The following is a 115343-nucleotide window of genomic DNA, read 5'->3' as shown; positions in this document are numbered from 1 at the left end:
GAATACCACGCTGGAAATGGCACACCAAAATAGCGCTGTCTTGAGATGCACCAATCCCAATTTAGCCCTTCTATCCACACTTCCATGCGTTTACGCATATTGCTTGGATGCCAATTGCATTCTTTTACTTTATCTAATACTTGAGCTTTTTGCTCTAAGATCTTGATAAACCATTGATAAGTAGGCAATATCTCAAGTGGTGCACCAGACCTTTCTGCGCATTTGACAGAATGAGAAATGCTAGTGCTTTCTATCAAAAGTCCTTTTCCACTCAAGATTTCAATCATCCTCTTTCTTGCTGCTGTAACTTTCAATCCATTGATTTCATTGTAGATTCCAGTGTCACGCGCTGGAATGACGCCGGGGTGTGGTGGAATGACGTCTTCTTTTGTCATCTGAGTAGCCCTTTCTCCTGTCATCCGAGTAGCTGACACTGGGATCCATTCTTCTATTTCCTTATTGTATGTTGGAATGACACTGGAGTGAATATCTTGCAGGTTCATCCTCCCATCCTGATCGATGATAATTTTCATCGGCAGATTATGCTTTTGCTGCCAATATATGTCGAGCTCATCACCGAATGTACAACACATAACAAGCCCAGTGCCTTTATCTACTTTAACCTTATCATCAGCTATTATTGGAACTTTTTCCTTTGTTATTGGCGCTACGGCTGTTTTGCCAATCAGATGGGTGTAGCGTGCATCCTCTGGGTGGCAAAAAACTGCAACACATGCGGGAAGTAACTCAGGTCGCGTAGTTGCAATATTGATCTGCTCATTTTCGTGAGTAGAGAAAACTATCGTGTTTAAGGATGACTCAAAAACTTTATCTTCTATTTCTGCTTGCGCAATTGCGGTTTTATCAACCGGATCCCAAAGAATAGGTTGCATTTTTCTATATGCATACCCTTTATTATATAGATCGATAAACGACATTTGAGAAAGTGTCACAGTTTCCTTGCTGATCGTGTGATATTCCAAACTCCAGTCATAACTAATGCCGACCGATTTAAATAGTTCCTTAAATTCTTGCTTTGATTTCTCAATAACTTCATGGCACATCTCTATAAATTTTTCTCTGCCAACTTCTTTTGCACGGGTTTTATAGGTTTGTTCAACCAATCTTTCAGTGGGGAGCCCATTATCATCAAACCCAATTGGATAAAACACATCTTTTCCCAGCATGCGCTGAAACCTTGCAATAAAGTCTGTATGGCAATAGCTGAATATATGGCCAATATGGAGTTTTCCCGATATTGTTGGTGGAGGTGTGTCTATAGTGAAAGTGTTATCCTTTTCACCATTCCATTTATAAACTTTACTACCTTCCCATAATATGTTGTATTTGTCTTCAATTTCTTTAAAGCCGTATTTTTCTTTTAACATAAATATTTCTTAAGTTTTAAGCTCTAAGTTAGCACAACTGAGTAAAGACGGCTACGCCAAAATTTTTTGTTTACGAACATAAATTTCTATGTTATGGTAAAAATATTACTTTACCTTAGGTTCTAAAGGTATTATGTAATGTTAATTATATATTGAGGTTTAATATGCATACAGAGATTAATGGTACAATAAAGATTGGCAAAAATAAAAAAGTACTGCTTGAAATAGCACAAAATGATCTTGAAAAATTTAAAGAGTATGAACACTTTGGAGATTCTAGAAAGTTTTATGCGGTTCTTTCACTAAATGGTAGGCAATTATATATAACTGGTTTTTTTGGAGAAATAGAAAAAAATCAACAAGATAATACTGTAACCATACTTGTATCTTCAGCTAACGAAGCCGTTGACGCAAAAGCTTTGACTGCTCCAGCAGAAATAAAACTCCTGTTTGACCTTGATAATAAAAACAAAGAAGTTAAGGTGCAGATGCTTAAATGTTCCAGAGAACAAATAGAAGAATCGAAATCTAAAATAAAAGATTTAGAAGCACAGTTAAGCAACCGATCAGATGCTGCTCAGTTACAAGCTAAAGAGGATGAAATAAAAGACTTAAAAGCTCAAATAGAAGACCTGAAAGAAGCAAATATTAAGCATTTACAGCAGTTACAAGGTCAATTGAATACAGCTGAAAGCGAAAAACAAAACTTAGAAACTGCAAAGCAGAAAGCTGAGGAAGCATTGGAAACTAAAACAAAAGAATTAGAAACTCAATTAAAAGCAGATGAGGAGGAAAAAAATAAAGAATTAGAAGCTGAAAAGCTGAAAGCCGAGAAGGAAAAAGCAGAATTACAAACTAAATTCGATCAGGAAAAACAAGCACTAGAAGATGCAAAGAAAGAAGCTGAGGAGAAACAGCAAGAATTACAAACTAAATTGGACGCAGCTAACACGAAAAAAACAGTCTTACAAAAGCAACTAGACGATTTAAAAGATGAACAGAAGAAAGTCAGCGAAGCAATTGATGGTTTATTTACTGAAGAGTTAAACGGAGAAATAAAAGGTCTAATTGGATCCACAGATCAAGATTTAAAAGATAAAGTTAAGGGCTTATATGATGGAAAATTAAAGAGCACAATAGAAGATATAATAGGCAGTAATTTATCAGAAATGAAAGATGAAGATAAGGGGAAATTGCATGAAGGGTTACAAATAAAAATAGAATCTATAATAGGGACTGATCAAAGTAAAAATGTAGATGAAATTGTGGAGTCGATTAAGGAAGAGTTAAAGGACATTATAATAAATGCAAGTAAGTTCAGTAAGGAAGTTGCGGACTTAAAGGTAGAATTAGAAGCTAAAGAGAAGCAAATAAAAACATTAGAAGCTGAAAAGAATAAAGCTAAAGCTCAAATAACCACATTAAATAATGAAGTTGAAAAACTAAAGAAAGAATTAGAAAATAAAGGTAGTGAAATTCAGAAGTTGGGGGAAAAAAATAAAGAATTAGAAGCTAAAAACAAAACAACTGAGCAACCAAAACAAGGCAATGGAGCGAAGTATACCGCTACTGTTGGTATGGGTCTTGCTGCTGGACTGATAGCATTTACTGCACTTGAACGTACAGTTAGGTTAGAGATGTTAGTAATGATTGGTACAGCAGTAGTATCTGCACTCGTAGCTGGTGGTATTACATATGCAGCATTACCTAGTACTCAAGTGGATGGAGCGAAAGCACAAGAAGTAAATGAGAATGGGAAAAAGAAGTAACAAAGGCACTGGGCTGAAACCGTCATAAAGTAACCAGCGTCAGCTACTCGGATGACAAGAAGAGGGTGCTGGGATGAAATCATTATAGAGTGAACCAGTGTCACACTACTAGGATGACACCCTGACAATCGTCATCCCGCTACTTGTTAGTGGGATAACAAGTAGCGGGATGATGCCTCACCATGTCATTTGAGTAGCGGACACTAGGATGGTACTTCCCGCTCATCTCCAGCAGTTTTTTCTTCTTTTGCTTCTTCCATTTTAGTACTAGGCTTTGACATCATATACGTAATACCACCAACCGTTAGTGCTGCTATTGCAACTGCAACCGTTCCGGTTGCAAAAAGTGTCACTGCTATTGCAGCGCCTAATAATGCAGTTGAACCACCATAAAAAACGCTTTTTTTAAGTGCTTTTTCCCTTAAAAATTGTTTTATATATCCATTTTTGCCAAAATCCATGGGAGTTTCACCATTTTTGCTTTTTAATAGATGGTTTGCTCCCTTTTCCATAAGAGCATCTACTATTTTTTTATTGTTATTTTCATCTAAAAGTAGCACTGGAGCTGTAATACTAACGTTTATACCTACTGCTTTTGCAATATCTGTTATATATTGAGTTCCATGTTGAATTGTATACTGGGCAGCTAATCGCATACATAAAGGGGTCCATCCATTTTTATCTTCTGCATTGACATCAATCCCTTTCGTTTGCAATAGAACCTTCACTATATCTGTATGGCCTAATGACGCAGCGAAATGTAAAGGGGTCTGTCTATCTTCATTTGCTGAATTAATATCAATCCCTTTTGCTTGTAACAGAACCCTTACTGCATCTGTATGGCCATCGTTATGTAAAGGCGTGTTTTTATCTTTATCTCGAGCAATAACGTTGAACATTTTTTTTATTGACCATCCTACTATATCTATTTTGCACTCAACCGCATTATGTAAAGGGACACATCCATGTTTGTTTTTTTCATTAATACTCGCTCCATTTTTTATTAAAAGTTCTGTTATTTCTGCATTACGAGCAAAGTGCAAAGGAGTGTCTTCACTCCTTTCAGTTTTTGCCTTTACATATGCTCCATTTTCTATTAGAGACTGTACCGCTTCTTTACAGCCACTTTCAACAGCTTCATGTAAGGGAGTATTTCCACGCTCATTCTGTATATTAATATCTGCACCCTTGTCCTTCAGGGGCTTTATTATATTTACATAGTTATCTCTAGCAGCTATGTGCAGTAATGTACCTATATCACTACCGAATCGATAATCCAATAAAAATCCACTTTCCCTCCATAGGCAAAGCTTTTCCTTGAGTTCATCATGTTCCTGATCATGGGTTCCACTTAACTGACTTGCTAGTTCAATTAACCTACTTCCTAATGCTTTTTCTATTCTTTCAATTACATTGTCCTTACTTAAATTCCCTTCTTCATTAACTGTACTTAGTATTCTTTTCCACTGCTCATATTCCATTGTCATAACTTTACCTCTGATTTTAATAGCATTTTAATTATCACACACCATAATAAAAAAGTCAACTCTATAGCTAACCCAAGAAAGGTTTCCCCACGTCATACCACCGCGGCGCTAACTAGTAGCGGAATGACGAATTTTTGTTTTTCAAATTGTCGTAAGTCACTTTAGCTATATATGTTTAGGTTGTAAAATCCCAAAAAGCAGCCAGAATAGAATAAGCAAACATTTACGAATTGAATTTAGTGCAAACAAGGGTGTTGATATCAACCATACTCTGCAGAATCGCAATATGGTATGACTACATGCTCTTTATTGATTTGATTAACATAATCAGCAGAGAGTTTTGTTTTGCAAAAGATGTCTACAGTAACATACTGCAATTATTTGGAATTGTAGGGCTAGGCGCAATTGTAAGGCCACTTGGTGCATTCATATTTGGTCACATTGGTGACAGGTATGGAAGAAGGATAGCATTAATAATTACTATCTTGCTAATATCGATACCATCAAGTCTTATTGCATTTATTCCAAGTCACAATCAAGTAGGTATCATTTCTACTATATTGCTTCTTGCAATCCATATAACACAAGGAATTGCACTTGGTGGTGAACAAGGAAGTTCTGTTTATCTTATAGAACATTTATCCAGTAGGAAAGAGAACTTAGGGATGTATTTTGGAATAATGGGCTGTGGTCGCTCCATTGGTGTCTTGCTTTCTGCAGTGATAGTAATTATCTGCAAAAAAACTACTGATTTTTGTACCTGGGGTTGGAGATTGCCATTTATTTTCTCAGCTATTTTAGGATTAATTAGCGCGTATAGCATATACACATTGGGAGAAACTCCAGCATATGAAAAAAATCGAAAACAAAGAAATTTACCTGATTTGCCAATAATAGAGCTTATAAAGCGCCATAAGAGAGCTCTTATACTTGCTATTTTAATATCTGTACCTGTTAATGTTGCTGTCGGATTTACCATATTTCTTCGAACACTCGCAAAGGAAATAGCATCAGTGGATGTGTATGTAATGACATATATCAACGAAATTGTGCTCATTATAACCAGTGTATTAATGCCGATATCTTCAATAGCGTTTGGAATGTTGGCTGATAAAGTTGGAAAAGAGCGCACTGCAATCTTATTTATAGCAATTACAATGGCACTATGCTGTCCTGCGTTATCTATTGCATATTACTACAAAAATTACCTTATAATTATGCTTAGTGTAATGGCTCTTTCTATAATAGAAAGAGGTATAGTTCCCATAGGAATAGTTGCATCTGAACTCTTTCCCACCAATGTTAGATTTAGTGGTGTGAGCTTATCACGCAACATCTCTTATGCGTTACATGGAGGATTTACTCCTATGGTTTGTATTTTGTTGACTGTAACATTTCCTCAAACAAACCTTGCTGCTGGGCTTTATATAGTCTTCTGCTTGTTGATCAGTGTGGTAGCAATATTGCAAATAAAACCGCAAGATAAAAAATGTGATTGGTCTTAGTTTTCTCTTAAATTTATACCGTAACCTAAGTTAGGTTCTCAGTTTCTCAAAAAAATCCTTTAACAAAAAAGAGCATTCTGTTTCTAATATCCCACCATAAACTTCAGGTATATGGCTGCAAAATTGAAATATCTTAGCACCATTTTCAATTCCTCCACCTTTTGGATTATAAGCTCCAAAGTACAATCGTTTAATCCTGGCAAAGGAAATAGCTTGAGCACACATCGGACATGGTTCTAATGTTACGTATATGTCAGAATCATAAAGCGTTGAAGTTGAGAGCAACTCACATGCCTGCTTGATCGCTAACATCTCTGCATGTGCAGTTGGATCATTGGATATATTGTGTGCAGAAGAAACAACATTGCTTCCACTAACTATTACAGCACCTATGGGAACCTCATCATCTTTCTGAGCAAGTTTGGCTTGCTCTATGGCAAGCTCCATATATTGATACTTGAACACTTTCCTTTGCTAATCTTCTTTTTTTAAATTTTATTAACTGCTGCCTTAATAAACGATATAAAAAGAGGATGAGGAGAAAACGGCTTTGATTGAAACTCTGGATGAAACTGCACGCCAATAAACCACGGATGACTCTCTAACTCCACTGCCTCTATACATGTTCCATCTTCTGATATGCCACTGCATAGCAGCCCATTTTTTTCCAAATCATCTTTATAATCTGAATTGATTATGTATCTATGCCTGTGTCTCTCTGAAATAGTAGTGTTACTATATGCATCCATCATTTTAGAGCTTGCATTTATATTACATTTGTATGCTCCAAGTCTCATGGTTCCACCAAGATCGTCATCTTGACCGCCAGCTAACTTAACGATTGGATGTTTACAGTTATGAAATTCTTCAGAGTGTGCATCTTCAAGCTTAACAACATTACGAGCAAACTCAATAATTGCAAGCTGCATACCAAGGCAAATTCCGAAAAATGGGATATTATTTGTACGGGCATAATTTATTGCTAATATTTTACCCTCTACTCCGTCATCACCAAACCCCCCTGGGACAAGAATTGCATGAGAATTCTGTAACTTCTCCCCTATAAGCTTTTCATTTATAGGTTTTTCTTCCTTCTCTCTTGAGTTAACCCAATTTATCTTTACTTTGACTTTATTACTAATCGCACCATGATTTAATGCTTCAACTAGTGATTTATACGCATCAGGGAATTCGGTGTATTTTCCCACTATAGACACAGTAACTTCCTGTGTTGGGTGCCTTATGGAATGCACTATTTGATCCCATTCAATCAAGCTTGGTTTTGGCTCACTTAAATGAAAGTGCTCCAAAATTTGCGTATCAAGCCCACATTGGCTATACAACACCGGTAACTCATATATATGACTCACATCAGGAGCAGGTATCACATTGGACAAAGAAACATTGCAAAGCTTAGCTATTTTCTCTCTCTGATTATCGAAAATTTCTTTCTCACTGCGGCATAATATAATATCTGGTTGTAACCCCGCGGAATTTAACTCTCGAACTGAATGCTGCGTTGGTTTTGTCTTTAATTCTTGCGCTGCGGTAAGATATGGTATTAAAGTTAAGTGAATAAGGATAACTCTTTGTTTTCCTAATGTGTAGTTAACTTGGCGTATAGCCTCCAAAAATGGTTGGCTTTCAATGTCACCTACAGTTCCACCTATTTCACATATTACAAAATCTAACCCTTCCGTACCATTAAAAATGAACGATTTGATTAAGTCTGTCACATGAGGAATAACTTGCACAGTTTTGCCCAGATAATCACCACGCCTCTCTTTCTTCAACAACTCATGATATATCTTACCAGTTGTTATATTGTCATCTTTTGTTGCTTTAATTCCAGTAAAACGCTCATAATGCCCAAGATCCAAATCAGTTTCAGCACCATCCTCGGTAACAAACACCTCTCCATGCTGAGTTGGGTTCATTGTCCCAGGATCAATGTTGAGATACGGGTCAAGTTTTCTGATACGGATCTTAAAACCGTAAGCTTGAAGAAGCGCACCAACGCTTGAAGCAACTAAGCCTTTACCAAGCGATGACACAACTCCACCTGTGACAAAGATAAATTTAGCTTCCTTCATTAATTTTCAAATGGAACAGAAGTAGGTTCACTTTCTTGCTTTTTTTCTAATATAATTTTCTCTGCAATCGATTTTTTATGTACGTCTTTTGAATATAATCCTGACAATAGCAATGTGTTTATAATAAACAATCCAGCAACAATAGCCGTTATTCTGCTGAGCGGGTTTTCAGAAGATTTCACCGGAATCATCGAATTGACTCCCTGTTGTGTATTACTAAAACCACTTAACGAACTACTCCCAGGCGGCTGCAAGAGCACTAAAATTACTAACACAACAACCAATATTATTTGAAATATACTTAATACCGCTACTGACATTATAGATAGGGCTGAAAATAAAAACCTTAGCAGTACAAAGCACGTAAGTCAAGAACATCTGTCACCCAAGTAGCTTGAAATCTAAGTATGTATTTACTGCCTACCTTATTTTGATTAACATATGCATAAGACTTTGGGCTTAATATGTATCACATTTTAAAATACAAAGATTATGAACCAAAAATAGACGAAAGTGCTTTCATCGCAGGTGGTTCGCATATCATAGGCAAGGTTGAAATAGGAAGAGATGCAAGCATCTGGTTTAATTGTGTGGTCAGAGGGGACATTGGATCAATAACAATAGGTAATGGAACAAATATTCAAGATGGAACGGTAATTCATGTGGATAGAAACCCAGGTGGTGACACAATTATTGGCAGCATGGTAACAGTGGGACATTTTTGTATGTTGCATGCATGCACGGTGCATGATAAAGTGTTTATTGGTATGGGCTCTACCGTGATGGACCATGCAGTTGTGGAGTCTGAAGCTATGGTAGCTGCTGGCTCACTAGTGACACATGGAAAAGTAATAAAAAGTGGGGAAATATGGGCTGGTAGGCCAGCAAAATTCTTCAAAAAAATGTCAAATGAAGAAATAAAACATATTACACAATCAGCACAAAATTATATTATGCTAATGAAAGAATATAAAAATTAAAGTTCGCGTGAGGCTAATTTATATTACCAACCCTATTGAGGGACTGCATAGACAGATTAGAAAATTCACTAAGACTAAGGGCTCATTTACTAACTTGTACAAACAGGTATATTGTGCTATAAAAAAGGCAGAGCAAAATTGGGCTATCCTAATTGGGCTTTAACTATATCTCAACTTGATATTTTCTTTCCTGGTAGATTGAAAATTGAGTTGAGTTAAAAATGCGGTTTGACACACTTTTTTGAACATTTCCTTATTGCCTGTTTTTATAATTTTGAATTGATTCCTTAGGTTATGCAAGAGGTCTATTGAGCAAATCCAATAATATCCTTGATTTCTTTTATATTATGGGTTGCAATTTCTGCTGCTTTCTTTGTACCTTTTTTTAATATTTCATGTAAATGGAATTGGTCTTTTAAAAGATCATTCATTCCCTCACGTATGGGTGACATAACACTGATAATTAAATCAGCTAACTCTTTTTTGAAGTGTTTCATGTCATGTTTGTTCACTTCTTCACACACTTTTTCCACATTTAAATTACTAAGCACTGAATAAATGTTTATCAAATTGCTTATCTCTGGTCGACACCCTAAAGTAGCAAAATCAAAGCCTAGAATTGAATCTGTTTTTGCTTTTTCTATTTTTTTGACAATTGAATCATCCGTATCATCAAGGTTAATGCACGAATATTCTGAAGGGTCAGATTTACTCATCTTGCTTGTGCCATCTCTTAAGCTCATTATCCTTGATGTGCAATCCAAAGTTAAGATTTCAGGTACGATGAAATAATCCAGTTTATAATGATTGTTAAAAGCTGATGCAATATCACGTGCAAGCTCCAAATGCTGTTTTTGATCATCACCAACAGAAACGTATTTAGTTTGATACAACAATATATCTGCAGCCATAAGTACTGGATAACTATATAATCCAAGAGAGGCTTTTTGTTTATCGCCGCCAGCTTTATCTTTAAATTGAGTCATGCGATTAAGCCAACCAATTGGTGTATAGCACCCAAGCAGCCAGCCCAGTTCTGCATGACCACTAACCGTGGACTGATTAAAAATAATGGACTTTTCTGGATCTATTCCACATGCAATATAAGCTGCTGCTGTTTTGAAAATATTACTTTTTAATTCACTTGCGGGAAGCTTATTTGCTGTGATTGCATGTAGGTCGACAATACAAAAAAGAGATTTGTATTTATCCTGTAAGTCTATCCACTGTTTGATTGCACCAAGATAATTACCTAAATGTAGTACGCCACTTGGCTGGATACCTGAAAAGACAATACTTGTCATTATACATTTACCTCATGCTAATCGCTTCCACAATCAGCAGATTTCTTAGAAAGAATAACCATTGCAGGACGGAGCAACCTATTTTTGATAGTATAACCAGTCTGTAGTACTTCTATAATAGTGCCAGGCTCTTTTTCATTGTCTTCTCTTTCCACAACAGCTTGGTGTAAATTACTATCAAAAAGCTCACCAAGTGGATCTACTTCCTCTATTCCATGTTTTTTTAGATCATTTATAATTTTTTGATAAGCTACTTTAATCCCCTCATGAACAGGATCACCGTCTTTCAAAATTTCCATTACTTTTTTTAAATTGTCGCACGAGTCGATCATATCACGTGCAAATTTTGTGACTGCATAGTCACTTGCATCGCTAATTTGCTTTTGCATTATACGTTTGACGTTTTCATTATCTGCAACAGCACGGCGTAAATGATCTTCAAGCTGAGCTGCACGTTCTTTTAATGTATTGAGATCTTCACTTAAATCATCAGTTTGCTTATGATTATTACTTTGTTGGTCGTTACCTTTCTGCCTATTTACCATATCGGCAAATTTCCTCTTTTTTTCTTTACTGCTGTCTGACATATCACTATCCTTAAGAATCTAATGAATATATAACAATTAATTCGAAAATATCAAGCACCAGCTACATTTGTCTTTCTATGCTCGCATTTAAAAAGTCAATTAAAGTAATTTTATAAAAAGAATCAGAAAAAGTACTAATATCATTTTGTGCCATATTAATGTAGTGTCTAGCTTTTTCCATAGAAAGCTGAATGGCATTATGGTGATTAATATAGTGTAATGCTTGGTCAAAATTGTGTCTAGCTGAAGAAAAGCATTTTTCCCAGAATTTTTGCTCTGCTGGACTGCCCTTTTCGTATGCTATAATAGCAGGTAAGGTGACTTTACCTTCGAAAAAGTCTTTTCCGACTTGTTTTCCAGAAGTGCCTTGATTAGAAGTATAATCGAGCATATCATCAACTATTTGAAATGCCATACCAAAATTAAAACCAAAATTCTTTAGCCTCTCTGTTTCGTCATTTGTTGCACCAGATACTGTAGATGCAGCTTCACAGCATGCAGAAAATAAAGATGCTGTCTTTTCTCCAATGATATCAAAATAATTTTCCCTGACCGTGTGGGGGTCAAAACGTCTTGTCATCTGCTTTATTTCACCCTTCACAAGTAAATGCGATGCTTTAGATAAAATAGAGAGAATATTTAAATTTCCACACTCTATAAGCCATCTAAATGCTAGAGTCAACAATAGATCACCAACTAAAATGCTTGATTTATTTCCCCAAATCTTATTCGCTGTTTTAACTCCATGGCGTGCCTCACTTTCATCGAGCACATCATCATGAAGTAAAGTAGCATTGTGTATAAACTCTACCGATGCAGCAACGTTGATCCTATCCTCCCCAGAATAGTTTAGCATTTTACATATAATAAAAACTAGTTTAGGCCTTATTTTTTTCCCACCTGAACTAACAAGATGAGATATAATATCAGTAGCAAGCTTAGCACCTTCATCATTGACATTTTTGAAGATAAAGTCCTTCATAGCTGATAAATCAGAAGATACGACATCGTCTAATTTACCATTATTTGTTAATTCAGTATTTAGCATTTTAAAGAGACTTATGCTTCTTGTCCCTGTGCTTTCTCGTTCTCTACTTTCTTCTTTTCTGTTTTCTTTGGTTCTGTTTCTAAAGTTACTATGCCTTTTTTAATGAACCATAGTACTCTTTCAGTTGCTTGCGCGCCTACGCTTAGCCAATGTTTTAATCTATCAGCCTTCACCACAACACGATTTTTATTGTCTTTTGGTAACATTGGATCATATTGTCCTATTTTCTCAATAAAACGCCCATCTCTTGGTGCTCGTGAATCAGCTACAACTATCCTATAAAAAGGGCGTTTCTTTGCGCCAAACCTTGCCAACCTTATTTTAACTACCATGTTAACCTTTATTCATATATTAGTCACAATTTTATACAATGAGCCGTTTTAAGTCAAATGAATTATACAACTTTTGCACCTTATAATATAATTACCAATAATGTAGGGTGTCATTCCAGCACCGGGCACTGGAATCTAATTTCCATCATGCAGCCACTTAGTAAGTTTCTGGGTCCAAGTTCGGAGCACTGGATGCGTTTGAGGTAAAACAGGTTCTTATAAGGATTTAATTCTTATCTGGCTATATATCATCAAGTATAGCGTGATTAACTTCGACTTTATACTTTGATTCCAGATAGGTAATTAATTGCTCTTTTAGCGATATCATCACACGTTTTCCGGTGTCAAGCGTGTTTAATTTACCATTTGATGAATGCATTTCTTTTAGAACACCTATTATAATTTCATTATTGTATTGAATAGGTTCTGTCACTGAACCAGTTGTTTTCATATTGAAAATCTCTTCTACAAAAGAAAAGGGGTAGTTTTGTTGATCCACTTCATTGCGTTGCATCTGCTGACCTTTAACTAATTCCACACCTTGAATTTCTTCCAAATCTGTTTTTTCTCTTAGTTGAACTGCAACCTCTTGCCCAATTTTAAACATTCTTTCTTTTATAAACTCACTACACCAAAGCTCTACCGCTAATGCCCTGCCTTCTTCAAAACTTTGCAATTTGGGTGGAACGATATCAATGATTTTTACACTAACAACAGCGTCCCCAACGCCCTTGAAATAACCTTTCTGATCCTTTTCTCGCGAAAAAATGAAAGAAATCAAATCACTAGAATCTCCTACGTTATTACCGCTTTGATCTTTTCCACTCGTATCTACTGGACCAATAGTTTGTATAGGTAAATTATATTCACTCAATATTTCTTCAATTTCTGAACCATTGTATATCTTATAGTTCACTTGGTTTATGAAATCATTGACTCTTTCAAAAGACTTTTGGTTAGTTAGAACTGACTTTATGTCTTTTTTTAAATCAACTAAGTCTTCATCAGAGATTTGATGCGCACTTTCCACTTTTATTATATGCCAACCAAAACTGCTTGCTAAAACTTCACTTACTTCACCTACTTTGAGAGCAAATACCTTTTCCCTCACGTCTTCTGGTAAAAAATCCTTAGTTATATTATTTACTCTAGTTTCCTCAAGTTTTGCTTTGCCAAACTCTCCTACTATCTGTTCAAAGCTTGTTTTACCCTCCTCAAATGCTCTTCTTGCTGTCTCAGCTTCTTCTTTGGTAGAAAATATTACATTGAATACATCTCTTTGATCTTTTAGTTCCTGTTGTTCTATTATACCATCAACTTCTTCATCTGAAATCTTGATTCGATCTTCAAAATACTTTTGGCCTAGGGAAATATATTGCGCAGTTCGATACTCAGGATAATAAAAATGGGATTTATTTCTTTCGTATAAATCAAGTAATGCTTGATCATCTGGTTCAGGAATGTTTGTAACTGCATCTTCAGTTATTTTAACAATATCAACCACTCTAGTTTGGTAGCGACTTTTGTATATCTGCTCATCAACTCTCTCGCCAAAAGTTACCGGATAATTATCTTTAAATAACGAAGTCATGAACATCATTGCAGGCAGAACTTTCTCTAGCTTTGCTATATACTCTTTCTCTGTCATATGCAGGTCATTTAGCGTTTCATGGAATTTATTTTTGTCAAATTCGCCTTTATCATTTTGAAAGTATTTGGTATTTTTAATATGGTTTTTTATAGACTCTTCTCCATCTGTCAACCCCAGCTCACTAATTAGGTTAAACAATAGTTTTTGCTCTATAAGTGCGTTAAGCAAATCATATTTCAGCTTTTTTACTTGTTCTCTACTCGCATCAGATCCAGAAATTTGCTTTTCATAATTTTGATATAGTGATTTATACTCATCTGACGTTATAACTTCTTTTCCAACCCTAGCTACCTCTTCCTTTTCATCATCACCTGATAAAAGGTTGCCAATTCCCATGAAGACTAATAAGCAAGCTAAAAGGACAACGGTTACTTTAGTGAAAAAATTTTTAACATTCATTTTAAACTCAGTTAATTAATGGTTAATTATAGAATAGTGATAATTTAATTCTTGTAAACCTGTTGTTTTATTAGCTAATATATATAATATTACAATATATTAACTTAAAATTTAACTCTTTTCTTAAATAGAAACATATGTTTGACTGAGTTATACTATACCTTAAGAAGGGAAAATATTTTTTTGAATCGTTTGAAATATGCTTAAACGTAAGCGCATTTAATTAACTTAAGAGGTGGGAAGTGACAAACAAAAAGTCATTGAATGACAAAATTAATGCTTTTTTAGTTTTAATAGCTTATATTTTAGCTCTGTATAACAGTAAGGGATACTTTAAATGGGAGATGCTTTTTTGATGTCAATGGAATCTTCTAAGGGCAATAACGATAGAAATAAACAGTTTCTAATGCAAATAGCTGCTTGGTTAGTAGACAACACTGGTTTAACTTTTAATCAAATAGCACAATGCTGTAGGTTGGCCCTTGAAGAAGTACAAGACATAGCTGATGAGGAAATAGAAGTTGAAAAATATAACCCTATTATTTCTGGGGTAATTACTGAAAAAGAAATCGATGATTGCAAAAAAAATTCAAACCGTGTACCAAATTTGATTATAAAAAATATAAAAAAAAGGAGTAAAGCGATTGGTAGCATTCTTGGCTTTGCCTCTACGGCAAGGCGTAGAGATAAACCTGATGCGATTTATTATTTAGTAAAAAAATTTCCTATCTTGGATAATAACGTTATAGCTAAATTAATTAGTACAACAAATTACACAGTTGAGCAGGTAAGAGATGGATCTCATCATAACATGCAAAATATAAAACCCCAAGATCCTGTACTACTTGGCTTATGTAGTCAAGAAAATTTAGAAGCAGAAGTGGAAAAAGCAAAAGTAGAAGAAGAGAAGCAAGAAAGGTTAAAAAATATAAAGAATAGCTATTGAAAATCCTCAAATTTTTGTGCTTTGTTAACATTAAATTAACTTGACTTGCTAGTGTTTATTAGTATAATGTAAGTAAAGTACAGGGTTTAATAATAATTAAGCTTAATACGCACTAAAACTAGCTCAGCCTAATTTATTATCTTATAGTCACATTTTAGGTTAGCAAGCATCAATTAAAATTTTTGGAGGATTATGACAACAATCAATGAAGATGTTTTGGCAAAAGGAAAGGTTACAGCTCAACCTGAAAAAAGTGAGCAAATTCACAATAACGATACAGTAAAACAGATGGTCAATGAAGGTACTGAGAAAAACAGAAAAACATTAGATCTGAGCGAATTAAAAGAGAAAACAGCAGAAGAATTGTTAGAGTTAGCTGAAGAAAGAAAAATTTCAACTAACGGTAAAAGCAATGGTAGAATGCTAAAGCAGGAAATGATATTCAGCTTAATGAAGAAAATGAGCGAAGAAGGAGGCATAACCACAGGGAGTGGAATAGTGGAAATATTGCCTGATGGTTTTGGTTTCTTACGTTCAGCAAGTGCAAATTATGCCCCAAGTACCGATGATGTTTATATTTCTAACGGGCAAATAAAGAAGTTTAATTTACGTACAGGAGATATGGCATGTGGAGAAATAAGGCCACCTGGTGATAAAGAAAGATATTTTACTTTAACTAAGGTTCAAAGTATAAACTCTACTGAAGTCAGTGAATTAAGAAAGTACGTCCATTTTGATAATTTGCTTCCTCTTTATCCTGAGGAAAGCATAGTACTTGAGTGTAATAGTGGTGATGATAAAAAAGGCTTAAGCATGCGTGCTATAGATATAGTAGCTCCTCTTGGAAAAGGGCAAAGAGCGTTAGTAGTTGCTCCACCTCGCACAGGAAAAACTGTATTGCTTCAGCAAATGGCTAACTCTATAGCTATAAATCACCCTGAAATAGAATTAATAGTGTTACTTATAGATGAAAGACCTGAAGAAGTAACAGATATGATACGTTCTGTAAAAGGTGAGGTAGTGAGTTCTACGTTTGATGAGCCTGCTTACCGTCACGTACAGCTTGCTGAAATAGTAATAGAAAAAGCTAAAAGAATGGTTGAGCATAAAAAAGATGTGGTAATCCTACTTGACAATATTACTAGACTTGCACGTGCTTATAACGCTGTTATTCCTTCGTCTGGGAAAGTTCTAACTGGTGGTGTGGATTCAAATGCACTGCAGAGACCCAAGCGTTTTTTTGGAGCGGCTCGTAATATTGAAAATGGTGGTTCTTTGACAATCATCGCTACAGCTCTTATAGACACTGGTTCAAAAATGGATGAGGTTATTTTTGAAGAGTTTAAAGGTACAGGAAACGCTGAGATTATACTTGATAGAAAACTTTCTGATAAACGTATATTTCCAGCTATTGACATTACAAAATCCGGAACAAGGAAGGAAGAGCTATTAGTTGATAAGGCTATACTAAATAAAATATGGGTGTTGCGTAGAATACTCAATCCTATGGGATCTGTTGAAGCAATGGAATTTTTACGTGACAAACTACTTTTAACAAAGAGCAATGCTGACTTTTTTAACTCCATGAATCACTAAAAGTAAGCCAGTTATGATGGATATGCTGAGCAAAAAGTAAAAGATTTTATCGCTTTTATAGTTAAAATAATTGTATCCGTTCAGGCAATGGCAAACTTAGGGAGCGTTAAATAAACTATACGCGTCAAGTTAAGAAGCAAAGGTAAGAAAATTCAATGAACTTAAGGTGGATACTCTAGTCTTTCTATATCTGTCTTTCACAGAAAATTGTGACCAGTTTGTGGTAAGTTTTTTCAGGAAAATTCTCAAATTATTAATTTTGCTGCTTAACGCTAAAAACAAGTAACCGTTCACGGATTGTGAGAATGAATAAAGAACTAAGCAGTCGTAACTTTTGGAAGGGATTTTGGCCATTGAGACGTAATGTCAAAAATATCGACAACATTCTTCCACGAACCTTTCCCCACGTTCCAACCAGGTGAAAAAGCTGTTTTTACGATAGCCGTCTAATTTGCCGTTCTGCAAGGTTGTTGATTGACTTCAGGCTTTCGTAAAAACTTCCACACCATATCCTCGGCCTTAACATCTTAATGGCCATTCTCAAACCATTTACAAGCCTCGTCATTTCATGAAAAAACCCTTCTTTCGCATCAGTTGTGTAGCATCTTTTAACATTAACAAGGCCTATAATAGTGCAGCACTGCCTTACGTATTGCCAATCCAAATTCTACTTGCTGTAAAATAACACAATCTGCCACATCGCTGCTAATCTCAATCCCTCTATTTATTGGCCCTGGGTGCATAACAATCGCATCTGGTTTTGCGTATGATAGCTTTTGTGAATCAAGTCCATACAAATGAAAATATTCTTTCTCTGAAGGAACAAAACAACTATTATTCATGCGCTCTTTCTGCAGTCTTAAAAGCATGATTACATCAGCATCCTTTATACCTTCAATTAATGAATAATGGACTGAATCTACTTCAGGAAAATGCTTACAAATCAAAGTTGGTGGTGCGACCAAGCTTATCTCTGCTCCAAACATTTTTAGCAACCTTATATTTGACCTTGCAACTCTGCTGTGCAGAATATCTCCACATATCACAACTTTGAGATCCTTTATTTGCTTTTTATGACTGCTGATTACAAGATAATCTGCAAGAGCTTGAGTTGGGTGTCCACTGCTTCCATCGCCTGCGTTGATTAGCGAGCAGCTAACATTCTTAGCCAGCATATTAACAATACCGCTATTTTTTTGCCTGATTATTATATAGTCAGGATTCATTGCATTTAATGTTTTGATCATGTCTTTTAGATCTTCTCCCTTGTTAATAGAAGAAGATCTTATTGGCAAAGTTACAACATTTGCTCCAAGGCTTTTTGCTGCTATTTCAAAAGACGCAAGTGTACGCGTTGAATCTTCAAAGAATAAATTTATTACTGTCTTATTTTCCAAGATATGACTATTTGCAGCTTCTTTTTTAAGGTACTGGTTAGCCAACTTAGTTATATTTTCTACATCATCGACTGTAAGGTCTGAGATGTTTAACAAATTCCTTCTCTTGTGCATAGTTTCCTTTTCAACTACTTGAACCTATTCTACTTTCTTATTATTGTTTTTCAATAGACCTCTTGTGCAGCAATTGTTTTGGTGAAAGAACAGAAAAAGATAGCAAAGTCAAAATTAAGTTAGAAGAAAGAAAAAGTTTAGCGAGTCAAGAGTAAGGTACATTAGCATAAATCTTTCATCCCAGTGTTCAGTGGCACTGGGGATTACTTCCACTTACACTCATCCGCTATCATAACAGCCTCAAAAAGATGCTTCTCAAGTTCACTTAGAGGTAAATCACTTTGTGGATAATTTCCCCAAGACTTTAGTATATCGGAAGTTTCAACGCCTTCAATAACAGGGTATTCTTGGTTTTTTTTAGCGTATAGCTCTTGAGCCTGCTTGCTTACTAAAAATTCCAATAAGACTATAGCATTTTCCCTGTTTTTTGCGTTTTTTGTTACTGCTGCACCACTGATGTTTACCATTACGCCGTGATCATTGCGATTAGGAAAAAAAGCCCCTAGCTTGTCTATAACATTCTTTTTATTTTCTGATGAAAGAATTCTTGCAAAGTAATAACTATTTACTATTGCAACATCTCCTTCACCAGCAGCTACAGCATAAATTTGGTCAGTATCACCACCACTTGGTTTTCTTGCCATATTACTCACAATTCCACTTACCCATTCTTTCGTCTTTTCAAAACCATTATTTGCAATCATAAAAGCAATCAATGACCGGTTATATGGACTTGTAGAAGAACGCACTAATATTTTTCCTTTCCATTTTTCATTTGCTAAATCTTCATAAGTACTTAAGTTTTTAGGATTTACTGACTCTTTATTATAAACCAATACTCTGGTTCTTTTTGTAAGGCCAAACCAATAATCTTCACTATCTCTAAATTTTGCAGGTATAACACTTTTTAAAATCTCTGAATCCACTTGAGATAAAAGCCCTCTTTTTTTTGCCAAAATCAGGTTCACTGCATCTGCAGTTAAAAGTAAGTCAGCTTCACCGCCATTTTCCATGCGTGAAAGTAGCTGAGAATAATCATCAATGATGTAACGTACTTTAATGCCTGTATTTTTTGTAAATTCATCAAATAAAGTACGTACTAATTCTTCTTTGCGCGATGAATAGACATTCACTACTTGTGAATTGTTAGTTCCGCTGTTTTTATACAAAAAAGTAATGACTATTAATACAACTGCTATTAAGGATGTGAATATAAAGGCTTTTTTCATATTGGATAAAAAATAACTTCTTTCAGTTAAGGATACTCAAATAGCGCAATCTTAGCAAGTGTAAAATTCGTTAGATGTAGCTAATATAATTTGGATTTACCGAAGTCAATGTATGAAATAATCGAAATTATCATTCCAGCGCGTGACGCTAGGCCATAAAACCTACTTGACAAACTTCGCCAGCCCCCTTATCATGAAACTGAAGGTATTCAGTTATCTTTATCTGTGCAGATTAAACAGCAAAAAAACAACGTAGTTGGCATCTTATTTTTAATTTTTTGCACTATGTGCACCTTATGTCTTCACAACATTTCTAGCTATATAAGCTGAAACGCGCTTATATAGCGTTTAAGACAGTATAGTACGCCAATTTGCAGGATTAGAGAGTGACAACTAGCTAACACGGGGTTTCTTTTGCCTTTTTTTCTGCTTAGTAAATTTCTTAAACATTTATGACTAAAGGTTAGTTGCAATAAAAAGCAACTGAGTGGCAGTTATTAAACGTTTAAAACATAAAAAACGCCAATGTTTTAAAATAGATATTAGTCGGGGCTTCTTTTGCCTTTTTTTTCGTTTAGTAAATTTCTTAAATATTTATGGCTAAACGACAACCGTCATCCCTGTAAAGGTCAAGTATCCCGCTACTTGTTAGCGGGATCTGGAGATACCGCGGCGGTATGACGTAGGGAAATCTTACTTATTATAGCTATAGTTCTACATGAATTACAAAAGTAATATTTACTAGATCTTAATATTTTAGATCTATATTTTAATAAATAATGAGCTGTAATTAGTATGAATGATCCATTTAAAAGTGAGAACTATAAAAAAAATCTTGACTCCTTGATAGAAGCTATAAAGCTGAAAAATATTGGTGAACAATATAATAAAACAGTGAGAGATTTATCCCAGACATTAGAGAGTTTTACAGATAAGGCAGAAGATGTAGCTAAGTTTGTTATATGTAGTGACTTGAATAATTTTATAGAACCGGTGAACAAAAAGCCATCAGGTTTTTTTGGAATATTCAAGGAAATATTTAATAAAATCTTGGGAAAAGATGCTTCAATTCAGGATAACGATATAAGAAATTTTGCTAATGATAAATTGCCCAGTCTTGCTGAAAAAATAACATTCGAATACCTAAATGTTTTAAAGAAAATTTCAGATTTAGAGCAAAGTAAAAAAAATCAGGAGGAACATAGATTGTATGGAGTGAACTTAGAGGATAGAACAGCGTCAAAGCAAGAAGAAAATCCTTTATATGAGCTACAAGCAGGAGATTCAGGCTATGGAAGTTCATTAAATGAAGAGCATGAATATGAAGACATATCAAATTATCAAGAGAAGAAGAGTAAAATTTTAATAGAAAATTCGCAGAGTTCAAAATCGCCCAAAGAAGAGCCAATTTATGCAACAGTTTCTAAAGAACATATAGAGGCAAAAAGAAAACGTAAGCAGAAACAACAACCTCAATCCCTCGTACTACCAAAACCACCAAGAGCATCGCAAGTGCCAAAAAAAATGTTTACTACTGGTCAAGAAGTTAGACAAGAATCGAAAGTGGTAGTCAAAGATAAACCTGCAGTACCGCCAAAGCCTAAAAATCTAAGCCGTGCTGATCAAAAAGTAAGCACAGAGCCAAAAGTAGTAGAAGTAATTCTTAAAAAATCAGCTGAAAGTAAACCTATAGTACCACTAAAATCTGAAAATCAAGACAATAGGAAATCAGCACAAAAAGCTGCTGGTAAGATGATACCAAAAGTAGCAGCAGCTACTATGAAAGGAGGAGCTAATCGCGAGATGGGCAGTAAAGTAAAGGCATTAAAAGAAAAATTTGAGCAAAATCAAGCAAAAGGAAATGCTAATGTACGGCTTGCTGAAAGCAAAACTACCCCAGCAGCACAAGCGGATATCGGTGTGAAGAAAAAACAATCTCATTCATTTCTAACAGAGAATAAAAGATCTGCAACGAAACACATAACAGCAAAATCTGATCCAAAATCTCATGTCAGCAAAAATCCTCCTTCCACACAAGTAAGTGTTAAGGAAATGGTTGCACAAATTGAGAAAGGAAAAGGAGGAAGATAGTAACATTTGGGGATGTTTAAAAAAAACATATGGTCAAGTCAAGAGATTGTGAGCAAATTTAGGAAATTATAGCTAAACTAACTTAGATTTACCGACAATTTGAAAAACCGTCATTCCGCTACTAGTTAGCGCCGCGGCGGTATGACGTAGGAAAACCTTTCTTGGTTAGCTATAGGCAGCAATTTTCTGTATTTATTTTAAATTGAAGAAAGCTCAAATGAAAGATCGTGTTTTGCTAAAAATTACAGAATGCAGTCTGGTTACTATTTAAAAGGATATGTTCAAAAAACTGTGTCAAATCAACTCATACACTTCATTACCAACTTCATGATGAAGTTCTGCAGTTGGATGGAAATAATCAAAAAAGAAATAATCCTTTAGTGTTTCTTCGCTACACTCAGGGTTATAGTGAACGTCAAGTTCCCCTTTAAATATCAACTTTAAGAGTATTTTTATATTTTCTTTAAATCTCCCAATTTGGTCTGCAATGTTCGATGTGCATGCATCTTGACAATTTAAACCTTTGCTCTTGTATTCGCTAAGCATACTTTTCATTTTAGAGTTAAGATCAAATGCTTTTATTTTAAGATTTGTACTTTTCTTCATATAATCTAAGCCATTAGCCAATTTTGCATTGAAACTCTCTGTGAGCTTCGTAGCTAGTTCCCTTGCTTCTTCATCTCTATTAAAAGCTGGTATTGAGCCAACTTCAGGTGCGTTTGCAACAACTACATGCTTAATACCATGTTCATTTAGAACCTTAAGTGCATTACATATTTCACTCACTGCTTGTTCCAACACTTCTTCCGCTTTAGTATCGTCATAAGCAGTGGCAACCATAACATCATTTCCGCCGATTATGATGCAAAATAAATCTTCTTTACCTATATCTGGATGATGTTTAATTACCGCATCTAGCTGGTTAGCTAAACGAAATTTATTGAAGAAATAAGAAAAAATAGGGTCAAAAATTTCAGACGCTGTTGCACATGAAACTGCATAGTTTTGACCTTGCTGTTCGTGGCATCTACCAAAAAATGAATAACTCCACCCAGGTTTAAATTCGTCTAAATCTAAATATTTTGCTACATATTCAACAGCAGTAGGGCCATTGCTAAAAGATCCTCCTTGATAAAAAGGGTCATCAAACTTTACGCTTTTTGCAAAGGATAAGTTATTTAAAATTCCAATGATTGCGCCATTATCGGATAAACTATCACCCAGAACATAAAAATTTCTATACTTTGAATTAGAATTGTCATTTTTGTTTGTCATAATATTTACCGTAGATTAGCATGTTGTTTCATTAGATTCATAAAAAAAAATAGCGGTGCAACTTTTTTACAACCCCCATTTTAAACTTTATTGTGCATTTCCTTCATATCATACCTTTTTGAAAAAACGTTTTATTTTAAAAACGCTCTGACTTTTTCTCCACTTTTTCCGGGCAAAATCAGCTTCTTCTTAACTTGACACGTATACTTAAAAGAACCCTCTAAGTTTTCTAGCGCGGCTTGGATGTTTCAACTTGCGCAGTGCTTTTGCCTCTATTTGCCTAATTCTCTCACGTGTTACATTAAAAGTTTTTCCTACTTCTTCTAAGGTATGCTCCTTCCCATCTTTACCAAGGCCAAAACGCATTCTTAGAATTCTTTCTTCCTTTGGTGTTAAAGTTGCAAGAACATTGGTTGTAATACCACGCAAGTCAGCAAGTATTGCAGCATCCTCTGGTCTGGAGACTCGCTTATCTTCTATACAATCACCGAAGGTACTACTATCATCCTTTCCTGTTGGAGCTTCAAGACTTACTGGGTCCCTTGCTATTTTCATAACTTTGCGTATTCTTTCCAGTGGCATTGTCAGTTCTACACTTAATTCCTCTAACGTCGGCTCTCTTCCCATCTCATGAGTCATTTTTCTTAATGCTCTGTTGATTTTACTGATAATTTCTACCATATGAACTGGTATTCTAACTACTTTAGACTGCTCAGGTATTGCCCTAGTGATTGATTGTCTTACCCACCAAGTGCCATAAGTTGAAAATTTATATCCACGTTTGTAATCAAACTTATCCACGGCCTTTATAAGACCAATATTGCCTTCTTGTATCAAATCAAGCAGATCAAGGCCTCTTTTTGAATACTTCTTAGCAATGGAAACTACTAGCCTTAAGTTAGCCTTAATCATCTCTTGCTTTGCTTCAGAGACTTCTCGTTCGTGTTTTTGTATTCTCCTGATTAGCTCCTTAAATTCTTGCACGTTATCTTCCTGTATATGCTGCTTAATACCGTTCAAAGTACTAGCTATATGTTCAGAGTTATCGTCTATAAACCTTAAAAATTTGTTTTTTAATTCACCTGTAAAAGAGGGCTGATTTTCATTGATCTTTAAAAGACTTATCTTTTTCAATTCGTGCTTTAAAAGCATGTCATCATAAACTTTATAGAAACTTTCTCTATCGATATCGTATTTCCTAGCCTCAGCAATAAGATTAGCCTCTTCAAGCGTGATGGATCTATTTATCTTATAAAGTTCTTGTGTAATTCTGGCAACAGCAGCATCACTTAACTTAATTTGTAATGCTATAGACCATATTTGACTATATAAATTCTCTAGTTCATCAGAGGAATCTTTAGAATTTTTTCTTAATACCAATGCTTCATTTGTTAAAGTAATTATCTCATCCAATGCAACTATGACCTTTGGCAATAAGTCACTTTCCATTTCAAGAATAGAAACATTTAAATTCGCTGAATTTATATCTTCATTATCACCGTCTTTCTCATCATCACTTCTTTTACTATCTTTCTCATCATCACTACAGTACTCAGCATCTTCAGAAACATCCTCAGAATCTTCAACATCTTCAGCACTTTCTTCACTCTCTTCTTTGGGTACCACATTAAAGTCAGAGTTATAAATTGCATCCAGATCTATAATTTCTCTCAGTAAGAGAGCTCCACTACTTAAATCATCACGCCATACTTTTATCACCTTTAATGTTACTGATGTTTCAATTATTGCACGTAACATGTTATGCTTTTCAGATTCAATTTTTTTTGCTATCTCGATTTCATCTGCCCTTGACAAAAGCTTTACAGAGCTCATGTCTTGTAAATAAATCCTCACTGGATCATCATTTTGTACTAAAGTTGCAGTAACATTTGGCGATGTATCATCATCATCAAGTTTACTATCATCACTGTTGGAAGGAATATCTTCTTCATCTTCGCTACTTTCAAGCACATTAATTCCGGAATCCTGCAATAAAGATATAGCATCATCTATAAAATCAGACGAAAAATTTTCATCTGATAATTTATCATTTATATCATCAAAGGTGACAAAACCACCTTTTTTTATACTTTTAGTTACAAGATCTCTGATAATTTTTTTCTTATCTTCTGCATCATTAATAGTTGACATCATTACCTTTATAGTTTATAATTTTATTTCTTATTAACAAATAAACTTACAACGAGCAAGTCTATAATTTTACTTTTAACTTGTGGCTATTTGTTACTTCATATAGTTTAAGATACTGTTAATTTATGTACACTTGTCTTGATCAATTGTTCCATACTTTTCTTCCATTTTTACTGCTATGGACAATCCAACTGAAAATGTTGCAATTCCAACCACTATAGCAGTAAGCATTAAAACATGAGGTATAGGATTGCTATATGAATAAAAATTTGAAACCAATATAGGAGGCAAAGAACTTTTTATATATCCTAGAGATATGTAAAACAACAAAACAGATGCTTGGAAGACGCTTACCCCTATCATTTTCTTGATTAAATTTTTATCGTTTATAATAATATATAAACCTAGCACCATTAATACAATAATAATCGTATAATTATATAAAGTCATTGTTTTTTCCTACAAGCAAAATTCATATATATAATTAACATAGAGGAGCAGACAGTAAATGCTACACCTAATTCCACCAAAAAAATACCCAATTTTTGACCGGTTCTATTATTGGCTGACAAGATATCATAAGATAAAAAATTTTGGCCAAGCAAAGTTGTTGCAACGCCCGTTCCTCCATAAATTAAAATACCTAACACGTTAGTCAATCTAATCACAGAATAAGGTATTGCTTTTAGAGTTGTAGATACACCAAATAGCATTGAATATAATATTATCCCGGAGGCAATAATTATTCCTGCTTGAAAACCTCCACCCGGAGTGTAATCACCGTGAAATTGTATGTATAAACCAAATAAAATGATAAAAGGTATCATCAAAAATGTTACTGCATTTAATATCGGATCTTTAATCATTTTCTTTTTCTTCTTTTAATATCAACGTTATACAAAGCGCAGCAGTAAAAACTACTATAGTTTCTCCAAACGTGTCATAACCACGAAAGCTTGCCAAAACAGCTGTCACTATATTAGGAATACCGGTAGCTTTTTCGGTATTTTCCACATAATAAGGAGCAACATGCAAGTGGATTGGAGCATTGTGGCTGCCAAAATCTGGCAATTGAATCATAAAATATGACAAACATACAGCCAAAAATAACATAAAAAAAAGCGTTATAGGGTTATGAGATAGATTTACTTTATGATTCTTTATCAAGGAGAGTGCTGCAAACGTAAAAATCGTACTGAGCCCCGCACCAACAGAAGCTTCAGTAATTGCAACATCAGGTGCATTCATAATTAAGTATATAAGCGCAATAAGTGAACTAAATACACACATTAGAACAGCACTTACGACTAAATGTCGCGAGAAGACTATAAAAACCGTAACTGTTAGTAACAACAAAAGTAGCACTACATTTAATATTTCTAACACCTTAACCTTCTTTAACAGTTTTTTTCTTAACTTTATAATAAGTGCGCGCTAAAATATAGCCATTAGTTGAGCTAGCTACCCATATTATAAGAATTAATAATATTGTTTTAACAGTATTGATTGAAAATCCATTCTGCAAAGCAAAACCAATTAACAATAGCGTTGCACCGCTAGAATCTGTAATACCTGCTGCATGTAACCTAGTATAGAAATCAGGAAATCTAATTACTCCCACACTTGAAATGATTACTGAACAAATGCCTAAAAATATAAGAACGGATCCTATCATAAATTATTAAAACAACATTAATCTCATTAGTGCTATAGTTGATATAAAGCTAACGCTAGCATACAACAATGCTATATCAATTAAAAAAAAATTATTCAGAATGATTGATATTGCTGTTATGAGTACAACTACTTGCGTTGAGAAATTATTGAACGCTAAAACCTTATTGTACACATCACTTGACTTAGACACTATGCGGCACAACATTACACTCATACAGAACAACAGTGTATAGATAGCAATGTAAAGCATTTAAAGACTATGTAACTTCAGTAGATTTCTAAACGGATACTTCTTCATCGCCATCTTGATCATTTATTTCATCATCTATTTCACCATCCACTTCATAATCTTGGCTTTCTTGACTTGCATCAAGATCTGTGTTAAATTGACCACCAGAAAAATTTAATAAATTCGCTAGCTTACTTGTATTACTGCTGTAAACATTATTCATATTTCCTTTCATGTACTCCTTGCATCTACCTACCAAAAGGTTAAATAGCTCATGAGTATCCACCTGTTTTTCTGCTATTTCATATAAGGAAACTATGGTGTTTTTATGGTCTTTAAACTGAACTGTTTGAACTGGATTACTTGCTCCTGTATTTAAATCATGTGTTCTTTGACTTGCCAATAGAACCAATTTGAAACGGTTACTTACCTGTTCTGTACACTTTTCTACAATAGACTCAGCCATAAGATACTACCTTAATAAGTTTTATACTATATCACAAAAAACAAGTTGTCAACTTTGTATCTATTGCGATTCAACTTCATGTTTTACTTTTTCTGCCTCAGATTTTATTTCTTGGCTTTCCGTCATCGTGATTGTTATTTCATGATCAAGTTTTTTTAGAAATCCTAACAATCGCTCTAAAGAAAAACCATCTATTTTACCATTTTTAATTTGTGATACCTTTGGCTGATCAATACCAAGTTTCTCAGCTGCAAAAGCCTGAGTCCAAGCATTTTTTTCTATAATTTTATTTATTATATAGAGCAACTTTGTTTTTATTGCTGCACTGTCTAAGTTATTTAACGATATTATTTCCATAATTCTTACACTCACATATCAATTAACTTTATTAAATATTATAGCATAATATTTAATATACCAAGATATTAATATCATATAACTTGTCAATAATTATATGATATCAAATTTAAAACTTTAAGTTGATTGTATATTAATATTTCAATCAAATTTCTAGTAATTTTAAATTACTATTTTACCATCAGCCTCTCTGAAAAAATCATTTACAGAAAGAACAAGCTAAAATTAAAAAGCTTGAAATACAAAAATAATTATTTTATAAATTTATCTTACATAAGAAGTTTATATCTCTATATCTTAACATAGATATTTATTTAAATTTTTAAAATTTCTATTTTAACGAGAATTCTATATATTATATTTATAATATAACTTAAATATTTGTTGCTTTTTAGCTGGAACACTATTTAGTTAGTAAGTAAAATTGTGTTGAATATGACAAAAATAAAAAAAGATGTTGCTGTTATTATGGGAAGTGAGTCAGATTACACCACTATGGTCCATACCGTCGATATGCTAAAAGCATTAGAAGTTTCACATGACATATTCATAATATCTGCACATAGAACACCAGAAAGGCTCTTCAATTTTGCTAAATCTGCACAAGAAGAAGGTTTTAAGGTTATTATAGCTGGTGCAGGAGGTGCAGCTCATTTACCTGGTATGGTTGCGTCATTAACTTGTTTACCAGTTATCGGCGTTCCTGTGCATAGTAAACAATTAAATGGGCTGGATAGTCTACTCTCTATAGTTCAAATGCCAAAGGGTGTTCCAGTTGCAACCATGTCTATAGGAGAAAATGGAGCATATAATGCTGCCATTACCGCCGTATCTATATTGTCAATTTCCAACAGTGAAATTGCAGGTAGGTTAAAAAAGTGGAGAGAGAGACAGACCAAAGAAGTAAAAGAAAAACCAGTTTCATAATAAATCTATGGCAATAATTCTTTTAGACAAAAAAACCATAAACCGTATAGCAGCGGGGGAGGTGATAGAAAGGCCTGCAAGTGTAGTAAAGGAATTATTGGAAAATGCAATAGATGCTGGAAGTTTAGAAATAGAGATCAAAATAGAAAGTGGTGGGCGTAACCTTATTATTGTGACAGATGATGGTAACGGAGTAGAAAAAAACGATTTAGAACTTGCGTTTATGCGCCATGCTACTTCAAAATTGAGCGATAGTGAGTTGATAGAAATCAAGCATCTTGGCTTTAGAGGAGAAGCTCTGCCTTCAATAGCAGCAGTAAGTAGGATAAAATTATCGTCTAAAGCAAGCGGAACAAGTGAAGCATGGTCTATAAGTTATGAGGGTGGAGAAAAGATGGGGGAGCTAACTCCTTACTCTTTATCACAAGGGACACATATTGAAGTACGAGATTTGTTTTTCGCTACCCCAAATAGACTAAAATTTCTAAAAACCGAAAGAGCAGAAACTCAAAGCATTGTTGATATTGTAAACAACCTAGCAATGATTAACTATCATATAGGGTTTACTCTCACTTCAGGTAATAAAAAGCTCTTAAAATACGCTAAGCAGACTTCGTTATTTCATAGATTGTGTGAAGTAGAAGAAGAATTTCAGGGCAATTCTTTGGAGGTCAATGAAGAAGAAGACGGTATCAAACTTACGGGACACATCTGTAAGCCAACCGTCAATCGTGGTAAGTCAACTCAGATCTATACATTTGTTAATGGAAGGCCAATTAAAGATAATTTACTTATTGGTGCGGTTAGGTATGCATATCATGATTTTATTCCAAGCGATAGGTATCCTTTTGCAGCGTTACATTTAGAGATACCTTATGATCAAGTAGATGTAAATGTGCATCCAAATAAGTCAGAAGTAAGGTTTCAGAATAAGAAGCTCATATATGAGATAGTGACAAGAGGATTAATCAAAGCGTTGTCAAGAAGGATAGGCACCTTTGATGTCATTTCAGCTAGTGACCAGAAAATTACTAATACAATAGAGGGTTTTTTGAAAGGTTCATTATCAGATTCTTTTGATAAATCTGATGTTCAAAATGAATTTTATGAAAGAAGGCCAAGTCCTTTTGAAAATCAACTAATAAAAGAATTTGCTTCTCCAAATGAAAAAGCAAAAGGCTTATCAGAACAGTCAAAATCGTTTGATTATACCGGCATACAGAAATCCCCATCACAAGCGGAAATTATAGCTCTAGAAAAAAAGGTGTTAGAGCAAGTTGATTTGATAGAGAGCCACCCGCTCGGGTTTGCACGCTGTCAGGTCTATAATACTTACATTATTGCCGAGGTAAGAGACAAATTGATTATAGTTGATCAGCATGCAGCCCACGAGAGATTAGTATATGAATGCCTAAAACAAAAATCAAGTATAAAAAGACAAAAACTACTTCTTCCTGAAACGGTTGAAATCAAAAATCAAGCTGGAATGGAGATGATTGAAATCTATAAAGATAAGTTATTTGAAATGGGTTTTGATATTGAAATCAAATCAGAGAATAAAGTGATAGTAAAAGAAATCCCTGCAATTTTGGGAGCAATAGATGTGAAAGAGATGCTAATTAATATAGTGGGTAGATTAACGGAAATAGAAGATACATTGCCAGTAGAAGACAAAGTGAACAAGATATTGGCTACTATCGCTTGTCATGGATCAATTAGAGCAGGCAGGAAAATGAGGTTAGAGGAGATGAATGAGTTGTTAAGACAAATGGAAAAAACTCCATATTCCGGGCAATGCAACCACGGAAGACCAACTTATATAGAAATGAAACTCAGTGATATTGAAAAACTTTTTGAGCGCAGGTAATGAGGTTGCCATAAATATGTAAATGCTCTTTCCTCGTCATCCAAGTAGCTCATAGAAACGGATTAAACAAAAAAACTTCCTTGACAAGCTTCGCCAGCCCCCTTATTATGACAATAAGGGTATTTATGACTCAAAACTTGTTTTTGACCTGCAGGCTCAATGACAAAATTCAGTAAAAAACTTAGGGTATTTTTTGGCGGATTACATAAAATTATAGCGGCTGCATGTCTTTTAAATTTTTTCTACATTCAGCCAAACCGCGCTTAAACTAAGCGTCAGCACATTATTACAGCGCCACTTACAGTAATATAGAGTCAAAACTCGCTACTCGGGGCTTCTTTTGCCTTTTTTTTCGTTTGGTAAATTTCTTAATGTTTATAGCTCAAAGAGAGGTGTCATTCCAGCACTTGATGCTGGAATCCAGGAATTTTATCAAGTATAAAAGTTATGTTAAAATGCACCATTTATGGAAAACTAGATCCCAGTGTCTGGGCACTGGGATGACACCCTTTCCTAGATGGAGATAAATTACAATGTTTGTACAGTTATGGAATTGTGCAACAGGCACAGTTTGACATAAAAAGCTTTACTTTTTGAAATTTTGGGTTATACTTAAGCATAGTTTATTATTAGTAAGGGATAATTGCCATGAACGAAGAAAAAGCTTTAAAAATCTTGGGAATAACGAGTCTTTCTGAGCATGAGGTTTATGAACAAGCTAAACAACAACTTAATGAATTGTATAAGAACAATTTTACAATGTTGTCACGCCCTTTAGAAAAAGGTAAAACAGAGGAACTCTCGAAAAAATAGAAGCATGCAAATTGCTTACTGAAGATTACCAAGATCAGGCAAAAGTTTTTTCGGACCTTGTAACATCAGCCATTGACGACGATAAACTGGATTTTTTGAAGTTGTTGCTAGAGACAGTAAAAAATGATGATAAATTTAACTATTTGAATACAGAAGGTACTGGTGGCAATATACCATTAAACTTCGCGCTTGGGTATACATACAAACATGTGTTAAGGGTTAATGCCATAACATTACTTTTGAAGCATGGTGCTGGCCCTAATACAAAAAACCGAGAAGGTAAATCATCATTACACTGTGTTATTAATAATAGTAATGGCGTTTTTGCCACAAAGTTACTGAATTACTATTAGACTATAAAGCTAATCCTGATGCAATAGATAGGCAAGATAAAACACTGTTGCATTACTTATTTGAAGATAAAAGTCACGATCGTGTTGAAATTGCGAAGCTGCTTCTCAAAAGAGGTGCAAATCCCTATATACAAAATAAATGCGGTGAGTCTCTATTATATAAAGCTTATTCTGAAAAACGTGATGACATTGTAAAACTGCTCTTGGAGCATAGTGCTAGTTCTGATATAAAAAGTGAACGTGTTCAATCTCTATTACGTAAAGCGTGTTCTGAAGGGCGTGATAATATTGTGAAACTGCTCTTGGAGCATGGTGCCGACCCTAATATGAAAGATCAAGAAGGTAAGTCACTACTACGCTGTGTACTTAAAGATCGATTTCTGTGTGACAGTAAAGTTAGAATTGTAAAGCTGCTCTTGGAGCATGGTGCTGACCCTAATATAAAAAATGAACATGGTGAATCTCTATTGTATGAAGCGTGCTCTAAAGGGCGTGATAGCATTGTAGAGCTACTCTTGGAACATGATGCAAATCCTGATGTAAAAGATCAAAAAGGCAGATCACTATTATATTATTGATAGCTATAGAATAGACGATCGTTATAAAGTTGTAGAATTGTTTTTGGATAAAGGTGCTAACCCTAATATGCAGGATGATCTGGGTAGGGCATCGTTACATTACTTGTGTAGAAAGTATTACAAAGATAGTAGTGTTGAAATTGCAAAATTGCTTTTGAGGAGGGGGCTGATCCAGACTTGAAGGATAAAGATGGCAAAAAGCCAATAGATCTTGTTTCTCCTTACAGTGATGTTGGAAAACTATTTGGTGCTATTGATTATAATAAAGCAACCTCGCTTGGGGCTGTTGCACTATTGACTACAGCAGGTAGTATTGCCTTGATTTCTGGGGTTGCGGACGCATACATAGGTAAAGTTTGGTGTTCTACTCTTGCAGCAGTTATGGCTGCTGTTGCATTATGTTGTGCGTACTACGCAATAAAAACTCTATTTTTTTCACCAGGACCATTGCCTGATTTTACCGAAGCTAGAGCAGAATTTCTTAATAGTCAATCACCAAATCCAGCAGGTGCAGCTTAATAATTATAGCTAAAGTAATCTAGATTTACTGTCATTCCGCTACTTGTTAGCGGAATCTATACCGCGAATGAATCGTGGTATGACGTATAGAAACTAAAAAAGTTCTTTTTTAAAAAACTTAAGTTATACTTATAAGTGTTTGATATCTTATATAGTAATTATGTCGAGTTTAAGCTGCCTTTATGGTGATAATGCAGAATTTGTGGAAGAAATGTATAGCCGTTATCTGCAGGGCGATAAATCAATCGGGGAAGATTGGTATAGGATTTTTTCAAGCAATTTAGAAGTTAATAAAGCGGAGTCTTGCGGTGCACAGCATGCAACCCAAACAGACAATGCAGTTTCTAATCTGGCAAATTTTTTCAGGTCTTATGGTCATTTTTTTGCAGACTTTAACCCGCTATCACCAAATGAAAATCAAGAAATAGATTATCAAAAATATTCAAATTTATCCCCAGCACGTGATGCTGAAATCTATAGAGATATTTACTGCAAGAATATCGGTTTTGAATTTATGCATATCTCCTCTTATGAGGAGAGAATATGGCTGCAGGAAAAGATCGAAAATCAAACCTATACGCTGAGTTCACAAGATAAAAAGGAAATCCTGAGGCACTTGATCGAATCTGAGATGTTTGAGCAATTTCTCCATATGAAATTTCCTGGATATAAACGTTTTTCTATCGAAGGTGGAGAGTCAGCTATCGTTGCGATTGAGAGAATTATTAGTGATTCTGCGGCTTTTGGCATTGAAGAAGTAGTTCTTGGCATGGCTCACCGCGGACGACTTAATGTTCTGACCAAAGTTATGGGCAAAGAATATGCGGCAATGCTATCTGAATTTCAAGGCAACCTTGCATACCCAAGTGGTCTTGAGGTGTCTGGCGATGTTAAATATCACCTTGGTTACTCTTCTGATCGAGCACTTGCTGGTGGTAAAAAAATACATTTAAGTTTATGTCCTAACCCATCTCACCTTGAAGCGGTAAATCCGGTTTTGGCTGGAAGAATAAGAGCAAAACAGAATATAAGGTCTGTGCTTGGCATATCAATTCATGGTGATGCGGCTTTCATCGGTCAAGGTGTCGTTGCCGAGACCTTGAGCCTAAGCAACATTGAAGGTTATAAAGTGGGTGGTATTGTGCACATTGTTATAAACAATCAAGTTGGTTTTACTGCTAACCCATGCTGCGCGCGATCCTCTTTTTATTGCACTGACATAGCAAAATCAGTAGAAGCTCCGGTTTTCCATGTGAATGGAGATAACCCGGAAGCTGTGAGTTTTGCTGCAAGTCTGGCAATGGAATATAGGCAGAGATTTAAAAAGGACGTAGTGATTGATATAATATGCTACCGCAAATACGGCCATAATGAAGGCGATGAACCGAATTTCACTCAGCCACTTATGTATAAGCTGATATCAAAACATAAAACTCCTGGAACATTGTATGAAGAAAAATTGACTGCAGAGAAAGTATTAGATGGCGATGAAGTAAATAAATTGCGCAGTGAGTTCAGGGCAAAATTAGATAAAAGTCTTGCTGAATCAGTGACTTACACTCCAAAAAAAGCTGACTGGTTCGGTGGGGTGTGGTCAAAATTAAGAAGAGCAAAGCTGAACGATTTGAGCGAATACTACACGGATTCTGGTGTTCCGCCAGATGAGTTGAAAAAATTGGGTGTGCATATAAATAGCAACATCCCAAGTCACTTTAACATTAACAATAAGGTTAGAAAAATACTCTATGGAAGAATAGACAGCATAAATTCTGGTAGCAATATAGACTGGGCAACTGCCGAAAGTCTTGCATTTGCGTCACTGCTTACAGAAGGAATAGGAGTGCGTTTATCAGGACAAGATTCTGGTCGTGGGACTTTCTCGCACCGTCATTCAAGGCTTGTTGATCAGGAAACAGAAGAAGCGTTTATTCCGCTAAACAATATAAATGAAAAGCAAGCTCACTTTGAGGTCATAGATAGCGCTTTATCAGAGTATGCTGTAATGGGCTTTGAATATGGATATAGTCTTGATTCTCCGTATTCACTGGTGCTCTGGGAAGGACAATTTGGTGATTTTGCAAATGGTGCACAAATTATGATCGACCAGTTTATCGCATCTGCAGAAACAAAGTGGTTGCGATCAAGCGGTCTAGTTCTATTGTTGCCCCACGGTTATGAAGGACAAGGACCTGAGCATAGCTCCGCACGTATAGAGAGATTTTTGCAACTCTGCGGAAAGGATAATATGCAGGTAGTTAATTGTTCCACTCCGGCGAATTACTTCCATGTCTTACGCAGACAAATGCATAGAGACTTTCGTAAGCCTTTAGTAGTGTTTACACCTAAATCACTATTGCGTCATAAAAGAGCAGTTTCTAACCTATCTGACTTTGAAGGAAAATTCCTCACGGTAATTCCAGAATGTAGAACAGGTTTAGTTTCAAATAATGAAATACGTAAAGTTGTAATATGCAGTGGTAAAGTTTATTACGATATAATTGAAATGCTTGAAACACAAAAAATAAACGATATAGCAGTGATACGTTTAGAACAATTCTATCCGTTTCCGGCCGATAAATTAAGCAGCGAACTTGAAAAGTACAAGAACGCTGAAATTATATTGTGTCAAGAAGAACCAAAAAATATGGGGGGATGGTTTTTTGTCAACCCATTGATAGACGAGGTGTTATCTGACCTCAATATTCAAGCAAAAAGACCTAAGTGTATCGCAAGACCTGCTGCTGCATCTCCTGCATGTGGTTATGCTAGTGTTCACACTCAGCAACAGGAGGAAATTTTAAAGCAGCTTAATTAAACTTCACCTCTACTAGTGGAATGTTATTCCAGCTATTGCTTCCATAGTCATCAATAGAAGCGTTTAAGTAATCTGTATCAAAGCGCACGGGCACATCAAATTCGAAGCTCGCAGTGATTATCGCATCTTTTACTGGTGGCTTCATAAATGTTATTTCTCCCGTTGAATAATTTACTGAATATTCACTCTCTTCTTTACCATTTAAATAAATCTTTACTGTCCCATGTACTGGCTTTTTGATCATGCGTATATGCTTATCTTCCCCACTTACATAAGTTTTGATTAGCTGAAAAGTCGTTTTTTTGTTATCTCCTATACCAATCTTTTGATTAATGGCTATAAAATCTGACCAATCCTTAAAACGAAACCCTATTGCTTTACCTTTTCGTGCATGAAAAAATGTTATGAGTTCTGTTAGCTGCTCGTTTGATCTGACCCCGTAAGCTATGTTGTATCTAGTGCGTGCATGAAACCAATTGATGTTGCGCTGTTCACAACCGTTATGAGTTGTTACAACGTCAGTGGAAAATTCCGGTCCTCCAGTGGAACCATAAGATATATTTTCTGGAAATCTAATTTCTGTGAATGACATATGTCCTCCTGTGAAAGTAAAATTAAAGTAATTTGAGCTAAATAACACCAGGTCATCCTGATTAAAAAGTACAATTATTGATGTCTGTGCTTGAGAGAAAACTTGCTAATTAAATGGTATCTTAAGTGTAATTTAAGCACCACGCCTACGGTACATTGTACTCAGGTTCGTTTACGTTGTCAAGTAAAAAAATAAAATTTTATAGCAAATTAATCGCTGAAGCTAGTTTTTGTTTGCGACTTAATTCATCTACTTTTTTGCGTAATACATTCAAATCAGTTGCCCCTACAAACAGACTATCCCCAATTATTAAAAAAGGTGTGCCACCTACTCCCAAATCTCTTACTAGGAGCTTACTGCCATTTATCATTTGCTCAATTTTGTCCGCGTTATTTTTCATGGAATTATTAAAATCATCCTCATCAATCCCTATTCTTTTCACTATATCCAATATGCTTTCGTCTGAAAATCCTCCTTTGTGACTTAAAGCAGAATAGTGAAAGTCGAAATATTTTTCTTTATCAATAAAGTAAATAGCTAAAGCGCTTTTTGCTGCCCTTAAAGAGTCATTACCAAGTATTGGAGCATCCCTAAAGATATACTTAATTTTACCGTCGTTAATTAACTGTTTTATATCGTCTTTTATAGTCTTGCAATATCCACAAGAATAGTCAAAGAAACCTACAGCTATAACACTACTATTTTCATTTCCGGAGTAAGGATAAGTAAGGTCAAATATTTGATCCTTGTATTGTGAAATTTTACTTTTGGTCACATTATCTCGAGCAGCGTAACTACTTTTAATCGACTCCTCTTTGAGAGTTTTTACGATCTTATCAAAATTTCTACTTATATAATTATCTAATTTCTCACCTATATAATCATCGCTTAGCATTTGGCTGCGATTTGAAAGCCAATTGTTTATTACTGGTAAACTTGCTACTGCCAGTATAAGAATCAATAAAAACGATATTCTAGACATACAATTTATTTAAAAACCTACAACATAAAACTTTAGTACACATTTATCTGCATATTAAAAGAAGCATCTAATATTAATATATGAAAACATTTATATCAAGTGTATTTTATAACCAGTTTTGCCTCAAATGCAAACTTTACGTACAATGGAACTCAAGCACATTACTGAAAAGCTCATCAGAAGACTTGGTGATGCAAATGACCAAACCATCGCCAGAATAGCCAATTATGAGATGCTCTATCTTTTACCGCCGCGTATAATAACTGTAAACATGGCGGTAAAAAAAGTTGATCATCTTATAACCGCCGTGTATAATGCTAACAAATGCGGCGGTAAATTATATGAGCGAACCAATAATTGGTAGAGAAAAGGAAATAGCCATTCTAGAAAGTAAGCTTCTCTTTTCCCCATTTGCTGAGTTTATTGCAGTGTATGGTCGGCGTCATGTGGGTAAGACGTACCTAATAAAACAATTTTTCAGTAAACATACCGATGTTTTATTTGAACAAACAGGTCTTAATAATGGTACTATGCAGGAACAACTTGCAATTTTTACACAGTCGTTATCAAATACTTTTTATAAAGGTGCAAAAATGGCTTTGCCTGAAGTGTGGCTGGATGCTATTACAACAATTAACACTTGCTATTGATAACACACATGAGAATGAACACATTGTCTTATTTTTTGATGCACTTCCATGGTTAGCTACAAGAAAGTCTCGTTTTCTAGAAACGTTAGAATATTTTTGGAATATACATTGGACAAACCGAAAGAAGCTTATCTTGGTTGTATGTGGTTCAGCAGCTTCTTGGATGTTGGAAAATATAATTTATACCAAATGGGGGTTGCATAACCGCATTACCGCAAGGATACCTTTGCAGCCTTTTAACTTACGTGAAACTAAAGAGTATCTAAGATATTTAGGAATCAACCTTAATCACCAGCAGATATTACAGATCTATATGGCTATTGGAGGAATACCACATTACCTTAAGGAAGTAAGTAAAGGATTATCAGCAGCACAAAACATTAATATGATCTGTTTTCAGAAGGGTGGTTTGTTATTTGATGAATTTGATATGTTGTTTCACTCCTTGTATGAAGAGCCAGAGACATATCTAAATATCATTCGTGCGATTGCAAAAAAGCCAAAAGGGATAAGCAGAAAAGAACTTATAAAAGCGACTAAAATCACTGAGGGTGGTCGCTTAACTGCTAAATTAAGGAGTTTAGAAGAAGCAGGATTTATTGGTGGTTTTTTACCATTGAACAAGGGAAAGAGAGGAGTATATTACAGGGTAATGGACGAATATGTATTATTTTATCTAACATGGATTGAGCCGTTTAAGGAAGTAACAAAAAGGGCAATAATAAGTGATGCTCACTATTGGGAGTTAGCAATAAAGAAACCAGCTTGGCAAACATGGACAGGGCAAACATTTGAAGCAGTGTGTTTTAAACATGCCAATGTAATTAGAAAAAAATTAGATATAGAGCATATAGCAGTTATATGTGGAGATTGGCAATATCAACCAGAAAAATACAGTAAAGAGTCTGGTGCTCAAATAGATCTAGTTTTCGATCGAGAAGATGGATGTGTAATGCTCTGTGAGATAAAATATAGTGATAAACCTTATACAGTAACAAAGGAATTTGTCGAACAATTAAAAAGAAAAGAAGCAATTTATAGAGAAAAAACGAAATCAAAGAAGCAAATATTCTGGGTGTTAATTGCTGCAAATGGAGTTTCTGAGAACCAATATCTAAAAGATACGATACATCATGTGATTACACTAGAAGACTTGTTTTAAGTCATTTTAAATTTTAATATGTACAACAACTTACGCGACTTCATTAAAGCCTTAGAAGAAAAAAAAGATCTGATTAGGATTAAGGAGGAAGTTTCAACAGTTCTTGAAATGACAGAAATTCACCGTAGGGTTTTGTCAAACAAAGGGCCAGCTATAATTTTTGAGAATGTTGTTAAAGAGAATGGTAAAAGCTCGATCCCTGTTTTGGTGAATTTATTTGGTACTATTAAGAGGATTGCATTGGGGTTGAACATAAACCCTGGTGAACTAAGAGATCTTGGTAAACTTTTAGCATCTTTGCGATCACCTGAGCCACCAAAAAACTTCAAAGATGCCGTGAAAATGTTTCCTTTACTAAAAGTTGTATTGTCGATGCGAAGTAAAGTTGTGAGCAAGGCTCCATGTCAAGAAGTGGTGCTAACTGGGAATGAGGTAGATCTTAGTTTTCTACCTATTCAAACATGCTGGCCAAATGAACCTGCACCACTTATCACCTGGCCGATTGTGGTGACAAAAGGCCCAACGGAAGACAAGCAAGATAATTTCAATCTTGGAATATATCGTATGCAGGTTATAGATAAAAAAACGACTCTAATGCGCTGGCTTGCACATCGTGGTGGTGCAGGTCACCACAAACGATGGAAAGAGAAGGAACAAAATATGAAATTTCCTGCTGCTGCTGTGATCGGTAGTGATCCTGCAACAATTATTGCTGCGGTAACTCCAGTGCCAGAAACATTGTCAGAATACCAATTTGCTGGGTTGCTGCGCAAAAAACCGCTTGAGCTTGTAAATTGTAAGACTATTCCGCTTCAAGTGCCAGCTCATGCAGAGATTGTTCTGGAAGGCTATGTAAGTTTGGATAGATATCAAGATGAAGGGCCATACGGAGATCACACCGGCTACTATAATTCTGTTGAGCAATTTCCAGAATTTAATATTACTGCAATTACTATGCGCAAAAATCCAATTTATCTCAGCACTTTCACTGGCAAGCCACCTGATGAACCATCAATTCTTGGTGAAGCGCTCAACGAAATCTTTGTGCCCATTCTTATCAATCAATTTCCAGAGATAGTGGATTTTTATCTACCACCAGAAGGTTGTTCATATAGAATAGCGGTGATATCGATAAAAAAGTCTTATCCAGGGCAGGCAAAAAGAATTGTTATGGGCATACTTTCCTTTCTAAAGCAATTTTTATACACGAAGTTTATTATCGTTGTTGATGATGATATAAATGTACGTGATTGGAAGGAAGTGATGTGGGCAATATCAACGAGAATGGACCCTGTGCGTGACACAATCACAATAGAGAACGCACCTATTGATTATTTAGATTTTGCTTCCCCTGAAAGTGGCCTGGGAGGTAAGATGGGATTTGATGCGACAAACAAAATTCCACCTGAAACCAAACGAGAATGGGGAAAGAAAATTAAAATGAGTGAGGAAATAGTAAGAAAAGTCACGGAGAAGTGGAAGGAATATGGATTGACAGGTGATTAAATTATGATGTAGCCTATCGCCGTATATCCGGGGGTGGGTTGTTATGAGGCTTTTTCACTTTTTATTCTTATTAATGTGTTTTTCTCTGTATTACTATGCGGGTTTTATATTTTCGCCCTGCCCAAAAGCTACGGTTTGCTTTTCACCTGGAGAAGATTGTGCTGTACCGATAATCAGCGTAATAGATCAGTCTAAAAAATCTATCTTAGTTCAAGAATATACATTTACTCTTGGAACAGTTGCAAAATCTTTGATTAATGCTAAAGAACGCGGTGTTGATGTTAAAGTCATCTTAGATAAATCGCAACTCTACTCAAAATATAGTGTTATAAATGAATTATTTTCAGGTGGAGTACCAATTTGGATCGATGATAAGCCAAAGATTGCTCATAATAAGATAATGATTGTTAACAATCAAAAAGTCATCACAGGGTCATTTAACCTTAGTAAGACAGCTAAAAAAGGAAATGCTGAAAATTTATTAATTATTACAGATTATCCTGAATTGATTCAGCAGTATGTGAAAAACTGGGAGGCACGAATGTCACAATCTTATAAATACGCTCCCAACTAATCGAGAGCGCTTGCTTAAAATCGGTTTTAAAAACAGCAAGGGAGAGCTTTTTTGATTGATTGGCATAATGATTATGATATAATGAATTAAAAGTTTAAGGAATAAAGTAATGGATTATATAAATGATGCTGCCGGTAGCTACACTGCCATTCATGATTTTTTTCAAAACAACGGTGTTGGAGATTACAAAGTTCAATGCAGTTATGGTGGGGTGTCGTATGCTACTGATGAGTACGTGCATTCTGGCGATAAATTTTGGAGTAATAATTTCATAGACTCACATTTTGGCAGGGAAATAAAAATGTATCCTCAAAGTGAACTTTTAGCTAAAGAATATGCTGGAAATACGTTGCCAGTTTCAATACCACTAGATAAGGATTTAATAAAAATGAAGGAATATCAGAAAAAAACGAAATTTGTGGAACTAGAAAGGGAGTCAGGTGATTTAGTGTATGATAAGCAAAAGCATGTAAAGTGTTACACAACAAAGCTATCATATGATGATGTACATATTTACAATAACGATAAAGTTTCAACATTTAGCATAAAATACGACGTGCCAAATGATCCGAAATACAGTTTAAATATAACATTTACAAAGGTTAATGATAATAAACCAGGATTTTGGCAAAAATTTAAAAACATGCTTTAACGTGACCATTCACTAGACTTCTTTCAAAATTGTTAGAGGGAGTGTAAGATCAAGTATTTGAAAGCATGAAATATAAGGAAATAGAAAAGTTAGAAGGAGAAAAGTTTTGACGTTTAACAGGGGTAAAAAAAGCAACATTTGAGCGAATGGTAGAAAACATGATTTTCGGATGTTTAGAAAATCAAAGGTAGCAGTATTGCCACAAACTAAAATCTTAGCTGATGCCGGCTACAGGGAAATGCAGAAGATACACAAAAATGTTGTATTACCGCACAGGAAAACGAAAAAGAATCCGTTAAGCAAAGAACAAAAAAAAGAAAACAGAACACTTATGATCCAAAGGGCAATAGTTGAAAACGTAATTGAAAAGGTTTAAAATCATTTCCGATAGACATAGAAACCGACGAAAACGTTTTGGTTTAAGATTTAATTTGATTGCTGCTATCCACAATTTTGAGCTCCTTATATGAATTTTGAAAGAAGTCTATTAATGCCTATTTTGCCTAAACTGAAGCGTCTTTTCCAATTTTTTCTAGCATCAACTCAGCAGCTTTTTGTTCAGCAATCTTTTTACTAGAAGCACATGCAGAAACTTTACCATAATCTTCTATGCAAACTGATATAGTAAATTCAGGATTGTGTGCTGGTCCAGTTTGTTTTACAAGCTCATACTCTGGTAAAGGCAATTTGTTTTTCTGAGTCCACTCTTGCAGTGAGGTTTTAGGATCTTGAGGGGGGTCAAGCATGCTTTTAGCTAGCTTTTCCCAATATTGGGTAATAAATTTTTCAACATTTTTAAGTCCGCCATCAATATAAATTGCACCTATTAGTGCTTCAAGCGAGTTTTCTAAATTTTTTAGATTACATCTCCCTCCATTGCAGCGTTTACTATTATTCATGATGATAAAGCTGCCTAATTTTATTTCTTTAGCAACATTAGCAATGGTGTTGCCACAAACTAAATCCGTTTTTCTTTTTGCCAATGCTCCTTCTTTTTCTTCAGGAAATAGTTTAAACAGTATGGCAGATACGACCATATTCAAAACACTATCGCCCAAAAACTCTAGTCTTTCGTAGCTTACAATCTGGTTTTTGCTATTCCTTTTATTTACGCTTGGGTGAGTTAGTGCCTCTTCTAATATTGCACAATTTGTAAATTTATAATCAATGATCTTAGATATTGCATCATTCAAACTCTTCATACCCATTATTTAAAAGAAAAGCACTTTCTACCACCTTTATACCAGAGAATTAGTTTTATTTTATTAAAATAATACCACCAACTTCCAAAATTAATGTATACAACCCACCACCTCACTAATGTTACTAAATCCATCTCTCCTTATTAGTTCTGCAAGTTCTAGATTAATTTTGTTTACAACTTGAGGTCCGTGGTATATGAGAGCAGTGTACAATTGCACCAAAGAGGCTCCTGCCTTTATTTTTTTATATGCATCAGCACCACTTGAGATTCCTCCGCACCCTATCAATAATATTTTGCCCTTAGTAAATTTGTACATATCGCCCAATAACTCGGTTGAAAGTTTGAACAGTGGTTTGCCACTCAATCCGCCACTTTCGTTGTGGTGGGAATGCAGATTATCTCTACTTACCGTAGTGTTGCTTACTGTTAATCCGTCAATCTTATATTCCAACGCAAGCTCAGCGATATTTTCTTTCGTTTGCTGATCTATATCTGGTGAGATTTTTAATATTATTGCGGAATTATCAATTGATTTCCGGGTTAGAGTTATGGATTTCAACAATTTCGATAATTCTTGCTTATTGTGCAGATTGCGTAAATTAGGCGTGTTTGGAGACGAGATGTTCAGCACTATATAATTGCTTTTTCCATATACCATCTTTATTAAATCAACATAATCACTAATTTGGTCTTTCGATGCACTATTTTTTCCTATATTTATGCCAAAAATGCAGTCATCAAGCTTGGTTTCATCTATTTGTTTAAGAAAATAGTCTATTCCTTTATTGTTAAATCCCAATCTGTTAATTACCCCTTGATCTTTAATTAACCGAAAAATTCTTGGTTTTTTGTTTCCATATTGTGGATTACGAGTTACAGTACCAGTTTCAATAAACCCAAAACCAAATGAAAGCATAGGTCTTATAATTTCTGCATTTTTGTCAAAACCTGCAGCCAGGCCCACGGGGCTTCTGAGCTTATTACCAAAAAAATTCACACTCAAAGATTCTGGTAGCTCTATAGGATTCTTATAAGGTATTTTCTTTAATGCCATAATTGCCAAAGAGTGAGCAACTTCAGGTGACAGTAAAAACAATAAATTACGTAATATCATTTTGTAAAACACTTTGCTTATTTTTAGTTTATTTTTTACCATGCAACACTATAAGAGTATAACCATAACTTGAAAAGAAATTGATTTTACTTATGAATAATGGATAAGCTTTCTCTATAGGTTACACACTTAAAGCTACTGTTGAATTGAGTAACTTTTACAAGATATAGAAAATGAAAGAGGCCGGGACCGGAATTGAACCGGTATAAAAGGATTTGCAGTCCTCCGCATAAGCCATTCTGCCACCCAGCCATTTTTTATGTGTAGATATCCATTATATCTTTTAGCATAGATAAAGCTTCCTCCCTTTTGCGTTGAAAAGTGTTACGTCCAATGATTGAACCATTACCACCACCCTGCTTAATTTCTTTCGCTTCATTGCATATGTCATTCACTGATTTCGATTCGCCACCAGAAAAAACTACTATTCTTTTCCCTGCAAAACAAGATCTTTTAACATATTCAATTCTTTTAGATAATGATTCAATATTTTCTGTTTCTATTTTCTCCCTTTCCAAATATTTAGTTGGAAGTTTTACTTTGATTATATTAGCGCCAAGTAAAGCTGCTATGTGCGCAGCATAGGCAATAACATCAACTGCTGTTTCACCTTCTTTGGAAATTCCTTCACCACGTGGATAAGACCATAGCACTACTGCAAGCCCATAAGATTTGGCTTCAGCTACGATTTCACGGGCTTCTTCCATCATATCAAAACACTTAGCAGAACCAGGATATATAGTAAATCCAACAGCCAAGCAGCCCAAACGCAGTGCATCTTTCACAGAAGAGGTTATTGCTTGATCAGAAGTCAGATTTTTTGAATGTAAGGAGTTGGAACTATTAAGTTTCAAAATAAGTGGGAGCATTCCAGCATAAGTTGAAGCACCAGCTTCAATCATACCAAGTGGAGCAGCATATGCACTTACTCCCGAATCAACTGCAAGCTGAAAATGATAATGCGGGTCATAAGCATCAGGGTTAACTTCAAAGCTTTTTATTGGCCCGTGCTCAAATCCTTGATCTACTGGCAGAATCACTAACTTGCCAGTACCGCCAAGCTTTCCATGCATGAGAATACGAGTAAGATTTGCTTTTACCCCGGGGTTTTCACTTTCGTAGTAGCTTAGGACTTGTTTTACTTTATCACTTATCACTATAATTCAAATTAAATTTAAGTTATAAATTGTAACAAAGATGAAGTTCAATACAAGGATTTTAAACTATATCAAAAGCAATTTTATTTTCTACTTTATTCATATAGATTCTTAATTTCTTTCCTTTTGTTAATTTATGATTCAGTATTTCTTCCGCTAAGTAACTTTTTATCTCTTTTTCAATAAGTCTCTCTATCGGACGTGCTCCCATTTCCTTACTATAACCCATTTGTACAAGATAAGATTTCACTTCATCCTCTACCAAGCAGTTTATGCCTTTTTGCGTCAGCTGCTTTTTCAGTTCTAGGACAAATTTATCCACAATATGCAAAATCACATCCGTACTTAAGTCAGAAAAAGAAATAATTGCATCAAGACGATTACGAAATTCAGGGCTAAAAACCTGTTCTATTGCTTTTTTGCTATCACCAATGTTAAAATTTTTATGCCCAAAGCCAACAAAACTTTTGCTGCGTTCAGCTGCTCCTGCATTAGTTGTCATAATTAAAATTATATTGGAAAAGTTAACTTTACGTCCGTAAGTGTCTGTAACACAACCATAATCCATAATTTGTAGCAATATATTATAGATATCGCTATGGGCCTTTTCAATTTCATCAAGCAGCACAACACTATATTGATTGTTAGATACAGACTCTGTGAGTAATCCACCCTGATCATAACCTACATATCCAGGAGGAGAACCAATCATCCTTGATATCGTATGAGATTCAATATATTCGGACATATCAAAGCGTATAAGATTCATGCCCATGCTTTCTGCTAATTGTTTTGCTAGCTCGGTTTTACCAACACCGGTTGGCCCTGCAAAAAGATAATTTACTAAAGGCTTATTGTAATTTCTCAACCCAGATTTAGCAATTTTAATAGAATTAACAAGAGATTCTATTGCCTGCTCTTGGCCAAAAATCACCTTTTCTAGATTAGCTTTTAAAGACTTTACTTTCTGCAAATCATCAGATTCAGATCCGCAAGGCACATTTGTAATTCTAGTAATGGTATTCTTAATATCTCTACTATTTACAATTTTACCCCTGTTTCTTAGAAATTTACAATATGCCCCTGCCTCATCAATAACATCAACCGCTTTATCAGGTAATATTCGCCCAGTAATATACTTATGCGAAAGTTCAGCCGCAGACCTAATGGCATTCTTTGTATAATATACTCCATGATACCCTTCATAGTAGTACTTTATGCCATCTAGTATCTTTATCGTTTCATTAACAGAAGATTCTTTAACATTAATTTTTTGAAACCTTCTCGCTAGTGCTTTATCTTTTTCAAAACTAGTGCTGTATTCTCTATATGTAGTTGCACCTATACAACGTAGTGTACCTCTTGCAAGCGCAGGTTTGAGTAGGTTACCTGCATCAAGAAAGCTACCACTTGTAGAACCTGCTCCAATGATAGTGTGTATTTCGTCAATAAAAAGGATAGCACCTGGTTTTACCTCAATCGCTTTTATTATAGATTTTATTCTCTCTTCAAAATCACCTCTGTAGCGTGTCCCTGCAAGGAGTGATCCTAGATCCAAAGCATAAATTATACTGGACCTGAGCGCACTCGGAACACTGCCTTCAATGATCTTGAGTACCAAACCCTCAACTATTGTTGTTTTGCCAACACCTGGGTCTCCAACATATAAAGGGTTGTTTTTTCTACGCCTCAATAATATTTCTATAGTGCGATTTAATTCATAATCACGACCAATAACATAATCTATTTTTTTGCTTCTTGCATAGTCATTTAAATTTTTACAATAACTTTGTAGAATTTCCTCATCTTTTAGTAGCTCACCTTTATTTACTGTAGTAGGAGCGTCATTATTTTTATCAAGTTTTACTTTATGATTGGTGGTGTATTCATCTATATCGTTAGAGTATTTCATATTAGATATATGGTAAATCAAATTGGAATCTTTCGCACTTTGTTTCTGCAATAGATCTTCAACGTATAAATCTTGCCCAGACAAAATTTCTACTAGAACACTTGCTCCATTTATTTCTTTTTTCCCCAAGCTATGAGCCCGTATTATTGCTTTGTGTATTATGCATTGAAACATTGAGCTAGGTTTAACTCCACTGATAATCAATTCAGAACTGCTTTGTAAAAACCCTTTTATATTATTATTATAATCATTAGCCTTAATATTGTATCTTGATAGAATGTTATCCATATTGATGATTTCATCGGCTCTGATATTACATCTTGATAAAATGTAATTTACATCTACGTCTTTAGTTAATGCCAGCAATAAATGTTCTACTTTCGCATATTTTAGATTAAAATTAGAAGCAATGAGTAGCGCTCTATTCAAACTTGCCTCTAAGTTTTTGGAAATCATCTCCTATTCTCTTTAAAAGTGGGAACTCATATATAATGAATAGCACACAATTATTAAAAAAATTGAAATCCAGCAGTTCGCTGTAGCCAATTTGAATCCCCACTCTGGATCTACATCATAGCACCGCGATATCTCAACATAGATTCCGCTAATGAGTAGCGGAATGACGAGTTTTACGCTTATCAAGTTGTAGGTAAATCCTATTTAATACGCTTTTTCTAGTACTCTGCTTTTCTTCTTAAATGCATTGATCTTTTTTCTACCGTATTTAGTCTTTAACGTACTTAGCCTTTTAAAGACCTTTTTGCTATTACGTTTTTTAAATTGCACATTACAATCAAAATTTGGCTCTCCTTCTTTGTCTGCCAATGCAGGCAGTCTTCTCTTATCTTGAGGTGTAACAAAAGATAGCGCATGCCCTTCAGCTCCAGCACGTGCAGTTCTGCCTACACGATGAATATAGTCAGCTTGCGATTGTGGTGCATCATAATTGATAACATGTTGAATGTGGGGAATATCAAGGCCGCGAGAAGCAACATCTGTTGCAACCATGATTTGATTGCGGCCACGACGAAAAGAATTAATGACCCTTTCGCGCTTGTGCTGCCTTAAATCACCATGAATTGCTAAAGCGCTATAGTCATCTTTGTGCAATCTGCTAGCTAGCTGATCCGCTCCTTGCTTTGTTTTGACAAAGATAATGATTGATCCTTCGCGCTGACATAGTTGTGTAACAAGCTTTTCATATTTTTCTGATTCTGATGCATAAACAATCTCTTGCTTAATTTTTACAGAAGTTGTAGTCTCACAATCAACAGAAATACGTTCTGGTCGATTAAGGTACTTCTCAGTAAGTTTAACTATATCACTAGGAAGAGTTGCAGAAAACATAAGAGTCTGCCGTATTTTTGGCAGATATTTCATGATCCCTTCAATTTGAACTCCAAAGCCCATATCAAACATACGATCCGTTTCATCAAGCACAAGAACGCTAACATTGCGAGTAATCAAAGTTTTACGCTCAATATGGTCTATAATACGACCAGGAGTACCTATTACAATTTGTGGTTTTTTCTGAAGCTGATTTAGCTGCCTAAAAATAGGCTCACCACCAATCAATAAAGCGGCCCTTAGTGCAGAATTTTGAAATAAGAGTTTTCTTATCTCATTTGTTACCTGATGCGCAAGCTCCCTGGTTGGCACGATGACTAAAGCTGAACCAGTGTTAGGCTCATTCAGCAACTTAGCAACCAACGGAATAGCAAATGCCAAAGTTTTTCCAGTTCCCGTTTGAGCAGACCCAAGAATATCTTTACCTTGTAGCGCTAAGGGAATTGCTTGTATTTGAATCGGAGTTGGGACGAAAAGATTATTTTTATCTAGAGCTTGTGTAAGCGAAGCTGGGAGACCCATCTCATAAAAATTATTCACAATACGTTAACCCTATTAAAAGACTTCATAATAGATTAATCTTCCAATCTTAAATTTATTGCAGATTTTTTATCTTCTCCGTTTCTACCGCGCTCCTCTTTAACCTCATAACTCACCCTTTCTCCTTTTATCCCCTTCTCTTTATTCTCTCCTTTAAGTGTCTCAGGCCTTATTCCTGAACGTTCCAACGTGCTAATATGTACAAAAACGTCACCCCCTTTACCTTCTGGCTTGATGAAACCATAGCCTTTTTCGGCATTAAACCATTTTACATTACCAAATTCCATTTAAACAACTCCTAAATTATTAATTAACATTACTAATGTGATGAAAAACCTTGAAATTACGATTGAGAATGCTTTAAGCTTAGCTATTGAAACTAAACCTTTATACTCCATAGTCTATTCTTAACATTACATGACAATAATACACAATTGTTATACTTAATGCAAATAAATTTTTTAATCGTTAAGCGAACCTGCAACCGTCATTTCGCTAACTTTAATCGTTGGTGAATTAAATTGCCCACAAAAAGTTAGATCATCTGCAACGACTAAATTGCTAAACATATCCTTCAAATTGCTAGCAATAGTAATCTCATGTATTGGATACGTTATTTTTCCATTTTCTATAAAAAATCCGGAAGCGCCTTGGCTGTAATCGCCATTGATTAAATTAACACCAAAGCCAAATAAATCAGTTACATATATTCCCTCTTTCACTTCCTGAATTAATTCTTCAAACGATACATTACCATTCTCAATGTAGAGGTTACTAGCTGCAGGAATAACTGCAGCATTACTTGCACGAGTTGCACTTCCGGTTGTTTCTGAGTCTAATTTTCTAGCCGAGTATAAGTCTAAAATCCAATTTTGTAATATTCCGTTTTTTACAAATATATTTTTCTTGCTAGTTATCCCTTCTCCATCAAATGGTCTCGATGCTATGCCTCTTGGCAATAATGGATCATCGATAATATTAATTCTATCGTTGAAAATCTGAGCGTTTAAACTACCCCTCAAGAAAGAACTGTTGCTTATAATACTGCTCCCATTTATAGCAGAAGCAAAACTTTTTACTAGCCCTTTTGCTGCTCTTTTTTCAAAAATAACTGGAAATTTACCAGTTTTAATTGTACGTGAATTCAATTGATCAGCTGCTCTTTTTGCTGCTTCTTTTCCCATTAACTCTGGCAACTTTAAATCACTAAAATTACATGCTATATCATAATCGTAACCAACCTTCATTTCACTTTCTCTTCCAGCAACAACAGAGACCTGATTAGCAAAGGTTGATTTACTAAACGAGCCAATAAAACCAGAAACAGTCGATAATACTGTATTCACTAAAGCGTATGAAGAAGAGGCTCCTTCAGAATTAGTGATACTCTTATGTGCAAGGGCTGAATTTTCTGCAGCTTCAGCAATTTCTTTTAGGTTATCAACGGTTACAACATTATTATCTGAGATACTTAAATCTGCAGAAGAGATATAATTACTACCATTTACAGCAAAATTAATGCAAGGATCTTCTGGCGCATTCTTTGCCATTTCTACCACTTGGCTTACCGTATCACTAAGATTATTCAAATCGTTTGTAGAAATATACGCAGCTTTGTTTTTACCTGCTATAGCTCTGATTCCTACAGTGCAATTTTGAGATTGTGATATTTGCTCAATTTTTGATAGACGCTGAGAAACTGAAGTCTTATTAGTTTCATATATTGTAACTTCCGCATCTTGATTCTGCTTTTTTATTAATTTAGTGATATCTGCTGCAATATTTAATATATTCATTTTCTATTCCTTAGATTTTTATAAAGACTCTGCACCACCTATAACTTCAATTAAATCAGTTGTAATTGCTGCTTGACGAGAACGATTATAAAGCAATGCTAGTTTGTTCAGCATCTCCTTAGTGTTTCTGTTTGCTGATTCCATAGCAACCATCCTAGCACTATTCTCACTTGTTGCACTTTCAAGCAAAGCAGAGTAAAGAGCAATTACAACGTAATCTTGAACCAAAGATTTTAAAATAAATTCAATATTTTGTGGTTCATACTCATAGCCGTAATCTGTTGTTGGACCAGCCAGAGAGTTGTCAATCAAGGATGAGTCTTCACTCCATGGTTTTATTGTTTCCAACATTGGTTTTTGCGTGAAGGTATTATAGAATTTACTATAAAAAACTTTAACTTTATCGTATTTATTTAAATCTATACCATCAACCAAAGCTTCTACGTGCTTTAACGTGATCCCCTTACTATTTTCAATTTTTAAGATACTTTTAGAGTCAAATCTATTTTTACCTACATCAAAAGCTTTTTTACCAAGAAATACAATATCTACTTTTTTGCCGTTTGCGATTGACTTATTTACACGCTCTTGACTAAATTTGACAATAGAAGAGTTAAAGTTGCCGCACAAGCCACGATCAGACGCAACAATGAATACTAGGTAAGAACCGTCATTACTGATATTTAGAATTTTTGCCAGTAATTTTTGATCAACTGATAGCATTAATGAAGAAATAATGCTATGCAGCTTAGATATATATAATTTTGAATTTGATAATTTCTTTTGGCTTTGTAATAACTTTGCTGCAGAAACCATTTGCATTATTTTCGTGGTTTTCTGTACAGACCTAATATTCTTAATTCTTAAGGATAATTCCTTTAAGCTCTTCATTTTGTATACAACCCTGATTTATTAAAATATATAATTGTTAGTGTCTAAAAGCAAGTTTTTTTGACATTAGAACCAAGTCTAACTAAAAAACTTGCAGGTTTATTATTTTGAAATAAGGGTTATATTAAGAGATCTACTCCAAAAATTGTTCAATAGAGGTCTTTGATGGTAATTTTCCATATATTATTATCATCACACTTTGTGGAACCTTATAATATATAATAAACGCAATTAAAACTATTGCAATTTGAACATTTATGATCCCATTGCTTTAGTTCTCTGTTACAATTTTTACACTTCCAGCCCGGATCAGGCAAAGCTTCTGAGCCCATCTTGTTTAGTAGGTGGATTGCTTCGTCGTATTCTTGCAATGCAACTTTGAGCTGTACCATGATAAGGTAGATTGACATGTAATTAGCTTTTTTCATAGCAGTGTCTAAATATTGATTTGCAAGATCATATTTACCTGAACTCATTGAGGACAAAGCAAGTAAACAGTAACTAAAATAATAATCAGGGCGTAAGTTGTATAGTCTTTCAGCACCTTTACTATTTAAATTGATGTACATTTTAGCTGACTGAGGAGTAGGATTTACTGCATATTCTTCCTCTAGCACTGCAGAAGCTTTTCTGATTTTTCCAAGTTTAATATATAATTCTGCCTTTAAATAATTAATGGGCCGAAAAGTTGCATAATAACTTTGTGCTCTGAGTAAAGACTTTATAGCCCCTTTAAAATCCCCTTTACTTTCATATTGTTTTGCCAAAGCACAATAAAAAACTGCAAACATTTCTTTATGGTCAAAGGGAAGAAAAACATTGAACTTAACTGCTTCCCTCAACTTCAAAATTGCATTAATCCAATCTTCTTTCAATATGCAATGCTCTATTTGAAAGGGAATAGATAGCATTTTATCATTAATTGAACTAGAGCAATATTCTATAAATTTTTGAAAGACTACTTTTTCTTGTTTGAGGTGAACAATCAGCTTATTGGCTAGAAGTAGAGCTAAGTTACGATTTTTATTTGCAATATTTGTTAAACCGTTACTGAAAAAGCTGTAATTTCCCGTCTTACCTGAGTTAAAGAGCTTTATTAAAGATAACCTATTGCTCTTCTCATTTAGACTTTTAACTATCTTTTGGGCATTCTCTATATTGTTTAAGTCTATGCTAAAGAAAGCTTCAAAGAGAAGCAATTCTTCCCTATCCCTTCTTCTATTTCTTATGTTGGCAAATGTTGATAAAATGGAGGAAAAAAAGCGTACAAGTGTAATTAATAAAAATAATAAAACTACACAAGTAAAAATAATGAAATATAGATCAATACTTATAGTGTAATTGCCTAATTCCAATTTTATTACTTCACCACTTACCTTGACCCATATGCCAAATAAAAACGAAAGAGCGAAAATTATAAAATAAATCATGAGATATATTGTAATAAGTGATGATATATTGTTGAAATATTCTTAGAAGCTACAATAAAACCATTCAATTTATTCAGCCATGGCTTGAATTCTGAATGCGTTAAATTGCTTACTGTAACAGTTATATTTTGCCAATCATTATCGTTTATTGACTCCTCAATTTCTGCGAATTTTGCCCTTAATGGGTCATTTTTATCTTGTATTCTAATCCAGTTTGAAATGATTTTTTTAGACAATGTACTTTTATTGTAGTTAATAACAGCAATGGTCTTCTCAAAAGATAACTTCAACTCACGTAAAGTATCTACCTCTTTCAAACTTTCCAATTCATTTACTGCATTTTCTATCTCTGGATCATCAAGCTCTGATATCAAAGGCTTTATTGAATTTATATGATTATCAAATTTTGCTTCTCGCAATAACGAATTCTTCATTTTAACTACAAGTAGCAGCAATCTTGCGAGGTTCTTATACCTTGAGCTACCATCACTTTGCTCACATTGAGTGTGCAGACCTCTCTTTAAGTCAAATATCTTTTTTTCTACCCTGGATTGATTAACTTCAAGTGACATTCTGAATTCATCTATTTTTTCCGTTAAAACATTTATATTGTCTTCGCTTTCTTGCTGACTTATTTTTAAAAAGATTATGTTATTTATTGTGATGTAACCGGTAAATAACAATACAATTAAGAACCAACCTATGTACTTTTGCTGAGTATCATTCATAACGTAGTATCTCCGCAGGATCTTGTGCAGCTGCCTGCAATGCAGGAGCAATTGTCGCTAAAAATGATAAGAGTAACGCAAGTGCAGAAATACTTACTACATCTTGAGGGACTAATATCACCGGTAAACTTGAAAAAAAGTATATCATAGGATCAAACAGCTTGACGTTAGTAATGTTTTCTAAAAACACTCTAATACTTTCGACATTGAGAGAAAAAATGACACCTATAATACAGCCAAGACAAGTTCCCGTAAAACCGATTAATAGACCACAAGCGGAAAATATGCGCATAATGCTTCCACTTGTTGCACCAAATGTACGCATAATTGCAATCGCGGATTTCTTTTCTTGCACTATCATCATTAAATTTGAGATAATATTAAACGCTGCTACAACTATAATCAAAGTAAGAATTAAAAACATCACATTTCTTTCAGTTTTTAAAGCACTAAAATAATGGCTTTGCTGTGATTGCCAACTTTCAGCTTTCATTCCTATTTCTTTTTCTATAGCATCTGCCAGCTTACCAGCTCTAGTAACGTCGTCTACAAGTACTTCTATATTTTTTATGCTATTTTCATAATTAAAAAAGGCTTGTGCTGATTTTAGAGGCATATATATCAAGGTATTATCATACTCAAACATACCCATATCAAATATTGCTATAACTTTATATTTTTTCATTTGCGGCATTTCACCAAGTAATGCATCAAATTCTTCAGATGATATAAACGTAATTTTGTCGCCATAGTCAACGTTCAAAGCTTCTGCCAATCGTGCTCCTATTATTATCCCTTCATCAAATTTTTTTACATTACCTATAATTACATTATTTGTAATGGTAGTACTATCAAGCAAATCTTTAGTTGACACACCTCGCACTACGCTACCTGCAATTTTACCATTTGCTACAATAATAACTTGATCATTGGTCATAGGAGTAGCTTTTAATATACCAGTAATTTTCTCAATAGATTTCGAAACTGTGCAGTAATCTGAATTTATGTTCCTATCAAAATAAACATTAATATGGCCATCAATGCCAAGTATTGAGTCAAGCAACTTTGCTCTGAATCCGTTCATCACAGACATCACCACTATTAGTGTTGCAACTCCAAGGGCAATGCCGATAATAGAGAACAAAGTCGTTATAGAGCAAAACCTGGCATTTTTCGCTCGCAAATAGCAAGCAGCCATAGTAATTTCAAAGGCAATGGACATTACATTGAGATCATATTCTCGAAACTTCTATAATTGTAGACTTTTCTTTACTTGAAAACTAGAGATTTTTGCTTCCTTAAATTTAGCAGACTTATAGAGTATCTTTAACATTAGGAATTTCAAAATCTTCCATATACATCATCCAACCTCACTATATCATTATCAGATAAATGCTCTCCTATCTGAAATTCAACTATTTCAAGTGGAGAGCTTGTGCTTCTATTTTCAATCCTATGGGAAACTTCCCTTGGGATTTCTATCATATGGTCTTTTACTATAGCATATTCTTTGTCGCCTAAACTAACATACCCAACTCCCGATAGTACTATATGGTATTCATCTCTATAGTGATGGAATTGCTTAGAAGTGCAGCTTAATGGATTTATAAAAAGATATTTTATAAGAAAATTTTCGCTCATTAAAATTATACTATAAAATCCCCATGGCTTGATTTCTCTTCTTATAGCTTTTGCTTTCTTAACCTTATTAATAAACGATATTAGGCTTTTGTTTGGTTGCTTATAAGCTCCACCCAATAAATTTTTATTACTTTCTGTCGTTGAAACTGGCTCTCTTTTTTTTGTTACATGTCGGAATGACGACGTAAACTTCTCACTCAATTCTAAAACTGAATTCCAAGTTCCAACATCCAGCCAATCGAAATTAGCTTCTATCATTGCAACGTTTTTTGCTTTTTCCATTACCAAGTAATCAATAGAGACGCCTTCAATTCCTGCAAAATCTCGTTGTTTTAAATACAGAAGTCTCTCTTGCGATGTGAAATGTTTCACACTTGCAAAACATAAATTATAAAGAGTCGGGGCAGATTTTTTGATCTCATCTATGTAGCGCTTTGCTTTAAATACAAATATGCCATAGTTCCAGTAATGATCGTTGCTTAACTTACGCTCGGGTTTTTCTGTAAAATCTTTCACTATATGACATTTTTCTTTCTGATCATAAACTGCATTTATATAGCCGTATTCAGAATTGAATTCATGAGGCTTAACTCCAAACGTAACTATAGAGTTAGTTTCAGAAGCTAGCTGAGATGCTTTGTGAGCAGAAGCATAAAAATTATTCAAATCACCTATAAAATGGTCTGAAGGCAGAATTAACATTGTCTCGTTTTCATTGCAGAGAAGTGCAGCAACTAATATCGCCGCTGCTGTTCCAATTTTCACTGGTTCGAAAACCACTTTATATTCCTGTAATGCATGTAATTCCTCCATCACTAACGACTCATACTGTATATTTGTGGTGATTATGGGCGGCATATAACTACTTTTTAGTCTCAACAAAGTGTTGTGAAACATAGTATTATGACTAAATATTTTCTGAAATTGCTTTGGCTTAGATAAAGGCCAAAGTCTGCTGCCACTACCACCATAGTATTACAGGGCGCATATAGTTAAGAAAATTAATTAAATAATTAATATCTTATGCTAAGAGTAAAATGCATGCAAGTTTTTGTTGTGGAATAGTTAAGATAGAGAGTAGATATTCAGCAGAGTAATGGCTAACTAGCGAGAAGATGATCGAATTCTTTCATCTTGCAATGAACTCCGTCTGCTTAGTACTTCATTAACATGAGGAGTATCACTCACTTTTTCAACATCTGCTTTTTTAGACGCAGCTATTTTCTCATTACTTTTGTTTTGCAACTTTTCCTTCTTTAAGCTTTTTCCAATATCTGGTTCTCTAGATTTATCTATACTTTCACTACTTTTATTTGACGGCTTCTCTAAGTCTTTTTCAATACCTGGCCTTCTAGCGTTAAGCTCATCCCATGTGCCCACTATACTAAGTGGCTTATGATCCTTTTGCCCTGGCTTTAGCCTTTCTCCACCTTTAATAACATTAAAGTCACTTTTTGCTTCTTCCCAACATCCTTTCAATTGGTGTTTCCACATAGTGAAGTAAGCATCACCATACTTCTTCTTATCTGCTACAAATAATAAAATTGGAGCCTTAAGTATGGTAGCTCCCATATTCACTAAATTTTTTACTGCCATTGCAGGGGTGAACAAAAGATAGCCAAAAGACTTTACAATTGGGTTTTGTTCGCTTATTAAATACTCCACTAACTTTATAGGAAGAGAGGTCAACAATTTAGTACAAACTTTAGCCAAGCTTGTAGCAAAAACGATAGGAACAGATATAAGACTTTTATCTAACTCTAGATTACCATCCTGATCTCTAATTTCTGAAAAATGGGTGCTTAGCTTCTTGTAATCACTAGCGTATAGTAATTTTCCATTTCTTCCTTTTTCATCTCTATCTTTCTCATCAACTTCTCCCGTGTCATCATTGATGAAGCAACCTTTTTTAGCAAGAAAAGAAGAATTAGTTAACCTAAGTAACTTAGTATCAACCTCAAAGACCGGCAAGTGTTTTTCAAGATCTATTTTTGAAAACTTAAATGGCTTATAAAATTTACTATAATCATTAACCTTACGCCTACCTTTACTAACTAAAAAGTCAATAGTAAAGTAAGATTTTTTATCAATGTCCTTAACCAAGGCTAGATCAAATTTGTATTCATTATATATAAGCTGGTACTCTGGATTTCCGTCTTTATCTTTTACAAGCTTGCCATTTTTTTTTACAACTCTCCCAGAATCTACAATCTGATCATAATTTTTTGGATATTGACACTTTCGTCCATCCTCATATATCATTACCTTTCTAAGGTCTTTGACATAAACTTGAGACTCAGATGAACTAAATAGATCCTTCACCTTTAGCGTAAGGTCTATTCCCCACTTTTTCAATGTCTCTAACATATTGCTAAACCAAAATCGCTATAGTTCAATGATAAAACTAGTACACTAATAATATATTAACACAGAATTGGCAATTTTACAAGAAAATATGCCTGTAGAAGACAAAGATTGTAAAAGCGAGGGTTATATAAGTAATGCTTGATAAGTACTTTATGCATGTAATTGTGAAAATCCTTAGAGATACGCTGTGTATATAATCTTCACACACTACCTGCATTCCAAGAACTGCGTGCCAAAAAATGCAAAACAACAATACAACAAAAAATAAAAGCTCTAGAGGGTGATTAATAAATTTTTCACTAAAAGACAAAGAGCTATCAGTATAAAATGCGCAAGAAAATGAATAGATAAACCAAGGAAACAGGAGCAGTAAAATTACCGCAGAAACACGCTGGACCCACCAATGATGTACTGAATTTCCAGATTGACTCATATAAACATAAATAAAAAAGCAATAGTAGAAAGAAGTAGCATTACTGCCAGCAGTACAGCACCCCTTGAAACGCCAGTAATTTCTAAATTAAGCCCAACATCCCACAATAAATGACGAATACCATTAAGAAAATGATATACAAAACTTATAAAACATAAGACATAAGCTAATTTAGCAACAGGAGTGAATAATAATGCATTTAAGTACCTTATTATAAGTAACTCAGGAAAGTAAACATGTAATATGAAATACCAAGAAAGTATCATTAATAAAAGGAATAGCAAGATACCAGTCAATCTGTGCATAATAGAGAAAAAACTAGTAACTTGTACTTTATATATTTGTAAATGTAGAGAAAGAGGCCTATCACTCATAAAATTCCGTTATTGGGAAATTAAAATAAAGTAGAAGTAAAGACAGCAGTATAGCACATAATAACACCATCATTAAAAATGGTAAGTTATGCGCAAAGCCCAAGGAGGTAATCCAGCTGCAGATTCCCCTACTGCTACCTTGTTACGACTTCACCCCAGTCACCGATCCCACTTTAAATAACTCCCTCCTTGCGGTTAGGTCGTTAGCTTCGAGTGAAACCAATTCCCATGGCGTGACGGGCAGTGTGTACAAGACCCGAGAACGTATTCACCGTGGCATGCTGATCCACGATTACTAGCGATTCCAACTTCATGTACTCGAGTTGCAGAGTACAATCCGAACTGAGATGGCTTTTAAGGGATTAGCTTAGCCTCGCGACTTTGCAGCCCATTGTAGCCACCATTGTAGCACGTGTGTAGCCCACTCCATAAGGGCCATGATGACTTGACATCATCCCCACCTTCCTCCAGTTTATCACTGGCAGTTTCCTTAAAGTCCCCAGCATTACCTGATGGTAACTAAGGATGAGGGTTGCGCTCGTTGCGGGACTTAACCCAACATCTCACGACACGAGCTGACGACAGCCATGCAACACCTGTGTGAAATCCGGCCGAACCGACCCTTTCCCTTCGGATAGGTATAATTTCCATGTCAAGGAGTGGTAAGGTTTTTCGCGTTGCATCGAATTAAACCACATGCTCCACCGCTTGTGCGGGTCCCCGTCAATTCCTTTGAGTTTTAATCTTGCGACCGTAGTCCCCAGGCGGAATGTTTAACGCGTTAGCTGTAATACAGAAAGTAAACTTCCCATATTTAACATTCATCGTTTACAGCGTGGACTACCAGGGTATCTAATCCTGTTTGCTCCCCACGCCTTCGCGCCTCAGCGTCAGATTTGGACCAGATAGACGCCTTCGCCACTGGTGTTCCTCCTAATATTTACGAATTTCACCTCTACACTAGGAATTCCTCTATCCTCTTTCAATCTCTAGGTTAGCAGTTTTAAAAGCAGTTCCAAGGTTAAGCCTCGGGATTTCACTTTTAACTTACTAACCAGCCTACGCGCCCTTTACGCCCAATAATTCCGAATAACGCTAGCCCTCTCCGTATTACCGCGGCTGCTGGCACGGAGTTAGCCAGGACTTCTTCTGTGAGTACTGTCATTATCTTCCTCACTAAAAGAGCTTTACAACCCAAAGGCCTTCTTCACTCATGCGGCATGGCTGGATCAGGCTTTCGCCCATTGTCCAATATTCCCCACTGCTGCCTCCCGTAGGAGTCTGGACCGTATCTCAGTTCCAGTGTGGCTGATCATCCTCTCAGATCAGCTATAGATCATTGCCTTGGTAGGCTATTACTCCACCAACTAGCTAATCTAATATAGGCTCATCTAATAGCAATAAATTTTTCCCCCGTAGGGCGTATACGGTATTAGTTGCCGTTTCCAACAATTATTCCGTACTACTAGGTAGATTCCTATACATTACTCACCCGTCTGCCACTAAGTTGTACCATAGCAAGCTACAATATAACTCCGTTCGACTTGCATGTGTTAGGCCTGCCGCCAGCGTTCATTCTGAGCCAGGATCAAACTCTCAAATTTAGACTTCAACCTATAAAAGGTTGAGGGTACATCGGATAAATCCGACAAAAAATAATTTAGCTTAATACTGCTGTCTTTATTTCTACTTTAGAAATATTTTAATCTCCAACTATTCAAACAACTTTGAGAATATTATTATGTGATATAATCACTATGTCAATATGTTTTTGCAAATCAAAAGCATTAATGTATAAATATATAACTATTTGGAATATTACCATGAAAAAAAACATCTTTCTGCTTGCACTCGCACCAATGTTAGTTGGCATCACATTATACTTATTGCGCAACATTGATAACACAAAACAATCTATAACTGCGGGTGACAAGTTTTACGAAATATTATTCTTTAAAAAAGATAATAAGCCGCTGCTAGAAGAAATAGATTCAAATTGGGGGTATTTAGCAAATTTTGAACACGCATTCAATCATATCTCAGATTCAATGCCAACAAACACAGCATCTATTTATAATGATTTGGCAGATAATAAAGATGCTCCTAATGTTTTGCGTGAGTTAGCACAATACTTAGAGGTAATGAGCTTACTTCACTCCAACGGTGAAAAAATAAATAAAGATAAAATTGATAATTTAGAATCAAGTGCAGTGTATCCTTATTCAAGCCAAGAAGCTATCGCTGTAGTAAAGATACATAATAACGACATTAAAGGTGCAACTGAAATATTGCGTTCCCTATTAAATGACAGAAAATGCCCTATCCTAATCAAAGCTAATGCACAAGAACTACTCAGGATATATGGAAGTTAACTCATTAGACTTTTTGTATAGTTTTCGGCAACAACCGTTAGAAACGAAAAACTACTTGACAAACTCCGCCAGCCCCCTTATTACGACAATAAGGGTATTTATGACTCAAAACTTGTTTTTGACCTGCAGGCTCAATGACAAAATTCAGTAAAAAACTCAGGGTATTTATTGGCGGATTACATAAAATTATAGCGGCTGCATGTCTTTTTTATTTTTTCTACATTCAGCAAAATCGCGCTTATTTTAAGCGTTAGCACATTATTACAGCGCTAGTTTAAATTATTATAGGGTCAAAACTCGTACCACGGGGCTTCTTTTGCCTTTTTTTTGTTTGGTAAATTTCTTAATGTTTGTAACCAAATGAACTGGGCAGCGCGTGACACTGCCCTCCTTTGTCATTCCAGTGCTTGACACTGGAATGACAGGAGAATGGGCTACTTGGATCCTAGAGGGAAGCGTTCGCGCAATTATTGTGCATGAATTTAAATGGCACAACTTATGACAATTATCTTCGCACCAAAACGTTTGTGAGACTCAGTGTTTAGATTTACTTCGCCTATTCAGCTAATTTTTATTACAATTACAACAAAATAATTTTGGCTTTGATGAAAACTGTATATGTATGTCAATCCTGTGGTCATAGCACTGGTAGGTGGGTAGGAAAGTGCATTGCATGTGACAATTGGGATACAGTTGTTGAAGAAATAGCAGTAAAAACGGGCAAAAGAAGTATATCTGCACCAATTTTAATAAAGGCGTTATCGGGTAGCGAAATTATCACTCCAAGTCGTTTTCTAACAGGAGTAGAAGAATTAGATAGAGTTTTTGGTGGGGGTATCGTTCAAGGTGCTAGCATTCTAATTGGAGGCGAACCTGGTATTGGAAAATCTACCCTTTTGCTTAGAATTGCAGCTAATGTTGTGCAACTTTCCTCTTTTGAATGTCTTTATGTATCTGGCGAGGAATCTTTAGAGCAGGTGAGCCTCAGAGCAAAGCGTCTTAAGATAAATGAACCTAAAATTAAGCTTTTATCTACAGTGTCTTTAACTGATGTAGTAGCAACAATAAAGGAAAATAAAAGTATTAAATTTTTAGTAATTGACTCTATACAAACAATGTATGATAGCAGAATTACATCGGCACCAGGAACTGTAACTCAGGTTCGTACTTGTGCCCATGAATCAACCATTCTTGCGAAACAATATGGTGTTTCTCTTTTAATAGTTGGTCATATAACTAAGGATGGACAAATAGCTGGACCTAAAACTTTGGAGCATATGGTAGATACGGTATTATATTTTGAAGGTGAAAATAGCAATCAATACCGTATTTTGCGTACTATTAAAAATAGATTTGGCCCTGCAAATGAAATTGGTGTTTTTGAGATGTCTGAAGCAGGACTTGTGCCTGTTGATAATCCATCATCATTGTTTCTGATAGCCCATGACAGAGAAGTAGTTGGCAGCGCTGTATTTGCAGGAATTGAAGGCTCAAGACCAATTTTAATGGAAGTGCAAGCATTAATAGCAGGGACTAATATGGCAACCCCAAGAAGGGCAGTAGTTGGGTGGGATATTAATCGATTGGCTATGATCATCGCGGTGCTAAATGCTCGCTGTAAAATGTTTTTGCATGATAAAGAAGTGTACCTAAACATCGCTGGAGGATTGAAAATACAGGAACCATCGGCTGATCTTGCTGTTGCTGCTTCCCTTATTTCAAGTGTAGTAAATTTACCGCTGCCAACTTCTTCAATAATCTGCGGTGAAGTTGCACTTTCTGGAGAAATTAGGAATGTCTCGCATGCTGATCTTAGACTAAAAGAAGCACAAAAGTTAGGATTCAAAAAAGCAATTATGCCTAAAAATGGTAATTACTCTTCTCATGATATTGAGATAATTAAGCTTGGTCACGTAAGGGAATTAAGAGAAGTCTTTAATTACAATTAAATAACGCTTCAGCAAATTCTTTACTAGTAAACTCCTTTAAGTCCTCTATACTTTCACCAATTCCTATAGCATGTAACTTTACCTTATAAGCTTCTGCAAGTCCAATTACTACTCCACCCTTAGCAGTGCCATCTAGCTTTGTTATGATTAACCCTGTAACACTAACCATCTTACTAAATGCCTCTAATTGGCTATAAGCATTTTGGCCGGTAGTTGCGTCAAGAACTAAAATAACATCATGAGGGGCAGTGTCATCCAATTTCTTTATCGTTCTATATATTTTTGATAATTCCTCCATAAGGTTCACATTATTTTGCAGCCTTCCTGCTGTGTCAATTAGAACAACATCAACGTTATCTTTTATAGCTTGACTTACAGCTCTATATGCCACACTCGCAGAATCGCTATCGTACTCTCCAGTAACAATCAAGCAATCAGAACGTTCTGCCCAAATGTTTAATTGCTCACTAGCAGCAGCTCTAAATGTATCACATGCAACAAGCATAATGGATTTTCCCATCTCCTTATATTTATATGCGAGCTTACCTATAGTTGTGGTTTTACCATTACCATTTACTCCACATACCATTATTATATGTGGTTTTCTGTTTAAAATTAACGGTTGCACGACAGGGTTTAATATAGCTTCTATTTCGTTCATTAACTGCTGTGTGATGATATTATGCTCAACTTCCTTGTCAAATTTGATGCTTGCGAGCCTATCGATAATCAACTTAGAAGTTTTATGACCAATATCCATGCTAATTAGCAATTCTTCTAGCTCATCTAAAAGCGACTGATCTAATTTTTTTTTGCCAGAAAAAATACTTTTTACTCCGTCGCTAAAGCGAGAAGAAGTTTTTAACAAGCCCTGATAAAGGTTACTAAATAAACTCAAGGGAATACTCCTTTTTAAATTATAAACTTAATGACAACATAGAGACGCTGGTTGTAAAGAAATACACGTATTATGTGTATTTGTAAAGTTAAACAGTCGTTTTACAGGAATTTTGAAAGTAAAATACACGTAAAACGACTGTTTTCCTTTAGTTTTTAATCTAAATATGTTATAATGTAGAATAGCGGTTCACAGGTAATTTTATGAGTTATAATGAGAAAATTTTAGATCATTACGAAAATCCAAGGAATGTTGGCTCTCTGGATAAAAATGATCCAAATGTTGGTACTGGTTTAGTTGGTGCACCATCGTGCGGTGATGTAATGAAATTGCAGATAAAGGTCAATGACAAAGGTGTTATTGAAGATGCAAAATTTAAAACTTTTGGTTGTGGTTCTGCCATTGCTTCAAGTTCCTTGTTAACAGAGATAATAAAGGGAAGAACCATCAGTGACGTTACACAGATAAAGAATACTCAAATAGTGGAAGAGTTGTCTTTACCTCCAGTGAAGATACACTGCTCGGTGCTTGCTGAAGATGCTATAAAGGCTGCTATTCATGATTATCAAAGCAAACAAAGTAAAGGTGGACATTGAGAACTAAAGCATGAGTGAATATCAAGGAGTAAACGCTATAAAGAAAGATAAAAAACTTATTACTATAACTGCGAAAGCAGTAGAAAGGATAAGGTATTTATTGGACCAAAAGAAGCATACTAACCTTGAGAAACCGGAGGAAGCAATAGGAATAAGAGTGCTAATTAAACAAAAAGGATGTTCTGGTTTAAAATATGATATTGAATATGCATATGATACTCGTCCTTTAGAGTCGATAATTGAGGAAAACTGCAGTGATGACCAAAAAGTTAAAGTGTTGATCGATCCAAAATCCGTCATGTTTATTCTTGGCTCTGAAATGGATTATGTAGAAGAAAAATTTTCATCGGGTTTTGTTTTCAAAAATCCTAATGAGAAAGGAAAATGTGGTTGTGGAGAGAGTTTTCATGTCTAGCAACTATTTTGCATTGTTTGAAATTGAACCAACTTTCAATATCAGCTTTGATGAGTTAGAGAAAAAATATATTGAGCTAAGCAGGACTGATATAAACGAAGGACAATCTAAAAATATAATTAATATTAACAAAGCTTATCAGGTGCTAAAGTCACCTCTAAAACGTGCCGAGCATTTGTTGAATCTTTTTGGTATGAAAAGCCAAAAGGATCATCTAAATTCTGAAATACTAAATGAATCAATGGAAATAAGAGAATATTTGCTGGACTGCGATGATCTACAATTTGCAAGTAGGATGGTTGATGAAAAAATAAAAGATTGCGTTAAAAACCTAATTAACACTTTTGCTGTAAAGAATTTTGATGGAGCTGCTACACAAGTCTTAAGATTGAAATATTTATATAAGTCATTTGAGGAGGTGAAAAAGAATGCAACCAATTCAAATTTCTGAACCAAATTCAAGTGAAGTAGTTTTTGGTATAGATCTTGGCACTACTAACTCTTTAATTGCCATGGTAAATAAAGTTGGCAACGTGGAGATATTTAAAGATGAGCAGGGAAGAGAGCTACTGCCTTCTGTTATTTCGTATGAAAATAATACATTGAAAACTGGCTGTGACGTCGGTCAAAATGCAATCTACTCAATAAAGCGTTTAATGGGTGAAAGTGTTGAAGAATTAAATAAAGAAGGCCTCAATTTTGAAATAGATAACGAAAGTGAAAAAGTTATTAGAGTAAAATGCTCAGAGGAAAAGTATCTTACTCCTGTTGAGATTTCTGCTGAGATATTAAAAGCTTTATGTGAGAGGGTGAAAAAGTCTACAGGAATGGAAGTAAAAAAAGCAGTGATCACTGTGCCAGCTTACTTTGACGATTCAGCACGTAACGCAACTAAATATGCAGCAAAATTAGCTGGCATAGAAGTTCTTCGTCTCGTTAATGAACCAACTGCTGCTGCACTTTCTTACTCCATTGAAAAGAACAACAGCAGCGGAATATATGCAGTTTACGACCTTGGTGGAGGAACATTTGATATTTCAATATTGAAATTACATCAAGGAGTGTTTCAAGTTCTTGCAGTTGGTGGTGACACTAAACTCGGTGGAGATGATTTTGATCATCTTCTGAGTTCAATTGTACTTGATAAGTATAGAGAAAAAGTAGGTTTAAACAAGGGGTCGACAACACACCTTAATGTCATTCCAACACATAACGCTGGAACCTGCAATATCCGTACCGCGAAAGAATACTTAAGTGAAAATGCATCAGGCACTTTTGGCTTTAACATGAACGGCAAGCCATTTGAATGTGAAATAACTAGAGAGAAGTTCGAACAGGCAATAAGTCCTTTAGTTAATAAGACTATCAATATAGTCACTCGTACTATAAGTGATATAGATCTTAAAATTGATGATATAAAAGGAGTAATTTTAGTTGGTGGTGCAACTAGAACACCATTGGTTCAAAATTCACTAGTCAAGCTCTTTGGAAATAAAGTACTAAGTGACGCAGATCCAGATAAAGCAGTGGTCATTGGAGCAGCTTTGCAGGCTCATTCTGTTCTCCTTGATGTTCTACCTTTATCACTTGGCATAGAAACTATGGGAGGCATAGTTGAAAAAATCATACCAAGAAATACACCACTACCAGTTTCAGAGATAAAAGAGTTTACAACTTATGTTGATGGGCAACCAGCAATGAAAATTCACGTTTGTCAGGGAGAACGTGAAATGATCGAGGATAACAAATCTCTAGCGCAGTTTGAACTAAAAGGTATACCACCACTACCCGCAGGTTCTGCAAGAGTTGAAATAGAATTTACAGTTAACGTTGACGGAATCTTGACTGTTACTGCAAGAGAAAAAGCTACTGGAATTGAGCAGACAGTTGAAGTAAATTCAAATTTTGGCTTGAGTGAAGCTGATGTTCAAAATATGGTTAACCAGTCAATAAACAGCTTTGATGAAGATATGAAGGCTCGTTCCCTTGCAGAGGCTAAAATTAACGGTAACAAGCTCATACATCTAGTTGAAAATGTTTCCACTGATCAAAAGTTGAAAAACCTATTACAAAACGCAAAAAACGCTTTACAAGGCAATGACTTGAATGAAATTAACAACGCTATCGCTGAGTTAGAAAGTTCTGCTTTAGAATTATGTGAATTAACAGATAGGTAGAGTTTACACAACTTTATGCAATATCCTGTCAAATCTCAGAGCAACAGGTAACCTGAAATTAAATGGTAACCAATCGACCTTCCCCAATTTAAACGATAAACCAACTATACTTACACGCCCAATGATATTTTCCATTGGTACAAAACCAACTTCAGGAAACCTGCTATCCAAAGAATTATTTCTATTGTCTCCCATAACAAAAAATTGATCGTTAGGTACATAATAAACCGGAGTGTTATATGATAGCTTATTAGAAATGTTATCTACCAAAATCTCATGCTCCTTGCCACTTAAAAGCGTTTCTATATATCTTGGTATGTTACGATTTGACTCATAATCAAAAAAACTTTCAATTTGCCTTCGCTCTACTTTCTGATCATTTAGGTATAATTCTCCCTCTATCATTTGCACTTTGTCACCTGGTGTTCCTATTACTCGCTTAACAAACCTGATGCTGTCATTTCTTGTGGGTTTGAAAACTACTATGTCGCCACGCTTTGGAGGGGTATAAAAAATCCTACCGCTAAAAATGTTTGGAGAAAATGGAAATGAGTGTTTACTGTAACCGTATGAATATTTACTAGTAAAAATGTAATCCCCTTCAAGTAGGGTGCTTTTCATTGAACCAGAAGGTATATGAAATGGCTCGAATAAAAAACTACGTATTGATAGCGCAATCAACAGTAAAAAAAACAATGAAGATAAAAATCTTCCCGTTCTTATCACCCAGTTTTTGCTTAGTTCTTCCAACTTTTCCAACTTTGTTTTTCTTATAGATTAAGCTTATTATAATACATAAATTAAAAAATGGTAATATGAAATTTTACTTGTGAATGTTATTCCTCTATTCAAAACAATTTTGAAAAGGCGGTTCATTTCTTTCAACGGTGTCATCCAAGTAGCGTGACACATAACTGCACGAACATTGCAATTTGCAGGTGGCAGATGAAAGTAGCTGACACTGAGATCCAGAAAAAAGAATGGTGTCATCCGAGTAGCTGACAATGGTTCCTGTAATCTCATCGAAAACGTTGTAACCACTTTCTATGCTAATTTGCTTGTAAGCAACCTGGATCCCAGTGTCGGCTACTTGGATGACACCATTATAGAGTGAACCAGTGTCAGCTACTTTCATGACACCATCTGGATGCAAATTTCCTTAAACGTTCGTAAACTTAAAACTTTACTTTAGGTCAAACTGCTGTATAGTGGCTTTATAGCTTTAGTTTTACAATGAATATACCTAGTATAGAAAATTGTGATCTTCACAATAAAACCGTCTTACTCAGAGTTGACTTCAATGTTCCTATAAAAGATGGAGAAATTCGTGACGTCACTCGTATTTTGAGAGCATTGCCTACTATTGAGTATTTAGTGAATGCAAGTGCAAAGATTATTATTATATCGCATTTCGGACGCCCAAAGGCCAGAGACAATAATCTGTCGCTAAAAAATGTAATTGACACTTTATCGCAGTTACTAAATAAAAAAGTGAAATTCATTGATGATTGCGTTGGTGAAAAAGTGCAAAAAGCAGTGAGTGCTATGGATGCAAGAGATATAATATTACTAGAGAATCTAAGATTTTATAAAGAGGAAGAGCAGAGTGACTCAAATTTTGCCAAACAACTAGCATCTCTAGCGGATATATATGTAAATGATGCATTTTCTTGCTCTCACAGAGCTCACGCTTCTATTTCACGCATTACAGAGTTTTTACCTTCCTACGCGGGATTTTGCTTACAAGATGAGCTAAAGTATCTTGAAAAAGCTGTATCGTTTAAAGCTAAACCTATTACTGCGATAGTTGGGGGAGCCAAAATGTCAACTAAGATAAAAATGCTTATAAAGCTAACAGAAAAGGTTGATTACCTAGTTCTCGGAGGTGCAATTGCTAATAATTTTTTGTTATTTAGCAAAGTAAATATAGGAAAATCTTTCTTTCAAAATGGTGTTGACAACCTTCTACATAATATTGTTGAAACAGCAAATAAAAACAATTGCAAAATAGTTGTGCCAGAAGACGTTCTGGTTGCAGTAAACTCTGATTACAGCACTAGTATTTCAAGAAGAACTGAGTCCATTTTGGACGGTGATATAATTTTGGATATCGGACCACAAACTTTGAGTACAATAAGCAGTATAATAGCAAGCAGTAAGACTCTGCTATGGAATGGACCTATTGGTGTTTTTGAACATTCAGCTTTTGCAAGTGGTACAATAGGGGTAATGAAAGTCGTAAGTGACTTAACGCACAAAGGAAAGTTAACCAGCATAATAGGGGGAGGTGATAGTCTATCTGCAGTAAGCGCTGCAGGCCTTACCGATAAGGATTTTACATGTGTTTCCACTGGTGGAGGAGCGTTTTTAAGTTGGCTGGGTGGTGATGAAATGCCGGGAGTTGCTGCTCTGCAAAAATGCACTCAACATTAGATTAAAACTTTTTTAAATTGTTTCTTATAGGCTAGCTTTTTTGTGAACGTGATTATGTCGAAGACAGTTAAACTAATTTTGTGTTCAATAATACCGATAATAGGATTTATTTTTTATATTAAGGATCATTATTTTCACACCAGTTATGTAGAAGAAAATGTTAAGGTCAATTTTGAACCATTTTTCAGTTCACAACCAGGTTATATACCACCGTTTCCAGAATTAACTGACTTCGATGGAGGAGTGTTGAAAGTTTGTGGAGATTGGGGAGCACATCCAGATAAAGAAGATTTCAAAATTTTACTTAGTTGTCCGCAGCATCAAGAAGTAGTAAAAGGAATATATGATAAGCTTGATCATCAAGTGATTACGCCAGATGCGGATTTGGAGTTATTTAAAGATGAACTGGCTAACATTTGGTTTACAAATAATGAAAGTGAAAAAGAAACTATAGGGTTTGGACATATTTTTTGTGGTGAGCCAAACGATAAATTAGGTGGTATGCATTTTGTAGGTAGATATGTTGAAGCTCAAGAAGATAAATGGGCAGGTGCAATTTGGAATGATAAGTCCCTATGCAATAAATCAGATATTAAGCCACCAGTTTATACATTTGGAATGAAATATTTGGGTAAGGATGGGGAAGTGAAAGTTAAATGCCCAAATGGATACGCATATAACCTTCATGCCGATGATATTTTAATTTCTGCAACTAAGGCGTTCAAGGAATTAGGAAAAGATGGAATGTGCCTATATGAAATGGAAGATGACAATTATCAATCAGTATTTGTAAGAAAGAATGATGCTATACTCACGTTCTATCCCGACTTAACACCAAAATGTGATGATAAGAGTACTAATTGTAGTTGCAATAAATCTTAATTTCAAAACCAATAGGGTGAACAAATGATAAAAATGTTATAGCCAATTTATGCTGACCCAAGCAACACCCGCGGTATCTCATCCGCTAACTAATAGCGGAATGATGGTTTTTCAAATTGTCGGTTTATACTTCAAAAATCAGGTAAACCTTTCTTAGGTATATTTTCAAACTCACCAATTAAAGTTTTTATATCTTGCGGTAAATCAGAGACAAATTCCATGTATTCCTTACTTTTTGGGTGGTGTAATCCTAATTTGTAAGCATGTAGTGCTTGTTTATTGAAATTACGAATGAAACTAGGCTCTGTGGACAAAAAATATGAAAAGAGAGAAAAAGATGGTAGTTTAGCCTAATAGGTAAAAAATGGAGAAACTACCATATGCAATATTACATCAAAGAGGAAAATTGGAAACAAATTTTAGAGTTCATAAAAAGCGTAAAAGAAATGCACAGCAAAGATGAAAAACGTTTAAGAATATTCATAGAGGCAGTGTGGTACATAGTGCGAAGTGGTTGCCAATGGAGACTTTTACCAAAAACTTATGGTAATTACAGGAGTATACATAAGCGATTTAAAAGATGGTGTGAAAGAGATGTCTGGAAAAAATTGCTTGAATATACTAAACAAGAGCCTGATTTAGAAGTTGCTATAATCGACGATACGATCATCCGAGCCCATCCATGTTCATCTGGATATACAAAAAACTCCAAGGATCAAGAAGCTTTAGGGAGGAGCAAAGGTGGCTTTACAACTAAAATACATGCGCTTGTCGATGCACTTGGAAATCCACTTAAATTTACTCTGACTCCTGGTCAAAGAAATGAAATTACGCAGGCACAAGTGTTAACCGAAAGTATCTATAACTCTACTGTAGTAGCTGACAAGGGCTACGATAGCAATGCCTTTGTTATAAGTCTTGAAGACAAGGGATGTACAGTAGTTATTCCGCCAAAACGGAATCGAAAAGTGCAAAGGTATTACGATGAGCATATCTACAAAGAACGTCATTTGATTGAGTATTTTTTTGGTAAAATTAAAAATTTTAGGCGCATTTTTTCCAGATTTGATAAAACTGCTGAGGTTTTTATGGGTTTTCTCAATTTTGTTGGAGCTCTTGTATGGCTTCTCTAAAATTTTGTCCACAGAGCCTAGAGTTTTTAGCATATTTTGTGCTTTTACTACTATTTTTTCCGTAAACTTGATCACCAACTATGGAATGTCCTATGTGGCTCATGTGGACTCGAATTTGGTGTGTTCTGCCTGTCTCTAAAGTGCATTCAACCAAGCTTGCTTGTCCTATAACTTTTTGCACTAAGTAGTAAGTGATTGCTAATTTGCCTGTGATTTTTGTTACACACATCATTTCTTTATTACCGCGTTTGGGAGCAATGTTAGTTTTTATAGTTCCCTGCTGGGAAGATAATGCTCCCCAAACTACTGCTAAATATTCTCACTTTATTTTACGATTTGATAACAATTCAGACAAAAAACTATGGGCTTCCTCATTTTTTGCAATTACCATCAGCCCACTAGTATCTTTATCGAGTCTATGAACAATTCCTGGTCTTACATCAAGGTGAGCGATAACTGCGTTCAAGAGCGTATCATTGTTTGTCCCAGCACCAGGGTGCACTGTTAATCCACTTTGTTTACTCAGAACTATAATGTCCTCATCTTCATAGACGATATCAAGTTTTATGTCATAATTAGGCTCAATTGATGTGGATATGTCAGGTTGAACGAGATGTACTATATACTCTTCACCTGGTTTTACTATGTGGTCATTATTAATTATCGGTGTGCCAAGTAATTTCACCTGCTCATTTTGTATCAATCTTTGAGCTTTGCTGCGTGATATGTTGCACTTTTCAGCTAAATAGATATCTAGCCTTAATTTCTCTTTATCATTATTAACATTTAAGGTTACTACTGAGTGGCCTATCCTGCACACGCTACTTTAAATGCTGCGTGAGTGTCTTTGTCTACAAAATCTAATTTTGTACCAGGCTCAATTTGAAGATCACCTTGTTTTTTAATATGGCAAGTTGTCTTAGAGCCATCTTTCCAATGGATTGTAACTTTATTATCAAAATCCCGTAATGTTGCCTCAACCTTTTTTTCTTTATTATCTTTTTCTTCCAGCTTAATAGATTCTAATAAATAATATAAAAATTCACTTGCTTTGCCGTTGATTTTTTCTTTCCATTCATCTGTTTCTTTTTGTTCAGATTTTTTTTGCTCTAACTTTTCCTTCTTTTGCTGCAGCTTATTTTGTTCTGCTTCCAGCTCTAACTTTCTAATTGTGTCACGTAGTTCTTTGACTTTATTTTCTAATGTTAATTGGTCAATATTATCTACATCTTCAGATCCTAAAGCGCTATCAGGACTGCCGTTTGCTTGCAACGTTGCAAGCTGTTCTTGTATCGACTCAAGCTTATTCTGTACCACGTCATTTATTATTTTGCGTACTCTTTGAATTATTTCTTTTTTATTTTCCTCAGTAAGCGCAGAACAATCAAAGAACTCATTATCACTTTCCAAAGAGTGATTTTGATCATGAGAATTTCCAGTATCGCCAGCTTGTCTGTTGCTTGTAGTTGGCACAAGTTTAACAAGATAACTTCCCATTCCTGAAGGCTGAAGTTGGTTAAGTTTTTCTTTCAATTCAGTACGTATCTCTTTCAATGACTCACCTATACTTTTGCTAATACTTTGCAAGCATTTAGCAATTTCGCTATTAGCCTCTTTCTTAACTTCATCTACATCTTTTTCTATATTTTTCTCTAAATTATCAAGCAAAATCTTAATATTATTTCCTATGCCATCAAGCATTTCTTTAATATTAACATTTGCAGGCCCTAAAAGATCGTTCTTAAATAAATAGCAAATTTTATCAATAAAGTCAGTTAGGTGTCTATTAAATAACCTTTCCAATCGAGATATCGGATCATTCTCCTCTTCACTCTTAAATTTATTCTCCATTACTGATACAACACTACCTTTTCTCCATGGGAGTAAAATATCCACATTATCGAATTTTTTAACAATATTGCATGCGTTATTTACTTCATTACTTTTTAATTTACTCAATGCTATACATATTCCAACAATGAAGACAGCACTCACGAATGCAATGAAACCCCATTCTTCCCAACCATGAACATTGGCAAAGCTAAATTTATTTTGTATCAATGCACCAGCTACAATTAGACCGCTCAGCATATATGGCACAGTAAGCAAAATAACTTTATTTCTATTCTCTTGTCTTTTGTTTTCTAATATTTCTCCCTGTTTTTCAGAGATTGGTAAAACTATTGAAAAACCTTGCTTTTTATCGACCAAATCAGGAACAATTTCTATTGTTAATGCATTTTGAGCAATCTCATTTATTTCATCACTTTTTCCACCTCTAATCTTTATATCTATTGGACTATCACCATCTTTTGATTTCTCATCTTTTATTTCTTGCTTGTATATATATCTTAGAGCAAGAGAGGTTAATAAAACTACTCCAAAAATAACAGAAACCAGAAAGTAAGTTGGCATTAATGTTGGGTTAAAAGTAGCAATAAAGCTTAAATCGTTAAGGGTTATTACCATTGCAGTTATGTAGGCTAGAGAAAATTGAAGCCAAGTGTTCACAACTGCTATAGGTAGGGTATTATTTACAGAATATTTTTTTGCTGCATGCCATGCTTTAGGGAGAAAACCAATGGCATCATTTATTCTGGCTACATTATGATCATGAGTTAGGTTGAGGTTTAAAGAATTTCTTTCTTGAGTACCTGAATACATAAATTTCCTTACATTTAAATTTAATTAATTATATGTTAACAACACTTTAAAATCAAGCTTTTTAACTTATGCCAAGGCCGGTTAGAGCGCACTGTATTAATCTTTACGTAACGATTTGTTAACCAAATTGAATGTGTGCCATATGTTTTTAGATTGGTGTATTTAATAGTTCTAGTATTACAAACTGAATAGTCGAATTCACTTAATTGAATTATTAAATCAACTTTATCACAATTTTCTGAAATATCTTCTTTTTTATAAGCAAGCAGTACTGATTTATTATTTCCTTTATTATATATACAGCCATAATCGTTGCACTTTAGTCTTTTATCTGGATTGCTATATTTTGTATGATTCAAAATTTGGTTCTGCCCATTTTGTTTCGCCCATGTTTTGACAACAAAGTTCCTATTTTTTCTGGTGAGAGAATATAGTAAGTTATCACTCTCCTTTGCAGCAACATTATCAGCATTTATTAGGATGTCGGGGGTTTTATATGCGGTGCTAAAGCAAATACCTAGTACAATAAAGAAAATTCCGAAGAAACGCCAATTTCTTTCCCACAAGCACAGCCACAATAAACCAAGTGTTATGATAATAATTGATGAGGCAGGAAAAGTACGAATGGGAATAACCAAATACTGAAGACTAGCGATAGCGTTTGTTATATACAAAATACTGTCAATTGGGCGCTCTATAAATGGCACCATAATCCATTCAATACCTAAAGGAATCAATAAGACATAAATTATTCCAAGTGGAATAATAATTAATGTAACTATTGGTATAGCAACTAAATTTGTGATAATACCACTAATTGAAAAATAATTAAAATTGTATATCGTGTACGGAACAGTTGCTTAACTTGCTATTACTGAGCTGATCATTATCGATACAAAATATTTCATTATTTTTATTTTGAACAATTTATTAGCATTAATTTGATAACTGGCAACCAGTGCCAAAACCGCAGAAAATGACATCTGAAAGCCTGGCTTTAAAATTGCTTCTGGTTCTACTGAGAGTATCACTGCAGCAGCAAACGCAATTGCTATTAACCCTCGATATTTTCTCTCTATCATTATTGCAACGAGTACTAAAATCACCATGATATAGGCACGCTGAGCAGAAATTTGCATACCGGTAATCAACAAATAAAACGTGGTTGGCAAGATAGTAAGGAATGCAGATATTTTCTTGGTGTTATACTTAAGAGTCAAAGTTTCAGATATTGCGAATAAATTACGAAACACTATAAAAAACAGGACAGCAACAAATGATAAATGCAAACCAGATATGGCAAACAAATGTGCTATACCTGAATCTCTTATCGCATCCATAGTTTTTTGGTCTATTCCGTCCTTTTTGCCGATTAGTAATGCAGAAATTATGTCTGCATGTGGTTTTTTAATATTTTGCTGCAGGTTTTCATAAATGTATTGACGGAAAGATTCTATATATTCTTGAAATTTCCTTGCTTCAGCCTTTTTGTGCAAAGCTATTTTGCTTGTTGCAAAACCTGTTGCACTTATTTTCTGATAATATGCTATTCTTGCAAAATCATATGCATGCTCCGAGGGCGCAATCTTTAGAGGGAAGAGTTTTGCTGATAATTTTACTTGATCGCCTATTTTAATGCCTTTTTCCACTTTGGTTCTAACTGATATTCTGATGTTATCTAGAGCTCTATCCGGTGTCATTCCAGCGCGTAACGCTGGAATCCATATCTTTTTTTTCTGGATCCCAGTATCAAGTACTGGGATGACAGGAGAGGATTTTGAGATAGTAGAGGGTTTTGTAACAGAAAGCAGAAATTGTTTGTATGAGCCCCTGTCATTAATGTCCTTCACTGTGGCAATTATATCTTTTACGTATCTCTCTTTATCAAGAATTTGAGTATCAACTAAAGCTGTTCTTAATTTACTAGCTGTAAATCCTATGAGCACTGCAATTAAAGCAATGCATAGTATTGTGTACCTTTTGCGCAGTATCGCAATCAGAGTTAGTGTAGGTGGAAGCAAAAGAAAAATAGATATAGTGAAAATGCAGCTTGGTTCAAAACTTAGGGAAAAATAGGTTAAAATCCCTACACACTGACACACAGGAAACCACAGTATCAAGTTATATTTTTCATTACGTAGGTTATGACGTATATAGCTAACTATTATGTCAAAAAAGTTAATAAATATACTAATATACGACCCATAGCGGATTTTATCCTTGTATATCCTATAATTGCAAGTATAATAGCTAAATAAACAACGACGCGGGATGGAGCAGCTCGGTAGCTCGTCAGGCTCATAACCTGAAGGCCGTAGGTTCAAATCCTACTCCCGCAACCATTTTCCAACTGTGCGAATATTGTGGTTTCAGGCAGCTCATACAAACCAAAACTTACTTGACAAATTCCGCCAACCCCATTACTATGACAACAAGGTTATTTTTCGACTCAAAACTTGTTTTTGATCCGCGCGGGTTCAATGACAAAAATTCAGTAAAAAACTTAAAGTATTTATTGGCGGATTATATAAAATTATAGCGGCTGCATGTCTTTTAAATTTTTTCTACATTCAGCCAAATCGCGCTTATTGTAAGCGTTAGCACATTATTACAGCGCCACTTACAGTAATAGAGAGTCAAGACCAGCTACTCGGAGGTTTCTTTGCCTTTTTTTCCACTTAGTAAATTTCTTAACGTTTATAATTTAGATTAGTTGCGGCTTAAAAGCAGCTGAATCGCGGTTATTAAGCGTTTAGGATAAAAAAACGCCATATTTGAAAGTATAATGTAAGTAACTAGCCAACCCCATGGCTTCTTTTGCCTTTTTTTCGCTTGGTAAATTTCTTAACGTTTGTAGCTAACATGAACAAACATTTAAGAGTAACTTCTGCTAGTAACGCTAATGTGGAAAGTGTTGAGGATAGGCAACAAAAATGCTTATATAAAAAATTATTGCTAAAAACGGGAAAACCATGAACAAAGAGCATAACTAAACTACTAATGACTGCTGAATGAACTTAAGATCCAATACAGACTGCTTAGCCTTTAACACTTGCTCTTCACCATGAACAATGCGTTGATAGATAATTTCTAACTCTCCCTTTGAGTGTTTTTTTTCTAAAAACCTAAAAGCAGATGCAGCAAGATATTCTCTATTTTCTTCAAATGCTAACCAGTAACGGTCTTCTTGCTCACATATAAAACCTGTTGTGTTAGAACCAGCAAAAATATCTAAAACAACATCTCCTGGTTGTGTTAGAAACCGAATAAAAAATTGAGGTAATTTAGCAGGGAATCGAGCTGGATGCTCTTTTACACCTAGTTCCTTACATGCAGCAAGATACTGGCTGTTAGATTCTGAATTGGGAATCTGCAAAAGATTTGATGGAATAGCTCCTCCATTATCTTTACCAAAGCTACTACCAATATTATGCCCTGATGGTCGTTCTTTTGGAGTATAATAAGCCTTTGGGTTCTCGATAAGTTTTTTCATGCGGCCACTGTATTCCACTAGCACCTTTGTGACATCTGCTTTAGGCCACTCAGTTTTGCTGAACCACCATATTGTATTAACAGAATCTTTTGCTCTGATTTTTCTCTTATTTACCCATTCAATTGGACTTGGCAATTTAGAAGGATTATACCAATAGAAATCTTCTGCAAGGAAGAAGCCTATGTCATCACAGAAATGTATAAGCACTCTAAAATTATACAAACTTCTGGATGGCACGCCTTTTTCATAAGCCCCACCTAGATCAAGTACAAAACTGCCTGTATCTTTGAGTTTGCTATGTACTAATTTTGCAAATTGACTAAGCCATGCAACATATTCGGCTTGGGATTCATTTCCGTATTCTTTTTTTCTTTGCAAAGCAAACGGTGGACTGGTTATTACGAGATCTAAGCTATTATCTGGTAATTGCGGCAATAGGTTAAGAGAGTCTCCACAATATGCAGCTCCCCTATCTGTAGTATATGTGGGTTTATTATTAAATTTAAATTTTTCCAATATATGTGCCATATGAAAGATACTTATAGTCTGTAGACTTATAATTGTCAACTATTATCTTACAAAGATGACAAAAATAAAAAAACAATCTTTGCGGTTACTTCTTTCCCAGAATATACGAAAGATAAGAAATATAAAAGGGCTTTCCCAAGAAACTCTTGCTGATTTATGTGAATTACACAGAACATATATAGGCTCCGTTGAACGTGGTGAGAGAAATATCTCTATAGATAATGTTGAGCGCATAGCAGATGCCCTTGGTGTTGAACCTACTGCACTTCTAAATCAGGATCAAGACAGAAAATGTCTGAAAGATATATTTCCTCATATACGGAAGTATCAGGAGTTTGCTGTTAAGTATGGTATAAATGATATTTTTCAGGATAACGGCGGGAAAATCCTACAAGTCTTATTACTAACTGGACTCACTATTCTTCCAGCACGCGAGGGAAATGATGCCATTGATGAGTATGGTAATGAATATGAGCTTAAATCAGTAAATGCTCTTCTTACAAAAAGCTTTTCTACTCATCATCATATGAATCCTACAATAATTGCAAAATACCGAAAGGTGGATTGGGTATTTGCTATTTATGAAGGAATAGAGCTAAAAGAAATATATAAATTAACGCCGCAAGACCTTGAACCATATTATATTACATGGGAAAAGAAATGGCATGATACTGGTGGTAAAGACATCAATAATCCCAAAATTCCTTTAAAATACGTCAGAGATAAAGGTAAGCTTCTTTATCATTGTGATGAAAGAGTATGTGACCGCCACTAACTTCCTCCATCCCAGGTTGATTTTAAATTGTCCGGAATGCTGTATTATTTAAAATCCTAACATTTAACTCTTTTTTTGATAAACTTGTTTATTTGCTGTTTATTAAAATTTTCACTTCAAAATTTAACCTCACCAAAAGTATAAGAAGCCTGTCCAATGAAAAATTTGCAGTCCTTAACCTTCTATAGCTAACCCAAGAAAGGTTTACCTACGTCATACCGCTGCGGCGCTAACAAGTAGCGGAATGACGAATTTGTTGTTTTTCAAATTATCGGTAAACCTAAGTCACTTTAGCTATAAAATTATAAGTTATTTGCTCTTTTTTATCCTTAATCCAGAATTCGGATTAGTAGGGTGTCATCCAATTCTCAATGGTAAATTAAGAAGGGTCTGCAATAACGAATGTAGCTAGGGATATAATTGTTCCACTTTCCAATTACTTTCCCCAATAAGGGTATACCTAAATCTGGTGTGTCTCCTATATTCACCTTCTTGCCAAAATTCAATTACTTTTGGGATTACGCAAAATCCCACCCAAAAGTCAGGACGAGAAACTTGTGTATTGTAAAATTCTTTCTCCTTCAATTTTATAGCTTGCTCAAAATCTTGCCAATCTTTCAGAATGCTCGATTGTTTTGAGCACCATGCGCTAATTTGACTATCGCGCGCTCGATAAGAGAAGTATTTGTCAGTTCTTCCATCGTTTAGAAGTTTAACATCTCCTTCAATTCGCATTTGCCTAGCAAATTCTATCCAGTGAAACACTAATGCAGCTTTAGGGTTCTCGGTCAATTCTTTTCCTTTTCTACTATTTATGTTAGTGAAGAACACAAAACCTTCTTTACTATATTCCTTTAGTAATACCACTCTTGCAGATGGAATGCAGTCTTTGCTACAAGTTGCTAGCGTCATTGCAGTTGGTTGTTTACACGGAGAATTAAGTACTGCTTTGTACCACTTTGAAAACAAATCAAAAGGATCTTTTTCAGGTGAGAGTGTCATATTCAAAAATAAAACCTCAATTCTGACATACATTGCAAAAATAAGTGCTACGGCCATTTTGTCGTATAAGTGTTATGATATTGTTGCAGATTTTGCAAGGTTTTTGAACTTTACCATATACGTAAAAGTTATTTTGAAAGTATCCAGCAGATCCAGATGGCTGTGCATAATCTTTCAGTGTTGAACCGCCTGCAGCAATTGCATCACTCAGAGTATTTTTTATTTCAGCAGCAAGTTTTTCGCACTCTTTATGCGTCAAATCCTGTGCTGGCCTAAGTGGTGATATGCGAGCTCTAAACAAGCTCTCAGAAGCATATATGTTGCCTACGCCAACTATTAATTTATTGTCCATTAATGCTGATTTGATATTCACTTTTTTGTTTTTCAGCAACTCCTGTAAATAGTCTCCACTGAATTCATCCGTGAGGGGCTCTATTCCGAAACCGTCAAAAAAATTTATTTCTTGTTCTTTGCTTAAAATAATAACTAATCCAAATCTTCTTGGATCATTAAAGATTATTGAAGTATTATCGGAAAATAAAAATACCACGTGATCGTGCTTATTCTGCACTTGATCATGGTCAGCATATATAAGCTTTCCGCTCATGCCAAGATGTATGATTACAGCCATACTACCATCTGTATTCCAGATCGTATACTTACCTCTACGCTTGATGTTGCGTATGACTTTGCCCTTTAGCATATCATCAATATTTTTTGTTATTAGGGCACGTAAATTCCAATTATTAACTATAACATTACTAATTTGCTTGTTTTTAATTTTATCAAGCAAAAAGTTAGAGATTATTTCTACTTCTGGTAGTTCTGGCATCTTGTCTACTCTGTTGCTGCTTTTTTCTTTTCAAAATATTTTGCTTTAAAGCTTTCGCTAATCTTTTTTTCTCCTCTTCTTTTTCCTTATTCCTTTTTGTATTATTCATTATCATAATATATAAACTTGCCGTTGTAGCTCAGGTGGTAGAGTACGTCATTGGTAATGACGAGGTCCCAAGTTCGAGTCTTGGTAACGGCACACTGATTACACTTATAATATTGCATAACTTGCAAGCAAGGCCTAAAAGAAAGTTACAGAGGTAAGTTGTCATGCTTTTTCCATATCCTTTCTACTTTCTTGTTTTTGAGTAGCTCTAATGCTTTGTGAAAGTGATGCCTTGTTTTACTTGGCACTATAATGTCATCAATGTATCCATGTGATGCAGCAAAAAATGGATTAGCAAATTTCTCTTTATATTCTTTGATTAACGTTTGCTGATCTTTTTCATGCCTAAATATAATTTCAACTGCACTTTCAGGGCCCATTACAGCTATTTCAGCAGTTGGCCAAGCATAATTTATGTCACCTTTTAAATGTTTCGAGTTCATAACGATATATGCACCACCATATGCTTTTCTAGTGATAAGGCTAATTTTCGGCACAGTCGCTTCAGCGTAAGCGTAAAGCAACTTTGCTCCGTGTTGTATTATATTATTGTATTCTTGATTTGTACCAGGTAAAAACCCCGGAACATCAATAAGTGTGATGATAGGAATGTTAAATGCGTCACAGAATCTTACAAACCTTGCAGCTTTTCTTGAAGAATCAATATCCAAACATCCTGCAAGGTGCATAGGTTGATTTGCAACAATACCGACAGTATTTCCTCCAATTCTACTAAAGCCAATTATGATATTACGAGCAAAATCAGGTTTTAGTTCAAAGAATTTCCTTTCATCACAAACTTTTTCAATGAGTTCATACATATCATAAGGAGTGTTAGGATTGGTAGGAACTAGAGTGTTTAAGGATTCATCAATCTCATTAACATCATTACAGGTTGGTACAGATTTCGGTGGTTCTTGATTATTTGCTGGTAAAAAGGTAAGAAATTCACGCATTTTGAGTAGCATCTCAACATCATTATTGAATGCAAAATCTGCCACTCCTGTTTTGCTTGTATGAATTTTTGCTCCACCGAGGTCTTCGAAGCTCACATCTTCATAGGTAACCTTTTTTACTACATCTGGTCCGGTTATAAACATGTATGAACTATTCTTTACCATGAAAGTAAAGTCAGTTAATGCTGGAGAATAAACAGCCCCTCCTGCAGATGGACCCATAATTAAAGAGATTTGTGGTATAACGCCCGATGCATTTACGTTTCTTTGGAAAATTTCTCCATAACCAGCAAGGGAATTTACTCCTTCTTGAATTCTGGCTCCACCAGAATCATTTAGTCCGATAATTGGAACCCTGGCATTAATTGCCATATCCATAATTTTGCATATTTTTTTTGCATGTGACGCACCAAGTGACCCACCAAAGACAGTAAAATCTTGCGAGTAAACGAAAACTTTTCTGCCATAAATAGTACCATGACCAATCACTACTCCATCACCTAAAAAATTAGCATTTTGCATGCCAAAATTAGCTGCGTGATGCTTCACGAATTTATCGTATTCCTCAAACGAATTTTCATCGAGTAATACACTGAGCCTTTCTCTAGCAGTTAATTTCCCTTTTTTGTGTTGTTTATTGATTCTGTTAGAACCGCCTCCTTTTTCAGCTTCTAGTGCTTTAGTTTTTAGATTTTCTAGTATTTCAAAGTCTTGCATACAATAAAGTAGTTTTCAAATTAGTTGTAGACTTTATTAAGTTTACAAACCCTATTAACTATACACATACACTATTGCTATATGCAACAGTGTATGTGTATCGTAATCATTAAAACTTTTTCAACCTAGACTTTGGCCACTACTCTGTAAACTTTCGACATTACTCTGAAGCTGCTGGACATTAGCATCGTCTATAGAAGAAAGAGGAGATTTGTTTTGCACAAAACTTTTAGCGGCATTAACAACCTTGCTTATACGAGGTTCTTTTTTTAGCTCTCCAAGGTACTTTAAGAATATTTCACAACTTTTATCTTCCATATGTACTATTATTTTGTCAAAGCTTGAGGCATTTTCTGGTTTGTCAGCCTTTTCAGAAGATAGAGTCATTACAATCTTTTCACTGTTGCTTATTGGAAAAGTCATCTGTAATCTGCTCTTTATATCATGATATTGTCCGTTTTTTATTCGGATTACATCACCTTCTCCAAATTTCAGCGCTCCATCTAAATTTTGAAATTCTGGATTACTCAGGAATTTTACAGGAATCACAATGCTTACTTCTGGACACTGTATACAATAAAATTTATTATCTCTTTCTACTATAAAATCTTTTATCACATTTTCTTCTCCATCTTTTTCAATGCCCTCACATACAATTTGTTTTAGATTTGATAAATAGCTGTTACGTTTTTCCAGTAGACTTGTTGGCGATAACTTCAAAACTTCCTCACTCACATAAGTGCCTGTTGAAACTAGGTCGAATACTTTTGACGAAAGAAGGTCTAGTTGATGTTTTTCATGAATGGACAACTCGTACTTCTTTAGCAAGTACACATTAGATATCAGATAATCTATTATTGATAAATTTTCTAAGAACACATAGTATGGCATGCCAAACCTGATCTTTTGACTTTCTCCAAGTTCTACAGATTTTATCCATTTTTCTATCATTTGTCCCACAGTCAGTCGCCTCTCACTATATAACCTAAAAGCTCGACATTTAGTTTCCAATACATTCGAGATATTTTCTTTCATACGTTCATCAACTTGTTCATATATTGCTCCATCTAATTGAAATTCCGACATCACTTCTGGACGGTTCATTTCTTCTTCGAGTTTTTCACACGATGCCCTAAATTCAGGCGTATCTTCATCCTCAGACTCATCCATAGCCTCATCTTCAAAATGTCTGCCGTCATCTAGAGAACTAAGCTGCTCATTTATATCTTGATATCCCATATACCCCCATTTCACATAATAAAACAAGAAATTCTAGTGATAGTATGCTCGCGTGATCTATAAAGTCAATAGTTAAATTGAAAAATTTTAGTTATAATCTACTTTACATAGAAGATGCCCTTAAATTATGCTAAAAATCGCTATAGTAGGCCTACCAAATGCTGGTAAATCAACTCTTTTTAATAGATTGGTGGGAAGAAAAGCAGCGGTAGTCAGCAATATTCCAGGGGTTACACGAGATAGAAGAGAAGGAATAGGCAGAATTAGCGATTTAGAGTTTAAAGTTATAGATACAGGAGGATGGAACGACCAAACTAATTTTTCACTACAAGTTATTGAACAAATAGAATTTTCTCTATCCAATTCAAACATCATTTTCTTTCTTGTTGATGCAAAAGTGCAAAATGAGCGAAACAAAGAATTTGCAAAGTGGCTAAAGAGAAAAATGAATAAACCTGTAATCCTCATAGCAAATAAATGTGAGAGTCATAAATCCGAAAATGTTGATTATTTGCAGTTTTTTGATTTTCTTGGCCCGGTGTATATCTCTGCCGAACATAATCTTGGTATGGTTGATCTTTATGATGTATTAGCTGGTGTTATTGAAAATTTGAACGAAAACACTGATCTATTGGGCAGTGAGTCCAGTAAACTTAGAATTGCAATCATCGGTCGCCCAAATGTCGGAAAATCAACTTTTTTAAACAGCCTACTTACAGAAAACAGAGTAATAGTGAATTCAGAGCCAGGCACCACACGTGATTCTGTAGATATTATATATGATCATAATGGGGAGCTAATTACTCTCATTGATACTGCAGGAATCCGCAGAAAGGCGAATGTTATAGATGACTTAGAATCAAGATTTGTTGAAAAAAGCTTAGAATCAATTAAGCGCTCTCATGTGGTAGTTTTAATGCTAGACTCCCTAGTTGGTATTGAGCAGCAGGATTTATCAATTGGTGAAGCTGCAATTAAGGGAGGGAAAGGGATTATTGTTGTTTTAAATAAGTGGGATTTAATAGGTAAGGATGACAGAAGTAAGTTAATAAAATTTGTCAAACAACAGGAAGTGACTCGGTTATTCTTGGAAGTGCCAACTGTAACAATTTCTGCATTGAAAGGCATGCGCTGCGGCGATGTGATAGATAAGTGTCTTGAAGTGAGTGAATCTTTGAACAAGAAAGTCAGCACTGCAAAACTGAATAAGTGGCTAATTAATGCTTTAGATAGGCACTCTCACCCGCTTGTAAAAGGCAAAGCAGTTAAAATGAAGTATATCGCTCAAATTGGTACTAAACCTCCAGCTTTTTCTTTGATATGTAACATACCTGAAAGTATTGATGAAAGTTATAAACGCTATTTAATTAATGATCTTAGAAAAAATTTCTTCGTAGATGGTGTGCCAGTCAGATTACTTTTGAAAAAAAATAAAAATCCCTATGCAAAATGAATACTCTGCTTTATACTTTCAGGGGTATTTATAATAATTTACTTAAAGTCGTGTGTAATAACTCCAGAATTCCTACAATCTTTCTGCTATCAAGTGCTTTTGCTCTAATTTTTGCATATGTGCTAGAACATTTTTTCAACATGCTGCCATGCAAGTTATGTACATACGAGCGGGTAGTTTACTATGTTGCAGGGTTACTTGCAGTAGTATGCATGCTTAAAGACAGCAAAATTCTAATCTATGCAATGTTTTGCAGCTACCTCATAGGTGCAGTAATATCTTTTTATCATGTAGGTCTTGAACTCCACTTATTTCATGATGTTTTAGGTTGTACAGAGCAAGCAAGTGGTAACGTTAGTATAGAAGAGCTCAGAAATAATCTACTAAATCCTAATTACTCTCCATCTTGTGACAGACCTCATTACGTTCTAGGTGTTTCTTTAGCAACATGGAATTTAATTTATCTCATAGTAGCTCTGTTCGTATCAGGTAAGGTGTATTGTGGAGAAAGAAAGAAATCTAAATAATTTAAGGTACAGCAACAATCGGTTCTTGCAACAAGCAATTAGAGTAAATCATGCTGGAGAATATGGAGCTATTTGCATTTATTCTGGTCAAAAATTTATTCTTAAAAAATCTTCTATAATCAATGAAATAATTGAAATGGAAGAGCAGGAAAAAAAGCATTTTCACTATTTTAATGAGAAAATCAAAGAGCAAAAAGTTCGTCCTACTGTTTTGTTGCCAGTTTGGCGTGTTTTAGGAGTGTCACTTGGCGTTGCAACTGCCATTATGGGCAAAAAAGCTGCTATGGCTTGCACTGCTGCAGTTGAAGAAGTTATAGGGGAGCACTACAAAGAGCAAGTTTCACATTTAGAAGATGGGGAATTAAGAGAAACTATAAGTAAATTCCGCGATGAGGAGCTAGAACACAGAGATATTGCAATTCAGCACAATGCTGAAAGCGCATTTGGCTACAACATTTTATCTTCATTCATAAAAACAGGCTGCAAAACTGCTATTTACTTGTCCAAGTTAATTTAACTAAGCAGCTTTCTTAAAGTGTTTTTAATGTTATGATGACAACAGAAACCAGAAAGAAATTCAAGTGTAACAATTATTTTATAACTATATTTACATATCACCATTATTAATAAATAATTAGTGTTTGTAAATTAACTGTGTCTAAAACATAGACCACAAAGGAAGGGAAAATGCGTTTTAAACTAGAAAAGGAAGATGCCCCAGGTAAAGACTGTAGTAACGCACCTCGTTATCTGATAACTACTAAAGTAAGAGTAAATAGCGAAACAACAGTTAGTCTACCTACTACATCTTACGTTATTATTGATGAGCCTATAGATCAGCGCCTTATTGTGATTGACCATAGCTGTAGCACACACAAGGTGCTGAATGGTTTATTTCAAGGACTACAACTAAAGCTAGAAAAAGTAGGAGATGACAACAAGTTAGCTTTGGTTACTGACTCAGGTGAATATTACTATTATTACCATAATGGCAATATTATTAGTATAGCTACTATTGATTTTATACCTCAATCCCGCAAGAATGGTGAATATGTTCATGTATATGATTATGATACACGTTCTATAAAATTTAAACCACTTGAAAGTAGTAAGGTTTTAATAGATCCAAAAGATGTAATAAGTAGTAAAAATATGAGTCTTATTGGCAGTAGACTTGATATACGAATTGGAGACAATGTTTTTAAAGAATCACAATCTGAATACAAATTTTATAAGAGCGTTGAAATACATAACTCCACTGGTAGTAAGGTTGGTATGTTGAATAATGTTGTTCCAATATTCGATTGGAGAAGTGATGATTTAAAATTATTTCCTTTTCATGAAATAAAGAGATTGAATGTGAAAAATAGCTATTTCGCAACAGAAAAGTTAGGCAGCAATTATGTTGGTTGCATATCGATGAAAATGGCGAATGCAAAAACTTCTATTCGTTAAACCCTAATTCTTTTGGGTATAAATACGATCATAACTTAGCTTTATATCCTTATTATTATAACTTAGAAAATTTTGGTAACTTTTTGGAGGTTGATGTGGTGAATACTAGAGAATTTGAAGACTTAAAAGCAGAAGTTCAATATTTAAAAGAGCAAATTGAGCAATTAAGACATAGAGAACAAGTAGAAGGAATGCCTAGACTTCCAGGTTATCCGGGTCAAAAAGGTGAGCCAGGAAGAGATGCAAAGCCCGAGGATGTGGAAGCTATTTTATTATCAAGTGAAAAAATCAAAAAATTCGCAAACGTGCTGTTTTATACACCTATAACTGAATTAAAAGGTAAAACACTTAGTAACTATGTTACTCAAGACCTGCCGAAGAGAATTGTAGAGAATAAGGACTTTAGAAAAAGTATAAAGGGTAAAAAAGGCAATCAAGGATTAAGAGGAGAAGTTGGTTCTCCAGGTCCAGTAGGTCCTAAAGGTGAGCTAGGTTCTCCAGGTCCAAGAGGGGATAAAGGTTGGACAGGTCAGAAGGGAGAGCCAGGTTCTCCAGGTCGAAAAGGTGAGCAAGGTCCTCTAGGTCTAAGAGGTGAGCAAGGTTGGACAGGTCCTAAAGGTGATAAAGGTGATTATGGTCTTCCAGGTCTAAAGGGAGAAAGAGGCGAAATTGGAACTCCAGCAAGATCTGGAATAAAAGGTGATAAAGGAAATACTGGTCCCAAAGGAGCAGATGGAGAGAGTCCAACTGCTGATAAAGTTGCTGATAAGGTTGTAGGGAGCGATACATTTATACAGAAAGTACTGCTAAAACGTATGATAGATGAAGGAGATCGTACTTACACTGGGAAGACTTTAGCTGATAAAGTTAAAGAGAAGTTAAAACAGGACCCACAATTCACGAATAATATAAAGGGAGAGCCAGGTCAAAAGGGAGAGCAAAGTGCACCAGGAAGGCAAGGGTTAAATGGAATGCCTGGAGCAAAGGTGATATGGGTCTTCCAGGTCTAAAAGGTGAAAAGGGTGAAATAGGTCTTCCAGGTTTTCCAGGCAGAAATGGTTCTTCTGGTCATAAAGGTGAGCCAGGTCTACAAGGGTATCCAGGTCCCAAAGGGGATCAAGGTCATCCAGGTCTAAACGGGTTGCCTGGAGAGAAAGGTGACAAGGGTGATCAAGGTTATTTGGGTTACGGCTATCCAAGCCAAAAGGGTGAGCCAGGTGCACCTGGCTCACCAAGACTAGATGGAATGCCTGGAGGACCAAAAGGTGAAAAAGGAGAAGCTGGTGGCCCACAAGGTCCAAAGGGAGAAAAGGGAATGCCAGGGTTGAGTATAACGAGTCCAAAAGGAGATCGTGGAGAACCGGGATTGAAAGGCTCAAAGGGGGATATAGGGCCACAAGGCCCAAGTGGAGCGAAGGGTGATCAAGGGCCTAAAGGCAAACAAGGTGATTTAGGGCTTAAAGGGCCACAAGGCCCAAGTGGAGCAAAGGGAGAGAAAGGTAATGAAGGTAGTAGTGGTCCTAAAGGGCTGAGAGGTTGGAAAGGTGAATCTGGTTTGCAAGGTAAAGAAGGAGCGCAAGGTAAAGCTGGTAAAGATGGAACCACGGGTTCTAAAGGAGCAGATGGAGCTCCTGGTCTTAGAGGTCCAGTAGGTCCAAGAGGCTTTAATGGTACGCAAGGTGTACAAGGAAAAAAAGGTGATCTTGGTCTCAAGGGAGATAGAGGTGAAATTGGAGCACCAGGAATGGATGGATTGCCAGGTCTACAAGGCTTTAATGGCACGCAAGGAGAAAAAGGTGCTCAAGGTCTAGTAGGTCCTAAAGGTGATAAAGGAGATTCAGGTCCAGTAGGCCCTCAAGGAGTAGATGGTGCTCCAGGTGTGTCTGGTAATAAAGGGGATGCTGGTCCAAAAGGCGATATGGGTGATAAAGGAGATACCGGAGCGCCGGGTACGGCTGGATTAAAAGGTTCAAAGGGGAATATAGGCCCACAAGGTCCAAGTGGAGCAAAGGGAGCGCAAGGTAAAGCTGGTAAAGATGGAACCACGGGCTCTAAAGGAGCAGATGGATTACCAGGAATGCCTGGATCAAAAGGTGACCAAGGAAATGCAGGTCCAAGAGGACCTCAAGGAAATAAAGGTGATCAAGGTTTAGTAGGTCCACAAGGTTTCAAGGGAGATAAAAGAGAACAGGGTATACAAGGTCCTAGAGGTTTCAAGGGCCTCTCTGGTTCAAGAGGCGCAAAGGGTGAACAAGGGCATAGTGGCATGGATGCAAATCCTGAAGAAGTTGCAGATAAGCTAGTCACTACTAGAGCCACTGGGTTTAAGGAGATGATGCTTAACTTCACTGATTCCAGTGGAAAAATGTTAATGGAAGAACTTGCAGGCAGTTCAAGTCTGCATACTGGGGTTGCACAAAAATTAATTGACAATGAAACCATTGCGAATAAAGTACTTGAATATCGTGATAAAGGTGGAAATTTACTGCTAGAGCAACAGATTATAGGAAGACTTTATGATGAAAATATTCACGAAGGAATAGCTACTAAACTAATTGATGGCAGAGCTCAAGATTTAGCAGACGCGTTACTAAGTAGTGCTGACAATGATACATTGGTAGAGAAACTTGCAAACAGTACTGAGCTAGTAAAAAGCATTTCAGAAGAATTAAAGCAAAATCCAGGAAAAGTTCAAGGACCAAAAGGTGATAAGGGAGCAGATGGAGCGCCAGGAATACCTGGAGAAAAAGGTGACGTAGGTGAAAAAGGAGATACTGGATTACAAGGGATGCCTGGAATTCGTGGTCTAAAGGGAGAAAGAGGTGATATTGGATTGCCAGGAATGGATGGAATAGGTGCTGCAGAGGCTGATCAGTTTCTGCGCAAGATGAATCAAACAAAACTTGAAATCCAGAATGCTCAAAAAGCAGCAGAGGTAGCTAAAACCGCTTCTGAAAAATCTGCCAAAGAAGCTCAAGACGCTGAAGGTAATGTTACAAAACTACACGATAAAACAGTGAATTTAACAAAAAGAGCTGAAACTTTAAAGAATAAAGTAGTGCAATTGCAACGAGACACAGAGGCTTTGCATCAAGACACAAAGGAATTCTACAGTAAAGCAAGAGATATCTTTTGTAAAACAAAACCTACAGATCAGGTTTGTACTGCACGTAGAAAGAAGAGGGAAATTAAAAATTTAGACAATCTGCCAGTGACAAGTGGAGCAGGTAGACCAACTTCATTTATATCTCAAGTAATAAATTTCTTTTATCCTTTTGTAAAACAAGATGAATATAAAATAGAGAATAAAATACAAGAGCTTAATCAAGTGGCAAAAGTAATGGATGCAGCAGATATTGCTATAAAATTTGAAAAAGTATTAGAAGAAACAGCTTCAAAATGCGGCATTCCAAAGAAAAGCCTAAATTTTGATCCAGTAAAACTACAGTCAACCATTCTAGATAGGTCATTATTTAATGATGAAAGTCGTAACGAGCTGTTAAAACTCTTATATTTATCTGCAAAAAAATCATGTCCAAATTACAAACAAACTGATAGATTTTTGACTACTTTCAAAGATCGTATGGAAAGAACATTAGAAAACAATGAGCAACAAAGGGGGTTTGTTAATATTGAGAAAACAGCAACAGATAACGAGCAGCCAAGGAGTTTTATGAGCGATGTCACTCCTCCAAGTAGTTTCAAGGCGATTGATCTAAAGGCTGTTAATTGTTTAAGGTAATAGTATGGGAAATACATTTAGAATAGATAATAAAGATCCGCTCTATAAGAAGCTGATTAAACTTCCTACTGCATATTACAGGTTAGAGATTAATAACAACAAGTATACTATCCATTCACACATTGGTACGGCTGAGTTGGGTGATACTATTAATGATGTAAAGTTACAGAGGCAGGGTGATGAAATAGTTTTATGTACAGAAGACTCAGCTCTGAAACTAAATGGAGGAAACTTTGTTATAGAACAAGAAGCTATCATAGGTGAAAATCAGGAGAATATTATAAAACGGCTTCAATCAGGAGAAGAAGCATTAATTTCACGCAAGAACATAAAAGGTAGTGAAAATTTCGCTATTGATTTTATAATTAGTAATTACGATGGAACTGAGTTAAATGGAATGCTAAGCTTCATCAATTTTAATGATGAAAATGATCCAGTACTACAGAAGATCAAAGGAGAAAATGGTGGACTTTATTTTACAATAAAAGATGACAATATCTATATATCAGACAAAAATGGAAAGTGTCTTCCAGTGTGTGAAGATGGCAGCTGCTATAAGTATCAATACACAAAAGATAAATGTGATGTATCAACAATAATAGGCAATTTAACCGAGACTAACAACAAAAAGCAGAAATTCACTTTGCAAAAAGGGGAAGAGTTATCGGATAACATCTATGAAGCAAATGTTGCCTTGAATGATAAGCCCATAGCTACTTTACCAAAAATAGGTTACTACATGCTCGATGATCAATTGATTATGCGTAATCATGTTACACAAGAGAAGGTAGTTATCCCAAGAGATTTTCACTATTTAAAAGTTGTTAAATTTAATAATGATGATTATAAATTAACGTTTTGTAATTTTTTAGGTAATGAATTCTTTGAATACAAAAAATACGATCCACAGTATTCGAACGTTTCAGATGAATATAAATTCATCAGTTTAAATTGTGCGAAAAAAGAATGTAATCCGAATCTTTGGGAATTATTTAGTCATCGACCATCGTTTTTTATTACAGAAGAATCTCCTGAACCAGGCTCTCCAGGTCACCATTCAGTTGCCGTGTTCGAATTCATAAGTGGTAAAAAAGGTAGGAAAATGGCCACATTAATTGATGAACTTGGCTCTTTCAATAAAGAGGGTAAGTTTCAGTATTGTGATTACCATACAAAAGCAGAGTATGGTGTTTATGATTCTTCTGAGATTAATCTAAAAGAAATGTATACATGGACAGATGCAAATAGCGAGTTTTACTTTACAAGAAATGATGAAATAGAAAACGACAATATAATTCTTCATACTATTCAAGAGTTATTGTAATTATACGCACCAAATTAGGAAAGAATGAAGTGAAAAAGGAATAATATGGTCAGGCTATAGGATGACAGAAGTTGACTTTATTAGCTATAGGTGGTATGATACTTAGTCAATTTAAGTAAGCAGATGATCTTAGCTATAAAAGTATTTTTTACCTCATTTGTTTTTGGATTTATTCTTTTTCCCTATTTTATAAAGCTTCTAAAAAAAATAAGTAAAGATGGGCAACCAATTAGATCATGTGGACCAGAAAGTCATTTAATAACAAAAAAGAATGTACCACCTATGGGCGGAATAATAATACTGATTTCTTCTTTATTACCAATTTTACTCTGGGCTCAGTTAACACCAGAAATCTTGCTGCTGATATTGATAACTCTATTTTTTGCTCTACTTGGATTTATTGATGATTATTTAAAATTGAAGACAAATCACTATCGAGGTTTAAGTGCAAAAACCAAAATACTTATTCAGTTTATTGTAACTCTGGTTAGTATGTCTATACTTAAGCTATACTCTGCTGAAGGTTTTACAAAAATGTCCCTATTTAAAGGAGTAATAATCGACTTTGGCTATCTATATGTTCCATTCGCTGCATTTGTAATTGTCGGCTCTGCTAATGCTGTGAATCTCACAGATGGTTTGGATGGCCTTGCTGCAACTCAAGTCATCACTTCCTTTGCTTTTTTGGGGCTAATTGCATATATAACTCAAGCAGATATGAATATTACTTTATTCTGCATTGCATTTATAGGAGCTATTTTAAGTTTCTTGTGGTTTAACACACATCCAGCAAAAATATTTATGGGTGATGTTGGTAGCTTGTCGGTAGGCGCAGCTTTAGGGTTAACTAGTGTCCTAATTAAAAGAGAAATGCTTTTTGCCGTTATTGGAATAATCTTTGTAATAGAGACTCTATCTGTGATTATTCAGATATCATATTTTAAATATACAAAGTTTAAATATGGAGAAGGAAAAAGAATTTTTCTTATGGCACCAATACATCATCACTTTGAGAAGAAGGGATGGTCAGAAAATGTAATCGTTATGAAATTTTGGATAATTTCTATTATCTGTTCAGTTTTTACTATAACTTTCTTATTATAAAAACCTATGAAATACCCAGACTTTACATTAGAAAATAAATTATCAGGAGTGATAGCAGGAGTGGATGAAGTTGGAAGAGGTCCACTAGCTGGTCCAGTAATATCCGCAGCCGTAGTGTTTATTGATAGAAATACAATTATTGATGGAATCAACGACTCGAAAAAGTTGACTCCTCAATTTAGGCAAGTCCTATATGAAAAAATAACATCCGTTGCAAAATTTGGTATAGGAATGGCAAGCGTAGAAGAAATAAATTCATACAATATCTTGCAAGCAACAAAACTTTCAATGAAACGTGCGTTGATAGACCTGGACCTAGAATTAGATTATGTGCTAGTTGATGGTAATCAACCACCTGAAGTGAAATGGCAAGTGAAATCCATAGTAAATGGTGATAATTTGAGTACATCAATTGCAGCAGCTTCAATCGTTGCAAAAGTTACGAGAGATCGGCTTATGCAAGAATTGCACAATAAGCATCCTGAATATAATTGGTATAAAAATAAAGGATATGGGACAAAAGAGCACCTTAACGCTATTGGCCTTTATGGAATTACAGAACATCATAGAAAAAACTTTGCACCCATATCTCGGGCACTATAGCCTTTAGATAGTAATCACTTACCTTTTTTGAAAGGCATGTTTTCATTAAATAGGCAAACTGTACTTGATCCATTCCTTAAGGTAAACACTGAACACACCCTTTCGATTATCAGGTAGTTGTCATCTGTACGGAAGTTTACTAAAGACTCATACCCTGCAGAATCAACCATAAAAACTGCCGGGAAATCAGAGTTTATTTTATTGAATTGCAGGTATGTAAATTTTCCGTCATCAAAAACCTTCATTGGTATTATTGACTGACTGCCTTTAACGTGCGAGATGGAATAATTAAAATTTAAGCCCTTCTTTACAACTTCAATGTCGTTTATATCAGGAATAATGATATGACTAGCTTGTTCGAAGATATCGCCGTTATTTGTTGTGTAAATCTCATCACTGCTAAATAATGGATAAAGAAACCTTACTTCATATGCTAATCTTGGATCATCCAGTCCAGTTGCTTCTTCAGCATGAAGTTCAAAGTAATAAACTCTTTTATTGGTAATTATAGTTGCGTTAGTATCGGCAATATCATCTATAGGCTTAATAAACAATCTGTTACCTTGAGGAAGGAGTTGCCAACCAGTTGAATCACCCATTGAAAGGTTTTGTATTACCTCCCCTGGTTCAAACAATATGCTGGATTGATAACCATAAAAACCCGTATACTTATGTATAGCTTGTGGGTTATAATTTATTACCTTTATGTGATTATCTCCAGCTATTGAACGTGGCTCCTGTTTTGCAAGTGCATCACTACCACAAAAAAACAACAGTACGGCAAACAGTAAACCAATCATAATATCAAAATAAATTAATCTTCATTTTATCATTGATAGACATGCACTGCAACTGTTAAGCTGTACTATAAACCCCAATTATAGGTTAGAAAGGGGTAGAAAAGGCAAGAAATAAGGCAAACTCCTTAAATACTTTAGAACTACAGGAGGCTTCACCTGAACGGATATACTTGGAATCCTGCCATTTTCACTTCGTAAACATACCAAGAATTCTGTCCATTATTCCACCCATATTTGCTTCAGCTTGAGTATATTCTATTTTACCACCGTGCAAGATTAGTTTAATATCTGATCCAGGTGATATATTAACAAATTTACTGCCAACAACTCCACTGCTAGTGATCAGAGCTGAGCTATCAGCTGGCAACTTTATATCTCGGCTTACGCACATATCGATTCGTGCTACGTAGGTAGCTTTGTCAAGTGACACACCAGTTATGCTTCCAACGTCCACACCAGAGATCTTGACACTATCACCAACTCCTATACCGTTAGCGTTAGCAAAAAGACCATATATTTTATAGCAATCCTTATAGTTTTTCTTTATGTAAGATAGCTTATCAATAGCAAAGAAAATCAGAAAAATAGTGAAAACTAATACAAATAATCCAGCGGTTATTTCAAGTATATTTGACCTTCGCATCTTTAGTTATCAGGACTCCAGCTTTTATAGTAATTTTTCACTTTTTGGTTTGGATAGTATGCATCTTTTGTACCCGTTAAATTAGGAGTATGTTTTACTTTTCTTTTTTTATTATTAACTGGTACTACATTATCAGTATAGTGAAGCCATATATGCCATTCCGGAGGCACTGTTGTAGGCTCAGAAACACTGCTATACATAATCCACCTTTTCCCTTTACTTGATTCATAGTAAGAATTTCCATTTTCATCTCTGCCTACAAATTTATCTTCTCTTCGTAATAGGCGTTTTATTGCGTTACAAATTTTAGATAACATAAGAGTATTAAAACAAAAAGTATTATATATACTAATACTTTAACGATATATTAACAACAATTTAATGCAATTACCAATTTTACAAGTTATTATACCAATAATTGCATCAATGTTTTGCTTTCTTACCAAGAAACACAAGGTATCTTGGTTTATTTCTTTTATTGCAACAACAATCACTCTTATCATTTCATCGATACTACTCGTTAAAACATATAGAGGCGAGATTATAACTTATCACCTTGGAAATTGGGCTCCTCCGCATGGAATAGAGTTAAGAATCGACGTGTTAAACTCCTTGATTCTAACTTTGGTGAATTTTATAGCGCTGATTAGCGTGCTTTATAGCTTTTATATTAACGAAAAAGAAATTAGCAAAAACAAAATCACTGGTTTTTACTCTCTATTTCTACTGTGCTTAAGCGGACTGCTCGGGATTCTAGTAACAAACGATATATTCAATCTTTATGTTTTTTTGGAAATTTCATCTCTTTCTTCTTATGTATTAGTTTCAATGGGAAGGGATAAAAAAGCCTTGGTTGCAGCATTTGAATATCTAATTAGTGGCACTATAGGGGCAACGTTTTACTTGTTTGGTGTTGGGCTTTTGTACTCCATGACAGGAACACTCAATATGTCTGACATGGCTGAAAGAATAGTTCCATTATACGATAACAACATCATAAAACTTGGCACATTGTTCATTTTTGTTGGTCTCTCAATTAAAATGGCACTGTTTCCATTAAGCAGGTGGCTGATTAATGCATATAGTGAGGCGCCAAGTTTCATTAGCATATTCTTTTCAGGCACAGTGACAAAAGTGATGATATATGTTTTCATTAGGATCTTCTATACTGTTTTCCATCAGAATTTCTTCTTATTTAAACCATCACTAAGCAACGTGATAATTATCCTCGCACTTTGCGCTGTTATATTTGGGTCAATATCTGCAATAACTGCAAAAGACATAAGAAGACTGCTTGCTAATTCTAGTGTTAGCCAAATTGGTTATATAATTTTAGCACTGAGTTTTAACTCAAAAACAGGTGTATTTGCAGCAATTCTTCACATAGTAAACCACAGCATAATAAAAACATCTTTATTCATGGCTGCAGGATGTATTTCTTACAAATTTGATACAACAAAAATAGAGAATTTATCGGGACTCAAGAAATCAATGCCTTATACAGCACTTGCGTTTACTCTACTTAGTTTAGCATTAGTCAGTGTGCCACTAACAAATGGCTTTGTAAGCAAATGGTATATAATGAAAGCAGTTATAGAATCTCGCGCGTGGATTTCCCTGATAGCTTTTGCTTCCGGTTCTTTTCTTGCACTAATATACATGTGGAAGATGGTAGAGAAAATGTATTTTGAAAATGGTGCAGCATCAAGCGCTGGAATGACACCGGACAAAATTAATGATGTGCCATTTCCTATGCTTTTTTGTCTATTGTTTATGGCAGCTTTAACAATAGTAACTGGATTATATAGCACTCCAATTCGGTTAGTAGTTGAGAAGTTGGTTTTTTGATTTTTATCTTTGTTTCATATTTTACTATACTTTAAGGTTATAAGTGTGGATAGGCTGAAGAAGATTCATTGGTTATTAGTCATTAACGTGATAGTGCTGTTTTGCGTTGGCATTGCTGTTCAATACTCTTCTGCTGGAGGAAAGTGGGTACCATTTGCAATTCACCAAATAGTCATATTTTCCTTCTTTTTCCTACTCGCTATAGTTATGTCATTCATAGAGCTAGATTTTTATTTGAAGCACGCCTACTTTTTTTATATAGCAGCAGCGATTTCGCTATTAGCAGTAAATTTTTTTGGCTCACACATAATGGGTGCGACGAGGTGGATAAGAATTGGGTCAACTAGTTTGCAACCATCAGAATTTGCAAAAGTAGGCTTAATACTTGCGCTTGCTCGTTATTTTGATAAGCAAAGTGTGTATAAAATGATGGAATTTAAAAGATTGCTTAAGGCGGTAATAATTATTTTCTTGCCTGTATTCTTGGTGTTAAAGCAACCTAATTTAGGCACAGCTGTGATAATGTTGTTTATAGGAGCATCAATTATATTCACAGCAGTAATAAAAAGAGCTCATTTAGTAATTTGTGGGACGCTTGGCATTTTTGCAGTACCGGCTATTTGGCCTTTTTTACGTCCTTATCACAAGCAAAGGATATTGTCGTTTTTGGATTCATCAGTGGATCCACTTGGAATAGGTTATAATGCGCAGCAATCTCAGATAGCTATTGGTTCAGGAGGTTTGCTTGGTAAGGGCTTTGTTAACGGAAGTCAAACTCAACTTGGATTTTTGCCGGAGAAACGTACGGATTTTGCTTTTGCAGTGCTGAGTGAGGAGTGGGGCTTTTTAGGTAGCATGGCTTTAATTTTGCTTTATACCTCATTACTTGGCATAATTTTCTCTATCGCTTATAGGTCGAAAAATTATTTTTCTAAGTTAGTATCTATCGGGATTTTTGCTTTTTTTGGCGCTCATTTTTTTATAAACATTGGAATGTCAATAGGCCTCTTGCCTGTGATAGGCGATCCACTGCCATTTCTTTCCTATGGAGGAAGTACAACTGCTGCAAGCTTGATATGCATAGGATTATTGCTGACAATAAAAGCAGATGAACAACAAAATGCTTGTATTTCACCTATGCTAAAGTAAAATTAAACTTTACTTAATAGTTTTTATGCTAGATGAAATGCGTGAAGAATGTGGAGTATTTGGTATAAGCTGCAATAACGATGCTGCATTTAACTCTATACTTGCTCTCCACGCTTTGCAGCATAGAGGTCAAGAGTCTTTTGGCGTAGTAACCAGTAACAACGATAAGCTGCACTCTTATCACTTTCAAGGTCAAGTGAGCAGCGTATTTGATGATATAGATGAAATAAAGAAATCCTTACCTGGAGATTGTGCAATAGGTCACGTTCGATACTCAACAAGTGGTAGTAAATTTGGAGTGCAGCCCATGCTTGGCAAAAGTGGCAAATTTGGGGATTTTGCCATAGCACATAATGGTAATTTAATTAATATTTCTCCGATACGCGAACAATTAATTAAACAAGAGTGCGTTTTTCAGTCAGATATTGATACAGAAGTAGTAGTGCATCTGACAGCAAGCGGTGAAAAAGATAGCTTTTTAGAGAGTTTTATATATGCATTAAAGCAAATACAAGGTGCTTATTCTTTTGTGGCAATCAATCAAGAAGTAGTTATTGGAGTACGTGATCCATCTGGAATCAGGCCTCTTGTTTTAGGAAAGTTAAACGGTTCTTACGTTCTTGCATCTGAAACTTGTGCTCTTGATATAATAAATGCAGAGTTTGTTAGAGAAATAGAACCAGGCGAATTAGTTACCATCAGTTCGGATAGTAACCTAGCCTCAATGTTTCCTTTCCCACAGCAAAAATCAAGTTTTTGTATTTTTGAATACGTTTACTTTTCGAGACCAGACAGCATAATGGAGAATAGGTCCATATATGATATAAGAAAAGAAATAGGAAGAATACTTGCAGAAGAGAGCCCACCAAAAAACAATGTAAATATGGTTGTACCAATACCTGATTCTGGAATACCTGCAGCTATTGGATATGCAAAGCATTCAGGATTACCTATGGAACTGGGGATAATTCGTAATCATTACATAGGAAGAACTTTTATACAACCAACCGCTGAAGTACGTAAAGTTAGAATAAAATTAAAATTCAATGCTAATAAGCACACTTTGAAAGGTAAAAACATAATTTTAATAGATGATAGTATAGTGCGTGGTAGTACGCTCAGAAATATAATAGTTATGCTAAAGGATGCAGGAGTAAAAGAGATTCACCTCAAAATTTCAAGCCCACCAATTAAGCATTCTTGTTTTTATGGAATAGATACGCCAGAGTGCAAAGATTTAATTGCTGCAAATAAATCTGTAGAGGAAATTAAGGAAGTTATAGGAGTAGATAGCCTAGCCTTCTTGAGTATTGATGAACTATATCAGGCTGTTAAAGGAGAGGTGCGTAACAATGCTACACCACAATATTGCGATGCTTGTTTCACTGGTGATTATCCGATTGGCAAGTAGTCTACGCAAGATCTTAAGTTTAGAAAATCTTAAACCGCCAAAATTTCTCTTGGCCTTTACTAATTCCGATTCTCGGAGTGCAAATATAATCTGGTTTGAGGTGAGATTCATAAATACAAAATTTGTGGCTTATAGTAAGGTCCAGTTTATTGTGTTCTTTTGTAATGTTTAATCTTTTGCACAATATTCCTGGTCCGCCTAAGTTTGCTTCAAGCGGTTCAATGAGCTTTAATCCCCGTATTAACACTGCTGCTGGGAACCCTTCTGCTTCTGTTACAATATTTAAACAGTAATACATTCCATATATAAAATACACGTATGAAAACCCCGGCATACCAAACATTACTGAGGTTCGGTTAGTATAGCCTCTTGCCGCGTGACAAGCTGGGTCATTCATTCCTATATAGACTTCAACTTCGGTTATTATTCCACTAAAGTTAGAAAATTTGAGGACTTTTCCCAATAACTCTCCAGCTACAGTTAAGGTCGGCCGCTCGTAGAAATTTCTTGGTAGTATTATGTTGCTCATTATAAGAGTATAAGTTACTTGCAAATGCAAGCAACTTATACTAATTATTACTTTTGTTTTTTCTTACTTACTTATTTGAGCAGCAGGAGCTTGATGCTTTTGTGTTGTGCTCTCTGTTACATCTGTTGAAGGTTGCGGAAAAACTTTCACTGCTTCAGAACTTTTTTGTTGCAATTGTGTTTGTGGCAATTGTGATGCTAATGCTTCATGTAAAGACTTTGGTTCACGTCTCTTGCCTACTTTTACTTCTTTGTTTGCACGTAACTGTTCCTCAGTAACACCGTTGCTTTCAAGGAGCTTTACACCATTCTTATTGTCAATATTAATTTTAATTTTACATTCTTTTCCATCAACATACCACTTTAAAGTCATTTCATATAATCCACTAATTATTTCATAAACTCTTTCCTCTTTATCATTAATATAGCAACATGCCCCTCTCTTTTTTTCCTGATTAGAATGATAAAATGTAATTGTTTTTACATTGTACTTTTTACATATATTACCACTCAGAAGTTTAGCTATATCTACTCCTTCTTTACTAACATTCAACACAACTCTCACGGAAGGGTAAACAACATTCCCTTCCCTTTTGCCTTCTTTTATCATTATGGACCCTATGGTATTATTTTTCATACCTTCAGATATCTCTGATTTAATTTGGTCAGCAATTTTGCCTACAATCTCTTTGCCGTGATACTTAGATTCTCCTTTCTTTGGAGAAAAAGGTTTCTGGTTTGTGGTATTGGTAGAAGGGTTGTTCTGTAATGCAAAGAACTTATTCCATTCTTCATCGCTTTCTAACTCGACATATTTACGCTTATTCTTGTCTGGTGTTGATTTAGGTATATCCTGAGTGCTCAAATCGCTAGGAAGTCCTTTTGTTTTATCAGAATTACCGCTCTCCTTTGCTTTATTACTTAGAAGGGTAAGATGCTCTTCTGGCTTTTTCTTATCCGGTTTTAAGTTGTATCATCAGAAAGAAGTCCCTCCACCATAGGCACATAAGGAGCTTTAACTTTATCCTCATTGTGGAAAAATAGAATAGTTTTTAGGAATTCTTTAACCTTACCTAACATATACCCTCCATTATTCTTAATATATAAATGTTAGAATATAGATACCACGCCAATTAGTCAATATAAATTATGATGTTTAATGTTGAAAGCTCAAATACTCCTTTGCTTGGTCGGTTAGAACGCGTCCTCTTAGTGTGCGCTTTACAAAACTAATTTTGATTAAATAAGGTTCTACTGTTTCTTCAATATTGCCAACATCTTCGGATAGCGCAATAGATATGGTGTCAATTCCAACATGTCCTGAGGTGTTGAATAAAAATCTTAGATAATGCATATCAAGTTTATTGAGTCCCATTTTGTCTACACCCAATTTTAGCAATACAGAATCAGCGACTTCATAAGTGATTTTTTTATCATCTTTCACTTCAACAAAATCCCTTATTCTTCTGAGTAATCTCAAAGCAATTCTTGGAGTGCCACGTGCACGGCAGGCAATTTCCCGTGCTGCATTTTCTTCAATTTCAGTAGAAAGAACTCTTGCGCCTCTTTTTATAATATTAACCAGTTCTTCAAAAGAATAAAACTCAAGATGCAAGGGAATGCCAAAACGATCTCTGAGTGGCGCAGAAAGTAATCCAAGCCGTGTAGTTGCTCCGATTAACGTAAATGGTGGTAGATCTATCCTTAAAGTGCGAGTAGATGGACCTTCACCTACTAATATGTCCAAGCAAAAATCTTCCATAGCAGTATATAAAACTTCTTCGATGCTGCGATTTAATCTATGGATTTCATCGATAAATAGAACATCTTTTGCATTTAAAGTGGTAAGCACTGCAGCCAAGTCCCCAGCTTTACTAAGTAAAGGACCAGAAGTTGCGCGGAAGCTGACCCTTAATTCTTTAGAAACAATTTGTGCTAAAGTTGTTTTGCCAAGTCCTGGGGGACCATACAATAAAACGTGATCTAAAGCTTCAGTTCTCGTCTTTGCAGCATTTATAAACACTTTTAAATTTTGTATTAAGTCTTTTTGTCCGACAAAATCATCAAGTTGCTCAGGCCTGATGTTGATATTGCGCGCATCTTCAGTATATTCTTTACCGCACGATATTGATTTCATAATGTTGAGAGCTCCTTAAGCGCCATGCGAATAATATCCTTGGTGTCCAGATTTGACGATTCGTCTTGTATTTTTTTTATCGTATCATAAGCTTTCATTTTTTCATACCCAAGATTGATCAATGCTGAAAGGGCATCTTCATTGATTGGATGAAAATTATTGTTATTTATTTCTAATTTACTCACTTTGCCACTTAATTCAGTGATGATTCGATTTATGAGTTTCAGGCCAAGTCCACTCATCTTGAGTGCTACTTTATCTTCATTCATAATTGCCAAAAACAGCTGTTCTGGAGTTAATTTACTCAAAATTGACATTGCAGTTTTATAGCTAACACCGCTTACTTTAACAAGCAACCTCAAGCACTGCTGTTCTTCTTTGCTTATAAAACCATATAGCTGAGCGACATTTTCTCTGTTATTTGCATAGGTTTCGATAAGTAATTTAACTCTACTTCTAATGGAACATGCATTTAAAGTTTTGGCTGAGAGATACACCATATAGCCAACATCATTCACATTCAGGATTATGTGATCACTGCGCACTTCATCAACTATTCCGCTTAGATTTCCTATCATTTTTAGCACTGTATAGGGTTCAGTTTAAATACTCCTGGATCTTAGGTCAAGCAAACAAACATTATAACAGAGAGCCAAGTAGCTCATAGAAACGAAAAACTTCCTTGACACATTTTGCCAACATTTGCCGCTTCAAGTCTATCTGCTATGACTTTTATATACTGATAATCATTATACTCACACCCCGGCACTACCGTTTGAAAGCACAGTTCAATGAATTTTAGAAAGTTTATTTTGTCCATGATATAATGTTGAAAGATGTCATCCGAGTAGCTGACACTGGGATAGCTTTGTTGCATCACACTTTATGAGATGGTGATTTATGGTAAATTCATGTAACTATCTCAAATTTAGCCATACCAATATCAGTGAATTTATTAAGCAAATAGCATTTGATTAGCAGTTCTTTTTCTCGATTTATCTCAGATTTATTCCTAAAACTAAATCCGAATATTTGCTTTAATCTTGAGAAAAACCCTTCAATATAAGATCTTTTCCCATAATTTACTTCTTTTTTCCATTCTTTCATGCCATCTTCACCGTATAATTTTATTAACCTAATAGCAGCATTCCTATCAGACATATAATCTATTTCTGGATGTTCTGCCGCATTGTTTATTGGTAGAATTTTTGTCTTTATATCATATTCGTTACACAACTTATAAAACTTGTGCCTATCACATGCTCTATCTGCATATAGTGCTTTTATGGCGTGCTGAAAATCAACTTCTTTTAGCAAATCACAAGCTCCATAGTGATCAGAGTAGACACCGTTACTGTATTTTACAGCTATGGCTTTTTTGTTGTTTATATTCAACATTACGTGCAATTTTCTCGTTTGCTCATAGCCACGATATTTTCTGTCAGTGCTATTTTCCTTGCTGTGTGTTGTTGTATATACTAATTCCTGTACTGTCTATAGCAATTTCGATATCTTCCATATTATTTTTATCAATTCTGCAATCATTTATCTTAATATTAAGTTTCTTAAACCTTCTTGATGCTTGTGAATAGCTGATAACTGCCAAATCTCTTCCTATTTGTTGCAAATACCCTTTTATAAACCCGACTGTTTGTCTTAAACCAATTCTAAAGAAACTGACGATTATATGCACCAAAATCACAACTTTATCACTATAAATATAGTTGCCGCCCTGCATTTTTGGACAATTCTCGTACCAATTTTCTATGGCTTCATTGATATAACAAAAAATGCTTCCTCTTTCTTGGAGAAATTTGTTATATTCATGGCAGTTACTGACTCTCATTTTTTGTGGCATATTTTTTCTTCAACAGTTAAATGGCTATTTATAATGAATTTTGTCAGTAACTGCCAGTTCTTTTCACTTGAGCAATGCAACAAAGCCATCCCAGTGTCTGGGCACTGGGATGACACCGTCATAAAGGAACCAGTGTCAGCTACTTGGATGACAGGAGAATGACACCCTCCTGGTAGGCCCAAATTGCAATGTTCGTACAGTTGTGGACGTCGAGCCTATCCTAGTGTTGCATATCAAGCTCATACTCAGTATGTAAATCTTTGACCAAAGCTACAACGTATTCTTTTTGAACAATTATACTGATTTTGATTTCGGATGTTGTGATAGCAAGTATTTCTATCTTTTTTTCGCTTAAAACCTTGAGTGTGCGGTGCATCACTTCAGTGTTAGACATAACACCAATACCAATTATTGAAATTTTAGCTACATTATCGTTTATAGCATAATTTTCATTCTTATTCAGTAACTTTTCCATTAAATCAATATCAAATTTGGAGATAACAAAACTTGACCCATGTATCATATCAATTTTAACGTTTGCCCCTACTATATCTCTTAAAGTACGCAAGTTATTTGCAAGGTTAGTGAAAGTTACAAGAGCTTCATTAGTGCTATAAGCTATTCCAGTAATTAAGTATCTCTCTAGTGCATCCCTTTTGTGTAGTACTGTGGTGCCTTCTACTTCTTTAAAAGTGGATAGCACTTGCACTTTAATGTTATGCTTCATTGCAAGTTGTACTGAACGATTATGCAGTATTTTAGCACCAGATGACGACATTTCCAACATTTCATCGTAAGAGATAAATTTGAGCTTGCATGCCTTTGGAACAATTCTTGGGTCTGCTGTATATATTCCATCAATATCAGTAAAAATTTCGCAAGTTCTAACACCAAAGGCTACCGTGAAGGCAACTGCTGATATATCAGAGCCTCCTCTTCCAAAAGTAGTAATTCTATCATCATTTATACCCTGAAAACCAGCGATGATCGCAGCAGTATAACCCTCAGCAAAAGATCTTTTCACACGGTCAATCTTTATTGTTTTTATTTTAGACTCAGAATAAAAATCATCAGTTACAATTGGTAACTGCCAGGCAAGCCACGATTTAGCATTAACTCCGATCGATTGGAGAGTGATAGCTAATAGACCGCAAGAAATTTGTTCTCCTGCTGAAAGCATAACGTCATACTCTGATAACTCTTGTCTGCAACTTAAATTTGAGATTTGCCTAGCCTGAAAAGCCATTTGGTCAGTAAATCCTGCAACAGCAGATACAACAACGATTACATTACAACCTTTCTCAATATCGTTTTTTATCAAATTTGCAACTCGGTTTAAATCAGTTAGCGAAGTCCCACCAAATTTTTTTATGATTATTTTGTCCATAGTTACAATATAACTCTCTTCTGAAGAAAAATATAGTTTTTGTAGAGATAGAGGTTGTCCGGAAACTAGAATTAAGGTAGAGTATAAGATGTATGGTTCCAGAGTGTGATGGTGTGGATCTATTATAAATAATTCAGGAGACTTTGTCAACTGAGAACATATAAATTCAAAAGGTGTAAGACCCCTAAGAGCTTTGAGTCTCTTTGCATAATTGTAGGCCATAACAAAGTCATAAAGATACTCCTTAAGTTGCTGATGCGAACGATAGTAATATTTCTTAACTGTAGCATTCTTTAAAGTTTTATTCATACGTTCAACTTGTCCATTTGTCCAATAATGGCTAACTTTTGTCAGACGATGTTCAATGTTATTTTCTTCACAAACTCTATCAAATATGTGTTGGAAGGCGTATTTATGGCGCTTCTGATTTGTAAATTGTATGCCATTATCTGTAAAAATAGTGTGGATTTTATACGGTAAAATTCTAATTAGATTACCTAAAAACTCAGCAGCTATGGGTTTTGTAGCACTTTTGTGCAACTCAACGTAGGTGAATTTGGATGTTCTATCTATTGCAACAAACAAATACAGCTTTCCTTCTTCTGTTCTAACTTCTGCGATATCAATATGGAAATAGCCTATAGGATATTGTTTGAATTTCTTTCTTGATTTAACTTCACCATCGACATCTGGTAGTCTGCTAATGTTGTGCCTTTGTAAACAACGATGTAAGCTGGAGCGACTCAAATGTGGGATTGAGGTTTGCAAAGCGTAGAGACATTCATCTAATGGCAATAGAGTATGCTTACGAAATGCAACAATTATAGCCTCCTCTTCTAAAGTTAAAACAGTTGATCTTGGATGCTTTGGACCCATACCAGCATCTTTGGTAAATGAGCGTTTTCTCCACTTAATAATAGTTTTTGGTTTAAGGTTATAACACTTGGAGAGTTTTTGCTATGCTCTCTTTACTATTTTGTATTGCTCTACGAATTGTCTCTGTTATTCTGGCGCACCCATGTAATACTTGTCCCATAATTCCTCCCTTGATGGTATTTTTTTCTCACATTTTATCATACCATCACACTCTGGAACTGTGCATCTAATACAATTATAGAACAAGTTTAAAAGTTCTGGTAAAGTAGTTTTATTTACAAAGAATATGCTACTTGAAATTGAAAAGCGCAGCATAACAAATGCATTGTGGAAGTTGCAAGAAGCAGATCAAAGGGAAATCTTAACTCTTATACAGAGATTTGAGTTGCCAGAAGTACTAGCAAGAATATTGGTTACTCGTGGTGTTAACATAGAAAATGCGAGCGACTTCTTATATCCACTAATCAGATCGCTATTACCAGATCCCTTTCACCTTCTTGATATGGATAAAGCTGTTTCTCGTATAATACGGGCAATAAAAAATAATGAAAACATTGCAATATTTGGTGACTATGATGTTGATGGTGCAACGTCGTCAGCATTGATTAACAGGTACCTGAGAGCAATCGATATACACTCTATAATCTACATTCCAGATCGTGTTGATGAGGGCTATGGATTAAACACAGATGCTTTATTACAACTTAAAAAAAACGGGATCGATTTTTGTATTTCCGTTGATTGCGGTACGCTTGCATATCAACCAATAGAAGATGCAAAGGTCTTTGGTCTTGATATTATAGTTGTCGATCATCATCTTGGTACGGAAAAGTTACCAAGCGCCGTAGCAGTTGTTAACCCAAACCGCCTTGATGAAAGCTCTCCTTATACTAACCTTGCAGCAGTTGGAGTGTCATTTCTGCTGATTATTGCTCTTAATAAAAGCCTACGTGAGCAAGGATTTTTTACCAACAAAAAAGAACCAGATTTATTTGATCTGCTGGATTTAGTTGCCCTTGGAACTGTTTGCGATGTTATGCAGATTACAGGCCTCAATAGAGCATTTGTCTCACAAGGATTAAAAGTTATGTCAGCAAGAAAAAACGTTGGCTTGCGTGTTTTATTTGATGCTTTAGGGATCCTTGAAAAACCAAGTGTTTCACGATTAGGGTTTAGTATTGGGCCATGCATAAATGCTGGAGGAAGAATTGGAGAAGCATCGCTCGGTGCAAGGTTGCTTTCCACCGATGATGATGAAGAGGCACATTCAATCGCGCTAAAATTAATAGATTTGAATAATGCAAGGAAAGTGTTAGAAAATGAGGCTCTCTTAGAAGCTACAGCACAAGCGGAAAAATTTGCCCAATTAGGTGTAAATTTTATAATGGTAAGCGGCAACTGGCACCAGGGAATAATCGGTATAATTGCATCGAGGCTAAAGGAGCAGTTTCACTTACCAACAATAGTGATGTCTTTAAACAATGGAATAGGAAAAACAAGCTGTAGATCAATTTTGGGAGTTGATATCGGTGCTGCAGTCCTTTCCGCAAAGTTTACAAATTTAATTATTGAAGGTGGTGGCCATAGTATGGCGGCAGGATTTTCAATTAAAGAAGACAAAATAAATGATTTGCATGATTTTTTTACTGAAAGATTTTCAAACTCTATAAATGAGAAAACTTTAAAAGCTGATAGTATAGTAACTGCTAAAGCAATAAACTTATCTCTGTGGAACCAACTGCAACGCTTGGGACCATTTGGAGTTGGGAATCCTGAACCAAGGTTTATCATTCAGGGAGCAAAGATAAGAAATCCTGAAGTTATAGGAGTTGACCATATAAAATGTTTTATTGCTGATGATAATGTTATGGTAAGAGCTATTGCATTTCGCTCTGCAAATACTCACCTTGGCTCTGCTATCATGCAGGGTAATGTTAAAGCCATTTTGGGTAAAATCTCTATGAATTACTGGAATGGCAATGAATTTGTACAATTTTTAATAGAAGATGTATTGACCATTAGTTGAGTTACTATTTTACAATAATTACCTATCAATCTCACCAAAAACTATATCGAGTGAGCCAATAATTGCTGCAACGTCGGCAAGCATGTGTCCTTTTGCCATAAAATCCAAAGCTTGTAAATGTGCAAAGCCAGGTGCTCTTATTCGGCATCTATAAGGTCTATTGGTACCATCTGAAACTATATACACTCCAAACTCACCTTTTGGTGCCTCAACAGCTGTGTAAGCTTCACCTTTTGGTACGTGATATCCTTCTGAGTAAAGTTTAAAATGGTGAATCAGAGCTTCCATAGATTTTTTCATCTCTGCTCTTGGCGGTGGAGAAATTTTTCTATCTTCAGTTTTTATTGGGCCTCCAGGCATTTTCTCTATACACTGCTTCACCAAGCTAACAGACTGCCTAATCTCTGCCATTCTAACTAGATAACGGTCATAACAATCGCCATTTTGGCCAATAGGTATATCAAAATCTAGCTGATCATATATTTCATATGGCTGGCTTTTTCGCAAATCCCAAGCAAGCCCAGCAGCACGCAGCATTGGTCCACTAAAGCCCCAGTCAAGTGCCTGTTTAATTGATATTTCACTGATTCCTATAGTGCGTTGCTTCCATATCCTATTTTCTGTTAAAAGTTCATCAACATCGTCTATATACTTTGGAAATTGCTCTATAAACTTTGCAATATCCTCAATCAAGCCTTCTGGAACATCTGCTGCAACTCCACCTGGTCTGATGTAAGCTGCGTGAAACCTTGCGCCTGAAGCTCTTTCGTAAAATTCCAGTATTTTTTCTCTTTCTTCAAAGAGCCATAAAAGAGGGGTCATTGCTCCAACATCAAGCGCTTGAGAAGAAACGTTCAGTAAATGATTTAGTATTCTCGTCAGTTCACAAAACAAGACACGTAAATACTTTGCCCTAATTGGAATTTCGCATTGCAACAATTCCTCTACACATAGTGAATACGCATGCTCTTGTGACATTGGTGACACATAGTCAAGGCGATCAAAATAAGGCAAAGCTTGAAGATACGTTTTATGTTCTATTAATTTTTCAGTACCACGATGCAAAAGTCCAATATGAGGATCAGCTCTCTCAACCACTTCGCCGTCCATCTCTAAAACAAGGCGCAACACTCCATGTGCAGCTGGGGTGCTGAGGGCCAAAATTTAACATCATTGTCTTTAGATCGGGCATGTCCAGTAGTTTAAGATATTAAAATTGTATAGGCTAAAGTGCGCTCAAAGTCAATAGACTTCCTGCATAGGCTACAACTGTCATTCAATAGAAACAAAAACTTTTACAATGCTAATAAGTGTTGGTAAAACTAAGTCACTTTAGCTATAGAATGACAAAAAAGGTTTGCATTAGCCAAATTTTTAGTTGAGGTAGCATAAGAGGTTAAAGGAAAAGCTTTGTGTTAATGGATTCATTTCAGGTATAATACAGATAATACCACAATACTTATAAAATGGATCATGTTGTTAATGCGTACAATAGACTTGACACTCCTATAGTTAGGGGAGAAGGGGCATATCTTTTTGACAAAGATGGTAAAAAATATTTAGATTTTGCTGCAGGTATTTCTACAACTTCTTTAGGGCATTGTCATCCATACATTACAGACAAACTGAAAGAGCAATTGAGCTCACTATGGCACTGCTCTAACATTTTCACTATTCCCGAGCAAGAAAGGCTTGCTGACCGTTTAACAACCCTTACTTTTGCAGATAAAGTTTTTTTTCTGCTCAAGTGGGCTTGAAGCAACAGAAGCTGCAATTAAGTTTATTCGTCGTTACTTTTATTCAAAAAGGCAAGCAAAACGTAATCGTATTGTTACAATTGAAGGAGGGTTTCATGGCCGCAGTATTGCTGCAATTTCTGCTGGAAGCAGTGAAAAATCACGCGAAGGTTTTGCTCCGCTTCTTTCTGGTTTTGATAAAGTGCCAAGAAATGACATTAAAGCTTTGGAGAAAAAAATCAGCAATGAAACAGCTGCTGTGTTTTTAGAGCCCATACAAAGCGAAGGCGGAGTATATCCACTAGACGTAGAATATCTTCAAAAAGTAAGGAAAATAACAAAAGCTCAAGGGATAATTTTGTGCTTTGATGAAGTGCAATGCGGATATGGACGCATCGGTTCTTTATTTTATTATCAAAATGTCGGCATTGAACCTGATATGCTAACCTGTGCAAAAGCTATGGGTAACGGTTTTCCTCTAGCTGCATGTTTAGTAAAAGATTACATAGCAGAAGCAATCACTCCAGGAACTCATGGATCAACCTATGGTGGCAATCCACTTGCCATGACTGTTGGTAATGCAGTGCTCGATATAATGCTAAAAGAAGGCTTTTTTGATCATGTTAAGAGAATTAGTAAATATTTAAAAGAAAAGCTGTTGCCTTTAGCTAAAGAATTTCCTGAGATGATTTCAGAAGTTCGTGGAGAAGGGTTACTAATGGGAATAGAACTAGCAACTCCTGTAGCTGATAAAGTTATTAGTCGATCTCTTGATAAAGGTTTAATAATAACTAGGGTTTCAAACAACAAAGTAGTAAGGATAACCCCACCACTTATCATTGAGGATGAGAATGTGAACGCAGCGTGTAATATGCTTTATGATTTGTTTTTTAAGATTAAAGATATATAAAATTTGGCAATATAAATTCAGGCTTGCAAATACCTCTCATAACATATAAAATTAATTTTATTTTTTATCACAATAACATCGTACTTTAATGGATTGGTTATTGGTCTTAGTATCATCAGCAATTTTTATTTTGTTAATTTTATCGTTTTTGTTCTCAGGAGCAGAAATAGGCTTAACCTCAATTAGCCGTTCTCGAGTTAATAAGCTAAAGCTAGACGGTAACAAAAGAGCCAGGATAATAGGCCGCTTATTAAATAAGAAAGAATTGACAATAGGAACAGTATTGCTCGGCAATACAATTATTAATATTACTTGCTCTGCTTTATTTACAGCAATATTTATCAATCTTTTTGGAAATGAAGGCATTCTCCTATCAACAATTATAATGACATTTTGTATTTTATTATTCTGCGAAGTTCTACCAAAAACTTATGCTATTCAAAATCCTGAAAAATTTGCATCATTTTCTGCTTATTTTGTATTGTTTTTTGTAAAGATTTTTTCTCCATTGACGCTAGGTATTCAATTTATTGTTAACCTCATCCTGAAATTATGTGGGCTGCATAAAGATAAGGAAGTAATATCTGCAGCGGATGCAATGCGTAATATGATTACTCTTCACCGCAGTGAAGGAACTATGTTACAACAGGATTTAGATATGCTAAGCAGCATACTTGATTTGGCTGAGACAGAAATATCACAAATTATGACCCATAGAAGAAATTTATTTTCTCTTGATATAAATCGAAGTAAAGAAGAGTTAATAAGGGAAATTTTAACTAGCAGTCATAGTAGGATACCTTTATGGCAAAAAGAACCAGATGATATTATCGGTGTAATTCACGTGAAGGGTCTAATAAATGCCTTGCGTGAAAAGAATAATAAAGCGGAAGAAGTTGACATTACCCAAGTTATGTCAAAGCCTTGGTTTATACCAGAAAGTACACCGCTCAGCGTGCAACTTCATAACTTCCGTAAGAACAGGAAACACCTTGCATTTGTTATTGATGAGTATGGAGCACTGCAGGGAATTGTAACTCTTGAGGACATACTGGAAGAAATAGTTGGAGAAATTTCGGATGAACATGATTTGATCATGGAGAATTTCATAAAGAAAATATCTGACAATATGTATCACATAGAAGGAAAATCTACTATTAGGGACATTAACAGGCAGTTACACTGGAATCTCCCTGATGAAGAAGCTACAACTCTAGCAGGTATGATTGTGAATGAAATAGAGCGCATTCCTGACAAAGGCGAGGAGTTTTCCATGTATGGTTTTCGCTTTAAGATTTTAAAAAAAGATAAAAATATTATTACTGTTGTTGAAGTGCAAGTAAAAACTGGTAATACTAGTAGCAGCAATTAATTAGTGGAGTTTCATGGAAGATACAGTAAAAATAACGGCTGAAGAGTTGAAGGGTTACATAGAGAGAATCGAAAAACTTGAACAAGAAAAGAGGGATGTGCAAGATCACATTCGTGATGTATATGTAAAAGCCGCAGATGAAGGTTGGGATATAAAAGTGATGAAACAAATTATTAGGCTGAGGAAGATGGATGATGATGACAGAGAGGAACAGGAAATATTGCTTGATACCTATAAACGTGCATTGGGAATGAGCTACGAAGAAGAGTTAAGTGAATAGCAGAATTGTAATTGGAATAAGTGGAGCATCTGGTTCTATTTACGGTGTACGTATTTTAGAGGCGTTAAGAAATATTAGTATATCTCTTATCCCTGTCATCCGAGTAGCTGACACTGGGATCCAGGGAAAAAGAAATATAGATTCCAGCGTCACGCGCTGCAAATTTGGTTATGAAACTCATTTAGTGATAAGTCGTGCTGGAAAAATAACTCTAGCTCATGAGATTAAAGAAAAACTTGAAGATATTACATCACTTGCAGATTTTTACTATTCTGAAGAAAAAATAGGAGAAAAAATAGCAAGTGGCTCATTTAAAACCTCAGGAATGATTGTAGCACCATGCTCTATGAAGACAATGTCTGAAATTGCATCAGGTGTTACTTCCAATCTATTGACAAGGGCTGCAGATGTAACGCTAAAAGAAAGAAGAAAATTAATTCTTATGGTGCGAGAGTCACCACTACATCTTGGGCATTTACAAAATATGTTAAAATTAACGGAGATGGGAGCAATAATTGCTCCACCAGTGCCTGCTTTCTATATTAAACCAAAATCGTTGGATGATATTATTAATCATTCTGTTGGCAAAGTATTGGATTTATTTGATATCAAATTACCTGACTTTAAGGAGTGGCAAGGAAGTGACAATTATTATTGATGGTAAAAAAATAGCAAACGACCTATGTGAGAGGCTATCACAAAAAATTGATATTTTAAAGAGAGAGTATAACATTTTTCCTTGCCTGAAAGTAATTCTCGTGGGCAGCAATCCAGCAAGTCAGGTTTATGTTCGCAACAAACAGAAAAAAGCAGAATCAATAGGCATAAGTTCTGAGACCATTGTTTTGCCTAATAATATTTCAGAAGATGAATTGATTGAAAAAATCAATGAGTTAAATGAAGATCGATCTGTGCATGGCATTTTAGTACAGTTGCCTTTACCAAATCATATTAGTGCAAGCAGAGTAATTAACGCAGTAAGTATTGAAAAAGATGTAGATGGCTTCCACGATGAAAACGTTGGTAGATTAGTTAAAGGTGAAAAAAACTGCCTTATACCTTGCACTCCTAAAGGTTCTTTGCATTTAATTAAATCAATTGAAGAGAACCTTTCCGGTAAAAACGCAGTGGTGATTGGTAGGTCAAATATCGTGGGCAAGCCAATGTTTCACCTATTGCTGCAGGAAAATTGCACTGCTACCATCTTGCACTCACAGAGTAAAGATTTAGCTGAATATTGCTCTAAAGCGGATATAGTAGTTGCAGCAGTCGGAAAGCCAAATTTTGTTCAAGCAGACTGGATAAAGAAAGGTGCAATAGTGATCGATGTTGGCATAAATAGTGTTAATGTAGGAGAGCTTGTAGGTGATGTTGACTTTGAGGGAATAAAAGGGAAAGTCAAAGCTATTACCCCAGTACCCGGAGGCGTTGGCCCAATGACAATTGCATTTCTAATGATGAACACTGTTATTGCTGCTTGCTTGCAGAAGGGAGTTGATGCTTCTAATTTCATTAGTTGAGGTATGAAGAGGAAAGCTATATGAAGATAGAATGTACCACATCTCACAATTAATAAAAAATTGAGATTTTTGAAATTCCTCAGTAGTCAAATTTATTAAATATTTAGGATCATCATCTATTCTTTTTTCTCTACAAGTATAGTGTTTTCAAAAGCGAATGATAAAGGTATAATATATTCTATACCGAGAATATGCACAAGCTCCAAGAGGAGAAAAAATATATGCTGATGTTCCAGGAAAAAAGCGGGAAAGAGTGAGTATAATAGGTGGATGGATTAAAAAGAAGTTTATTGCACCAATGACCTTCACAGGAGGGTGTAATAAAGATGTATTTAATGTATGGTTAGAGCGAACCACAATTGCAGCGTAATACAACCATAGTTATGGATAATGCTACATTCCATAAAACTCCCAAAACAAAGTCATTAATAGAGTCTTTTGGCTGTCATTTGCTTTATCTTCCAACATATTCACCTGATCTAAATCCGAT

General features: G+C 35.2%; 100 protein-coding genes, 3 tRNA genes, 1 rRNA gene and 13 pseudogenes (2 of these 117 running past the window's edge). 52 read left to right on the top strand and 65 right to left on the bottom strand.

Features of this window, described 5'->3' with window-relative positions; genetic code table 11:
• Positions 1-1388, bottom strand: the 5' portion of a protein-coding gene (locus OM966_RS04330) for a valine--tRNA ligase (protein WP_405197139.1). Its footprint begins 622 nt before the window's first position; 1388 of the gene's 2010 nt are visible here — the first part of the coding sequence; the start codon lies at positions 1386-1388; its stop codon lies beyond the left edge, outside the window.
• Between the two features lie 164 nt (positions 1389-1552).
• On the opposite strand from OM966_RS04330, the gene OM966_RS04325 reads away from it, so the two are divergent.
• On the top strand, positions 1553-3157 hold the full coding sequence (locus OM966_RS04325) for a coiled-coil domain-containing protein (RefSeq protein ID WP_264328945.1): 1605 nt from the start codon (positions 1553-1555) through the stop codon (positions 3155-3157).
• 203 nt (positions 3158-3360) lie between these two features.
• Here the strand turns inward: OM966_RS04325 and OM966_RS04320 are convergent, their stop codons facing one another.
• The gene (locus OM966_RS04320; protein WP_264328944.1) at positions 3361-4644 is read right to left on the bottom strand and encodes an ankyrin repeat domain-containing protein; all 1284 of its coding nucleotides are present in this window, start codon (positions 4642-4644) and stop codon (positions 3361-3363) included.
• 239 nt (positions 4645-4883) lie between these two features.
• On the opposite strand from OM966_RS04320, the gene OM966_RS04315 reads away from it, so the two are divergent.
• The gene (locus tag OM966_RS04315; protein WP_264328943.1) at positions 4884-6149 is read left to right on the top strand and encodes an MFS transporter; all 1266 of its coding nucleotides are present in this window, start codon (positions 4884-4886) and stop codon (positions 6147-6149) included.
• Positions 6150-6179: 30 nt separating this feature from the next.
• On the opposite strand, the gene OM966_RS04310 is transcribed toward OM966_RS04315, so the two are convergent.
• Genes OM966_RS04310 through secG form a run of 3 tightly spaced genes read right to left on the bottom strand, consistent with a single transcriptional unit; the run spans position 6180 to position 8562 of the window.
• Complete coding sequence (locus OM966_RS04310) at positions 6180-6596, bottom strand: nucleoside deaminase (RefSeq protein ID WP_264329048.1); 417 nt, start codon at positions 6594-6596, stop codon at positions 6180-6182.
• Between the two features lie 41 nt (positions 6597-6637).
• Positions 6638-8242, bottom strand: coding sequence for a CTP synthase (locus OM966_RS04305; protein WP_264328942.1), 1605 nt, complete (start codon positions 8240-8242; stop codon positions 6638-6640).
• Entirely contained in the window at positions 8242-8562 is a 321-nt protein-coding gene (gene secG / locus OM966_RS04300; RefSeq protein WP_010962615.1) for a preprotein translocase subunit SecG, read from the bottom strand. Before secG ends, OM966_RS04305 begins: the two co-directional genes overlap by 1 nt.
• Before the next feature lie 144 nt (positions 8563-8706).
• Here secG and OM966_RS04295 point away from each other — a divergent pair, with 144 nt between their 5' ends.
• Positions 8707-9222: a gamma carbonic anhydrase family protein gene (locus tag OM966_RS04295; RefSeq protein ID WP_264328941.1), complete on the top strand. Its 516-nt coding sequence runs from the start codon at positions 8707-8709 to the stop codon at positions 9220-9222.
• 10 nt (positions 9223-9232) lie between these two features.
• Positions 9233-9441: pseudogene (locus OM966_RS04290) on the top strand (IS256 family transposase); the annotation flags it as partial.
• Positions 9442-9527: 86 nt separating this feature from the next.
• Here the strand turns inward: OM966_RS04290 and trpS are convergent.
• From trpS to OM966_RS04265, 5 genes and pseudogenes are all read right to left on the bottom strand, one after another.
• The gene (trpS, locus tag OM966_RS04285; protein ID WP_264328940.1) at positions 9528-10526 is read right to left on the bottom strand and encodes a tryptophan--tRNA ligase; all 999 of its coding nucleotides are present in this window, start codon (positions 10524-10526) and stop codon (positions 9528-9530) included.
• Positions 10527-10543: 17 nt separating this feature from the next.
• Positions 10544-11113 (bottom strand): nucleotide exchange factor GrpE, encoded by a 570-nt coding sequence (locus OM966_RS04280; RefSeq protein ID WP_264328939.1) that lies wholly within the window; start codon positions 11111-11113, stop codon positions 10544-10546.
• A gap of 61 nt (positions 11114-11174) precedes the next feature.
• Positions 11175-12161, bottom strand: coding sequence for a polyprenyl synthetase family protein (locus OM966_RS04275; RefSeq protein WP_264328938.1), 987 nt, complete (start codon positions 12159-12161; stop codon positions 11175-11177).
• A gap of 11 nt (positions 12162-12172) precedes the next feature.
• Positions 12173-12493 carry a 30S ribosomal protein S16 gene (rpsP, locus tag OM966_RS04270; RefSeq protein ID WP_253307256.1) on the bottom strand — a complete coding sequence of 107 codons (321 nt, stop codon included), beginning with the start codon at positions 12491-12493 and terminating at the stop codon, positions 12173-12175.
• Positions 12494-12734: 241 nt separating this feature from the next.
• Positions 12735-14546 (bottom strand): annotated as a pseudogene (locus tag OM966_RS04265) (peptidylprolyl isomerase); the annotation flags it as partial.
• 334 nt (positions 14547-14880) lie between these two features.
• On the opposite strand from OM966_RS04265, the gene OM966_RS04260 reads away from it, so the two are divergent.
• Entirely contained in the window at positions 14881-15489 is a 609-nt protein-coding gene (locus tag OM966_RS04260) for a cell cycle transcriptional regulator TrcR (RefSeq protein ID WP_064124724.1), read from the top strand.
• Between the two features lie 192 nt (positions 15490-15681).
• A complete protein-coding gene (gene rho / locus OM966_RS04255; RefSeq protein WP_264328936.1) occupies positions 15682-17085 on the top strand; it encodes a transcription termination factor Rho in 1404 nt (467 codons plus the stop codon).
• A gap of 129 nt (positions 17086-17214) precedes the next feature.
• Here rho and OM966_RS04250 read toward each other — a convergent pair.
• From OM966_RS04250 to OM966_RS04240, 3 genes and pseudogenes are all read right to left on the bottom strand, one after another.
• A pseudogene (locus OM966_RS04250) lies at positions 17215-17367 on the bottom strand (IS4 family transposase); the annotation flags it as partial.
• Between the two features lie 332 nt (positions 17368-17699).
• Positions 17700-18596 carry an aspartate carbamoyltransferase catalytic subunit gene (locus tag OM966_RS04245; RefSeq protein ID WP_264328935.1) on the bottom strand — a complete coding sequence of 299 codons (897 nt, stop codon included), beginning with the start codon at positions 18594-18596 and terminating at the stop codon, positions 17700-17702.
• A 203-nt stretch (positions 18597-18799) separates the two neighbouring features.
• On the bottom strand, positions 18800-19825 hold the full coding sequence (locus OM966_RS04240) for an extracellular solute-binding protein (RefSeq protein WP_264328934.1): 1026 nt from the start codon (positions 19823-19825) through the stop codon (positions 18800-18802).
• A 795-nt stretch (positions 19826-20620) separates the two neighbouring features.
• Between OM966_RS04240 and OM966_RS04235 the strand changes: the two genes are divergently transcribed.
• The gene (locus tag OM966_RS04235) at positions 20621-21916 is read left to right on the top strand and encodes a hypothetical protein (protein ID WP_264328933.1); all 1296 of its coding nucleotides are present in this window, start codon (positions 20621-20623) and stop codon (positions 21914-21916) included.
• Between the two features lie 294 nt (positions 21917-22210).
• Here the strand turns inward: OM966_RS04235 and OM966_RS04230 are convergent, their stop codons facing one another.
• From OM966_RS04230 to OM966_RS04190, 9 genes are all read right to left on the bottom strand, one after another.
• Positions 22211-23191, bottom strand: coding sequence for an SGNH/GDSL hydrolase family protein (locus OM966_RS04230; RefSeq protein ID WP_264328932.1), 981 nt, complete (start codon positions 23189-23191; stop codon positions 22211-22213).
• Positions 23192-23398: 207 nt separating this feature from the next.
• The gene (gene rpoD, locus OM966_RS04225; RefSeq protein WP_264328931.1) at positions 23399-25342 is read right to left on the bottom strand and encodes an RNA polymerase sigma factor RpoD; all 1944 of its coding nucleotides are present in this window, start codon (positions 25340-25342) and stop codon (positions 23399-23401) included.
• A gap of 123 nt (positions 25343-25465) precedes the next feature.
• Positions 25466-25792 carry a cation:proton antiporter subunit C gene (locus tag OM966_RS04220; protein ID WP_253307288.1) on the bottom strand — a complete coding sequence of 109 codons (327 nt, stop codon included), beginning with the start codon at positions 25790-25792 and terminating at the stop codon, positions 25466-25468.
• Positions 25789-26208 carry a Na(+)/H(+) antiporter subunit B gene (locus tag OM966_RS04215; RefSeq protein WP_264328930.1) on the bottom strand — a complete coding sequence of 140 codons (420 nt, stop codon included), beginning with the start codon at positions 26206-26208 and terminating at the stop codon, positions 25789-25791. Before OM966_RS04215 ends, OM966_RS04220 begins: the two co-directional genes overlap by 4 nt.
• Entirely contained in the window at positions 26201-26728 is a 528-nt protein-coding gene (locus tag OM966_RS04210) for a DUF4040 domain-containing protein (protein WP_264328929.1), read from the bottom strand. The genes OM966_RS04215 and OM966_RS04210 overlap by 8 nt, the downstream gene beginning before the upstream one ends.
• Before the next feature lies 1 nt (position 26729).
• Positions 26730-27017, bottom strand: a complete 288-nt coding sequence (gene mnhG / locus OM966_RS04205; protein ID WP_264328928.1) for a monovalent cation/H(+) antiporter subunit G — start codon at positions 27015-27017, stop codon at positions 26730-26732.
• A 6-nt stretch (positions 27018-27023) separates the two neighbouring features.
• On the bottom strand, positions 27024-27269 hold the full coding sequence (locus OM966_RS04200; protein WP_319604610.1) for a monovalent cation/H+ antiporter complex subunit F: 246 nt from the start codon (positions 27267-27269) through the stop codon (positions 27024-27026).
• A gap of 28 nt (positions 27270-27297) precedes the next feature.
• On the bottom strand, positions 27298-27714 hold the full coding sequence (gene rpoZ / locus OM966_RS04195; protein ID WP_264328927.1) for a DNA-directed RNA polymerase subunit omega: 417 nt from the start codon (positions 27712-27714) through the stop codon (positions 27298-27300).
• Positions 27715-27774: 60 nt separating this feature from the next.
• Positions 27775-28071, bottom strand: coding sequence for a helix-turn-helix domain-containing protein (locus OM966_RS04190; protein ID WP_253310011.1), 297 nt, complete (start codon positions 28069-28071; stop codon positions 27775-27777).
• Between the two features lie 435 nt (positions 28072-28506).
• Between OM966_RS04190 and purE the strand changes: the two genes are divergently transcribed.
• The 8 genes from purE (at position 28507) to OM966_RS04150 (ending at position 35943) form a co-directional block, all read left to right on the top strand.
• Positions 28507-28998, top strand: a complete 492-nt coding sequence (gene purE / locus OM966_RS04185) for a 5-(carboxyamino)imidazole ribonucleotide mutase (protein ID WP_253307285.1) — start codon at positions 28507-28509, stop codon at positions 28996-28998.
• Positions 28999-29005: 7 nt separating this feature from the next.
• Positions 29006-30865 carry a DNA mismatch repair endonuclease MutL gene (mutL, locus tag OM966_RS04180; protein ID WP_264328926.1) on the top strand — a complete coding sequence of 620 codons (1860 nt, stop codon included), beginning with the start codon at positions 29006-29008 and terminating at the stop codon, positions 30863-30865.
• A gap of 648 nt (positions 30866-31513) precedes the next feature.
• Positions 31514-31678, top strand: a complete 165-nt coding sequence (locus OM966_RS04175) for a hypothetical protein (RefSeq protein WP_264328925.1) — start codon at positions 31514-31516, stop codon at positions 31676-31678.
• A gap of 11 nt (positions 31679-31689) precedes the next feature.
• Positions 31690-32031 carry a hypothetical protein gene (locus tag OM966_RS04170; protein ID WP_264328924.1) on the top strand — a complete coding sequence of 114 codons (342 nt, stop codon included), beginning with the start codon at positions 31690-31692 and terminating at the stop codon, positions 32029-32031.
• A 47-nt stretch (positions 32032-32078) separates the two neighbouring features.
• Entirely contained in the window at positions 32079-32609 is a 531-nt protein-coding gene (locus tag OM966_RS04165; protein ID WP_405197138.1) for an ankyrin repeat domain-containing protein, read from the top strand.
• Positions 32578-32790, top strand: a complete 213-nt coding sequence (locus OM966_RS04160) for an ankyrin repeat domain-containing protein (protein ID WP_405197143.1) — start codon at positions 32578-32580, stop codon at positions 32788-32790. The genes OM966_RS04165 and OM966_RS04160 overlap by 32 nt, the downstream gene beginning before the upstream one ends.
• Positions 32787-33128 (top strand): hypothetical protein, encoded by a 342-nt coding sequence (locus tag OM966_RS04155; RefSeq protein ID WP_264328922.1) that lies wholly within the window; start codon positions 32787-32789, stop codon positions 33126-33128. Before OM966_RS04160 ends, OM966_RS04155 begins: the two co-directional genes overlap by 4 nt.
• Before the next feature lie 160 nt (positions 33129-33288).
• Positions 33289-35943, top strand: a complete 2655-nt coding sequence (locus OM966_RS04150; RefSeq protein ID WP_264328921.1) for a 2-oxoglutarate dehydrogenase E1 component — start codon at positions 33289-33291, stop codon at positions 35941-35943.
• On the opposite strand, the gene OM966_RS04145 is transcribed toward OM966_RS04150, so the two are convergent.
• Positions 35936-36535 carry a TIGR02217 family protein gene (locus OM966_RS04145; protein ID WP_264329046.1) on the bottom strand — a complete coding sequence of 200 codons (600 nt, stop codon included), beginning with the start codon at positions 36533-36535 and terminating at the stop codon, positions 35936-35938. The two genes, OM966_RS04150 and OM966_RS04145, sit on opposite strands and share 8 nt — an antisense overlap.
• 199 nt (positions 36536-36734) lie before the next feature.
• The gene (locus tag OM966_RS04140) at positions 36735-37517 is read right to left on the bottom strand and encodes a DsbA family protein (RefSeq protein WP_264328920.1); all 783 of its coding nucleotides are present in this window, start codon (positions 37515-37517) and stop codon (positions 36735-36737) included.
• Between the two features lie 341 nt (positions 37518-37858).
• Between OM966_RS04140 and OM966_RS04135 the strand changes: the two genes are divergently transcribed.
• The 6 genes and pseudogenes from OM966_RS04135 to OM966_RS04110 all read left to right on the top strand — a co-directional run.
• Positions 37859-38167, top strand: coding sequence for an ATP-binding protein (locus OM966_RS04135; RefSeq protein WP_264328919.1), 309 nt, complete (start codon positions 37859-37861; stop codon positions 38165-38167).
• On the top strand, positions 38136-39329 hold the full coding sequence (locus OM966_RS04130; RefSeq protein ID WP_264328918.1) for an AAA family ATPase: 1194 nt from the start codon (positions 38136-38138) through the stop codon (positions 39327-39329). The genes OM966_RS04135 and OM966_RS04130 overlap by 32 nt, the downstream gene beginning before the upstream one ends.
• Before the next feature lie 18 nt (positions 39330-39347).
• Positions 39348-40835, top strand: a complete 1488-nt coding sequence (locus OM966_RS04125) for a UbiD family decarboxylase (protein WP_264328917.1) — start codon at positions 39348-39350, stop codon at positions 40833-40835.
• Between the two features lie 43 nt (positions 40836-40878).
• On the top strand, positions 40879-41409 hold the full coding sequence (locus OM966_RS04120) for a phospholipase D family nuclease (RefSeq protein ID WP_264328916.1): 531 nt from the start codon (positions 40879-40881) through the stop codon (positions 41407-41409).
• A 109-nt stretch (positions 41410-41518) separates the two neighbouring features.
• Positions 41519-42061 carry a hypothetical protein gene (locus tag OM966_RS04115; protein WP_264328915.1) on the top strand — a complete coding sequence of 181 codons (543 nt, stop codon included), beginning with the start codon at positions 41519-41521 and terminating at the stop codon, positions 42059-42061.
• Positions 42062-42203: 142 nt separating this feature from the next.
• A pseudogene (locus OM966_RS04110) lies at positions 42204-42531 on the top strand (transposase family protein); the annotation flags it as partial.
• A gap of 33 nt (positions 42532-42564) precedes the next feature.
• Here the strand turns inward: OM966_RS04110 and rnc are convergent.
• The 17 genes and pseudogenes from rnc to OM966_RS04025 form a co-directional block, all read right to left on the bottom strand.
• A complete protein-coding gene (gene rnc, locus OM966_RS04105; RefSeq protein WP_264328914.1) occupies positions 42565-43263 on the bottom strand; it encodes a ribonuclease III in 699 nt (232 codons plus the stop codon).
• A gap of 90 nt (positions 43264-43353) precedes the next feature.
• Positions 43354-44421 carry a quinone-dependent dihydroorotate dehydrogenase gene (locus OM966_RS04100; RefSeq protein ID WP_264328913.1) on the bottom strand — a complete coding sequence of 356 codons (1068 nt, stop codon included), beginning with the start codon at positions 44419-44421 and terminating at the stop codon, positions 43354-43356.
• 138 nt (positions 44422-44559) lie between these two features.
• A tRNA-Cys gene (locus OM966_RS04095) sits at positions 44560-44631 on the bottom strand.
• A gap of 5 nt (positions 44632-44636) precedes the next feature.
• The gene (locus OM966_RS04090; protein WP_264329045.1) at positions 44637-45533 is read right to left on the bottom strand and encodes a class I fructose-bisphosphate aldolase; all 897 of its coding nucleotides are present in this window, start codon (positions 45531-45533) and stop codon (positions 44637-44639) included.
• Positions 45534-45597: 64 nt separating this feature from the next.
• On the bottom strand, positions 45598-47904 hold the full coding sequence (locus tag OM966_RS04085; RefSeq protein ID WP_264328912.1) for an AAA family ATPase: 2307 nt from the start codon (positions 47902-47904) through the stop codon (positions 45598-45600).
• Between the two features lie 204 nt (positions 47905-48108).
• Positions 48109-49335: a DEAD/DEAH box helicase gene (locus OM966_RS04080; protein WP_264328911.1), complete on the bottom strand. Its 1227-nt coding sequence runs from the start codon at positions 49333-49335 to the stop codon at positions 48109-48111.
• A gap of 35 nt (positions 49336-49370) precedes the next feature.
• Positions 49371-49622, bottom strand: coding sequence for a cold-shock protein (locus OM966_RS04075; protein WP_064124857.1), 252 nt, complete (start codon positions 49620-49622; stop codon positions 49371-49373).
• A 174-nt stretch (positions 49623-49796) separates the two neighbouring features.
• Entirely contained in the window at positions 49797-51131 is a 1335-nt protein-coding gene (locus OM966_RS04070; RefSeq protein WP_264328910.1) for a TldD/PmbA family protein, read from the bottom strand.
• An 18-nt stretch (positions 51132-51149) separates the two neighbouring features.
• A complete protein-coding gene (gene atpG, locus OM966_RS04065; protein WP_264328909.1) occupies positions 51150-52022 on the bottom strand; it encodes an ATP synthase F1 subunit gamma in 873 nt (290 codons plus the stop codon).
• 209 nt (positions 52023-52231) lie between these two features.
• A complete protein-coding gene (locus OM966_RS04060; RefSeq protein WP_264328908.1) occupies positions 52232-53452 on the bottom strand; it encodes a heme biosynthesis protein HemY in 1221 nt (406 codons plus the stop codon).
• Complete coding sequence (locus OM966_RS04055; protein WP_264328907.1) at positions 53449-54180, bottom strand: hypothetical protein; 732 nt, start codon at positions 54178-54180, stop codon at positions 53449-53451. The genes OM966_RS04060 and OM966_RS04055 overlap by 4 nt, the downstream gene beginning before the upstream one ends.
• Positions 54173-55402 (bottom strand): lipoprotein-releasing ABC transporter permease subunit, encoded by a 1230-nt coding sequence (locus OM966_RS04050; RefSeq protein ID WP_264328906.1) that lies wholly within the window; start codon positions 55400-55402, stop codon positions 54173-54175. Before OM966_RS04050 ends, OM966_RS04055 begins: the two co-directional genes overlap by 8 nt.
• Positions 55403-55521: 119 nt before the next feature.
• Positions 55522-56809: pseudogene (locus OM966_RS04045) on the bottom strand (sugar phosphate nucleotidyltransferase).
• A gap of 116 nt (positions 56810-56925) precedes the next feature.
• A complete protein-coding gene (locus OM966_RS04040) occupies positions 56926-58188 on the bottom strand; it encodes a hypothetical protein (RefSeq protein WP_264328905.1) in 1263 nt (420 codons plus the stop codon).
• Between the two features lie 76 nt (positions 58189-58264).
• Positions 58265-58621, bottom strand: coding sequence for a succinate dehydrogenase, hydrophobic membrane anchor protein (gene sdhD / locus OM966_RS04035; protein ID WP_253309857.1), 357 nt, complete (start codon positions 58619-58621; stop codon positions 58265-58267).
• On the bottom strand, positions 58618-58995 hold the full coding sequence (gene sdhC, locus OM966_RS04030) for a succinate dehydrogenase, cytochrome b556 subunit (RefSeq protein WP_264328904.1): 378 nt from the start codon (positions 58993-58995) through the stop codon (positions 58618-58620). The genes sdhD and sdhC overlap by 4 nt, the downstream gene beginning before the upstream one ends.
• Before the next feature lie 100 nt (positions 58996-59095).
• A 16S ribosomal RNA gene (locus OM966_RS04025) occupies positions 59096-60599 on the bottom strand.
• Positions 60600-60752: 153 nt separating this feature from the next.
• On the opposite strand from OM966_RS04025, the gene OM966_RS04020 reads away from it, so the two are divergent.
• Together OM966_RS04020 and radA are read left to right on the top strand one after the other, a co-directional pair.
• Positions 60753-61367 (top strand): hypothetical protein, encoded by a 615-nt coding sequence (locus OM966_RS04020; protein ID WP_264328903.1) that lies wholly within the window; start codon positions 60753-60755, stop codon positions 61365-61367.
• 605 nt (positions 61368-61972) lie between these two features.
• The gene (gene radA, locus OM966_RS04015; RefSeq protein WP_264328902.1) at positions 61973-63316 is read left to right on the top strand and encodes a DNA repair protein RadA; all 1344 of its coding nucleotides are present in this window, start codon (positions 61973-61975) and stop codon (positions 63314-63316) included.
• Here the strand turns inward: radA and ftsY are convergent.
• Positions 63303-64214: a signal recognition particle-docking protein FtsY gene (ftsY, locus tag OM966_RS04010; protein ID WP_264328901.1), complete on the bottom strand. Its 912-nt coding sequence runs from the start codon at positions 64212-64214 to the stop codon at positions 63303-63305. The two genes, radA and ftsY, sit on opposite strands and share 14 nt — an antisense overlap.
• A 203-nt stretch (positions 64215-64417) precedes the next feature.
• Here ftsY and iscU point away from each other — a divergent pair, with 203 nt between their 5' ends.
• Genes iscU through hscA form a run of 4 tightly spaced genes read left to right on the top strand, consistent with a single transcriptional unit; the run spans position 64418 to position 67402 of the window.
• A complete protein-coding gene (iscU, locus tag OM966_RS04005) occupies positions 64418-64810 on the top strand; it encodes a Fe-S cluster assembly scaffold IscU (RefSeq protein WP_264328900.1) in 393 nt (130 codons plus the stop codon).
• A gap of 10 nt (positions 64811-64820) precedes the next feature.
• Positions 64821-65225: a HesB/IscA family protein gene (locus tag OM966_RS04000; RefSeq protein ID WP_264328899.1), complete on the top strand. Its 405-nt coding sequence runs from the start codon at positions 64821-64823 to the stop codon at positions 65223-65225.
• Positions 65218-65676, top strand: coding sequence for an iron-sulfur cluster co-chaperone HscB C-terminal domain-containing protein (locus OM966_RS03995; RefSeq protein ID WP_264328898.1), 459 nt, complete (start codon positions 65218-65220; stop codon positions 65674-65676). The genes OM966_RS04000 and OM966_RS03995 overlap by 8 nt, the downstream gene beginning before the upstream one ends.
• The gene (gene hscA / locus OM966_RS03990) at positions 65654-67402 is read left to right on the top strand and encodes a Fe-S protein assembly chaperone HscA (protein WP_264328897.1); all 1749 of its coding nucleotides are present in this window, start codon (positions 65654-65656) and stop codon (positions 67400-67402) included. Before OM966_RS03995 ends, hscA begins: the two co-directional genes overlap by 23 nt.
• A 3-nt stretch (positions 67403-67405) precedes the next feature.
• Here hscA and lepB read toward each other — a convergent pair whose 3' ends face one another.
• Both lepB and OM966_RS03980 read right to left on the bottom strand, forming a co-directional pair.
• Entirely contained in the window at positions 67406-68152 is a 747-nt protein-coding gene (gene lepB, locus OM966_RS03985; RefSeq protein ID WP_264329043.1) for a signal peptidase I, read from the bottom strand.
• Positions 68153-68246: 94 nt separating this feature from the next.
• The gene (locus OM966_RS03980; protein ID WP_264328896.1) at positions 68247-68555 is read right to left on the bottom strand and encodes a hypothetical protein; all 309 of its coding nucleotides are present in this window, start codon (positions 68553-68555) and stop codon (positions 68247-68249) included.
• Positions 68556-68635: 80 nt separating this feature from the next.
• On the opposite strand from OM966_RS03980, the gene OM966_RS03975 reads away from it, so the two are divergent.
• Positions 68636-69835 (top strand): phosphoglycerate kinase, encoded by a 1200-nt coding sequence (locus tag OM966_RS03975; RefSeq protein WP_264328895.1) that lies wholly within the window; start codon positions 68636-68638, stop codon positions 69833-69835.
• A gap of 54 nt (positions 69836-69889) precedes the next feature.
• Complete coding sequence (locus OM966_RS03970; protein WP_264328894.1) at positions 69890-70717, top strand: EndoU domain-containing protein; 828 nt, start codon at positions 69890-69892, stop codon at positions 70715-70717.
• Between the two features lie 131 nt (positions 70718-70848).
• Here the strand turns inward: OM966_RS03970 and OM966_RS03965 are convergent, their stop codons facing one another.
• A complete protein-coding gene (locus OM966_RS03965; RefSeq protein ID WP_264328893.1) occupies positions 70849-71031 on the bottom strand; it encodes a hypothetical protein in 183 nt (60 codons plus the stop codon).
• A gap of 66 nt (positions 71032-71097) precedes the next feature.
• On the opposite strand from OM966_RS03965, the gene OM966_RS03960 reads away from it, so the two are divergent.
• A complete protein-coding gene (locus OM966_RS03960) occupies positions 71098-71850 on the top strand; it encodes an IS5 family transposase (RefSeq protein WP_264328892.1) in 753 nt (250 codons plus the stop codon).
• On the opposite strand, the pseudogene OM966_RS03955 reads toward OM966_RS03960, so the two are convergent.
• The 3 genes and pseudogenes from OM966_RS03955 to OM966_RS03945 form a co-directional block, all read right to left on the bottom strand.
• A pseudogene (locus OM966_RS03955) lies at positions 71837-72601 on the bottom strand (RluA family pseudouridine synthase); the annotation flags it as partial. The gene OM966_RS03960 and the pseudogene OM966_RS03955 sit on opposite strands and share 14 nt — an antisense overlap.
• 56 nt (positions 72602-72657) lie before the next feature.
• Positions 72658-74514: a hypothetical protein gene (locus OM966_RS03950; RefSeq protein WP_264328891.1), complete on the bottom strand. Its 1857-nt coding sequence runs from the start codon at positions 74512-74514 to the stop codon at positions 72658-72660.
• 35 nt (positions 74515-74549) lie between these two features.
• Positions 74550-76682, bottom strand: a pseudogene (locus OM966_RS03945) (ComEC/Rec2 family competence protein).
• Positions 76683-76779: 97 nt separating this feature from the next.
• Between OM966_RS03945 and OM966_RS03935 the strand changes: the two are divergent.
• A tRNA-Met gene (locus OM966_RS03935) sits at positions 76780-76856 on the top strand.
• Between the two features lie 647 nt (positions 76857-77503).
• Here the strand turns inward: OM966_RS03935 and OM966_RS03930 are convergent.
• Positions 77504-78523: a DNA-methyltransferase gene (locus OM966_RS03930; protein WP_264328889.1), complete on the bottom strand. Its 1020-nt coding sequence runs from the start codon at positions 78521-78523 to the stop codon at positions 77504-77506.
• A 67-nt stretch (positions 78524-78590) separates the two neighbouring features.
• Here OM966_RS03930 and OM966_RS03925 point away from each other — a divergent pair, with 67 nt between their 5' ends.
• Complete coding sequence (locus tag OM966_RS03925) at positions 78591-79310, top strand: helix-turn-helix domain-containing protein (protein ID WP_264328888.1); 720 nt, start codon at positions 78591-78593, stop codon at positions 79308-79310.
• A 408-nt stretch (positions 79311-79718) separates the two neighbouring features.
• Here the strand turns inward: OM966_RS03925 and pdxH are convergent, their stop codons facing one another.
• Both pdxH and mutM read right to left on the bottom strand, forming a co-directional pair.
• Positions 79719-80312, bottom strand: coding sequence for a pyridoxamine 5'-phosphate oxidase (pdxH, locus tag OM966_RS03920; RefSeq protein ID WP_264329042.1), 594 nt, complete (start codon positions 80310-80312; stop codon positions 79719-79721).
• 16 nt (positions 80313-80328) lie between these two features.
• The gene (gene mutM, locus OM966_RS03915) at positions 80329-81144 is read right to left on the bottom strand and encodes a bifunctional DNA-formamidopyrimidine glycosylase/DNA-(apurinic or apyrimidinic site) lyase (protein ID WP_264328887.1); all 816 of its coding nucleotides are present in this window, start codon (positions 81142-81144) and stop codon (positions 80329-80331) included.
• 128 nt (positions 81145-81272) lie between these two features.
• Here mutM and OM966_RS03910 point away from each other — a divergent pair.
• Positions 81273-81345: transfer RNA gene (locus OM966_RS03910), tRNA-Thr, on the top strand.
• A gap of 53 nt (positions 81346-81398) precedes the next feature.
• On the opposite strand, the gene OM966_RS03905 is transcribed toward OM966_RS03910, so the two are convergent.
• Positions 81399-82925, bottom strand: a complete 1527-nt coding sequence (locus tag OM966_RS03905) for an acyl-CoA carboxylase subunit beta (protein WP_264328886.1) — start codon at positions 82923-82925, stop codon at positions 81399-81401.
• A 120-nt stretch (positions 82926-83045) separates the two neighbouring features.
• Entirely contained in the window at positions 83046-84164 is a 1119-nt protein-coding gene (locus OM966_RS03900; protein ID WP_264328885.1) for a hypothetical protein, read from the bottom strand.
• Positions 84165-84291: 127 nt separating this feature from the next.
• Here OM966_RS03900 and der point away from each other — a divergent pair, with 127 nt between their 5' ends.
• The 9 genes from der (at position 84292) to OM966_RS03855 (ending at position 94372) form a co-directional block, all read left to right on the top strand.
• Entirely contained in the window at positions 84292-85617 is a 1326-nt protein-coding gene (der, locus tag OM966_RS03895; RefSeq protein ID WP_264328884.1) for a ribosome biogenesis GTPase Der, read from the top strand.
• Positions 85614-86144, top strand: coding sequence for a disulfide bond formation protein B (locus OM966_RS03890; protein WP_264328883.1), 531 nt, complete (start codon positions 85614-85616; stop codon positions 86142-86144). Before der ends, OM966_RS03890 begins: the two co-directional genes overlap by 4 nt.
• Positions 86119-86661, top strand: a complete 543-nt coding sequence (locus OM966_RS03885) for a demethoxyubiquinone hydroxylase family protein (protein ID WP_264328882.1) — start codon at positions 86119-86121, stop codon at positions 86659-86661. The genes OM966_RS03890 and OM966_RS03885 overlap by 26 nt, the downstream gene beginning before the upstream one ends.
• Before the next feature lie 170 nt (positions 86662-86831).
• Positions 86832-87599: a hypothetical protein gene (locus tag OM966_RS03880; RefSeq protein WP_264328881.1), complete on the top strand. Its 768-nt coding sequence runs from the start codon at positions 86832-86834 to the stop codon at positions 87597-87599.
• A 95-nt stretch (positions 87600-87694) separates the two neighbouring features.
• On the top strand, positions 87695-88609 hold the full coding sequence (locus tag OM966_RS03875) for a collagen-like protein (protein WP_264328880.1): 915 nt from the start codon (positions 87695-87697) through the stop codon (positions 88607-88609).
• Positions 88591-91341 carry a hypothetical protein gene (locus tag OM966_RS03870; RefSeq protein ID WP_264328879.1) on the top strand — a complete coding sequence of 917 codons (2751 nt, stop codon included), beginning with the start codon at positions 88591-88593 and terminating at the stop codon, positions 91339-91341. The genes OM966_RS03875 and OM966_RS03870 overlap by 19 nt, the downstream gene beginning before the upstream one ends.
• Positions 91342-91345: 4 nt before the next feature.
• The gene (locus OM966_RS03865) at positions 91346-92665 is read left to right on the top strand and encodes a hypothetical protein (RefSeq protein WP_264328878.1); all 1320 of its coding nucleotides are present in this window, start codon (positions 91346-91348) and stop codon (positions 92663-92665) included.
• A gap of 123 nt (positions 92666-92788) precedes the next feature.
• On the top strand, positions 92789-93769 hold the full coding sequence (gene mraY / locus OM966_RS03860) for a phospho-N-acetylmuramoyl-pentapeptide-transferase (protein ID WP_264328877.1): 981 nt from the start codon (positions 92789-92791) through the stop codon (positions 93767-93769).
• 6 nt (positions 93770-93775) lie between these two features.
• Positions 93776-94372: a ribonuclease HII gene (locus tag OM966_RS03855; RefSeq protein WP_264328876.1), complete on the top strand. Its 597-nt coding sequence runs from the start codon at positions 93776-93778 to the stop codon at positions 94370-94372.
• 14 nt (positions 94373-94386) lie between these two features.
• On the opposite strand, the gene virB9 is transcribed toward OM966_RS03855, so the two are convergent.
• From virB9 to OM966_RS03840, 3 genes are all read right to left on the bottom strand, one after another.
• Positions 94387-95172 carry a P-type conjugative transfer protein VirB9 gene (virB9, locus tag OM966_RS03850; RefSeq protein ID WP_264328875.1) on the bottom strand — a complete coding sequence of 262 codons (786 nt, stop codon included), beginning with the start codon at positions 95170-95172 and terminating at the stop codon, positions 94387-94389.
• Positions 95173-95359: 187 nt separating this feature from the next.
• Positions 95360-95815: an outer membrane lipid asymmetry maintenance protein MlaD gene (mlaD, locus tag OM966_RS03845; protein ID WP_264328874.1), complete on the bottom strand. Its 456-nt coding sequence runs from the start codon at positions 95813-95815 to the stop codon at positions 95360-95362.
• A 2-nt stretch (positions 95816-95817) separates the two neighbouring features.
• Positions 95818-96132, bottom strand: a complete 315-nt coding sequence (locus OM966_RS03840) for an NADH-ubiquinone oxidoreductase subunit NDUFA12 family protein (protein WP_064125427.1) — start codon at positions 96130-96132, stop codon at positions 95818-95820.
• Between the two features lie 64 nt (positions 96133-96196).
• Here OM966_RS03840 and OM966_RS03835 point away from each other — a divergent pair, with 64 nt between their 5' ends.
• The 3 genes from OM966_RS03835 to purF are packed head-to-tail and all read left to right on the top strand — an operon-like array spanning position 96197 to position 100223.
• The gene (locus OM966_RS03835; protein WP_264328873.1) at positions 96197-97663 is read left to right on the top strand and encodes a proton-conducting transporter transmembrane domain-containing protein; all 1467 of its coding nucleotides are present in this window, start codon (positions 96197-96199) and stop codon (positions 97661-97663) included.
• Positions 97664-97708: 45 nt separating this feature from the next.
• Positions 97709-98812 (top strand): rod shape-determining protein RodA, encoded by a 1104-nt coding sequence (gene rodA, locus OM966_RS03830; RefSeq protein ID WP_264328872.1) that lies wholly within the window; start codon positions 97709-97711, stop codon positions 98810-98812.
• A 25-nt stretch (positions 98813-98837) separates the two neighbouring features.
• Positions 98838-100223 (top strand): amidophosphoribosyltransferase, encoded by a 1386-nt coding sequence (gene purF, locus OM966_RS03825; protein ID WP_264328871.1) that lies wholly within the window; start codon positions 98838-98840, stop codon positions 100221-100223.
• A gap of 19 nt (positions 100224-100242) precedes the next feature.
• Here purF and OM966_RS03820 read toward each other — a convergent pair whose 3' ends face one another.
• The 8 genes and pseudogenes from OM966_RS03820 to OM966_RS03780 all read right to left on the bottom strand — a co-directional run.
• Positions 100243-100752 (bottom strand): DNA-3-methyladenine glycosylase, encoded by a 510-nt coding sequence (locus OM966_RS03820; RefSeq protein WP_264328870.1) that lies wholly within the window; start codon positions 100750-100752, stop codon positions 100243-100245.
• A 63-nt stretch (positions 100753-100815) separates the two neighbouring features.
• The gene (locus OM966_RS03815) at positions 100816-101616 is read right to left on the bottom strand and encodes a hypothetical protein (protein ID WP_264328869.1); all 801 of its coding nucleotides are present in this window, start codon (positions 101614-101616) and stop codon (positions 100816-100818) included.
• A gap of 291 nt (positions 101617-101907) precedes the next feature.
• On the bottom strand, positions 101908-102888 hold the full coding sequence (ruvB, locus tag OM966_RS03810; protein ID WP_264328868.1) for a Holliday junction branch migration DNA helicase RuvB: 981 nt from the start codon (positions 102886-102888) through the stop codon (positions 101908-101910).
• Positions 102885-103466 carry a Holliday junction branch migration protein RuvA gene (gene ruvA, locus OM966_RS03805; RefSeq protein ID WP_264329041.1) on the bottom strand — a complete coding sequence of 194 codons (582 nt, stop codon included), beginning with the start codon at positions 103464-103466 and terminating at the stop codon, positions 102885-102887. The genes ruvB and ruvA overlap by 4 nt, the downstream gene beginning before the upstream one ends.
• An 83-nt stretch (positions 103467-103549) precedes the next feature.
• Positions 103550-103765 (bottom strand): hypothetical protein, encoded by a 216-nt coding sequence (locus tag OM966_RS03800; RefSeq protein WP_264328867.1) that lies wholly within the window; start codon positions 103763-103765, stop codon positions 103550-103552.
• 32 nt (positions 103766-103797) lie between these two features.
• Positions 103798-104746 (bottom strand): annotated as a pseudogene (locus OM966_RS07555) (IS5 family transposase).
• Positions 104747-104966: 220 nt separating this feature from the next.
• Positions 104967-106073: pseudogene (locus OM966_RS03785) on the bottom strand (aspartate kinase); the annotation flags it as partial.
• 150 nt (positions 106074-106223) lie between these two features.
• A pseudogene (locus OM966_RS03780) lies at positions 106224-107169 on the bottom strand (IS481 family transposase); the annotation flags it as partial.
• Between the two features lie 126 nt (positions 107170-107295).
• Between OM966_RS03780 and recJ the strand changes: the two are divergent.
• Positions 107296-109035, top strand: coding sequence for a single-stranded-DNA-specific exonuclease RecJ (gene recJ, locus OM966_RS03775; protein ID WP_264328865.1), 1740 nt, complete (start codon positions 107296-107298; stop codon positions 109033-109035).
• An 18-nt stretch (positions 109036-109053) separates the two neighbouring features.
• Here the strand turns inward: recJ and OM966_RS03770 are convergent.
• Positions 109054-110227, bottom strand: a pseudogene (locus tag OM966_RS03770) (NADH-quinone oxidoreductase subunit D).
• Between the two features lie 274 nt (positions 110228-110501).
• Here OM966_RS03770 and OM966_RS03760 point away from each other — a divergent pair.
• From OM966_RS03760 to OM966_RS07345, 6 genes and pseudogenes are all read left to right on the top strand, one after another.
• Positions 110502-111681, top strand: a pseudogene (locus OM966_RS03760) (acetylornithine transaminase).
• Between the two features lie 88 nt (positions 111682-111769).
• Positions 111770-113053: an HlyC/CorC family transporter gene (locus OM966_RS03755; protein ID WP_264328862.1), complete on the top strand. Its 1284-nt coding sequence runs from the start codon at positions 111770-111772 to the stop codon at positions 113051-113053.
• A gap of 13 nt (positions 113054-113066) precedes the next feature.
• Positions 113067-113333, top strand: coding sequence for a DUF2312 domain-containing protein (locus OM966_RS03750; protein WP_064125346.1), 267 nt, complete (start codon positions 113067-113069; stop codon positions 113331-113333).
• Positions 113326-113991, top strand: coding sequence for a UbiX family flavin prenyltransferase (locus tag OM966_RS03745; protein ID WP_264328861.1), 666 nt, complete (start codon positions 113326-113328; stop codon positions 113989-113991). Before OM966_RS03750 ends, OM966_RS03745 begins: the two co-directional genes overlap by 8 nt.
• The gene (folD, locus tag OM966_RS03740; RefSeq protein ID WP_264328860.1) at positions 113975-114853 is read left to right on the top strand and encodes a bifunctional methylenetetrahydrofolate dehydrogenase/methenyltetrahydrofolate cyclohydrolase FolD; all 879 of its coding nucleotides are present in this window, start codon (positions 113975-113977) and stop codon (positions 114851-114853) included. Before OM966_RS03745 ends, folD begins: the two co-directional genes overlap by 17 nt.
• Before the next feature lie 175 nt (positions 114854-115028).
• Positions 115029-115343, top strand: a pseudogene (locus OM966_RS07345) (IS630 family transposase) (it continues 112 nt past the right edge of the window).

The sequence above is a fragment of the Wolbachia endosymbiont (group A) of Andrena hattorfiana genome, from assembly GCF_947179565.1.
GTDB lineage: Bacteria > Pseudomonadota > Alphaproteobacteria > Rickettsiales > Anaplasmataceae > Wolbachia.
This window is presented reverse-complemented; position numbering and strand designations above follow the sequence as displayed.

Coding starts and splice junctions, on each gene's coding strand:
- OM966_RS04325 (WP_264328945.1), top strand. CDS start 1,553: ATGCATACAGAGATTAATGGTACAATAAAGATTGGCAAAAATAAAAAA.
- OM966_RS04320 (WP_264328944.1), bottom strand. CDS start 4,644: ATGACAATGGAATATGAGCAGTGGAAAAGAATACTAAGTACAGTTAAT.
- OM966_RS04310 (WP_264329048.1), bottom strand. CDS start 6,596: ATGGAGCTTGCCATAGAGCAAGCCAAACTTGCTCAGAAAGATGATGAG.
- OM966_RS04305 (WP_264328942.1), bottom strand. CDS start 8,242: ATGAAGGAAGCTAAATTTATCTTTGTCACAGGTGGAGTTGTGTCATCG.
- secG (WP_010962615.1), bottom strand. CDS start 8,562: ATGTCAGTAGCGGTATTAAGTATATTTCAAATAATATTGGTTGTTGTG.
- OM966_RS04295 (WP_264328941.1), top strand. CDS start 8,707: ATGTATCACATTTTAAAATACAAAGATTATGAACCAAAAATAGACGAA.
- trpS (WP_264328940.1), bottom strand. CDS start 10,526: ATGACAAGTATTGTCTTTTCAGGTATCCAGCCAAGTGGCGTACTACAT.
- OM966_RS04280 (WP_264328939.1), bottom strand. CDS start 11,113: ATGTCAGACAGCAGTAAAGAAAAAAAGAGGAAATTTGCCGATATGGTA.
- OM966_RS04275 (WP_264328938.1), bottom strand. CDS start 12,161: ATGCTAAATACTGAATTAACAAATAATGGTAAATTAGACGATGTCGTA.
- rpsP (WP_253307256.1), bottom strand. CDS start 12,493: ATGGTAGTTAAAATAAGGTTGGCAAGGTTTGGCGCAAAGAAACGCCCT.
- OM966_RS04260 (WP_064124724.1), top strand. CDS start 14,881: ATGGGAGATGCTTTTTTGATGTCAATGGAATCTTCTAAGGGCAATAAC.
- rho (WP_264328936.1), top strand. CDS start 15,682: ATGACAACAATCAATGAAGATGTTTTGGCAAAAGGAAAGGTTACAGCT.
- OM966_RS04245 (WP_264328935.1), bottom strand. CDS start 18,596: ATGCACAAGAGAAGGAATTTGTTAAACATCTCAGACCTTACAGTCGAT.
- OM966_RS04240 (WP_264328934.1), bottom strand. CDS start 19,825: ATGAAAAAAGCCTTTATATTCACATCCTTAATAGCAGTTGTATTAATA.
- OM966_RS04235 (WP_264328933.1), top strand. CDS start 20,621: ATGAATGATCCATTTAAAAGTGAGAACTATAAAAAAAATCTTGACTCC.
- OM966_RS04230 (WP_264328932.1), bottom strand. CDS start 23,191: ATGACAAACAAAAATGACAATTCTAATTCAAAGTATAGAAATTTTTAT.
- rpoD (WP_264328931.1), bottom strand. CDS start 25,342: ATGTCAACTATTAATGATGCAGAAGATAAGAAAAAAATTATCAGAGAT.
- OM966_RS04220 (WP_253307288.1), bottom strand. CDS start 25,792: ATGACTTTATATAATTATACGATTATTATTGTATTAATGGTGCTAGGT.
- OM966_RS04215 (WP_264328930.1), bottom strand. CDS start 26,208: ATGATTAAAGATCCGATATTAAATGCAGTAACATTTTTGATGATACCT.
- mnhG (WP_264328928.1), bottom strand. CDS start 27,017: ATGATAGGATCCGTTCTTATATTTTTAGGCATTTGTTCAGTAATCATT.
- OM966_RS04200 (WP_319604610.1), bottom strand. CDS start 27,269: ATGCTTTACATTGCTATCTATACACTGTTGTTCTGTATGAGTGTAATG.
- rpoZ (WP_264328927.1), bottom strand. CDS start 27,714: ATGGCTGAGTCTATTGTAGAAAAGTGTACAGAACAGGTAAGTAACCGT.
- OM966_RS04190 (WP_253310011.1), bottom strand. CDS start 28,071: ATGGAAATAATATCGTTAAATAACTTAGACAGTGCAGCAATAAAAACA.
- purE (WP_253307285.1), top strand. CDS start 28,507: ATGACAAAAATAAAAAAAGATGTTGCTGTTATTATGGGAAGTGAGTCA.
- mutL (WP_264328926.1), top strand. CDS start 29,006: ATGGCAATAATTCTTTTAGACAAAAAAACCATAAACCGTATAGCAGCG.
- OM966_RS04175 (WP_264328925.1), top strand. CDS start 31,514: ATGAACGAAGAAAAAGCTTTAAAAATCTTGGGAATAACGAGTCTTTCT.
- OM966_RS04150 (WP_264328921.1), top strand. CDS start 33,289: ATGTCGAGTTTAAGCTGCCTTTATGGTGATAATGCAGAATTTGTGGAA.
- OM966_RS04145 (WP_264329046.1), bottom strand. CDS start 36,535: ATGTCATTCACAGAAATTAGATTTCCAGAAAATATATCTTATGGTTCC.
- OM966_RS04140 (WP_264328920.1), bottom strand. CDS start 37,517: ATGTCTAGAATATCGTTTTTATTGATTCTTATACTGGCAGTAGCAAGT.
- OM966_RS04135 (WP_264328919.1), top strand. CDS start 37,859: ATGAGCGAACCAATAATTGGTAGAGAAAAGGAAATAGCCATTCTAGAA.
- OM966_RS04130 (WP_264328918.1), top strand. CDS start 38,136: ATGCTATTACAACAATTAACACTTGCTATTGATAACACACATGAGAAT.
- OM966_RS04125 (WP_264328917.1), top strand. CDS start 39,348: ATGTACAACAACTTACGCGACTTCATTAAAGCCTTAGAAGAAAAAAAA.
- OM966_RS04120 (WP_264328916.1), top strand. CDS start 40,879: ATGAGGCTTTTTCACTTTTTATTCTTATTAATGTGTTTTTCTCTGTAT.
- OM966_RS04115 (WP_264328915.1), top strand. CDS start 41,519: ATGGATTATATAAATGATGCTGCCGGTAGCTACACTGCCATTCATGAT.
- rnc (WP_264328914.1), bottom strand. CDS start 43,263: ATGAAGAGTTTGAATGATGCAATATCTAAGATCATTGATTATAAATTT.
- OM966_RS04100 (WP_264328913.1), bottom strand. CDS start 44,421: ATGGTAAAAAATAAACTAAAAATAAGCAAAGTGTTTTACAAAATGATA.
- OM966_RS04085 (WP_264328912.1), bottom strand. CDS start 47,904: ATGATTTCCAAAAACTTAGAGGCAAGTTTGAATAGAGCGCTACTCATT.
- OM966_RS04075 (WP_064124857.1), bottom strand. CDS start 49,622: ATGGAATTTGGTAATGTAAAATGGTTTAATGCCGAAAAAGGCTATGGT.
- OM966_RS04070 (WP_264328910.1), bottom strand. CDS start 51,131: ATGAATATATTAAATATTGCAGCAGATATCACTAAATTAATAAAAAAG.
- atpG (WP_264328909.1), bottom strand. CDS start 52,022: ATGAAGAGCTTAAAGGAATTATCCTTAAGAATTAAGAATATTAGGTCT.
- OM966_RS04060 (WP_264328908.1), bottom strand. CDS start 53,452: ATGATTTATTTTATAATTTTCGCTCTTTCGTTTTTATTTGGCATATGG.
- OM966_RS04055 (WP_264328907.1), bottom strand. CDS start 54,180: ATGAATGATACTCAGCAAAAGTACATAGGTTGGTTCTTAATTGTATTG.
- OM966_RS04050 (WP_264328906.1), bottom strand. CDS start 55,402: ATGTCCATTGCCTTTGAAATTACTATGGCTGCTTGCTATTTGCGAGCG.
- OM966_RS04040 (WP_264328905.1), bottom strand. CDS start 58,188: ATGTTAGAGACATTGAAAAAGTGGGGAATAGACCTTACGCTAAAGGTG.
- sdhD (WP_253309857.1), bottom strand. CDS start 58,621: ATGAGTCAATCTGGAAATTCAGTACATCATTGGTGGGTCCAGCGTGTT.
- sdhC (WP_264328904.1), bottom strand. CDS start 58,995: ATGAGTGATAGGCCTCTTTCTCTACATTTACAAATATATAAAGTACAA.
- OM966_RS04020 (WP_264328903.1), top strand. CDS start 60,753: ATGTCAATATGTTTTTGCAAATCAAAAGCATTAATGTATAAATATATA.
- radA (WP_264328902.1), top strand. CDS start 61,973: ATGAAAACTGTATATGTATGTCAATCCTGTGGTCATAGCACTGGTAGG.
- iscU (WP_264328900.1), top strand. CDS start 64,418: ATGAGTTATAATGAGAAAATTTTAGATCATTACGAAAATCCAAGGAAT.
- OM966_RS04000 (WP_264328899.1), top strand. CDS start 64,821: ATGAGTGAATATCAAGGAGTAAACGCTATAAAGAAAGATAAAAAACTT.
- OM966_RS03995 (WP_264328898.1), top strand. CDS start 65,218: ATGTCTAGCAACTATTTTGCATTGTTTGAAATTGAACCAACTTTCAAT.
- hscA (WP_264328897.1), top strand. CDS start 65,654: ATGCAACCAATTCAAATTTCTGAACCAAATTCAAGTGAAGTAGTTTTT.
- OM966_RS03975 (WP_264328895.1), top strand. CDS start 68,636: ATGAATATACCTAGTATAGAAAATTGTGATCTTCACAATAAAACCGTC.
- OM966_RS03970 (WP_264328894.1), top strand. CDS start 69,890: ATGTCGAAGACAGTTAAACTAATTTTGTGTTCAATAATACCGATAATA.
- OM966_RS03960 (WP_264328892.1), top strand. CDS start 71,098: ATGCAATATTACATCAAAGAGGAAAATTGGAAACAAATTTTAGAGTTC.
- OM966_RS03950 (WP_264328891.1), bottom strand. CDS start 74,514: ATGTATTCAGGTACTCAAGAAAGAAATTCTTTAAACCTCAACCTAACT.
- OM966_RS03925 (WP_264328888.1), top strand. CDS start 78,591: ATGACAAAAATAAAAAAACAATCTTTGCGGTTACTTCTTTCCCAGAAT.
- pdxH (WP_264329042.1), bottom strand. CDS start 80,312: ATGACACTCTCACCTGAAAAAGATCCTTTTGATTTGTTTTCAAAGTGG.
- mutM (WP_264328887.1), bottom strand. CDS start 81,144: ATGCCAGAACTACCAGAAGTAGAAATAATCTCTAACTTTTTGCTTGAT.
- OM966_RS03905 (WP_264328886.1), bottom strand. CDS start 82,925: ATGCAAGACTTTGAAATACTAGAAAATCTAAAAACTAAAGCACTAGAA.
- OM966_RS03900 (WP_264328885.1), bottom strand. CDS start 84,164: ATGGGATATCAAGATATAAATGAGCAGCTTAGTTCTCTAGATGACGGC.
- der (WP_264328884.1), top strand. CDS start 84,292: ATGCTAAAAATCGCTATAGTAGGCCTACCAAATGCTGGTAAATCAACT.
- OM966_RS03890 (WP_264328883.1), top strand. CDS start 85,614: ATGAATACTCTGCTTTATACTTTCAGGGGTATTTATAATAATTTACTT.
- OM966_RS03880 (WP_264328881.1), top strand. CDS start 86,832: ATGCGTTTTAAACTAGAAAAGGAAGATGCCCCAGGTAAAGACTGTAGT.
- OM966_RS03870 (WP_264328879.1), top strand. CDS start 88,591: ATGGGTCTTCCAGGTCTAAAAGGTGAAAAGGGTGAAATAGGTCTTCCA.
- OM966_RS03865 (WP_264328878.1), top strand. CDS start 91,346: ATGGGAAATACATTTAGAATAGATAATAAAGATCCGCTCTATAAGAAG.
- mraY (WP_264328877.1), top strand. CDS start 92,789: ATGATCTTAGCTATAAAAGTATTTTTTACCTCATTTGTTTTTGGATTT.
- OM966_RS03855 (WP_264328876.1), top strand. CDS start 93,776: ATGAAATACCCAGACTTTACATTAGAAAATAAATTATCAGGAGTGATA.
- virB9 (WP_264328875.1), bottom strand. CDS start 95,172: ATGATTGGTTTACTGTTTGCCGTACTGTTGTTTTTTTGTGGTAGTGAT.
- mlaD (WP_264328874.1), bottom strand. CDS start 95,815: ATGCGAAGGTCAAATATACTTGAAATAACCGCTGGATTATTTGTATTA.
- OM966_RS03840 (WP_064125427.1), bottom strand. CDS start 96,132: ATGTTATCTAAAATTTGTAACGCAATAAAACGCCTATTACGAAGAGAA.
- OM966_RS03835 (WP_264328873.1), top strand. CDS start 96,197: ATGCAATTACCAATTTTACAAGTTATTATACCAATAATTGCATCAATG.
- purF (WP_264328871.1), top strand. CDS start 98,838: ATGCTAGATGAAATGCGTGAAGAATGTGGAGTATTTGGTATAAGCTGC.
- OM966_RS03820 (WP_264328870.1), bottom strand. CDS start 100,752: ATGAGCAACATAATACTACCAAGAAATTTCTACGAGCGGCCGACCTTA.
- ruvB (WP_264328868.1), bottom strand. CDS start 102,888: ATGAAATCAATATCGTGCGGTAAAGAATATACTGAAGATGCGCGCAAT.
- ruvA (WP_264329041.1), bottom strand. CDS start 103,466: ATGATAGGAAATCTAAGCGGAATAGTTGATGAAGTGCGCAGTGATCAC.
- OM966_RS03800 (WP_264328867.1), bottom strand. CDS start 103,765: ATGCAACAAAGCTATCCCAGTGTCAGCTACTCGGATGACATCTTTCAA.
- recJ (WP_264328865.1), top strand. CDS start 107,296: ATGCTACTTGAAATTGAAAAGCGCAGCATAACAAATGCATTGTGGAAG.
- OM966_RS03755 (WP_264328862.1), top strand. CDS start 111,770: ATGGATTGGTTATTGGTCTTAGTATCATCAGCAATTTTTATTTTGTTA.
- OM966_RS03750 (WP_064125346.1), top strand. CDS start 113,067: ATGGAAGATACAGTAAAAATAACGGCTGAAGAGTTGAAGGGTTACATA.